The sequence below is a fragment of the Micromonospora sp. NPDC005324 genome, from assembly GCF_040607155.1.
Classification (GTDB): Bacteria; Actinomycetota; Actinomycetes; order Mycobacteriales; family Micromonosporaceae; genus Micromonospora; species Micromonospora trifolii.
On record NZ_JBEXGE010000026.1, the window covers coordinates 1 to 106,639 of the forward strand.

The window sequence follows — 106,639 nt, forward strand, 5'->3', positions numbered from 1 at the left end:
AAAACAAGAGTTATTTAAAGTACATTTGGAGACGGGGGGGGGCGGGGGGGCGGCCCCCCCCCCCCCCCCACCACCGGTCCACAGAGTTATCCACAGCTTGGCCGGTATCCACAGCGGTTATCCACAGCACGAAAACGACTCTGAGTCTGATAAGGGTATACAGTGACCGATTCTCCCGAGTCCACACCGAACGAGCCACAGGTCCCCGCCGAGGCCACCACCGCCGCCGTGGTCGCACACGACCGGATCGAACCGGTCGGGCTCGAGGTGGAGATGCAGCGCTCCTACCTCGACTACGCGATGAGCGTCATTGTCGGCCGGGCGCTGCCGGACGTCCGGGACGGGCTCAAGCCGGTCCACCGCAAGATCCTCTACGCCATGTTCGACTCCGGCTACCGTCCGGACCGCGGCTACGTGAAGTGCTCCCGTGTCGTCGGTGACGTGATGGGTCAGTTCCACCCGCACGGCGACGCCTCGATCTACGACGCGCTGGTCCGGATGGCGCAGCCCTGGTCGCTGCGCTACCCGTTGGTCGACGGCAACGGCAACTTCGGCTCGCCGGGTAACGACCCGGCCGCCGCCATGCGATACACCGAGTGCAAGCTCGACCCGCTGGCGATGGAGATGCTGCGGGACATCGACGAGGACACCGTCGACCTGCAGGACAACTACGACGGCCGGGCCAAGGAACCCACCATCCTGCCGTCGCGGATCCCCAACCTGCTGCTGAACGGCTCCGAGGGCATCGCTGTCGGCATGGCCACCAAGATCCCGCCGCACAACCTGCGGGAGATCGGCGCGGCGGTGCAGTGGTGCCTGGAGCACCCGGAGGAGGACGAGGAGACCACGCTCGAAGCCCTGCTCGGCATCGTCAAGGGCCCCGACTTCCCGACGCACGGCCTGATCGTGGGCACCACGGCGATCCAGGACGCGTACCGCACGGGTCGCGGCTCGATCCGGATGCGCGCCGTGGTGGAGGTCGAGGAGGACAAGCGGGGCCGCCCCTGCCTGGTCGTCAGCGAGCTGCCCTACCAGGTCAACCCGGACAACCTCGCCGAGCGGATCGCCGAGCTGATCAAGGAGGGCAAGCTCGCCGGGATCGCCGACATCCGCGACGAGTCCTCGGGTCGTACCGGCATGCGGATCGTCCTGGTGCTCAAGCGCGACGCGGTCGCGAAGGTAGTGCTGAACAACCTCTACAAGCACACCCAGCTCCAGGAGACCTTCGGCGCCAACATGCTGGCCCTGGTCGACGGGGTGCCGCGCACGCTCAACCTGGCCCAGTTCATCCGCTACTACGTCGAGCACCAGATCGACGTGATCCGTCGGCGGACCGCGTTCCGGCTGCGCAAGGCCGAGGAGCGGGCGCACATCCTGCGCGGCCTCGGCAAGGCGCTGGACGCGCTCGACGAGGTCATCGCGCTGATCCGGCGTTCGCCGACAGTGGACGACGCCCGGCAGGGCCTGATCCGGCTGCTGGAGATCGACGAGATCCAGGCGACAGCGATCCTGGACATGCAGCTGCGCCGGCTCGCCGCCCTGGAGCGGCAGCGGATCGTCGACGACCTGGCGAAGCTCGAGATCGAGATCGCCGACCTCAAGGACATCCTCGCCAAGCCCGAGCGGCAGCGAAAGATCGTCTCGGACGAGCTGGGCGAGATCGTCACCAAGTGGGGCGACGACCGGCGGACGCAGATCATCCCGTTCGACGGCGAGGTCTCGATGGAGGACCTCATCGCCCGCGAGGACGTGGTCGTCACGATCACCCGCACCGGGTACGCCAAGCGGACCAAGGTCGATCTGTACCGCTCCCAGCGGCGCGGCGGTAAGGGTGTCAGTGGCGCCACGCTGCGGCAGGACGACATCGTCAGCCACTTCTTCGTCTGCTCGACCCACGACTGGATCTTGTTCTTGACGAACAAGGGCCGCGTCTACCGGGCCAAGGCGTACGAGTTGCCGGAGGCCAGTAGGGTAGCCAAGGGCCAACACGTGGCCAATCTGCTCGCCTTCCTACCCGACGAGCAGATCGCGCAGATCATCGAGATCCCGAACTACCAGGTAGCCCCCTATCTGGTACTGGCCACGAAGAACGGCCTGGTGAAGAAGACGCGGCTCGAGGAGTTCGACTCCAACCGTTCCGGCGGCATCATCGCGATCAACCTGCGCGATGAGGACGAGCTGGTCGGTGCTGCGCTGGTTGCGCCGGAGAACGACCTGCTGCTGGTCTCGAAGAAGGCACAGGCGATCCGGTTCAACGCCTCGGACGAGGCGTTGCGGCCCATGGGCCGGGCCACCTCGGGCGTGATCGGCATGCGCTTCACGGACGACGACGTCCTGCTCGCCATGGAAGTCGTGCGGGAAGGTTTGGACGTGCTGGTGGCCACGAACGGGGGATACGCGAAGCGAACCCCGATCGAGGAATACCCGGTGCAGGGCCGGGGAGGTAAGGGCGTGTTGACTGCGAAGATCACCGAACGGCGCGGTGGTCTGGTTGGCGCGGTGGTGATCGATCCGGACGACGAACTGTTCGCGATCACCAGCAACGGTGGTGTCATTCGGACTCCGGTGAAGCCTGTACGGCGTACGCGTGACCGGAACACAATGGGGGTCAAGCTGATGGACCTCCCGGACGGCGTGACTATCGTGGCGATTGCTCGCAATGCCGACGAGCCTGACGAACAGGACTAGTTGAATGACGGAGACACAGGCGAAGTCGGGGAACACAGGGACCTCGGCCAAACCGGTCGACGAGGAGGCCGCCAAGGGCGGCACACCAGCGACCGGCCGCGCGGCCGTGGGCCGGGCGACGGTCCCCGCCGACGCGCCTGCCCCGAAGTTCACCAGGGCTCCCGGAATGACACCCCCGCCGGGCGACGATGGCGAGTCCGGCGACAAGACCGAGACGCCCAGCGCCGAGGCGCCGACGTCGGCCGCCGCCAATCCTCCGGGTCCGGCGGCGGCACCCTCGGCACGTCCGGCGGCCACCCAGCCGATCGGTCTCCGGGCCGGTCAGGCGACGTCAACCGGGTCCACCGGCACCCAGCCGCGGATCACACCCGGGATGACCCAGCCGCAGCCGGACTCGGCGCGGGCAGCCGCCACTGCCGGTCGCCCGGCCAGCGGCGGTGGCCTGCCACCGGGGATCGGCACCGCGTCCGCCGTCGGGGCAGCCCGAGTCGGTGACGCGGTGCGTGCGGCGCGTACGTCGGTCAGCTCGGCCGCCTCCCGCGGGCCGCGTCGGGCCCGGCTGAACCTCAAGCGGATCGACCCGTGGTCCGTGATGAAGTTCGCGTTCGCGGTGTCGGTGGTGCTCTTCATCGTCGTGGTGGTCGCCACCTCGGTGCTCTACCTGGCGCTGGACGCGATGGGTGTGTTCCAGAGCGTCAACGAGAGCCTGAGCGACCTGGTCAACGCCGGCGGTGGGCAGAGCACCAGCGGCTTCCAGATCACCGCCAAGGGCGTGATTCTCAGCTCGGCGCTGATCGGTCTGGTCAACGTGGTGCTGTTCACCGCGCTGGCCACCCTGGGCGCGTTCGTCTACAACGTCTGCGCCGACCTGGTCGGCGGGATCGAACTGACCCTCGCCGAGCGGGACTGAGTGACCGGGACGCCGGGGCACCGCGGAAAGCGGTAGCACCGGCGTCCCGTACTCGGGTAGGTTTCTGCAGGCGGCGACGGCCTGGCTCGCAAGCGCGGACCCCGATTTGGGGCCGGCGGAGCGGATGGGTTAATCTTGCTCGTCGCAACGCGGGGCTATAGCTCAGTCGGTTAGAGCGCAGAGCTGATAACTCTGAGGTCGATGGTTCGATTCCATCTAGCCCCACCGCATGTCGTCCGACGGTAGTCGAGCGCGAGGGGTCGCCCCATGTTCAAGAAGCTGCTGATTCTGGCTGGCGTCGTCGGTGTGGCCGCCGTCGTGTTCAACAAGATCAAGGCGTCGAACGACGAGCGTGCCCTGTGGCACGAGGCGACCACCGCGCCCGACCTGCGCTGACGTTCGGCCCGGCGCGAGCAGTCGTCGCCGCGGCACCTCACGGGGCCCTAGCTCAACTGGCAGAGCACTGCCTTTGCAAGGCAGGGGTTAGGGGTTCGAGTCCCCTGGGCTCCACCGACCGCACCATTGTGCGAACCGGTGGTACTCCTGAAGTGCCCCCGTCCGTTTCGGGCGGGGGCATCGTCGTGTCTGTGGGGATCTTGAACACGGGTACGACTCCCTGGTCGGTGAGTTGAACTTCGGCGATGAGCGTTTCGACTGCGGCCTTGCGCTCGGTGGCGCTACCGCTGGTCATGATGGCGCTGAGGTGGTCGCGGATCCGGGCGACGGTGCCGGGCGGCGGGGGCTCGGGCTGCGATGTCAGGCCAGCGTCGAGTTCGGTGTGCCGGGTCCGGAGTTGGGTCAGTCGCTGGCGGAGGTCGCGGATGCGAGGTCCGGCGGTGGCGTCGTCCATGGTGCCGTTCTCGAACGCGGTGTGGTAGCGGTCGATCGCGTTCTCAGTGCTGGTGATCTGGTGGGCGATGGCGGTGAGTTCGGCGCGACGGTCGCCGTTGGTGGTGTCGTGTTGGGCGTGGGCGCGTTGGATCATGGCGGCGAGGACGGGTTCGGCGGTGGTGTAGAAGTCGAGTAGGGCTTTGAGGATCATCTGATCGAGGTCGTCGGCGGGGAGTCGGGGGGCGGTGCAGGTGGCGTGTTTGCCGTATCGGGTGCGGGTGAAGCAGGTGTAGTAGCGGTAGCGGCGGGTGCGGCCCTTGGCGGACGTGCCGATGTAGCGCTGTCCGCACTGCGGGCATGTCAGTAGGCCGGTGAGGTAGTAGTCCGAGTCGGACATGGCCCGTTGGGTTTGGACGTCGCTGCGGGCGTTGGCGATGTCCTGGGCGCGGCGGAAGGTGTCTCGGTCGATGAGCGGGTCGTGGGCGTCGGGGACGTAGACGTCGCGGTAGGCGATGTCCCCGAGGTAGGCGGGGTTGTCCAGGATCCGGTTGATGGTGTGTCCGGACCACTGTTTGCCGGTGCGGTTGGGGACACCGCGCTCGTTGAGGTCGCTGGCGATCGCGCGTGTGCCGAGTCGGTCGCGGGTGTAGAGGCGGAAGATGTCCCGCAGGATCGGTGCCTCGTCCGAGTGGGGGACCAGGCGCTGCGTGTCTTTGTCGACGAGGTAGCCGTAGGGGCGGGTGCCGCCGGCCCATTGGCCTTTGCTGGCTTTCGCGGTCATGCCACTCTTTACCCGGTCGATGATCATGTTGCGTTCGAATTCGGCGAACACGGCGAGGAATTGCAGCATCATGCGGCCGATGGCGCCGCCGGTGTCGACGGGTTCGGTGGCGGAGGTGAATCGGACGTTGGCGGCGTCGAGGGTGGCGGCGAGGTCGACGAATTGGGCGAGGCTGCGGCTGAATCGGTCGACTCGGTAGACGAGGAGGACGTCGTACATGCCGGCTTTCGCCGCGTCGAGTGCTTTCTTGAGGCCGGGGCGTTCGGTGGTGGCGCCGGAGGCGTCGTCTTCGAATTCGCAGACGATGACCCAGCCGGGGTGGTTGTCGACGTACTTGTGTAGGGCGGTGCGTTGGGCGAGCAGGCTGAAGGGCTGGTGTTCGTCGTCTGTGGAGCGTCGGATGTAGACGCACACCCGGCACGGGCCGGTCGGACCGTCCGGCTGGGTGCTCGTGGGGGCGCGTCGGCCGCGTCGCTTCGGTGCGCTGGTGGGGGTGGGCTTGCCTGTCAAGGTGGTTCCTCCGTGCGGGGTTGGGGTGGGTCGGCCGGTGGGCGGCCCACGCGCAGGTGGGCCGCCCCCGGCGTTGGGGCGAGGGAGTTCAGGCGGCGAGGTCGGGGTGTTCGCGCCGGAAGTGGTTGAGCAGGACGGCGAGGGCTTCGGCGGCGTTATCGAGTTCCTCGGCGGTCATGGAAATGGTGTCGACGCGTGCGATACGCATCGGAATCGTCGTTTCCTTTTCGTTGATGGGGAAGTGTTTCGCACCGCCGTGATTGGTGGCGGTACCGGGATACGGTTCGTCAGGATAGCTCCGGACGGCGTTTTCGTCGTCATACGGCGCGGTGGCCACAGTCCTCCGAAGAGCATGTGAATCTGCGGGGGTCGGAGTCCTTCGTTCATGCGGTTTCCTTTCCTGCGCGGATTCGCGCGATCGGTCCGATTGATGCGAAAGCGGCGACTCAAGGCGGTCGCTCTGCTTCCGTGAAAGGGCGGGGACGATACCTCTGAGCGCTGTCACCGGGAAGCGTTTCGGACTGTCAGCGGCTCACGGGAACTCACGCGGGGCGTCGGAGAGCGGCGCTGACAGTTGCGAAGCGTTGCTGTCACCGTGGGAGCAGAGGTATGGTCCGCGCCCCGCCGGGCGGGAGTGGCTGGGGCGTTCGCTTGCCGCGCTGTGCCGGTCGCCGCCGCCATCGCGGTTCGGGAAGTAGCCCTCGCGTCCGCCGGTCCAGGGGTCTGCGGCGTGATGGCCCTGCCGCCGCCTGTGTGGGCGCGTGTCCGGCTCACCAGGGGTGGGTCGCCGTTGTGGGTCAGGTGGCCTGTGTGGTGCGGCTGTCGGCGGCGGGAAGGTCGGCCAGGCGCATCGGCGCCCCGTGGCGGCGGTGCAGCCACCACACCGCTTCGGCCGGGTTGATGCCGGTGACCTCGGCGTGCACGGCGGTAGCCACCGGATACATGGCCCCGGCCGCGGTGAGTTCCTGATGCAGGTGCCGCTCGCGTGCTGGGGAGTGCAGCCAGAACAGCACCGGCCAGATCCGGCCGGTGACGTGCGCGAGGTCCCGGTAGCCGTCAATCTTGTCGACCAGTCGGGACAGCGGCCGTTCGGTGCCGAGGTCGTACTCCAGGAAGAACGGCACCCTGCGGTCGCCGTCGATCCAGATGCCGTGCCCATCCGGCCGTGAACTGGGTGTATAGGCGAGGGCCGAGACGTCGTCGCCGGGTTCGGCGAAGGCACCCGTCTGCTGGCAACGGGCCGCCGGCCACCAGCGCACCAACTCGCTGTCGGGATGGGTGCGGGCGTGTCCGGCCAGGGCGGTGAAGAAGCCGTTGACCCCGAGCAGGTGCGGCAGGTTCGCCCGCCTCGTCAGATGCCACCGCCTGCGCCGGGCTTGGTCCCTACGCGGCAGGTCGTCGCCGCGCTGGGCGGCGACGACCTCGACGCCGAGCTGCGCCAGCACGTAGTGGAACGGGTAGGAGCCGCCGTCGGGCTTCTGCGGCCGGAACCGGTCCACCACCCCCAACTTCTTCATGAGGGCACGCAGGCGCTCTTGGGCGTAGTCGATCGACGGGTAGAGGGCTTCGGCGATTTGGAAGGAGGTGAGCACCCCGTGGTCGGCCAGCCAGCCGAGCAGCACGAGGTCGCGATCGGTGAGCTGGGCCTGCACTCGAAGCAGCGGATCAGGCATAAGCCACCACCATCCCCAGGGGGAGAGACCCAGTCAGAGGGTCTGTCGCAGCACGACAGACAGTGCTGACAGCCGCCCCGACCTGGGCTGTGAGCCATACCGGAGGGTCCGTTCGGGGGTCCTGCTGAAGCGGGACGCCAAGTAGGAGACCCGGCGGGACCCGCAACGGGAGGTCAAGCCCGTTGCTGTCGATCTGGGAATGACCTGATGCGTATAGATCAGCGAGGTTTGCTGACACGGTCGAGTAGATGACTGGAGACATCGCGGATGAAGCCTTTCGATAGGATTTCGGGTCGCTCGGCAACATGGACTTTGGGCTGTTGCCGTCACTTTCAGCCGACAGTGGCAACGTGCAACCTGCGTGACTTCGCAGCGGGCTGTCGTGTCTCGACGGCTTCGGGCGCTCAATCGCTGAGCGGATTCATCAGGTCCGCCGTGCCAGGTCCACGCCTGGCGGGGTGGTAACTGATGGCTGTCGCGCGGTCGCTGTCCGGAGAGGTAGCGTCCATCGATGGCAGTGATGTGGCCGCGCGTGTTTAGCCGACCCACTCTCGGAGGTTGCATGCCATGCCTGGGCGGCGAGCTATCGATCCAGCGTTCGGGGAGTTTCTGAAGGCGCTGCGTTTGAAGCGGCACCTGTCACTCCGTCGGCTTGGCCAGCAGATCCACTGCTCTCACGGCTACCTGTGGGATCTGGAGGCTGGGCTGAAGCGTCCGAGCCCGTCCGTGCTGGCGCTTCTCGAGGCTGCGTTGGGCGCGGGCGGTGAACTGCTCGCGTTGGCATCCGTGGTGTCAGCCGACGTCGGCAAGGCGTCAGCAGGCGCGGTCACCGCCGGTCCGACCGCGATACCGGGGCTAGAGTTCGCAGCGGATTGGCAACGCGGTGTTGCCGTCGCGACCGAGCTGTGGCGGGACGATATGCAACGGCGGGAACTGCTCCGAGGCGTCGGCTTCAGCGCGGCGGCGTATCTCTCACCAGCCGTACGCTGGCTGACCGCGCCGCTGGACGAGCGACCCTCTAGCGCCGGTGAAGGCCTCGTAGGGGAACCAGAGATCGAAGCGGTACGGCGCGTCACCGGCGTCTACCGGTCACTGGACAACCAGTACGGCGGGACGCGAGTCCGGGACAGTGTGGTGCGGTTTTTGGACACCGAGGTGGCTGGGCTTCTGCGTGGCCGGTACGACCAGCGGACAGGTCGAGCCCTGATGTCCGCTGCTGCCGAGGCGACGCAGCTGGCCGGTTGGTCGTCGTACGACGCCGGCCTGCACGGGCTCGCGCAGCGGTACATGGTGCAGGCGTTGCGTCTGGCCGCCACGGCGGGCGACCGGCCGCTGGGTGCGGAGATCCTGGCGGCGATGAGCCATCAGGCGGCCTACCTTCGTGCCTCGTCGGAGGCGGTGGACCTGGCTCGTGCGGCCCGTCTGATGGCGGCTCAGGCCGGGGTCGCGGCGATCGAGGCGGAGTCGGCGGTACTCGAAGCGCAGGGCCACGCGGTCGGCGGCGACGAGGCGGCATGTGCCGCCGCGCTCGACCGGGCTGAGCGCGCGTTCGACCGCGCCGATCGCGGCAGCGATCCGCAGTGGTTCGGCTATTTCGACGAGGCGTATCTGTCGGCGAAGTTCGGGCACTGCTTCACCGCCCTCGGGCAAGGCAAGACGGCCGCACGCTTCGCGGTCCGCTCGCTCGACATGGATGGCCAGGCGTACGCCCGCGGGCGCCAGTTCAACCTGGCGCTCCTGGCGGTGGCTCACGTGCAGTGCGGCGATCCCGAGCAGGCGGCTGTGGTGGGTGTGCAGGCGGCCACGGCCGCGGAGCAGTTGACCTCGCGCCGAGCACGGGACTACCTGGCCGATCTGGCGGATCGGCTCAGCCCGTACCAGGAGCTTTCCGCCGTGAGCGAGTTCAGCGAGCGGGTCCAGCCGCTCCTACGGTCTGTCTAGATCCGCCCGGAGGCCTTTGCCAGCAGAGTCGCGAGCAAACCCGTCACGGAGCCCGCGCCGACGATCTCGCCAGCTCCGATGCGCTGTTGCACCTCCGCCAGCGGAATCCATCCGAGCCGTTCGGTCTCGTTGATGTCCGGTGCCGCGCCGGTCGGCTCGGCGCCCCTAGCGAGGTAGACAACGTTCGGTTGGTCGATCGTTCCCACCATCGGCTGGAACGCGATCAGCGGCTCCATGCTCTTGGGCCGCCAGCCTGTTTCCTCCTCAACCTCCCGGGCGGCGCACACGGCCGAGTCCTCATTCGGGTCGAGGTAGCCGCCGGGCAGCTCCCATACCCAGCGGTCGATGATGAACCGGTGCCGCCACATCATCAGGACCCGGTCGGCATCGTCGAGCACGACCACCATCGCGGCAGCCGGAACCCGCAGTACGTACTGCTCGAAACGCACGCCGTCCGGTAGCTCCACGTCGGCGATGCTGAGTACCGCGCGTCGCGTGTCATCGATGATGCGTTCGCCGTGAATCGTCCACTCGCTGGCGCGTCGGGCGTCCGTGGTCATGGCCCCACCCTAATCCAGCCATCGGTGGGCCTTGCGTCTCCGGGCGGTGCTGTCGGCTGACAGCGGCTGACACCGACACCCCTTATCTCACGCTGCGTTGGCGGAAGGCTACTGATCGACGGAGGTGTGGGTCAGGTTGATTCACCCCGGGCTGCCGAAGGGCCGGCCGGTGCCGGGAGTCAGGCGCACGGATCCCATCGTCTCCGTCAGTCCTGCCACCCCTCGACGGGAGACAGCAGATGACCAGCGCCACGGCGGCCAGGTCCGCCCCAGCAACGAACAACGTCCCCTCCGACTTCAGCCGGGAGGTGCTCCGCTCCTTCCTCCAGGACAGCTCAACGACCTCGAACGAGCGATGGCGTCGATGGTGCACCGGCCTGATCCAGGACGGTCACCTCAGCGCGTCAGATCTGTTCGATTGGTGGACCGAGGTTGTCGAGTTCGATCCGGTGCTCCGCAGACACGTCACGCGACCTGTCGCCGTGCCGGACGGCACGGTGGCCGTCGCCGGCAGCGGCAAGGAGCACTTCAAGACGTTCAACGTCAGCACCGCCGCGGCGATCCTCGCCGCCGCAGCCGGCACCCCCGTCGTCAAAGGCGTCTCCCGCTCGGTGTCCGCCATCTCCGGCGCCGCCGACATCCTCGACGTCCTACGGATCAGGCCGGTCATCGACCCGGCGGGCATACCGGGCGCGCTGCAACGGCACAACATTGCCTTCGTCCCCTACCCGCTCTTCTGTCCCCGTTACGCGGACAGGTACGACGGCGTCTTTGACGCGATCAATCCCGCGAGCTTCTTCATGCCGGTGGCGACGCTGTGCGTAAGCGCGTCCCGCTTCCTGTTCGGTCTCGCCCACCCTGATGTGGAGCTGTCGGCACGCGCGCTCCAAGCCATCCGCCCCGATGTTGCCGCCGGAACGGTCGTTTCCACCGATCTCACCGACGGGGAGACAGTCGACGAGTACTGCGGTGTCGGCACCGTCCGCCTTGCGCGCGTCAAGGCCGAACTGGTCGATGCGACCACTCGCGCCAAGAGCGGCCCCGCAACGGCGTGGCGCACCGCCGTTGCCCATCGACCGACTCACGCCGCCAACGCCGCGCTCGCCGCCGAGGCACTCGCGCCGGGTGACGACTCGCCCGCCACCAGCCTTGTCGAGCTGAACGCCGCGCTCATCGTCGGCCCCGGTGCCCTTACCGACGACTCGCTCGATCGCGTACGGCATACCCGACGTTCCGGCGGAGCCATACGCCTGCTCAGGGCGTTGTCCGAGAGCCGATAACCCCACACCAAGGAGGACAGATGCCAGCCATCCCGATGGATCAGCCCACCACCGAGGCTGTCGCCGGGCACCTGGGACCGGCCGCGATCCGCTTCACTCACATCGACGGTGCCGTGCCGGTACTGGAGCCTGACGTGCGCGACTCGACGGCCATCGTCACCGGGTTCGGCCCGACGAACGCACCGACCGCCGGCACCCTGTCGGTGATGCTCGGCGCGGTGGAACTCCAGCGGCGCCTCCGCGCACCGATGACGGTTATCGTCTCCGACCTCGGTGCGTGGAACTCCCGCAACGTCGCTTGGTCGACCCTGGTCCAGGTCCGTGACCAGATGATCGCCTTCCTCGTCGCGCTCGGGCTCGACCGTGAGGCCACCGAACTGCGCTCTCACCTCGATCACGCCAACCTCGTCCGCGCCGGCCGCATCGCCCGTTACCTGTCCCGGGCCGACTTTCAGGAGCACCGTGAGAGCCTGCTGGAGCTGTACTCCGACCACGGCCTGCTCGGCAGCGAGGTCGGGGTGGTCACCGACTCGCTGTACACCGTGGCCGACGTGCTCGGCCCCTTCGACCACGGCGCGAAGCACGTCCTCATGGTCTCCGGAATGGAGGAGGCGTACTTCACCGACCTCGCCCGCCTCGTTCTCGACCGCCAGGCGAACGCCGGAGAGCTGGGCCTTGGCTGGACCGGAAACATCGGTGCCCTCTACTTCCGGGTGCTGGAGGGCCTCGCGGGCTACCCCAAGATGTCCAAGAGCATCCCGGCGTCGAGCATCCACCTCAACATGGCTCCGGACGAGGTAGCCGCGCGGGTGATGAGCGATGACCGGGACAGCCAGCCGGCGCTGCTCTCGGCAATCGAGCTGGCCAGCGGTTGGGACGCTGCCGGTACCGCTGCCGCCAGGGAGGCGTTCGCAGGCCGCGACGCCCAGCCGGGCCCGTGGCGCGAGGTCCGGGCCGAGTTCTGCGAAACCTTCAACCGGTACGCCACGCTGTGGAAGCAGTGCGCCTCGTGAAGCCGGCGGTGGTGGTTCTCGGCGCCTCCGGCCGCCTTGGTAGGCCGCTGGTGTCGCTGTTGTCGGCCGCCGGCATCGACACGATCGCCGTGACGCGCTCACCGTGCACCCGCCAGTCATCCGCCATTGGGTGGATCACCGGTGAGCTGAGCGATCGCGGGGATCAGGCCAGGGTCGTCACCGCCGTGAGCGAGCGGTTCGGCGGTTCGGCGCGCGTGGTCGTGGTCGACCTCGTCCTCGACCGCAGCGGCGTCGATGGCATGCGGCGTAGCGTCCAAGCCTCGACCGACACCGTGCTGCGGTTGCGCGACCGCCTACGGGAGTGCGCCGCCCAGCCCCACCTGATCGCCGCCAGCACCACCGCCGTCCTCGCTCCCGGCCTCTACCAAACACCGTACGGCCTGGCCAAACGACGCCAGGTCATCACCTACGCCCGCGCCGGGATACCCGGAATGGCGCTACTCCTGCCCGTCCTGCGCCAAGCTGCAGCCGACGCAGCTCCGCAGCCCTGGCCGGGGTGGTCATTCGACCACGCCGCCAACGAGCTGCGTTCGGCCGTCGAGGTGGCACCCGACTCCACGTTTACCGTGTTTACCGTTAAGGTGCCGAGCCTCGGCGGTGTCGCCGCCGACGGCCAGACAAATCCTCCGATCCCAGCCGTTCTGAGGGCTCATCTCCAGTGCCTGCTGACCGATCGGAACAATTTGCACGCTCACCGCCGCGCGGCCCGCTTCCGACTGGGTCTGTCTCCGCCCCAGCTACGACGCCGCGTTGACCACCATCACGCGCCGGCTGAGCTGATCCGCCGCTTCGCCGACCGGTACCACGTCACGATCGTTCGCGACCACGCCGTCTCGACCCCAGACGGAGGAGGAACGCCACCTCATGCCTGATTCGAGGAAGAAGATTCTTGTCATCGGAGCCGGACTGTGCGGACTCGCCATCGCCGTCAGCGCCGCCCGGCGAGGGTTCGACGTTGCCTGTGTCGGCGACGGGCGTTGTGGGGCCTCGCTGGCGAACTTCGGTCAGCTGCACTCCGGCGCTGTCCTGGCGCCGGTCCTACCCGACGTCGCCCAGGCCTGCTGGCAGCACCGGAACGACTGGCCGGACGAACTGCTCCACCCCGCCCGGGTCGGCGAGCCGCGCGGCTACGCGCTGTTCAGCACCGCTGAGGCCGTCGACAGGTACCGCACCGCCTGGCAGCATCTGGGCATCGACGTCGAAGAGGTCAACCCAGACCGCTCGGCCTTCGTGGCGGCGTGTCCGCCGGCTGCCGCGTTTCGCATCCCGGACTTCAGCGTCGACCTCGACATCCTGCACGCCCGCTTGACCGCGCTGGCGCGCGACTCCGGTGTGTCGCTGCTGCCGCGGTGTCGGGCCAAACTGCGGCAGAACCCGGACACGGGGCTGGCAACTGTTGACGACTACGGCGGTAGGTGGGACCTGATCGTGCTGGCGGCCGGCGCCGACATTCCCAACCTGCTGGCCCAGGCGGGCGTCGCGCACACGCTCCGGCAGCGCCGCATCGCCTGGGGTCGGCACGCCGGGACTCGTCCGACCGCCTTGACCTACTGGCTCGACGGTGACCTTCTGGCCATCAGCCCCGATCGCTCCGATGCGCGCATTGGGCTGCCGAGCATCAACGGCGAGTACGGGCCGAACGAGGTCGAATACGCGCGGATGCGAACGGCACTTACCCGGCGCGGGCTGCACTCGTCCGACGCCCAGCTCCGCTTGCAGTGGGGAACCGTCTGCGAACCTTCCACTGCTCGGGCGGATCCGACCAGCTTCGTGGCGGACCTTCGCAGTCCCCCTGCTGGTTGGAGCAGAGCGCTCAACCTTCTCGTCGCGGTGCCCGGCAAGTGGACCACAGCGTGGTACTGCGCCGAACGCGTCGTTAGCTTCCTCGAAGAGGAGAGTCAGCTCAGCTGATCCCGATGGCGTCGCGGACCCGTTCCAGCACGGGCCGGGTCTGCTTGCGCGCCTTGTCCGCGCCGTGCGCCAGCAGGTCGTCGAGTTCGCTGCCCGACGCCACAAGCGCCTCGTACCGGTCACGCATCGGCGCGAACCGGTCATTCAGCGCCTCGGTCAACTGCGCCTTGACCTCGCCCCAACCCATCCCGCCCGCGAGTAGGCGAGCCCGGGTCTCGGCCACCACGGCGGGGTCACCGAACCGCTCCAATAGCGTGAACAAGGACGAGGAGTCCGGCTCCTTAGGCGCCTCCAGAGGGACGCTGTCCGTCGTGATCCGGCGGATCACCTTTTTCAAGGCCGCTTCCGGGGCGAACAGCGGGATCGTGTTGCCGTAGGACTTGCTCATCTTCCGGCCGTCGGTGCCGGGCAGCGTGTGAGCGGTGCCTTCCTCGGGCACGACGGGCTTCGGGATCTTCAGCTTGTACCGGTCGCCGTAGATGCTGTTGAACGAACCTGCGATGTCGGCGGCGTACTCGACGTGCTGAAGCTGGTCGCGGCCTACTGGCACCACGTCAGCTTCCACGATCAGGATGTCGACGGCCATGAGCACCGGGTAGTTGAAAAGACCCATATTTACGCCCGCGTCGAGGTCTTCTCGACCGGCTTCACGGTTGCGGTCGCGCGCCGCCTTGTAGGCGTGCGCCCGGTTCATCAGCCCCTTGGCGCTCATGCAGGACAGCACCCACGACAGCTCGAAGATCTCCGGGATGTCGGACTGGCGGTAGAAGGTGGTCCGGTCCGGGTCCAAGCCCGCAGCCAGCCAGGTCGCCGCGACCGAGCGGGTGTAGTGCCGCAGTAGAGCGGGGTCACGGACCGTCGTGAGCGCGTGGTAGTCGGCGATGAAGTACATCGACTCGTAACTGTCCGTCAGGTCGAGCGCGGGCAGGATCGCCCCAACGTAGTTGCCGAGATGCGGCTCGCCCGTCGGCTTGATGCCCGTCAGCGAAACCTTACGCGCCGTAGAACCCATGCTCCGACATTACTATGCGGCCAAGGCCGGTCGATGTCCTTGTCGGCCTTGCCGAGCGGTGATGCCCGGCCTGTCAGCTCATCGGCAAAATGAGCAGGTCCGGCAACTCCGCCATGTCGGTGAAGAGCGCGTCAGCGCCGTCGAGCGTCTGATCTGCCGACACGAAGCCGAGTACGCGCATGCCAGCCGCCCTGGCGGCGGCGATCCCGGACGCGCTGTCCTCGACAACCACACAACGCTGCGGGTCCACCCCGAAGCGCTTAGCGGCCAAGAGGAACAGATCCGGGGCCGGCTTGCCGTGAGCCACGTCGGCGGCGGTGAAGATCCTGTGCTCGAAGTACCGCGCGAGCCCGCTCGCCCGCAGCGTGAGGGCCACCTTCTCGGGGCGCCCGTTCGACGCCACGCAGAACGGAACATCGAGCAGGCGTATCACGTCCAGCACACCGGGCATTGGACGTACCCGAGCGCGAAGGGCCGCGTCAACGGACCGAGTGAGCGAGTCGAACCATCCTGCCGGGGCGGACCTTCCCAGTAGCGTGAGTACGCGCTCGGTGGCCTTGTCCTGGGATAGGCCGGCGAACTCCCGCTCACACTCCTCGTCGGTCATCTCGACGTCGAGTTGTCGTAGCTGTCCCGCCAGCACACCCGCGACGATCGACTCGCTGTCGACGAGCACCCCGTCACAGTCGAAGATCACGAGATCGGGGCGGCTGCCTGCGGCCACTTCGCTGTCCGCTTCACGCCCGCCTTTCACGGGCTCGATTGTCTCCCATCGGGTGGCCCGAGGCGATATGCGAAGGCTGCGCCAACGCGCCCGAGGGCGCCCCGGGATCGCCACACGTGAGCCGTGTCCAGGGGTAAGACGGGCTTTACGGAGGCGTCGGCTCGCTGCGGTGTGCGGCGAGTACGGACCCGACAACGATCGCCGCGAGCCCGAAGACCGCAGCCACGCTGATCTGCTCGCGCAGGAAGGCCACGCCGAAGGCGACGGCGAACGCGGGTGAAAGATAGAAAGCGAGCGCGGCGCGGGCAGGTCCAATCTGGGTGATGAGCTTGTAGAAAAGCGCGAGTGTCGCGCCCGTGCACGCGACCCCAAGCACGAGCAAAGCCATCGTCGCTTCCAAGCCGGGCAACCTGCTCGGAACCGTCGCCGAGGCGGGCACGACCACGGCCGCGGTGGTCACGAGCATGGCGGAGGTGGCGACACCGAGAGGCGGAGCCTCGGCGTACCTGCGATGGATCAGCATCGCGCCAGCGGCATAGCAAACCGCCGCGACGAGGATGAGCGCGCCGCCGAGCAGCGCCATCCGGCCTCCACGCAGGTCGACGCCGAAAAGCAAGATCAGGCCGGCCAGGCCGAGGAGCACCCCGGTCAGGCCCTGCCAGCCTTGCGGGCGCTCACCGGGTGCGAAGCGGAGGGCGAGGAGCGCGACGAACAGTGGCTGCGCGCCGACGAGGATGCCGGCGACGCTCGCCGACACGTATTGCTGGCCGTAGGTGAGCAGCAGCAGCGGCGCCGTGGACTGCACCAGCACCGTCTCAATGATCGCCCGAGGATTGCGCCAAACGGGCCGAAGTGCGTCCCGGCGAACCGCGAGAGGAAGCAACAGGAGCGCCGCGAGCAACACCCGCCCGAGGACGACGAGCGCTGGGGACAGATCGCGCAGAGCGACTGTGATGAGCGGGTACACCGCGCCCCACAGGGCGGACAGGATGACCAGTTCAATCCAGGAGCGGCGGTTCACAGCGGGTCGGAGCGGGTCGACGTACGCACGCGCTCTAGTTAATCAGCACCTGCCGGTAGAGGCTCTGCACGCAGTCGAGGCCGGCCCAGGGCAGCAGGTCTATCAGGAGCTGCCGTAGGCGCTTGCGGTTGCGCTCGGATCCGGTCCGGCGCGCGAGAATGTCAGCCTGGGTGGCCGCATGGCAGGCCTGCTCGACCTGGTTCATCTGCGTGTACGCGACCGCGAGGTCGATGAAGGTACCGGAGCGTTCCCGGACGAAGTCAGCGGGCAGCAGGGTCAACGCTTCGTAGAGCGAGCGGGTCGCGTCGGTGGGGCGGCTGAGCCGGGTCAGGCATCGACCCTTGAGTCGGGCGGCGTGGCAGTCGGCGTTGAAGAAGCTCAGCCAGACGGGCGTGTTGGCCGCGCTGACGCCGTCGAAGACCCGTTCGGCTTCGGCCAAGGCGGTCATTCCTCGGCGAGGCTCGTCAAGGAGGCCGTGTGCTTCGCCGATTGCCTCACCCAGCCAGGAGTTGACGGCGGCCGGCATGCTCGGTCCGCCGACGTCACGGGCGGTGCCCAGCAGGCTGAGGGCGGTACGCCCGTCGCCACGGTGCAGGTGGATCTGGCTGAGAACCCCCAGACCATAGGAGTGCAGGGATCGGTCGTTCGCCTTTTCGGCGAGTGAGATCGTGAGCCGGCAGAAGCCATGTGCCTGTTGGTAGCGCTGAGCGTCGATGGCGAACCATGCGGCGAGCTGGGCGGCGTCGCCTGCGGCGCGCAGTAGCCGGTGATGGGTGCTGGCGTTGATCGTGCGGTTGCTGACCTCCAGCATTCGGTGTAGGTGCGCGCTGACATCTGCGCTCACCCGTCCTGAGCCCTCCCGGTAGTCGAGATGCCGGTAGGTGTCGGTCAGGATCTCGAAGTCCTCGACGATCCGATCGGTGACCCGAGTCAGGACCGTGCCGTCGGGCAGCGGAGCGCCGGTGCTGCGCTCGCCGGTAAATCGGCCCGCGTGCGGCTCCGGTTCGCTCGCGCGTAGGGCCGCTGTGTCGAGGTGGCTGTGGTCCTCGCCGCCGAGCAGGTCGCCGGCCGCGCACCGGTAGAGAAACGCCAGCTTGTTCAGCGTGTTCAACGATGGTGCCCGGCCTGCCGGGCCAGGCCAAATCTCCCAGTACGAGATCTGCTTGGCGGTCTTCGGCGCGTCCGCGTCGGGCCACTGCTCGTTCCAACGCCGCGCTACATCGGCCTGCGTCAGGCCGTGCGCGAGGCGGAAGGCCACCCGCGGGTTGAACCGGTACCGCTTCCGCCAGTGCGAGGCGATCTGCCGGTACGTCCAGCAGCTGGCGCGAAGCTCGTCGGCCTCCCGCTGGTAGCTACGCGCGCTCCTCGCCATCCCCGCCTCCGCCTCCGGGCCGCTGTGGGTAGCACGTTAGCGATCACCATCGCTGTGACGGAAGCCATCCGCGCGAGTACTCCCCGTAATCCGTGGAGTACCGGTGGGTCAGTGATCCCACCAACGGGGGTCGATCTTTGTCGCTGCGGACGCGACCCTCGATCACGACGATGATCGCCTGCTCGAAGGGCATTGCCTGGCAGCACGCGATCCAGAAACGGCCGGACGCGCAGGCGCTGACGGCATCGCACTCAAGCCGGGTGGCCGCCCACCATCTGGCGCTGCGCCCGAGCGATCGATGGGGAAAGAGAGGCTCGCTGATGTATGAGCATGACGAGTTAGCCCAATACGGCTATCGGCAGGAGTTGGCTCGGAGGCTCCGGTTCCGGGACCTGGTCGCCTACGGGCTGGTGTACATGGTGCCGATCGCGCCGATGGCGATCTTCGGCAGCGTGTACGCCGGCTCCGGCGGCATGGTCGCCCTCGCCTACGCGGTCGGGGTGGTGGCGCTGGTGTTCACTGCGTTCTCCTACGCGCAGATGGTCAAAGCGTTCCCCATGTCCGGGAGCGTCTATAACTACGCCGGTCGGGGCATCAGCCCACCGGTGGGGTTCCTCGCCGGGTGGGTGATCTTGCTCGACTACGTGCTCGTGCCAGGGCTGTTGTATCTGGTGGCGTCCGTGGCGATGCACGCGACGGTCCCGGCGGTGCCGGTGTGGGTGTGGCTGCTCGGGTTCGTCGCGGTCAACACGATTGTGAATTCCGTCGGCATCCGGATGACCGCCGTGGTCACCCGGGTCATGCTCGTCGGCGAGCTGATCGTCCTGGCGATCTTCCTGCCCATCGCGGGCTGGGCTCTCGCCTCGGGCAGGGGTCGGTTCAGTTGGGACGCCTTCTACAACGCCGACACGTTCACCTGGTCGCTCGTCGCGGGGGCGGTGTCGATCGCGGTGCTGTCGTTCCTGGGCTTCGACGGCATCAGCATGTTGGCCGAGGAGACCAAGGGCGGTTCCCGGCAGATCGGCCGCGCGATGGCCGCCGTCCTGATCCTGGCCGGGGTGCTGTTCATCGTCCAGACGTGGCTGGCCGCGATGCTCGTCCCCGACCCGGCCGGTCTCTTGGCGAACGGTGACCCGAACGGGACCGCGTTCTACGACGCCGCCGCCGTGGCCGGCGGGAGTTGGCTGGCGACCCTGTGCGCGGTGGCGACGGCCATCGCCTGGGGGCTGCCGAACTCGATGGTCGCGCAGGTCGCCACCTCACGGCTGCTGTACGCGATGGCCCGCGACCGGCAACTGCCCGCGTTCCTGGCGAAGGTGTCGATCCGCCGCAACGTGCCGATCAACGCCACCCTGCTCACCGGGTTCGTGTCCCTCGCCCTGGGCCTGTACCTGGCGACCCGCGCGGACGGAATCACCCTGCTGTCGTCGCTGATCAACTTCGGGGCGATGGTCGCGTTCCTGGTCCTGCACGTCTCCGTTGTCGTATACCACCTCATCCGCCAGCGCAGCCGCAACTGGTGGGCGCACCTCGTCATGCCCGGCATCGGGTTCGCGATCCTCGCCTATGTCGTGGTCAACGCGAACATCGCCGCGCAGCGCCTCGGTCTGGCCTGGCTCGCATTGGGCATGGTCGTTCTCGCCGGCCTGTACCTGGCCGGTCGCCGGCCCGTGCTATCGGGGTTGGCGCCCGCGCAGGCACCGGCGCGTGACGTGGAGCGGGTGTGACCGGCATGGACACGATCACTTACCGTCCGGCTCGCGATGAGTTGGCCTACACCTTCGGCGGCCGAATGCCGGTGGCCCACGTCCGCTCCGGCGACGTGCTGCGGGTGTTCACGGAGGACTGCTTCGGCGGTCTCGTGCGCGGTCCGGCGGACCTGCCGTCGCGGGTGTGCCGGATGCCGTACCTGAATCCGGTGTCGGGGCCGTTCTTCGTCGAGGACGCTGAGCCTGGCGACACCCTCGCGATCCACCTCGCCGCCATCGAACCCACCCGGGACTGGGGTGTCTCGTCGACGTTCCCGCACTTTGGGGCGCTCACCTCGACCTCGCACACCGCCACCCTGCAGCCGCCACTCGAAGAGCGCGTGTGGGTGTACGACATCGACCGGCAGGCCGGGACGGTCCGCTTCCACGCGACGGGCAGTGACCACAGTGTCGACCTGCCCCTGGACCCGATGATCGGCACGATCGGCGTCGCTCCGGGCGGGTTCGAGGCCCGCTCCACGATCGTCCCCGACGCCCATGGCGGAAACCTTGACACCCCCGAGCTGCGCGCCGGGAGCACCCTCTACCTGGGGGTGCATGTGCATGGGGCGATGCTCGCCCTTGGCGACGGGCACGCCCGCCAGGGCGAGGGTGAAGCCTGTGGGGTCGGGGTGGAGATCGCCACGACCACCACGCTGATCATCGAGGTCATCAAGCGCACCTCGACGGTCTGGCCCCGGGTGGAGACCGACCGGGAGATCATGTCGGTCGGCTGCGCCCGCCCCCTGGAGGACGCCTACCGGATCGCCCAGCGCGATCTGGTCGGTTGGACGAGCACGCTGACCGGTCTGGATGAACTCGACGCCTACCAGCTCGTGTCGCAGGCCGGGCGGGCGCCGATCGGGAATGTGTGCGACCCGAACTACACGGTCCTCGCTGCCGTCGACAAGACGCTGCTGCCGGCCCCAACCGCCGCCTACGGCGGGGTCCATGCCCGGTTGCGGCAGTACGCTGCCGGGCTGCGATAGGGGCCGGCGATGACCGCGTCGATTCCCCGACTGCCGCTGCGCGATGAGTTGTTCCTGCTCGGCCATAACGATGACACCGGCCAACCTCACGTCCACCGCCAGGCCCTCGCTCTCGGCATAGCTGGCGCGGTCCTGATCGACCTGTTCCTCGCCGGGCGGATCGCCCTCGACGACGGCCGCCCGGGCGGGCATCAGCGGCTGTGGTTGCACCTGGACCGGCCCGTCGGCGACTTGATCGCCGACACCGCCATCGCCTCCATCCGCTACGCCAACCCCGCCCCACCCCTGCGGGGATGGCTGACCTGGTTCGCCGAGGACCTGTACGAACGCACCCGCGCCGGCCTGCACGCCGGCGGCATCCTGCGCCACACCACGCATCGCCGCCTTGGCGGCCTCGCCCGAGCCGACCGGTACCTCGCTACTGACACCAAGTGGGCGGTCGTCGCCCGGGCTCGGCTGCGTTACCTCGCCGTCGGTCGCGACCAACCCGACAACCACACCGCCGCCCTCGCCGGACTCGTCACCGTCCTGGGCCTGACCGAACACCTCTACCTCGACGAGGACACCGCCGCCCTAACCGCTCAACTGCGGGCCATCGCCGAACAGCACCACCGGCAGGTACGCGATATCACCATGGCCGTCGACGCCGCCGTCGGTGACCTCGCCACCGCCGCCTACCGCTAGCCACCCGACGGACAAGGAAACCGCACCGATGGACACCGACATGCGCATCCGCGCCGCCCGCTGGGCAGACAACGACCCCGTCGCCGCGCTGATCGCCGCCGCACTGCACCCCACCCCGCTCGCCGCATGGCTCGTACCCGACCCGGCCGTGCGACGTCGAGTGCTCACTGACGTCCTGGCGATCTGGGTGGAACACGCCATGTTCTACGGCGACAGCCACGTCACCGACGACCTGACCGCCGCCACCGTTGGGTTCCACCGCTACCGGCCCATCCCACCACCGGCCAACTACCGCAGCCGACTGCTCGACGCTGCCGGTCCGCACGCCGACCGTTTCGACCAGCTCGACACCCTGCTGGCCGCGTCACGGCCCACCGAACCGCACTACCACCTGGCGTTTCTCGCCGTACACCCCGACGCCAGAGGCGCGGGACGGGCGACGGCGATACTCACCCACCACCGCAGTCGACTCGACCGCATCGACCTGCCCTCCTGGACCGACACCACCACAGACGCCCACACCCTGTACACCCGCCACGGCTACAGTCCACGACCGCCGGTCACCCTGCCCGACGGGCCTGTCCTGCAGCCCATGCGCCGCGACCCCGGCTCCCGCCCTGGCACCTGGCTCAGTAACCCCGCTCGCCCCGCCGCACCCCGGCCAGATGGCTCTCAACCCGCCAGCAGCGGGCCGGCGATGAGGTCCAGATAGCAGGAACTGCCAGCAAGAGTCACGCCCGGAACCCGCCCAGCGACCTGCGGCGCCATCGTCGCGGTGGACGACCGCCCCTGCCCGGCCGGCTCCGTGCCGCGCTGTCCAGGCGGTTGCCGTCACCCACTCCCGCCCCTGACGCATCTGTTCGAGGAACAACCAGCCGATGGCCTACCCCCGCAAGTACTCCCACGACTTCATCGACGCCACCATCCAACAGGTGACCGCCCTGCGCGACAGCGGACACCGCGGTCCGATCACCGCGGTCGCCCGCGAACTCAACCTCGACCGGCGCCTCGTGCAGCAATGGATCAGCAAGACCAGAACCGCCAGCGCTATACCGCCGGCCCCACCCGCCCCGCCACCGCCCCCACCCCAGCCCGCCGGGGATCCGCCACCGGTTCTCCTAGCCGCCGAGCTCCTGCACTGCCGCACCTGCGAACAGCTCATGACCAGCACTCCTGCCGGCAACCGGCTCGTCTACCAGTGCCCGGATAACTGCCGGCGGCACGGACTCGACGCCGCACTCGTCGCCGATACGATCGGCCGGGCGATCCTGCGCCACACACCCGCCATCGTCACCGCCCCCGGCCAACCCAAGAGCACCAACCTCGCCGCCGTCCACGCAGGCCGGGTCCTCGCCCGCATTACCGTCGGATCTACCGCCACCGACCTGCGTTTCACCTGGCGCGCTGCCCCCGCCCCCACACCCGGCCAGCCAGGTCCTGCCCTCGCCGAACGGCTGCGATCCGCCCGCTCCCTCGCCGCGACCGACCCGCAACGCGCCCGAGAGACACTGCGCGAAGCCCTCGCCACCGCCGACCCGACCACCGCCGACCCGACACACGCCGACGCCGCCCAGCTCTACGCGGAGCTGCTGACCCGGCTCGGCAACCCGGCAGCGGCTATCCGCTGGGCCGGCTCCGCTCACCACAGCCGCGCCAACCTGCACGGCCCTTCCGCCTGGTCCACCCTCGCAGCCGTCCACACGCTCGCCACCGCCCACCGGCAGGCCGGGCACAATCAGCGCGCCTACCACGCGTACCGACACCTCGCCGACCAACTCATCACCACCGTCGGGCCTGACGCCCACCCCACCCTCGCCATCAAGGCCACCCTCGCCCTCGTCCTGCGCGACCTCGGACACTGCGGCGCCGCCCGACGCCTACTCGCCGACACCATCACCACGCACCTCCGCGCCCACCCCCATCACCCCGCAACCGCCCGCATGCTTCAGCACCTGCACGAGATGTGGCAGCAGTGCGAAGACCGCGGACACACCCACCCCGACATCGAGTCTGATCCCGGGGGAAGTCAGCGGCAGCACAGCCAGGCGGGGAACTGAGACCATCTGGCACCGCCGACGGTCACGTGTCCGACCGTCGAGCAGTCGGTACGCATTCGACCGGACCGACAGGCCGACGGGATCTGTACCGTTGCGTCAATGAGCAACGCGTCCTCACACGCGATGTCGAGGACGGTCACTGGCGCCCCGCCGTGAACGACTCGCGACCGGGGAACCCTCCCGCTATCACTTCCGCGGGCGGTCACGGTACTGAACCGCTGAGCAGCCGAGTATCCGCCCACCCCATGGGCCGACAGATCGATGTCAAAGCGAACCGGATTCGGGTCCAGGTGCTCGGCACACCGACCATCCTCGGCGTGCCCGACGGGCAGAACATCCGCCCACAGGCGATGGAGCTTCTCGTCTACCTGATCGTGCGCGGAGGATCGGCCTACCAGCACGAGATCCTCGGCGACCTCCTCCCCGAGCCGACGCACCGCCTGGCCGCGCAGCGGCTGCACACCTACACCTACAACCTGCGCCAAATCTTCCGCTCCATCAGCGGGGACAACACCTACCTGCGGCTGCGCCGACACCACTACACCCTCAACACCGACGCCTTCAACGTCGACCTGTGGACGATGCGCGACGCCATCACCGCCGCCCAACACGCCACCAGCCCCGCCACCATCACCGCCGCCCTACGCCACGCGATCTCCGTCTACCGCGGACCTTTCGCCGCCAACACCGGGTACCTCTGGCTCGCCCGACACCAGCAAGCGGTATCCCGTGAGTTCCTGACCGCGGCCGTCAACCTCGCCGAGGAGCTCGCCGACCGCCCCGCCGAAGCCAACGCCGTCCTCGACAGGGCTGCCCACCACCACCCGGACGACGAACTCCTCGCCTCCGCCGCTGCCACCATCCGTCTTCGGCTGGGTTGACTGCCGCCCTCACCACCGCCGATGCCACGAACGACCTGAAGGTCTCTGCACTAACCAAAACGGCTTCTGTCAGATTCTACGAACGCCTCAACTTTGTGATCTTGCAAGATTCATTCGAAAGGCCGACGCCTAAAGCAGTGCATATGGCTATAAAGCCGACTTTTCCGAGTGGGAGAGGCGCTCCTGCCGAACCCACGTTTTATTTGGTGACATGACGCGCCTTCCGTTCGATCAGCCGGCGCAACGACGAGGCGGCTAGGTCAAGGTCAAGGGACTGAAGAGGTGTGAACGTCGGCTTTTCAGCCACAGCGACGTCGCTGATTGGTCATGGGGCGCGTCGTGGCTCGCAGTCGGTGTGCCGTTTCGGCAGACTGAGCAGAGTGGGGGCTGGATGCAGGATGGGCGGATAAGCGCAGAATGTCGAATGAGTGAACTCCCGTCTCACATCGGCCGATACGCGGTCAGTCGAAAGCTCGGCAGCGGCGGTATGGGCGAGGTGTTCCTCGCATACTCGCCGGCTGGCTCGCCCGTGGCGGTGAAGGTCATCCGAAGTGATCGGCTGGATCCGGTCACCCGCGCCCGGTTCGAACGTGAGGCCGCCGTCGCCCGGACGGTGATCGGCACGAATCGCATCGCCCGGTTCCTGGAAGCGGACCCCTACGCGGACCGTCCCTGGCTGGCGATGGAGTACGTCCCGGGTTACACCCTGCAGGAGTACGTACGCGAGCACGAGGTGCTGCCCGTGGCTCTGGTGGCGAGCCTTGGCGCGCTCGTTGCGGAGGGACTGGAGGCGGTGCACGCTGCCGGCCTCCTACACCGGGACCTGAAGCCGCAGAACGTGATGCTCGGCGCAGACGGCCCGGTGATCATTGATTTCGGTCTGGCGGCATTCGTCGATGCTTCGTCGTCGCACGACTCCCTGTCGACCAGCGGGATGATCATCGGCTCGGTGCGGTGCATGCCGCCCGAGCAGGCCGGCGGGAACCCGCGGGTCACCGCGGCGGCCGACGTCTACGCGCTGGGTACAGTTCTTCTGTACGCGGCGGCCGAACACTACCCGTACGACGGGCCGTCATGGCAGGCCATCGTCTGGCAGATTACCAACCCTGAGATCAAACCGAATCTCACTGGAGTCCCCGCCCGCTTGCTCCCGCTCCTGCGAAAGATGCTCGCCTTCAAGGCCGAGGAACGTCCGACGACCCCCGATGTAGCTGCCGCCTGCGCCGAACTGCTGGCGGACGCCTCCATCAGCCCGGCCGACGCACGGTTGGCTCTCATCCGCAGGACCGCCGGCCGAAATCCGAGTCTGCGGGAGGGCCAAGTGCCGTCGCCGTCGATCGAGGCAAGGCTCGACGAGCTGAGTGCTGAGGGCGGCTCGGATGCGGATGGGCCGCTCGATGTGCCTCCGGCAACTCCCGAGCCGGTGGAAGCGGGGGCGCCAGAGATCGCGGAGCCCGAGGCCCCCGAGCCACCGGTTCGGCCTCGGGAGCGTCCACCGCGACGGCCGGCGTCCAGCCGGGTGGCGGCGGAGTTGCGAGCCGCCTACGCGGCCCAACCGACCCTGTAGCAGGGTGTACGGCGGTCGAACAGCAGAACGAGGAGCGGGGCAAGAGTGAATATCGAGGCCGAGACCGCAACCGGCGAGGGCAAGGTGTCGGCCGGCTTCCCGCCAGGGTCGCAGGTACTCGTACGTGACGAGCAGTGGCTGGTACGTAAGAGCACGTTCACCAGGCGCGACAGATGGATGATCGAGGTCACGGGGGTGTCGCCGTTCGTCCGCGGCGAGGAAGCGATCTTCTATCAGAGCCTCGACGACATCCGTATCCTCGATCCGCGCGAGACCAAGCTGGTGGCAGACGACTCGGCGAACCACCGGCGGGCCCGGCTGTTCCTGGAGGCGGTATTCCGCAAGTCTGCGCTGCCCCAGACCGAGCACGGGCTCGCGCTCGCAGACGGGTTCCTGATGCATCCGCAGGTGCACCAACTGCGGCCGGCTGAGCTGGCGCTGTCGATGAAGAACCCGCAGCCTCGGATCCTGATCGCGGACGTGGTGGGCCTGGGCAAGACCCTGGAGATCGGCATCTTGCTGGCCGAACTGATCCGACGCGGTCGCGGCGAGCGGATCCTCGTGGTGACGCCGCAGCACATCCTGGAGCAGTTCCAGCGGGAGATGTGGACGCGGTTCGCCATCCCGCTTGTCCGATTGGACTCGATCGGCATCCAGCGGGTGCAGCGTGAGATTCCGGCGGGACGTAACCCGTTCGCGTACTTCAAGCGGGCGATCATCTCGGTGGACACGCTGAAGAGCGCCGCCTACGCCCATCACCTGGAGCAGACCGACTGGGACGCAGTCGTCATCGACGAGTCACACAACCTGGTCAACCGGGGCACCCAGAACAACGAGCTGGCCCGGTTGCTCGCTCGCAAGACCGACGCGCTGATCCTCGCGTCAGCCACGCCGCACAACGGCCGAGCGGAGTCGTTCGCCGAGCTCATCCACATGCTGGACGAGGCCGCGATCGCCGATCCGAGCAACTACGATGTCGACCAGCTTGAGCATCTCTACATCCGCCGGACGAAGACCTCGCCTGAGGTGCGCGACTCGCTGACCGGTTCCTGGCCGGATCGCGGGCCGTCGACGCCAGTGCACGTTCAGGCCAGCGCGGCAGAGACCGCAGTCTTCGCGGAACTGATCGAGCGGTGGATCCCGGCCGAGGGCGGTACTTCGGTCAGTACCCATCAGCTGGTGCCGTATCAGCTGCTCAAGTCGTTCCTCTCCTCGCACCGGGCGTTGCTGGCGACAATCCGGACGCGGTTGAAGACGATCGCTACGTCCTTGGCCGAGAAGCCGGGCGATCAGGCGCGCCTTGCGGAGCGGACAGCGCTCCTGACGCTGCAGGAACTGACTGGGCACATCCAGGACGACGACGCGTCAAAGTTGACCGCCCTGGTGGCGCAGCTGCGTGAACTCGGCGTCGGACCGGGGTCGGACACCCGCGTCGTGATCTTCTCAGAACGCATCCCGACGCTCACCTGGCTGGCCCAGACCGTTCCCGCCGTGCTCGGGTTTCCAGCCAACGCCGAGGTCACCGACCGCAAACCCTGGACGGCTTTCAATGGCGCTGTGCAGGTCATGCACCGCGAGTCGACCTCGGATGAGGAGCAACAGCGCATCGTCGAAGCGTTCGGCCTGCGTGACGCCCCAGTCCGGATGCTGTTCACCGGAGACCTCGCCTCCGAGGGCGTCAACCTTCACCAGCAGTGCCACATCCTGATCCACTACGACCTGCCGTGGTCACTGATCCGAATCGAGCAGCGCAACGGCCGCATCGACCGCTACGGGCAGAAGCACTCGCCGCAATTCCGGGCCTTGGTGCTCACCAGCGACCTGCCGTGGCGTACCGATCCGGAGTCCGGCGCCGCACGCACCCTGGACGACCGCCTGGTCGGTGAGAAGCTGCTGGCCCGCGAGGCCGAGGCCCACAAGATCGAGGGCTCGGCAGAGGCAGTGACCGGCCTATACCGGGCGCAAGAGGAAGAAGATCGCCTGATCAAGGATCTGGTCGCTGGCCGGACCGTGGAGCAGTCGATCAAGAAGTCCCGAGCGGGCCGGAACGGTTTCCTCGCCAAGCTCGTCGGTCAGGTCGGCGCGGTCCCGGAGCGCAAGGAAGTCCTCAGAGCGGAGGTGTTGACGCTCTTTACCTCGACCGCGGACTACTTCGACGAGGGTCTCCGGCAGATTTGCCGGCCCAACCCCGAGGACCAGCTGTCGCTGTACCGCGACGACAACGGCACCATCGCCTTCGAGCCGCCAGCTGATCTGCTCTACCGGCTGCGGTCGCTGCCCAGGTCGTACCTGAAGGAGCAGCAGATCCTGCCGGGGCCGAATTCTCCCGGGCGTCTGCGTATAACCTTCTCCAAGGAACTCGCCGATGCCCGGCTGACGGCGGCGCGGGAGAGTTCAGACTCGCAGTGGCCGACGGTTTCCTACGTGACCGACGTACATCCGGTGCTGGACTGGCTCACCGACAAAGTGCTCGTCGAGGTCGGCCGGCACGAGGCGCCGGTCCTGGCTGCAGCCGTGACCGAGCCGGTCTTCCTTGTGCAGGGCATCGCCTCGAACCGGCTCGGCCGGCCGACCATCGTCAAGTGGATGGCGGCCACCGGCCTGCCAAATGACCCCAGGACCGTCGAGATTACTCCTGAGCTGCTGGCCGAGTTCGGTCTCGGACCACGGATGCCGGCACGCGCCGTCCCGCGGGACTTGGACGGGCTGACGAAGATGGTGCCGGAGGCGATCGAGGAGGCGCGCCGCTACTTCGGTGAGATCGAGGGCGGTTACCGTGCCGACATCAAGCGGACGCTGGAGCCCTACCGGGACAAGGTCGGCAAATGGAAGCAGGAAGCGCTGTTCGCCGGGCCGCGACCGGATCACCGGCAGGTCGACAGCACCGCCGAGCGCCTGATTCAGCTGGTGGCATCGCTGGAATCGGTCGGGGCGCCGATGTTGCGCCTCTTAGCAGTGCTGGAACCGCTCGCCGACGGGGTGAAGGGGACACAGGGATGAGCCGCGACTACGACTCACTCACCAACCGGGGCGAGTACCTCTCCGCGCACTACCTGGCCGAGGACCTGGACACCGACCTGCGGAAAGGGATCTTCGCGGTATGGACCGGGCGCGAAGGCGACGAGAACGACCCCCGTCGTACGCCGCGCGAGCTGATCCGTGGTCTGCGCGGCAGCTACCTCGGCGAGGACGGCCGGCGCTACTTCGCCGCTGCGGCTGAGGCCGACGGCGACGGCCCGATCCGTCTAGCCACCTACGACAACCCGGAGTGGCGCAAACGCCTGACCGAGTGGCACCAGGAGGTACTGCGAGCCCTCGGCTTCGACCCTGCACCGGTCACACTCGTCGCGCATCGGGCCGGCCGCGACCACACCGTTACCGTCGCGCTGCACACCGACGAGATCGTTGCGATCGACTGCGGCTGGACAGGCAACGCCGACGCGGCCCTCGACCCAAACGGTGCCGGACGCCTGCTGCATCCCCTGCACGTCAGCGGATCAGAAAAGTACGAGAGCGGCGCCGCGCTCGCGTCGTGGCTGTTCCAGAGCGAGATCGGCGGTCCCGGCGGCACCCACCCGCGTTTCGTCCTGCTGCTGCACGGCGGCGTGATCATCCTCGCCGATCGCGGCACCTGGGCCGAGGGGCGCTATCTTGCCGCGAACCTCGACACGGCGTTGGAACGCTACGACCGGACCCAGACCGGCGAACTGTCGACCATCGCCGCCCTGTTCAGCCGCGACATGCTGCGCCCCGGCGACAACGATCCGACCCGCCGTATCGACGTGCTGCTGAAGAACTCCAGCACCAACGCCGTCGGCGTCTCCAAGGAACTGCGGCACGGCCTGCAACGCTCCGTCGAGATCCTCGCCAACGAGGTTCTGCTCCGCATGGCGGAGCCGGGCAACAACGTACGCCCGGAGGACATCGAGAGCCCGAAGCTGCCGTTCGCCCGGGAGCTGACCCGCGAGTGCCTGCGATACCTCTACCGGGTCCTCTTCCTGCTCTACGCCGAGACCCGGCCCGAGCTGGGCATCCTGCCGACCGACGACGGCAGCTACGAGAGCGGCTACTCGATGGCCCGGCTGCGGGAGCTGTGCGCCCTCGACGAAGAGCTCGTCGAGGATGAGTCGAGAAACGGCTTCCATCTGTACGCGTCCCTCGACCTGCTGTTCAACAAGGTCAACTTCGGGCACCGGCAGTACGGCACCGAACCCGACGACGACCTCCCCGGCGATGACGAGGCGACCCGCAAGGAGAAGGCCGAACGCCGCAGCGAGGATCACGGACTGCGGTTCGAAGCGCTGCGCAGCACCCTGCTCGAACCGGGCGCCATCCGGCTGATCGGCACCCGCACCCTCGACCCGCGTAGCGACGAGGACGAAGATCCGCGCTGGCTCGACCTACGGCCCCGGAACGCCGCCCTGCACCAGGTGCTGCGCCTGCTCACCATGAAGCAGGGCAAAAAGGGCGAGCGCGGCGGCTTCGTCTCCTACCGTAACCTCGGCATCAACCAGCTCGGCGCCGTCTACGAGGGCCTGATGTCCTACACCGGCATCATCGCCGACGAGGAACTCTGCGAGGTCGCCCGCGAAGGGAACCCAGACGAGGGCTCCTGGCTGGTGCCCGCCCACCGCCAGCAGGACTACCCGGACGAGACGCTGGTCCGCTACAACGAGGCCGACGCCCGACACGGCCTGCGCGGCGTCAAGAAGTACGCGAAGGGCTCGTTCGTCTACCGGCTGTCCGGCCGTGAGCGTGAGACCTCCGCCTCGTACTACACGCCGGAGTCACTGACGAAGGTCACCGTCGAGCTGGCGCTCAAGGAGCGGCTCGACCAGGAACGCGACGCCGACGGCAATACGATCAAGACCCGAGCAGCAGAGCTGCTGTCGTACCGCCTCTGCGAACCAGCGCTCGGTTCCGGCGCGTTCCTGAACGAGGCTATCAACCAGGTCGCCGAGGAGTACCTGCGTCGGCGACAGGACGAGCTGGGGCGGTCCATCCCGTCAGGGCAGATGCTCACCGAGAAGCAGCGGGTCAAGGCCTACATCGCCCTGCACAACGCGTACGGCGTCGACCTCAACCCGACCGGCGTCGAGCTGGCCGAGGTCTCGCTGTGGCTCAATACCATGCACCCGGGCATGCTCGCGCCTTGGTTCGGCCTGCATCTGCGGCGCGGGAACTCGCTCATCGGCGCCCGGCGCGCGATCTACGCTGCCGACGACGTCTGCTCCACCGCCAAGGAGTGGCTCAAGGCCAAGGGAACCCTGGCCCCGACTCCGCTTCCGATGCGCGATGAGGACGGCAACCCTCAGCCGCTGCCGGCCGACGCGGTGCATCAATTCCTCCTGCCCACGCCGGGCTGGGCCGCTGTCGCCGGCAACACCGAGGCAAAACAGCTTTCTACCGACCAGAACAAGAAGCTCGCGGACTGGAAGAAGGGCATCCTCCAGCGGCCGACGCGGAACACCTCACATCTCAAGGCGGACGGCACCCCGAAACTGGTCACCCGCACCCAACAGCCGCAGCAGGAGAAGCCGTCCCAGTTCACCCGGCTCCGCGACGCCGCCCGGCGAGTCGAGTTCCTCTGGGCCGCGGTCGTCAAGCGGATGGACATGTCCGAGCAGAACATCGCCCGACGAATCCCGATCTGGGGAGCTGGGACGGACGAACCCGAGTACGGCTTCCTGCACCAGCAAGAGCGATCAACCCCCAAGGAGGACGTGCTCCGGGACCTCTTCGAGGCAGTCGACACCCCGTACTGGCGGCTGAAGCTGGTCATGGACGCCTGGTGTGCCCTCTGGTTCTGGCCGTCCGATCAGGCCGGGCTGCTCGACGGCACCGACGAGGAGTACGAGGTCCGTGGCAGCATCACACGCGACAGCCTGGCCAGCCTGATCGACACCACGGTTCCCGGCACTGAGCCACCAGCCGAACTGCCGCAGCAGGCGACATCCACTGCGGTTGCGCCCTCGGCGCCACCTGCCCGGCGCATGATCTCGCGGCCAATGACGCTCTTCCCCATGGACGGCGACCAGACGACCCTCGACGAACTTGGTTGGGGTCTGGAGCCCGAGCCAGTACCCGCAACGCAGCAGCCCCAGAAGAAGCCCGCGAAGGCCCCGAAGTCCTCGGCGCCGGCGCTCCGTCGAGTCATCCCCCTGAAGAACCTCGACGACTGGCTCGACTTCCTCGAAGCAGTCCTCGGCACCGCCGACGTCCCGCAGAACAGTTTCCTCGACGCGTACGACACGCTCGACAAGCTAAAGGATTTCGAGAAGTCCCTGTCCGGATTCTTGAACATGGACACCAAGCCGCCGGAAGACCGGTTCCCGTGGCTGCGGGTCGTCCGCGACATCGCCGACCGGCAGGGCTTCCTGCACTGGGAGCTGGAGTTCGCACTCATCTTCGCCGAACGAGGCGGCTTCGACCTCCAGGTCGGCAACCCGCCCTGGGTTCGGCCCCGCTGGGACTTCGACGCGGTGATGGCCGAGTACGAGCCCTGGTTCGAACTCGCCGACCGGCCATCCGAGTCCGACAAGGAACGCCGTCGCCGCGATCTACTCACGAAACCGCACATCAAGGCATTCGTCCTTGACGAACTGACCAACAACAGCGCGGCGGTGGCGCTTCTCGGGGCACCCCAGATGTATCCGCTGCTGGCTGGTACCCAGCCGGATCTCTACCGTGCCTTCATGTGCCAGATCTGGGCGCACATGTCGCGCCGAGGGACCGCTGGCATGCTGCATCCGGACACCCACTTCGCCGGCGAGAAGGAAGGGCCTCTGCGAGCCGCCGCGTATCACCGGCTCCGCATCCACGGCGACTTCGTCAACGCCGGTCAGCGCTTCTTCCCTGAGCCGGTTGGCCACACCGCTCATTTCGGCGTCCACATTTACGGCTACACCAAGCCGATCGAGTTCGCCCATCTCTCGTGGCTCGTGTCGGCTGACGCCCTGCGGCTCTCCGGCGATCACGACGGTTCCGGGGACGTTCCTGGCATCCGGTTCATGAATCGCGAGTTCGATGAACGACCCCACCGGAGCCGGGTCGTGACCGTGAACAAGGACGTTCTCGCGGTCTGGCGACGGGTACTCAACGAGGAGAGCCGGCCGCTCGACCAAGCACGGTTGCTGTTCCCTGTAAGCACCGCTGAGATCCCCGCAATCGAGGCGCTCGCCTCGTATCCGATTCGCCTCAGTGCGCTGAGTCCACAAATCTCCCCCGGATTTCACAGCTCTGGAGCCAAGAAGGCAAATCTGATCGACTACAACCGGGTGGATCCAAATACCGGACGGGAGTATCAGCCGAAGAGCTGGAGCGAGGTCGTCCTGAAAGGGACCCAGTTGGGCCTCGCCACTTCGGCATTTAAGCGCCACGACGCGAACAGCAACGATCCCTATGGCTTAAACATTGTTTGCCTGCCCATTGATTTCGTTCCTGACACTGAATACGTGCCAGTCCTTGGGCGGGAGGAAGCGTATCGCCAGGCTCATGATCAGTGGATCGATCACGCCGAACTGGCACGTCTTCGCTCGGACGACAAGGCGCAGGGCGACGCGCGGTCGCTAATCGCCGAAATTGAGGACATTCCGCAAGGTGACGTCGACCCAAGAAAGGTCGAGGCCATCCTCGAGCAGAGATCTCTTCGACCATATACCGATTTCATTCGCGTGGCATGGCGAGAAGTCATCTACTCCAACACTGAGCGAGGTCTTTACAATGCCATCGTGCCACCAGGCGCAGCCCATACGCACAGTGTTCGCAGTGCTTGGATCAACGACAGCTACACAACGGCACTACTTTCGGGGATGTGGTCCTCGATCCCTCTCGATTACTTCCTTCGAATCACGGGGACGAAGCACCTCGATGTCGGCCGAGCAGGCAGCCTTCCGGCGCCTTCGGCTGAACACCCCCTCGCCTCAGCGCTCCTCCTGAGAACACTTCGCCTCAACTGCCTTACGTCGGCCTACTCCAGCCTTTGGGAGGAGCTATTCGAGCCGGATTGGCCCTCGGCCGAAACGTGGGCCTGCGAATGGCCGGGCTTGGCGGCCTTGGCCGACGTGGAACCCAAGTGGCAGCCTAAGACACCATTGCGTAGCGAACGCGCCCGGCGAGCCGCGCTGGTTGAAGTCGACGCGCTGGTCGCGGTCTGGGTAGGGATGAGCGCCGACGCCTTAGTCGCCGCCTACCGCGGGCGTTTTCCTGCATTGCAGAAGTATGAAGCGGTGACATGGTTCGACGCAGACGGCTGGAAGCTTGCCGGTAACGCCCGGACAATCGGTCAGCGACAGACAAAGGCCACCTGGGCTCAGTTTGAGGCATACCAGAACGACAGGTCCGAGCCCAGGAAAGTTCCGCCGCCTGAGGGCTATACCCCGCCGTTCTACAAGGCGGATCGGGTAGCCGAGATGACGGCGGCGCACGCGGTGTTCCAGGCTCGATTGGATGCGGCGATTGCCCGCGGTGAGTGGGATCCGGTCACGCGGAAGGCGGCGAAGCAGTGAGGCCGACCCTGGAAGCGCGTGGGCTGAAGGAGAGCCTGTTGCAATACCTCTCGACCACGTACGCGCTGGCCGACGAGGGCGCCCGGGAGGCGCTGCACCGATTCCTCGGCAACGAGACGTCGGGGATGTTCCGTGGGCCGTTCCTGCGGATCAGGACTCCTTTCACCACGGCGACGCCTGGTTGGGAGCAGCATCTGGAGTGGCGGCGGGAGGGCTGGACGCCGTACGCCCATCAGGCTCGGGCCTTTGCCCGGTTGAGCTCGGCGAATGGTCACGTGCCGGAGCCGACGCTGGTCACCACGGGCACAGGCTCCGGTAAGACGGAGTCGTTCCTCTACCCGATCCTCGATCACTGTCGCCGGGAGCGGGCGGCCGGGCGGTCCGGGGTGAAGGCGTTGCTGCTGTACCCGATGAACGCGGTCGCCACCGACCAGGCGCAGCGGATCAACGAGCTGCTTCTCGGGCACCGCGACGAGATGGGCGCCCTGACGGCCGGTCTCTACATCGGTGACCGGGCCGCGATCCAGTACGAACGGGTCTACACCCGGCGGCAGGACATGCAGCTGACCCCGCCAGACATCCTGATCACCAACTACAAGATGCTCGACCTGCTCCTTCAGCGGGTCGACGACGCGCCGCTGTGGCAGGACGCGGACCTTCGCTACGTGGTGGTGGACGAGTTCCACACCTACGACGGCGCGCAGGGTACCGACGTCGCGATGCTGCTGCGCCGGCTCGCATCCGTCGTGGGCGCCGGCGAGGAGGGCCGCCCGCTGGGCCCGATCTGCCCGGTGGCCACCTCGGCGACGCTCGCCTCGGCGTCCGACGAGCGCGCCACCGAGGATCTGCTAAAGGTGGCGACAGCGGTGTTCGGCACCCCGTTCACCGCTGAGGCGATCGTCGGTGAGGATCGCCTCACCATCGACGAGTTCATCCCACTGCGCGATATCGGGGAGCTACCGGACGAGGACGTGATCCTGCCGACCCCGACGCCGGACGAGCTGCTCGCTCTGCCGGACCCAACCAGCGGCGACGATGCGCTCCTGCTGCTGGCGCATGCTGTGACCGGTATCGACGATCTGGATCAGATCGAGCTCGGAAGGCGACTCAAACGGCACCTATTCACCAAGGCGTTGCTCATCGCTCTTGAGGGCGATGTGAAGAGTGGCCCGGACGTGCTGCGGCTGATGTGGCGTGCCGGCGCGCAGAGCTGGTCGTCGGCGATCACTAAGCAGCCGGAGAAGGCCGCCGCGGCGCTGGCCAGGTTCGTGGCGCTGCTCTCGTACGCCCGTGATCCTCAGTCTCCGCCCGGCGAGCTCCGGCCGTTCGTGCATGTCGAGGTGCACCAGTGGGCTCGGGCGGTGACCCGGTTGCTGCGTGGGGTGTTGCCGTGGCCGAAGGCGGAGTTCCGGTGGGACGTCGCCGGGACCCGCGATCCCGGCACCGATCAGGGCGTGGTGACAGTACCCGTGACGACCGCGACCGCCGGGCAGGCCGCGAACCTGTTCCTGCCGGCGGTCTACTGTCGGGAGTGTGGTCGCTCCGGCTGGGCGGTCTTCTCGCCGGAGAGCGACGACTGGGACGTCCAGTTCGACAGCTACAAGATCCGCCGGGCCTCGACGGGGCAGGACAAGGTCCGGATCCGCTACCTGATCGCGGCCACCGACCGGGAGGCCGCCGAGGGCGCCGGCCGCAACACGATGCGCGACGCCGGCCAGCGTGTCGGAGCACCGTCGGCGGCACAGGGCCCTGGCGGGACGCTGATGGTGCTGGACGCCGTCCGGCAGCGGCTGCGGCTACCGGACCCCGGCTCCGACTACAACGACGAAGGGCAACCCGCGCTGACCGCACGGGACTCGACGTTCCTGCTGGTCAACCTTGGTTCGACGGCCAACACGGCCGCGGCGGAGGACTGGTGCCCGGCGTGCGGTGAGCGCAACGCCATCCGCTTCCTCGGCACCGGTGCGGCCGCTCTGGCCGCGGCGGCTATCACGCAGATGTTCACCGCTGGCGAGCTGGACAAGGAGGCGTTCGAGGACAAGACCCTCATGTTCAACGACTCGGTCCAGGACGCGGCGCACCGGGCCGGTTTCGTGGCGAACCGGTCGTACACCTTCTCGCTGCGGGCGTTGCTCGCCGCGCACCTGCGCCAGGAGTCCGCCACCGCTCTGAACGACCTGATCGCCGACGTGGTGTCTGCGACGACCGATCCGCAGACCCTCGCTGCGGTCGTACCTCCGGATCTGCATGGCCTGCTCGGTGTCGACCGCCTGCTGTCCGGCCGTGGGCGTGGTGGCGATATCGCAACCTGGCAGTTGATCGGGCAGCGGCTGGCGTTCGAGACGCTGATGGAGTTCGGGTTCCGCTCCCGCAACGGCCGCACGCTGGAGCTCACCCGCACCGCGGCGGCGCACATCCACCTCGCCGATCCGGCCGCCGTCACGGCGATGGTCAAGGAGGTCCACCTCGATCTGGGCCGGGATGGCCTGCCGATCATGGAGGCCGACGACGCCACCTACCTGGGTTTCGTCCGGGTATTTCTGGAACGGCTTCGCAGCCGCGGCGCTGTCTCGCACAAGTGGCTGAGCAAGTACATCGACGAGGCCGGGACGAGCCGGTACTTCATCTGGGGACAGCGTCCGCAGGGCATGCGAGCGTTCCCGAACCGGGTCGCGGCGCCGAAGTTCTTGCTCGCGGCGCCGAAGAACGGCAGTGACTTCGACGTGGCCTCCGGCCGGCTGTCCTGGTATGAGCGGTGGACGGGCCGCACCCTCGGCCTGTCGCGGGAGGTCATCCCGGAGTTCTGGTACCGGCTGCTGCCCGAGCTGACATCGGCTGGGCTGCTGTCCGTTCGTACCCCGAATGATTCCTCCGCCCGCATCTACGGCCTGCAACCAGGCAACATCGAAGCCCTGCTGCTGGACGACAGCCAGGTGCGGGAGGCTTTCGTACGTTGCCCGGTCTGTTTCTGGGAGCAGACGGTGCATCCGACGCTGCTCGACCAGTGGCACGGCCAGCGGTGCCCGGCCTATCGGTGCCGCACCGGCCGCTTAATCGCAGGCAACCGGCCGATGGAACTCGGGCGCCACCAGCGTGACCGTGACTACACCCAGGACTACTACCGCCGGCTCTACCGGCAGGCGGGCACCTATCAGGTGAACACCGCCGAACACACCGGCATGCTCACCCGGCAGCAGCGGGAACGGGTCGAGCAGGCGTTCAAGCAGGGCCGCAAGCCCGACGAGACGGGCGTAGTGGCGTTCAAGAACCCGAACGTCCTGTCCTGTACCCCGACGCTGGAGATGGGTATCGACATCGGGGACCTCTCCGCCGTGGTACTCGCCGCGCTGCCTCGCCGACCAGCGGGCTATGCCCAGCAGACCGGACGTGCCGGACGGCGTACCGGCAACGCGTTCCTGCTGACCATCGCCGACCGCTCTCGGCGTGACCTGTACTTCCTGGATCAGCCGAAGGAACTCATCGCCGGGACGATCGTGCCGCCGGGCTGTTACCTGTCCGCGGTGGAAATCCTGCGCCGGCAGTACCTCGCCCACCTTCTCGACCTGGCCGCGGCCGGACGCCTTGCCCGCGCTGACGGCGTTGTACTGCGGGCGCTGCCGGACCGGGTGAACGCGCTGTTCGGACTGTCCGGGTATCTCGTCGACCTGATCGAGGTCGCCGTCACCCAAGCTGCCGAACTCGTGGAGGGTTTCCTCCGGCTGTTTCCCCGCGACGACGGCGCTGACCTGTTGCCACGCGGTGTCACCGAAGATGCACGTAACGATCTTATCGAGTACGCGTCACACGGCCTGCGGGCGGCGCTGGAGGAAGCCGAGCGGGAGTGGCGGCGCCAGGACGAAGGGTTGCGGGCCCGGATCCGGACGATCAGCGAGGCGTACGACGAGCTGCACGACTCCGACCCTGACGAGGCGGACGAGAAGGCGATGCTGGATGCCGAGCGACGGGCGCTCGGCAAACGGCTGATGGACCTCGGGAACACCACGGCGCAGGGTGCGTTGTGCGATCTTGGCCTGCTGCCCAACTACGCCCTGGTCGATACGGTCACCACACTCAACGCCACGCTGTACGGGCCGGACGGTGTGAGCCCGAAGGACGGCAAGACGCCCCGCTACAAGTCGAAGCCGGTGAGCTACCAGCGGCCCCGCCGATACGCCCTGGAGGAGTTCGCCCCCGGCAACACCTTCTACGTCAACGGCTACCGCCACCAGATCACCGGCATCGACATCATCACGTCTGGCCGGCCCGAGTGGCATCACTGGCGCGTCTGCCCGGGCTGCGGATACATCCGCACAGAAGACGCTGTGCACGACCGGTCTGCCTGCCCCCGCTGCGACAGCACCTACATCGCCGACGACGGCTGCCTCTTCCAGGTCGTCGAACCGTCGACCGTGACTTCGCGTGACCTGCGGGAAGACGCCCGGATCCGGGACGATAAGGACGAACGCGACCGTCGCTTCTACACGGTCGTCGACGCGGTCGACTTCCCCGACGACGAGATCGCCCCCGGTTCGTGGCGGCACACCCACCAGACGTTCGGCGTCGACTACTGCCGGCGCGCGATGATCCGGCGCATCAACGTCGGGCCGGCCCGCTATGACGCGCCGCCGCGGGACGACTTCGCCGGGCACACCGTACGGATCAATCCGTTCCACGTCTGCACGGGATGTGGGGCAACGAGCGCGGACGGCCAGCCGGTTTTCAATCTCGAATCGGACGCTCTCACCTCCTCCCAGGCGCGTAACCCGCAGCTGAAGAATCACCGCCCGTGGTGCCCGCTGCGCCGGGGCAAGCCGGACAACATCACGCAGGAGAAGGTCCTGCTCGCCCACCAGTTGCGGACAGAGGCGCTGCGCATCCTGCTTCCGGCCGCGGCTGCCGACGTCGACACCCGGGTGCACTCCTTCCGGGCCGCGCTGCGGATGGGCGTGGACCTGCACTTCGGCGGCGACCCGCAGCACCTGGACACCACCGTCGCCTCTATGCCGGACCAGGCGAGCGGAGAACGCCGCTGGTTCCTGGTCCTCTACGACCGGCTCCCAGGAGGCACCGGCTACCTGGACCGGCTCACTAAGGCCGAAGACTTCCAGAAGGTGCTCTTGAAGGCACACACCGCGCTGCTCGGCTGTAAGTGCAAGGACGAGCAGCGCCGGGCCTGCCATCGCTGCCTGCACCGGTACACCCCTGAACCGCAGCAGGACCTTGTCTCCCGCAACACCGCGCTCCGGATGATCAGCTCACTGCTCTTCGACGACGACGGGTGGAAGACCGAACCGGTCGCCAACACCCGGAAGATCGGACTGGACGGCCAGCTCGAATCCGACCTCGAACAGCGCTTCCTCGACCTGCTGCGCGGCTGGGTGTCGGTTACCGACGACGTATCGCTCGACGAGGACGGCCACGCCAGCGGGCACCTGCGCTTTGCCCGCGGCACCGACCTAGTCCACTGGCGGATGACTGCCCAGCAGCAACTGCGCCGGACCAGGACCGACTTCACCTTCAACCGGGTAGACGGTCCCAGCCAGAGTGTCACCGTCTACCTGGAGGGCTTCCGGTTCCACGCCACCCCTGAGCACAACCGCATCGCGTCGGACGCCCGGCAGCGGACCGCCCTGCGCGCCGAGGGCCACCGCGTCTTCCAGGTCACCTGGTCCGACATTGAGCTGTTTGAGCAGCGGCCGACCTCCACCCGGCCGGTCTGGCCGCCGTACTCAGGAACGGCGCAGGAGCAGGCCAAAGATGCCTTCGAGGAGTTCGACGGCAACCGGGCCCAGCTGACCGGCATGATCTACACCAACCCGGTGAACTCCCTGATCGCCTACCTGCGAGACCCCGACGAGCGACGGTGGGCGTCAGCGGCGGGTGCCATGGTGACCGGGCTGCTGGCCGAGCCAGGAACCGCTCTACTAACGGCGACGACCGATCGCCGGGAACTGGCCCGGACGCTCCGCGCCGAACTCAACGGGATCACCGCTGGCCAGCCCGAACAGCCCCCGCCTGTCGGGGACCCGGACGCCACGCTGCACGCTTTTCGGGCGCACGATCAGTGCGGGCTGCCGATCATCGTCACCCTCGACGCCAACGATCCGGACCACCCGCGCTGGACGGCGCTCGCGGCTCTCGACGACCGTGACGCCGCACTCACCGGCGATGGCCACTGGCGGCGCTGGCGCTCGTGGCTCTACTGGACCAACCTCACCCAGTTCCTCGCGTACGCCGGCGGTGACGGAGTCCAGCTCGCCTACAGCACCGCCGCCGAACTCGACCTCGACACCCTCGCCGTCTGCGGCGGCGTCGGTGAACTCGACTCGCTGAACGGCCCGCCGCCGAAGCCGACGGCCAGCTTCGACGAACGCGCTGCGGCGACGTCCGGACCGCGGGACCAGCAGTGGGACGACGAGATTCTGCAAATCCTCGACGATGAGCTGGAACACGGCGGTGACCTCGGTATTCTCGCCCGCAGGCTGGCCGACCGGGGTAAACGCGCACCCGTGTTCGGCTACGAACTCGGCGCCGGCCGCTGGCAGGTCGACTTCGCCTGGCTCCTGCCGAACTTCAAGATCGCAGTAGTGGCCCTGCACGGTGATGACACCGACGCACGGCACCGGGACGAGGCATACGCCGAGGAAGGCTGGACGATGCGAACCGCGGCCGAGTGGCTTCAACACCTCGACGAACTCGAAGACCTGCTGCCCGACATGGAAGACTCCGAGTCATGACCGCGCGACTCAGCCTGCACTACAAGGCCGAGGAAGAGCTTTACAAGCTCGACCGGACGGTTAAGGGACTGTTCTACGACTTCTGCCACCGGTTTCGAAAAAACCCGGACCAGCCTGGCTTGGACCTGAAGAAGCTTAAGGGCGACTCTCGCATCCACCGCGCCAAGATCAACCAGTCGTACCGGGCGCTACTCATCCCGGTCGAGACCGACGAGCGTGGCCGCCAGCACTGGCTGATCATCGCGGTCCGGCACCGCAAGGACGTGTACGACGAACTCCAGGTCGCGGTCAACCGAGTCACCGGAGAGCTCGAGTTCGTCGACCTCGCAGTGATGGGCGACAGCTCCCTGCGTCGTGCAGGGATCACGCTCACCCCGGCCGAGCCCGATGATGTAGCTCCGACGCCGGCTCCCAGCCCAGAGCCCGATCAGGTCCCAGACCGGCCGCCCCTACTCGGCGCTTACACCACCGACCAGCTCCGCGACCTCGGCGTTGCCGAGCAGCTCATCGACTTGGCCTTGGCTGTCACCAATGACGAGGAACTGGACCGACTCGTCTCGGGTGCACCACTGCTGACCAAGGACGTGCTCTACGGACTCGCGGCAGGAATGAGCATCGACTCAGTGCTCGAAGAGGTGACCCGGCCGGTCAAACTGCCAACCTTGCCGGACCTCGCCGACATCTCCACCGCCGTCAGCCGTACCAATGTCTCGTCGATCGACGACGACGTGCAGGCGGCCCTGGACGAGGGCAGTTTCCGTAGCTGGAAACACTACTTGCACCCGACCCAGGCCAAGACCGCTCGGCGTGAATACACCGGTCCGGCCCGGGTGTCCGGCGGTCCGGGCACCGGCAAGACCGTCGTCGCGCTGCACCGGGTCAAGCATCTCGCCGAGCAGTTGACCGAGGACGGTGCGCAGATCCTGCTCACAACCTTCACCGCCAACCTCGCCGCCGACCTGCGGCTCCGCCTCACTTCTCTGATAAGCAAACCGGAGCTGTTAGCGAGGGTCGACGTCATGCACATCGACCAGCTCGCCGCCCGCGTCATCGGCGAGAACACCGACCAGCGCAACCGCCGCAAGCGCATCAGCGATCAGGCGGCTATGACCGAAATGCGGCATCTCCTCCTCGAACTCGACGAACAGCGCTGGGAGGCCGACTTTCTCCTCGACGAATGGGAGCAGGTTATTCTCGGCCAGGCGCTGAGAAGCCGGTCGGACTACTTCAGCGCGCGGCGCGGCGGGCGTGGCCGCGCACTCACCCGCCCAGAACGCAGCCAGATCTGGAAGCTCATCGAGCAGTTCGCCGCTCGCCTCGACAAGCTCGGCGCCGAGACCTGGGGCCAGGCCGCCGAACGCGCCGCCCGCTTCGAGATCGAACACGCTGCCGCAGCAGTGCGGTACCGGAACTCACCTCCGACGGCTGATGACAGCTCCGGCTCTCGGCCTCCCGCGTACCGCTACCGGCACGTCGTAGTAGACGAAGCCCAAGACCTGCGCGCCGCTCACTGGAAGATGTTGCGCGCCATGGTTGAGCCAGGCCCGAATGACCTCTTCATCGCCGGCGACACCCACCAGCGGATCTATGACCACCAGGTCTCCCTGGGTGCTCTGGGCATCAACATTCGGGGCCGCTCACGTCGGTTGACACTCAGCTACCGCACCACCCGCGAGATCCTGGAACACGCCCTCCGGATCGCCGAGGGCAACAAAACCGTCTACGACGATCTCGACGACGGCATCGAGAACCTCTCCGGATACCGGTCTGTCCTGCATGGCCCCACACCGACCTTCATCGGATATCAGAACTGGCCGGACGAACTGGCCGGCGTCGGCACCCTGCTACAGGGATGGTGCGACGAAATCTCGACCGACAACAGTGGCGCCCGCCAAGACCCGTCCGGCCACGTCGCGGTCGCGGTCGCGGATCACGAACAGCTGACCCAGGTCATCGAGTACCTGGAGACACAGGGCGGCCTGACCTGCGCCGAGCTCACCAAAGACGGACCGCGCGGCGACGGAGAGATTCACGTGGGGACTATGCACCGGTTCAAGGGTCTTGAGTACCAGCGGCTGGCAATCATCGGGGTGCGCAAGGGTGCGATCCCACGTCCCTACATCGAGCGCTACCGCCGGTCCGAACCGCAGAGGTATGAGCTCGAGCAACGCAAGGCCCGGTCGCTGCTCTTCGTCGCCGCGACCCGTGCCCGAGACGTACTAGCCATCACTTGGCACGGTGCACCCAGCCCTTTGTTGGATCCAGTGGTCAACGGCTGAGACCGCCCTGATGCGACTGCTCGGTTCGGGCTGCGCCGTTCCCTCGCCTGTCTCAGCTACTGGCGGTTGCCGCGCTGGCACCGTCTGGTCCGGTGGTCGCGGTACGAGGGCGCTTGATGCCGATCAGTACGTCCTTGCCGAGGTGCTCTTTGATCAGGTAGGTGAGGCGGTTGCCGTCGATGAGTTCGATCCGCCCGTGTTCGCGGGCCTTCTGCCACGAACGTGGTGTGAACCATGAGGTGGTGACGAGGATGCCGTGTCCGGCCTTCTTCTCTTCGATGGCGCCGGCGAGTTCACGGATGTGGCTGACGCCCACGGCATCCTTGTAGCGTTTGGCCTGCACGATGCTCAGCCGGCCGAGCAAAGCCGAGCGATTGACGACGACGGCGTCGACTCCGTCGTCGTAGTTCTGTTCGGTGGTCCAGCTTTCTACGCCCATCGCCTCGAAGATCTGCCGGACCAGGTGTTCGAACTCGGTGGGGCTCATCTTCATCAGGTCGGGGCGTGAGTCGAGCGTGGAGACGGCATCCATGCCGTCGACGAAGGAGAACTTGGTCAGGTCGAAGTCCAGGATCGGAGTGATCGGCTCCAGCTCGTACGGGTGCGGCGAGACGAGGGCGTTGAGGTGGCGCAGGCACACCTCGGGGCGGACCTGGGCGAGGACGAGTTGGGCGAACAACTCACGTTCGACGTTGAGGCTGATCAGGCAGGGGTATTCGCGCTGGCCGGTTCCGGGGTTGATCGCGTCGACGTGGCCGTTGAACCCGATGCTGGCAAGCTGCGGATCCGCTTCGAACAGGTTGTGCAACGTCAGGAGCGCTACCTGGGCGACGAGCGATCGGTACAGCTCGCTGGTCTCCTTCGTGGGTCGTGGGACCGGTTGGATCTCGTCGCGGATCTGGACGTACTTGTAACCACGCACGGTGGGTACAGCGTCGCGCCCGGGGAGCTGCATGCGTACGACGATCTGCGCCTGATGGGGACTGAAGGTGATCTCCGCGCGCCGGGGGAAGTCTTCTGGCAGGGGTACCTGGTTGAGGGCGAGCCCGAGGACCGACTCGACGGTCTTTCGGTCTCGGGCGCGGTAGCTGGTGATCAGTTGCTCGACGTGTCGGTTGTGCTCCTCAACCTCCGCCAGATGTTGCCGGACCCGCTCGTCATGATTGCTGCGTGCCGCGTCGAGCCGCCGCCGCCGGTAGGCATCGGCGGCCTGCCATGCCTGCATGGCCTGCTGATGGGCGGCGCGGGCTTGGGCGAGCTGCTGCTGGTAGCGGCTCTGCCCGCCGAGGAGCCGGCTGACCATACCGGGTTGCGGCGGCTCGAACTGCCCCCAGGCCGGTTGGGCGGCAACCGCGGCGAGGTCGCCCGGGTTGAAGGGCTGCTGCGAGGGCTGGCGTTTAAGCGAGGTCAGGTCGATTCGAGCGGTGTGGTGTAGGCCAGAGGTGAGGATCGCCTGCAGCTGCCGTGCCCGGTTCTCGACTTGGGTAGTCCGCAGTTCGGTCTCGCGCTTCTGGTCGGCGATGTGCTGGTCTCGTTTTGCCCGATCAGCGGCCTTGGCCGCAGCTGCGGTGGCGTGCTGCTGCCGCTCGAGTTCTCGTGCCTGTTGGCGTTGCCAGCGTTCCGACTCGTTCGGCGAGGGAGACCTACGCGCCATCCAGTTGCCTCCGGTGAAGATCTCGGGCTGCTGTTTCAGCGCGGCCAGGCTATCGCTGGGGATCGGCCTCGTCTAGCCGTGCGTAGCCGAATCATTACCTGAAGCGTTGGAGCGTCGTGCTGCCTTTGGCCCCGCTCTGTGGACGCCGCGACTTGAGGTTGTGTGTTGCGCAGGGCCACGGCGGTCCTTCTTGGCCGGTGCGACGCCTTCGACGTCGACCTGTGGACCATGCGGGACGTCATCACCGCAGCGCAATCCGCCACCGAGCCAGCCGCCCGCATCGCCGCTCTACGGCGCGCAGCCGACGTCTACCGCGGGCCGATCGCCGACCACGCCGGATACCTGTGGCTCGCACCGCACCGCGACACCGTGATGCGCGAGTTCGTGACTGCGGCCTTGACACTCGCCGAGGCACTCGCGGACCGGCTCGCCGAAGCCAGGAGTGCGCTTCAGGCCGCCGCGCTACATCACCCCGACGATGAGCGCCTCGCCGCTGCGCTTCTGGCAACCCGCCGTCAACCGGACTGAACGCCCGCCCGGATGGGACCGCAGCACCGAAGCGACGAGAACTCTCCCGCACTAATAAACCGGCTCCTGTCAGATTCTGCGAACTCCTCAATTTCTTGATCTTGCAAGATTCAGCTGAAAGTCTGATGGATGAAAAGCACAAGATGGATCAAATAGAAATTTTTAGGAGAGGCCGTTCCACGGGTTGTCAACACCTTCAAGAGCCATCCCCGCGTCCTCAGGCTTGACCGCCGCGAGGCGCCGGACATGACGCTCGGACACGCCGGCGGCCAGAGCCAGCTCCGCAACGCTGGCCTGGGGACGTTCGGCCTGCAGCCGTGCGACGACATCTGCCGTCCGCTCCGCGCGTCCAGTCATACGCTTGCGTCGCCCGGTTCGACGCAGAGGCGGCGGTACCTGACTCGTCGCCGGACCGTCGGCGGCCCCAGCCAGCTGCGCCTGGCTCGCCTCAGGCACAACGTCCGACGGATGAGACTCCAGCGGTGGAGACGCAGCGTCGCAGGCAAGCGGCTGGGCGGTGTCTGACGTTCGAAGGTCGTTGCCCGAGGCCGGTTGCGCTCTGGTCAGCATTTCCACGACCAGCAGCAGCGCCACTGCTGGCCACGCCGCCACGATCCGCGCGCCGAGGCTGGGCTCGGCGGCGGCGATGTTCGCCGCGACGCTGGCCGCCACCCCGACCGCGAAAGCCGTACGGGCCGACCAGCGCACCCTCCGGCCGGCGCGTTTGTCCTCGACCATTGCCGCCGACGCGACGACCAGCATCCCGTCGACCGACAGCGGCAGCACATACGCCACCTCGGGACGCTCCCCGAACCTCAACGCCACGGCGACCATGTGACTCCACGACGACCAGGCAGCAATACCGGCCACCGCCACCGTGCTCACGTCTCGGGCAAGCCGGGTTGGCGTCACCAAATCACCTCCAGCCCGAGCCGTCGCTCGATGGCCAGAACCTCGGCGGGGTCCACGGACGGACGTCCGCCGATGTCCAGCCGCGTCTGGACATCGGCCCATCGCCGCCACCGCCGGACGACGTCGCTCGCGGCGAGACCGGTCGCATTCGCGATGTCCGTGAGGTCCGCGCCCGCCCGTAGAGCGGAGTGGATCGTCGAGGGTTGCCAGCGACTCCACCGGGACACCATCGCAGCGGACAACGCCAACTCCGCCAGGACGCCACCGAGTCCATTCTCCGGCGCCCGAGCGACGGCATGGTCATGAAGATCGAGAAGGAGTTGGAACGGGTTGATCTCTTCTGCATCGGCGAACCGCACCGGCGGTTCGGTCGGTCGGGTCGGGTTCATCGGGCACCGCGCGATGCTGGTGAGCTGGGCAAACTCAGTGGTAGCGGGTCACCGGCGATCGTGGCGGTGTGGTTCGCATGGTGGTACCTCCGGCCCACCAGCACCTTCCCCGAGTGATCTCGCCGCAGTCGAAGGTCAGTTGCTGGTACAGCGGCGGAAGCCGCCGGCCGGGGCGATCTCGCTGTGATCATCGTGATGACTCAGGGGCATCACGATGACTCAGGGACATCACGCACTTTGCTGCGAACGCCGCCAGTCAACCTTCGGAGCCAGCGGCGGCCCTGGGGTGGGCCTCCGGGAGGTGTTCCATCAGCTTCGTGAGCGCGCCGTTGGCGAAGGTCGCGCCGAGCGCCGACCCGGCCCCGATGGTCCAGCCCACCGGCCCGAGCGGGGTGCAGCCGAAGAACTGGCTCACCCCCGGGGTCTGCACCACTACGACCAGCACGCCCAGCGACGCCGCCGTGGAGGCCAGCACGGCCGGGCTGGTGCCGCCGGCCAGGATGGTCTGCCCGAGTTGGGTGCCGACCAGGGAGACCAGGGCGACAGTGCCGGCCCGCTGCCGGCGTCCGGTGTAGCGGGCCAACGTCCAGCCCGCTGTGGCGCCCAGCGTGGTGGCCGCCGCCCGCAGCCCGATCTCCCTGGTGAGGCTCTCGCCGAGCGCCGTGTCCGGGCCGTCCCGGAGCAGCGCGTCGGTACGGTCCGACGCGGGTGGCCGGACCGCGATGGCCAGCGCCGGCGCCAGGTCGGTGAGCAGGTTGACCAGCAGCAGTTGTCGTCCGGTGAGCGCGGAGCGTCCGGTCGCCGCGGCGGTGAGCACACTGAACGCGATCTCGCCGAGGTTGCCGCCGACCAGGATGCTCAGCGCGTGCCGCACCGACGACCACATCGCCCGTCCCTCGATGAGGGTGGCGATGATGGTTTCCAGCCGGTCGTCGGTGACCACCAGGTCGGCTGCGGCGCGGGCGGCCGGGGTGCCCCGTTGGCCGAGGGCGATGCCGACGTCGGCCAGCCGGATCGCCGGTGCGTCGTTGGCACCGTCGCCGGTCATCGCCACGGTCCGCCCGCACTTCTGCAACGCCTGGATGATCCGCACCTTGTGCGCCGGGGTGCAGCGGGCCACCACGTCCGTGTTGGCCAACCGCTCGGCGAGCGCGTCGTCGTCCAGTTGGTCGAGTTCGGCGGCGGCGACCACCCGCTGTTCGTCGTGCTCGCTGATGGTGGCGGCGATCGCCTCGGCGGTGGCCGGATGATCACCAGTGATCATGATGGTGTGCACGCCGGCCTGCCGGATCCGGCGTACCGCCGGGGCGGCGCTCTTCCGGACACCGTCCGCGAGGGCCAGGAAACCCACGAAGGTCAGCCCTCGGACGTCGGAGTCGGTCACCTTCGGGTCGTTCACCGGGCACTCCGCGACGGCCAGGATCCGGTTTCCCGCCCCGGCCCGGTCGGCGAGCATCCGCTCCAGCTCCGCGCGGCCGGCGTCGTCCAGCGGCTCCTGACGACCGTCGGTGCGTCGGGACGAACAGCGCGGCAGCACCGTCTCCGGAGCACCCTTGACGCTCAACAGCAGGTGACCGTCGGTCTGCCCGATGCTCGCGTGGTAGCCGCGGGACGGTTCGAACGGCAGCCCTCCGGCGGCCCGCCAACCGGCGGCACCGGTCTGCTCCACCACCCCGGCCTCGCCGGCGCCCCGCCGGACCGCCCGGTCGGTCTGCAACGCCAACTCCTCCGGGCTCTTCGCGGCGGGGGTGGCCCGCAGCGCAGCGGCCAGCGTCATCCGGAGCCGTTCGTCCAACCGGTCCAGCGGGGCGTACCGGTCGCCGACGCCGTCGCCGACCCCGGCGAGCAGCAGCTTGCCCTCGGTGAGGGTGCCGGTCTTGTCGAAGCAGAGCACGTCCACCCGGCCGAGCGCCTCGATGGTGCGCGGGTTGCGCACCAACGCGCCGTGCTCGGCCAGCCGCCGGGCCGCGGCCAGTTGCGCCGCGCTGACCAGGAACGGCAGCCCCTCCGGCACCGACGCCACGGCGAGGTTCGCGGCGGTCGCCGCCGTTTCGGCCAGGGGTACGCCTCGAAGCAGGCCCGCGCCGGCCACCGCCACCGCCGAACCGGCCGCCAACGGGATGGCGGCGCTGGTCAACGAGCCGAGCCGAGCCTCCACCCCACTGGTGGGGGGTGCCTGCCGCACCAGTGCCAGGCTGCGCCCGGCCTCGGTGTCGTTGCCGGTCGCCACGACGACGGCGGTGCCGTGCCCGGCCGCAACGGTGGTGCCCTCGTAGAGCATCGAGTGTCGGTCGGCGATGGCGGCGGCGACCACCGGCCGGTTGGACTTGGCGACCGGCAGCGACTCACCGGTCAGCGACGACTCGTCGGCCTCCAGGCCCACCGACTCGAGCACCCGGCAGTCGGCGGGCACCGAGTCGCCCGGTTCGAGGGCGATGACGTCCCCGAGGACCAGGTCTTCGGCGGCGAGAACCTGCTCGGCACCGTCCCGGCGGACCCGGGCGGTCACCGCCGACCGCGACAGCAGCTCCGCCAGCGACCTCTCCGTGTTGCGCTCGTGCACCGCCCCGATCAGGGCGGACCCACCGACCACGCTGCCCACCAGCGCCGCGTCGACAAGCGAGCCGAACGACGCGGAGAGCACCGCCCCGGCGGCCAGCACCGGCGTGAGCGGGTTGGACAACTCGTCCACGAAGGCACGCAGCAGCCCACCACTTCCGGGCGCGGCGCCGTTGCCATCGGAACCGTGGCGTCGGCGCTGCGCCTCGGCGCTGGCCAGACCGTCCGGGGTGGAGCGCAGATGGTCGAGCACGGTGCCGACCGGCATCAGGTGCCAGGCGGTTGCCACCGGCGCCGGGGTGTCCGACTGGTCGTGCAACCGGCGTGCCTGCCAGACCCCGTTGGCGAAGGCCAGCCCGGCCGCACCGTTGACCGCGACGAGGGCCCGGTGCGGCAGCTGGGCCGGTGGGGCGGTGAATGCGCCAAGCGCCCCGAGGCCGGTACCGGCCATGGCCAGCCGGATGTTCTGCTGGGCCATGTGTCGGGCCACCCCGGTCGCCTCGATCACCAGCGCCACCACCCGCAGGTCGGCGCCGACCAGCAGGTGCGCCCCCCACGGCGGCAGGTCCTCCGGCGCGGCGAACCCGAGGCCGCAGTCGGACGCGCCGAGGGCCTTCCGGTCCGCCGAAACCAGCATCACCACCGCGCCGTCGCGCTGCAACGCGCGTACCGACTCGGCCAACTGGTCACCGCCGGGGAGTATCGCGTCGGCGAACCCGTAGCGCTGCTCGTCGTCGCCGGCGACGACCAGCCGCAGGCCGGCATGTCGGGCGGCGGCGGGGAGGCCGTCGACGCCGGGCGCGGGTTCCGGCTCGACCCGCAACAGGGCGGCGAGCCGGTCGCCGTGGGCGAGGCCGAGGAGTTGGCCGCCGGCGGAGCGCAGCCGGGCCGCGTCCGGAATGGCGTCCGGGTCGTTCGCAGGCATCCGGTCCAGCGGCCCGAGCCGCCAGCCGTCCGCCGTACGGGAAGCGGCCGGGTCGTCCGGGTCGAACAACGCGAAGGCCCGCTCGGCCACCTGGTCGACGTCCGCGTCGGGCGCCGGCGCCAGATCGGCCAGTACGCCCCGGTCCGAGCCGAGCACCGCGGCGTCGAGCACCAGCGTGTCGATCCGGTCCAGTTCGCGCAGCACACTCCGGTCCATCGCGATCACACCACGCCGGGCCAGCATCCGGCCGAGCTGGGCCGCGTACCCCTCGCGACCGCTGCCCGGTGCCTTCGGCAGCGCGGACAGGCCCAGCGCGATGGCCCGCTTCGGCCCGGCGAACGGCACCGCCGCCGCACCGGCGGCAGTGCCCGCGGCGAGCATGCGGCTGATGTACCGCTCGACCGGGCCGTCCGGCTTCGGCCGCGGACGTTCGACCACCGGCCAGCGGGCGGTGGCCCGTTCCGCGTCGCCGGTCAGCCGCGGCTCGGCCTTCTCCCAGGCGGAGAGTTGGGCCCGATCCTCACCCCACTGCACGATCCGCTGCGCGCCGTCCAGGACGATCCCCGTCCAGCGGCCGGTCAAGCCCTGCACCACCGCCTCAGCCAGCGGAAACAGGACGTCGGCGCGCGGGTCGGAGCGCAGCCGCTTGCCGATGAACTGGTGCAGCTTCGGCTGAAGATCCACTGCGGAGAGCAGGCCGGCCACCTCACCGGGCAGCGGCGCGAACGGCAGGATCCGGGTGGCCGCCGAGATGGTCAGGCCCAGCGCGTCCGAGGCGAGCGCGCCGAGAGTGCGCGGGGTGCGCGGCCCTTCCTCCGGTGGGTGCGGCGGTGGGATCTCCGGGTCGGGCTCGTGGTCGCAGGTCCGCTCGATCCGGTCGATCGTGGCGATCAGGTCGCGCAACGTCGGCTCGGGGTCCTGGACGGCGACCACCACCCGACCGGAGGGTGCGTTGACCCGGGCCCAGACCACGCCGGGCATCCGCTCCAGCGCGCCCTCCACCTGCCGGGCCAGCCGGTTTCCGCCGTCCTGACACACACCGTGCACCTCGATGTGGTGTCGGCCCGGCCGGGACCAGACCCGACGCCGCGTCAGCCCGGCCGTCCGGGCCAGCCGGGTCGCGGCCGAGCTGACCGACCGGGACGCCTCGCCGACCAGGTGCGGCACGCCGAAGGAGGGCAGGATGCGGCCGGCAGCGCGACCCGCCGCCGTCATCGAGGCGTACGGCTGGACGGGCGCCGGCCCGGCTCCCTGTTGCCGCTCGTCCTGACCTTCGCCATGTCGTCCTCCCACCGCACTCACGTCCGGCGGCCTGGCTTCCCGACCTGCCATCCGTTATGCCCCCTGAGCGGCGGAATTTTCCGCCGTCGCTCGGCGCATGGACGGGGTGGGCCGTGGAATCCGACGACCATCACCGGACATGGGGAGGCCGGCATGAGCACGCTGACGCGACATCTGAACGGTTCTCGGGAGAACGTCACGATGTACAGCCGGCGGGTGCACCTGCCGATGCTGGGTGAGGTGGCGGTGCCGCCGCCGGACAAGGTCGTCTACTACGCCGGGCTCGGAGTGCTCGCCGCGCTACAGGTCATCGAGTGGCCGATCGCCGTGGTGATCACCGCTGGTCACCTGCTGGCAGACCAGCATTTTTCCGGTCTGGTGCGCGGTGTCGGGGAGGCGCTGCAGGACGCCTGACGAGAGCCGGGTCACCGTACGGTTGACATGAATCCTGGTTGAAGTCGCATGCTCGGTCGATGCCGAGCACAACCGTCACCGCCGCACCCGCCGCATCCGGACTCTTCGCACCCCGGCTGCGAGCGATGACGGTGGGCAGCGTCGCGTTGATCTCACTCCTCGCGTTCGAGGCGTTGGCGGTCGGTACGGCGATGCCGACCGTCGCGCGCAGCCTGGACGGGCTGGCGCTCTACGGGATCGCGTTCGGTGGCCCGTTCGCCACCGGTGTGCTGGCCATGGTGGTCTCCGGGATCTGGTGCGACGCCCGGGGTCCTCGGGGGCCGATGTGGCACGGCGTCGCCTGGTTCGTGGTCGGGTTGCTGATCGCCGGGACCGCCCCCGTGATGAGCGCGCTGGTCATCGGGCGGGTCGTCCAGGGCTTCGGCTCCGGGCTGCTCTCGGTGGCGCTCTACGTGATCGTCGCGCAGGCGTACCCGCAGGAGCTGCATCGGCGGATCTTCGCGGCTTTCGCGGCGGCGTGGGTCGTACCGTCGCTGGTCGGGCCGGCTGTTGCCGGCCTGATCGTGCAGTACCTGGGCTGGCGGTGGGTCTTCCTGGCGGTGCCGGCGGTGGCCGTGCCGGCGGTGCTGCTGATCCATCCCGGCCTGCGGTCCCTGGGCCGGAGTGCGGCAACGAGCCCGCCGACGGGTGCCGCGGCACGGATCGGCTGGGCGTGCGGGGCCGCGGTGAGCGCCGCACTGCTGCACATCGGGGGACAGCAGCGCGGCGCCACCGCAGTGGTGCTTGTCGCGTTCGCCGTGGTCGGCCTGTTGGTCTGTGCCCCGCGCCTGCTGCCGGCGGGGTTCCTCCGGGCCGCGCGAGGGTTGCCCACCGTGGTGGGGCTGCGTGGTCTGGCGTCGGCGGCCTTCGTCGGCGCCGAGGTGGTCATCCCGTTGATGCTCTCCCGGGAACGGGGCCTCTCGCCGACCGCGGCCGGGCTGGTCCTCACGGTCGGCGCGCTGGCGTGGTCGGCGGGCTCGTGGTTGCAGGGCCGGATTCCGGTGCCGGCGTCGCGGGCCAGCCTGCCGCGCGCCGGGTTGAGCTGCATCACCGTCGGCACCGCCATTGTGGCGCTGGCCGTCCGGCCTGAGCTGCCGGTGGCCGTCGCCGTGCTCGGTTGGGCGGTTGCCGGTCTGGGCATGGGGCTGCTCTATCCGTCGTTGTCGGTGCTCACCCTGGAGCTGTCCGCGCCGGGTGAGCAGGGCCGCAACAGCTCGTCACTGCAACTGAGCGACTCTCTCTTCGCGGCGACAGTGCTCGCGCTGACCGGGGCCGTGTTGGCAGCGGGAAGTGCGCCGGGCCCGGCCAGTTACACGACGACGCTCGTGGTGACCGCGGGGTTGGCGCTGCTCGGGGCGCTGCTTGCCGGCCGGGTCGTGGTGGGCCCAGGCGTGCGACAGGCCGGGTGATCCGCGGATTCGGCCGCGTCCCACCTGCTCGTGCCGGAAGGATGGCGGGCGATGAACCTCCTGACCATCCTGCCGCTGGCCGTGGTCATGGTCGCCGGGACGCAGTTGGTGGTGGCGGTCTTCCTGGCCTCGTCGGACCGGCCCCGGGCGGCGTCGCTGGGCTTCCTCGCCGGGGCGGGGCTGGTGGTCGCCGCCGGGGTGACGGTGGCCTGGTTGTTCACCCGCCTGGTGGGCGGAGTGGCCGCCGACGCCAGCGCCGTCGCCGGAAAGGTCGATCGCGGTCCCGTCATCGACCTGGTGGTGCTGGCCCTGCTGGTGTGTCTGGCCGTGCTGATCTGGGTACGCCGGGACCGCTCCGGACCGCCGCGCTGGCTGGGCAGCATCGAGCACGCCGGTCCGGCGCGGGCGCTGCGGCTGGGTGCGCTGCTCTTCGTGGCGACGCCCACCGACGACCTGACCATGGCCACCGTCGGGGCAAGTGTGGCCCGACACGACCTGCCGTGGTGGCACCTGGTGCCGTTCGTGCTGCTCACCGTGTTTCTGCTCGCGCTGCCTCTGCTGGCGTTGCTGCTGCTGGGGAGCAGGGCGTCGCGGGTGCTGATCCGCATGCGGGAGTGGGCCGAGGGGCACGCCTGGATCGTCAACGAGATCGTGATCGCGTTCTTCGCGCTGCTCACCGTGTTGGACCTGGTCCGGTCGAGGTGACCCGCCGACACGTACGGGGGAACCGGCCGGAAATGAGAGCAACAACGGTTCACGTTCGCCTTACCGTGACGCCATGTTCGCTGTCGTCATCACTGTGATCCTCTACGTCTTCGGCTTCGTCTTCCTCTACGGCGTGATCCGGCTGGGTGTCCGGCACGCGTTCGAGGATTTGGAGCTGCAACGGGCCAAGGCCCAGCGCGAGGAGGAGTTGGCGGCTGCCCGCGACCGCTCCTTCATGCGCGACAACGCTTTCCTCGCCGGCAGTTGAGCGCCGGATCGATCCGGCCCGGGCCGGTGGCGTCGCCGGGCGGTCGGGGAGCCGCCGGGCGGTTCAGCGTCGCGGATGCGAGGATCGAGCCCGTGATGGGAACGCTGAAGACCGGACCGGCCCGCGCCCGCCTGGATCTGCTCGCCCCACCGGTTGCGGAGGCCATCGCGCAGTGGCCGGCCGACGCTCCGGTGGACGTCAACGACGTACTGGTCGCGCCGATCGACGCCGACCTCGCCGACACCGCGGCGTTCTGTGCGGCGTACGAGGTGGGGTTGGACGTGTCGGCAAACTGTGTAGTGGTGGCGGGCAAGCGCGAGGGCGTGGTCCGCTACGCGGCCTGCATCGTCCTGGCCACCACGCGCGCCGACGTGAACGGTGTGGCCCGCCGGGCGTTGGACGTCCGCAAGGCGAGCTTCGCCCCGATGACCGACGCTGTCGAGTTGACCGGCATGGAGTACGGCGGCATCACCCCGATCGGGCTGCCGGCGCAGTGGCCGATCCTGGTGGACGCCCGGGTCATCGCCACACCGCACGTGATCGTCGGGTCCGGCGTACGGCACAGCAAGATCGCGCTGCCGGGGCCGGCGTTGGGCGCGCTGCCTGGTGCCCAGGTGGTGGAAGGGCTGGCCAGGCTGGTCTGACCAGGTATCGGCATCGATGTTGTTGCACGTGAAACATCGTGATCATCGATGCCGAACGCCCGGCCAATGGTGACTCAGTGTGAGTGGGCGGCCGACTCGCGCTGCTCGACCTCGGTGAGCGCGGCGAGCAACGTCGGCACCTCCTGTGCGCCGGAGACCGCGTACTTTCCGGCCAGCACGAAGGTCGGCACGCTGGTGATGCCCAGATCGCGGGCGGCGGCCAGGCCGGCGGCGACGTCGGCGACGCGCTCGTCGGAGTCGAGGAACCGGCGCGCGTCGGCCGCGTCCAGGCCGATCTCGCCGGCCAGGGTGGCCAGCGCCTCCCGCGAGCCGACGTCGACCCCGTTGTTGAAGTGCGCCTGGTAGAGCGCCTCCACCATCTCGGCCGCCCTGCCCTGGTCGGCAGCCCAGGAGACCAGCCGGTGCGCGTCGAAGGTGTTGGCGATCACCGCGCGGTCGTAGTCGAGCCGCAGCCCGTCGGCCGCCGCGACCTGGGCCACGTGGTCGACCATCTGCCGGGCGCGCTCCGGGCCGCCGAACTTGCCGGCCAGCGCCTGCACCAGTGGCAGAGGCTGCGGCACCGGCGACGGGTCGAGCTGGAACGGTCGGTAGCGGACCGTCACCTCGCCCTCGTAGCTGGCCAGGGCCTCATCCAGGCGGCGCTTGCCGATGTAGCACCACGGGCAGATGACGTCCGCGTAGATCTCGATCTCCATGATCGGTGGCAACCTCGCGGTCAGGCGAGTTGTTCCCGGATCTGCCGCTTGAGGCGGCCCAGGATCGCCGTGCCGCCGCGGATCCGCAGCGGGCTGATCGCCTGCGCCAGCCCCATTCGCTGGTAGAGGTCGTCCGGCACGGCCAGCACCTGCTCGGCGCTCGCCCCCGCCAGCCCCTCGGCGAGGATCCCGGCGAACGCCCGGGTGGTGGGCGCCTCCGGCGGGCAGTCGAAGAGCGTCTCCACGGTGCCTTCCGGGGTCACCCGGGCGCGCAGGAAGAACGCCGTCTGACACTCGGGCACCTGCTCCATGCCCTCGCGCTCCGCGGTGCCCTCCGGCAGCGTCGGGAGCACGTCCGAGTATTCCAGGAGCAGCTCCAGCACCAGGTCTCGCGGCGCGGCGGCGAACTCGTCGACGATCTCGGCCAGTCGGGCCGGCATGTCAGCCATGCGTCGAGGCTACCGCCGTCGTGCGGCGGCCCCGGTCACACGGTGGGCGACTGCTCGCTGATCTCGCTGAGCGCGCTGGTGGGGTCGAGCTGCATGGCCAGGTCGCCGAGCGAGACGATCCCCACCAGCTTGCGGTCACTGTCACAGACCAGCACCCGTCGGATGCCCCGATCCCGCATGAGCGCCGCCGCCTCACCCGCCGTGCAGTGCTGCTCGATCATGACGACCTCGCGGGTGACTATCGAGCCGATGGTGGTGGCCGCAGGGGAGCTGTTCTCCGCCACGGCCCGCACCACGATGTCCCGGTCGGTGAGCATGCCGGCGAGGCTGGCGCCGTCGGTGACCACCACATCACCGATGTCTGCCTCCTTCATCACCCTGGCCGCCTCGTCCAGGGTGGTCTCCACCGGCAGGTACACGACCTGCTTGGTCATCACGTCACTGACCCGGTAACCGGTCATGAGAGCCTCCGAAGACGTTTCCACCCGATCCGACAGCACTACCCCGTGACGCGGCAGCTACACCAGGCTTGCACGAACCTGGCGTACCTCGTGGACGAGTCGCTCCACCAGACCGTCCAGCGGCAGCTCGGTGCGCCCGTCGCCGGCCCGCTCGCGCAGCTCGACGTACCCGTCGGCGAGTCGGCGGCCGACCACGACGGCCCGGGGGATGCCGATCAGCTCGGCGTCGGTGAACTTGACCCCGGCCGAGACGTGCGTGCGGTCGTCGACCAGCACCCGCAGGCCGGCGGCGGCGAGACGCCCGCCGAGCTCCAGCGCCGCATCGAGCTGCGGGCCCTTGCCCGCAACCACCAGGTGTACGTCACACGGCGCGATCGCCGCCGGCCAGATGAGACCCCGGTCGTCGTGGTGCTGTTCGGCGACGGCCGCCACCGCCCGGGAGACGCCGATGCCGTAGCAGCCCATTGTCGGCCGGACCGGCTTGCCGGCCGGTCCGAGCACGTCGACAGCGAAGGCGTCGGTGAAGCGGCGACCAAGCTGGAAGATGTGCCCGATCTCGATGCCCCGCCGGATGGTCAGCTCGCCCGCCTCGCACTCCGGGCAGGGGTCGCCGGCGCGGACGTCGGCCGCCTCGATGGTGCCGTCGGGGGTGAAGTCCCTTCCGCACACCACGTCGGTGGCGTGTCGACCCGGCTCGTTCGCCCCGGTCAGCCAGGCCGACCCGGCCACCACCCGAGGATCGACCAGGTAACGGATGCCCAGCTTGTCGAGCAGTTGCGGCCCGATGTAGCCGCGAACCAACTCCGGATGGTCGGCCCAGTCCTCGAAGACGGTCACCTGTGCGGGGTGCAGTGCGGCACCGACCCGCTTCAGGTCGACCTCCCGGTCACCGGGCAGGCCGACGACCAGGGGCTCGGCCCGGTCGGCGCCCGGCTGACGGACGGACAGCACGACGTTCTTCAGGGTGTCGGCGGCGGTCCAGCCGTCCCGACCGCCCAACCGACGGGCGTTGGCCAGCTCCACCAGGCTCGCGATCGTCGGGGTCTCCGGCGTGTCGTGCACCTCGACGGCCGGCCGCGTGCTCGGGTCACCGGCGCTCGGCGCCCGGGTGGCCACCGCCTCCGTGTTCGCCGCGTAGTGACAGGAGGTGCAGCCGACGAAGGTGTCCTCGCCGACCGGCGTCGCCGCCAGGAACTCCTCCGACGCGGAGCCGCCCATCGCGCCGGACATCGCCTGCACCACCGCGTAGTCCAGCCCCAACCGGTTGAAGATCCGCTGGTACGCGGCACGATGCCGCCCGTACGCCTCCCGCAGCCCTGCCTCGTCCAGGTCGAAGGAGTACGCGTCCTTCATCAGGAACTCCCTGCCGCGCAGCAACCCGGCACGCGGCCGAGCCTCGTCGCGGAACTTCGTCTGCACCTGGAACAGCGTCACCGGGAAGTCCCGGTACGAGGTGAACAGATCCTTGACCAGCAGCGCCGCCATCTCCTCATGGGTGGGCGCCAACAGGTGTTCGGCGCCGCGCCGGTCGGCGAGGGTGAAGATGTCGTCGCCGTACTCCGTCCACCGCCCGCTGGTGCGGTACGGCTCGGCGGGCAGCAACGCCGGGAAGTGCACCTCCTGGTCGCCGATCGCCATCAGCTCGGCCCGCACCACCTCGGTGATCCGATCCAGCACCAGCTTGCCCAGCGGCAGCCAGGTGTAGCCGCCCGGTGCGGCCCGACGGATGTAGCCGGCGCGCAGCAGCAGCCGGTGGCTCGGCACCTCCGCGTCGGCCGGATCCTCGCGCAGGGTCCGCAGCAACAGGGTCGACATGCGTAGCAGCATCCGCGCAGCCTAGAGCGGGCGCGCCCGGCCCGGCGATCCATTTCGGCATCGGCCGACATCGCGGTATCCAAGGTGGTCGAGCACCCCGGTATCGGCGATCCCGCGTGGGATCAGGCTGCCGAGGTTGGACCTGCGCAATGACCTCCGACACGTCGTGGATTCGGGGCGGCACCGGGCGTTCCCGCGGTGAGAGACTGGTCGCCGCAGGCAACGAAGGCGTGAGGGGGCGCGGGGTGCGCTGGGGCAGTTTTGTCGCGGTCGGGGACAGCTTCACCGAGGGTATGGACGACGCGTACCCGGACGGCACCTACCGGGGCTGGGCGGACCTGGTGGCGACCCGGCTCGCCGCCGACGCGGGCCCCGACTTCCGGTACGCCAACCTGGCCATCCGGGGCCGGCTCTTCCCCGGCGTGGTCGCCGAACAGGTGCCCTCCGCAGTGGCGATGAAACCGGATCTGATCAGTTTCGCGGCCGGTGGCAACGACGTGCTGCGGCGCACCTTCGACCCGGCCACGCTGGTCGCCCGCTTCGACGAGGTGGTCCGGCAACTGCGCTCGGGCGGCGCGGACGTGCTCCTGTTCCGGTTCGCGGACGTGATGGCCCGACTGCCCGGCCAACGCCTTGTCGCCCCCCGGGTGCAGCTGCTCAACCAGGCGGTCGGTGAGACCGCCGAGCGGCACGGCGCCATCATGGTCGACCTGTACGCCGACGACACGTTCCTCAACCCGATGCTCTGGAGCACCGACCGGCTGCACCTTTCCCCGGCCGGGCATCGCCGGGTGGCCGGGCAGGTGTTGAACGCCCTCGGGGTCGGTTGCGACGAAGAGTGGTTGATGGTTCCGCCGCACCCGGCGCCGTCGCCGTGGCTGGCCGCCCGCGCCTCCGACCTGCGGTGGGCCGGTCAGTACCTCGCCCCCTGGATGAAGCGGCGGTTGACCGGTCGGTCGTCCGGCGACACGGTGACGGCGAAGCGCCCGCAACTCGGCCCGCTCGTCGACTGAGCATGCTCACCCTGCACACCGCGGCACTGCTGCGCCGCGACCCGGACGGCGAGCCGCTGCCCGAGCACGCCGTGCTGATCAGTGGTGACCGGATCGAGGCCGTCGGCCCGCTGGCCGAGCTGAGTTCGGCGTACGCCAACGCCCGGGTTCGCCGCTGGCCCGGCACGCTGGGGCCGGGTCTGCTGCACGACCGTCCGCTGCCGCCCGCGCCAACCCCGCGTGAGCGGGTGCACGCGCTGCTCCGTACCGGGGTGACGGCGGTGCTGGCGGAACACCTGGCCGACCCCGCCCTGCGGGCCGCCGTCGAGCGCGGCGACCTGCTGGTGCTGGCCACCGCCGTGGCGCCGACGCTGCGGCCGGCCGGGCGGGCCGACCTCGCGGTGCACGGCGTCGACGGGGCCTGCCTGGTGACAGTGGTCGCTGGTCGGATCGCCCACCGCCGCGCCTGAACGGCGTACCTTGGGGATCATGTCTGTGCCGAACGATCCCGATCCCCGCCTCCAGTCGTACGCGGACCCGCAGCGGCTGGTCACCACCGAGTGGTTGGCCGAGCATCTGGGCGACGAGGGCCTCGTCGTCGTCGAGTCCGACGAGGACGTGCTGCTCTACGAGTCCGGTCACATTCCCGGTGCGGTCAAGGTCGACTGGCACCTGGAGCTGAACGATCAGGTGACCCGGGACTACCTGGACGCCAAGAGCTTCGCCGAGATGTGTGCCGCGAAGGGTATCGGCCGGGGCGACACTGTCGTCTTCTACGGCGACAACTTCAACTGGTGGGCCGCGTACGCCCTCTGGGTCTTCTCGCTCTTCGGCCACGCCGATGTGCGACTGCTCGACGGCGGCCGGCAGAAGTGGATCGCCGAGGGGCGCGAGGTGACCCGCGACAAGCCGGCTCGTCCGCGCGCCGACTATCCGGTGCCGCTTCGCGACGACGCCCCGCTGCGGGCCTTCCGCGAGCAGGTCATGGCGCACATCGCCTCCGGCCGGCCGCTGGTCGACGTCAGGTCGCCGGGTGAGTACACCGGTGAGATGCTGCACATGCCGGACTACCCGCAGGAGGGTGCGCTGCGCGGCGGGCACATCCCGGGCGCGGTCAGCAAGCCGTGGAAGTCCGCCGCCAACTCCGACGGCACGTTCAAGTCCGCCGACGAGCTGAAGGCGATCTACGCCGACCAGTTGGGGTTGAGCCCCGACGACGACGTGATCGCGTACTGCCGGATCGGCGAGCGGTCCAGCCACACCTGGTTCGTGCTGCGGCACCTGTTGGGCTACCCGCAGGTGCGCAACTACGACGGCTCGTGGACCGAGTGGGGCAACCTGGTCCGGGCGCCCGTCGTCCAGGGTGACCAGCCGGGGGGCCTGGCCGCCTGAGCGGCACGATCGTCCCTGCGTGACGGTGAACGTCGCGCGGGGACGGTGTTTCAGCCGGCCAGTGCGAACACGCCGCGCAGGTCGCCGACGATACCGGTGATCTCGCCGGTCTCCGGATGCCAGCGGGCCAGGGCAGCCGGTTGCAGTCGGAGCAGCACCGCGCCCTTGTTGTCCCAGCCCAGCACCTCGCAGCAGCCCTTTGCGCGGTCCCGGCCCAGGTCGAGCAGGTGCAGAACGGCGCCGGTCCGCGCGTCGAGCACGGCCACCCCCTCGGCACCGCTGATCTCGCTGCTGGTGATCCAGGCTGCCCTGGCCAGGCGTTCGCCGTGCAACCAGCCCCGGCCGTAGAACTCGTTGACCTGGTAGGGCGAGGGCAACGCCGAGCCGTTGACCGGCTCTTCGGAGCGGAGTTTGCCCTCCCGGGCGGTCCGGCTGCGGAGCGTCAGGCCGGTCCCCTCGCCGTACACCTCGATCAACGGGGCCTCCCGACCGGCAGCCGGGTCGGGTGCGATCAACTCCCAGGTCGACACGTCGATCGTGCTGGCCGCCCCGGTGGTCCGATCCACCGCGTACGTGCGGTCGTCGCCCCCGACCAGCACCCGGTCGTGCGCCCACACCACCAGTTCCAGGTAGCCGTCGAGCGGTATCCGGCGGACGGCCGCCGTGGTGAGGTCGATCATGATCAGCTCTTTGGTCTGCGCGAACGCGGCCGACCGTCCGTCCGGCGACAGCACCCCCGGCTTCAGGGCGGCCGCCTCGTTGCCGCCCGCGTCCCGGGTCGGTGCCAGCGTCACCACGTCGAGGCTGCGTATCACGCCGTCGTTGCCGAGCACCCGGACCGGGCCGTTCGCGCGGTTCTCCTCGTCCAGCGGCTGGAACAGCGCCAGCGCCCGCTGGACCGGTCGCTCGGACAGCGGCACGGTCGCCGGGTCGCCGAGGCGGGCCAACGGATCGGGAGGGAAAGTAAGCTCAGCGGGCGGTTTCTGCACCGGACCCGCGTGGGTGGGATCGACGGTCGGGGTCACCGTCGGGCCGACCGGCGGGGCCGGTGGCGGACCGGCGGGTGGGCGCAGCGCCGCCACAGTGCCACCACCGACCAGCAACACGGCCAGGGCGACCACTCCGACGGCCCGCCGGGTACGCCGGGTACGCCGAGCCCGCTCCCATCCGGCGGCTGCCGGCTGGCTCGGGAGCACCTCCTCGACGCTGACGGTCAGCAGTCGACGCAATTCCTGCTCGTTCACGGGTTCACCTCCAGGCCGCTGGCCAGATCGGCCGAGCCCCGGCGCGGTCGGGCATCGCGGGCGAGGTCCGGGGCGACCTCGCGGAGTCGGCGCAGCGCCGCGTGGCACTGGCTCTTCACGGTGCCGACCGTCACCCCGAGCGCCTCTGCGGTGGCGACCTCGGTCAGGTCCTCGTAGTAGCGCAACACCAGCACGGCCCGCTGCCGCGGTGGCAGCAGGCCCAGCGCGTCGTGCATCGTCAGCCGCAACGCGCCGTCACGGTCGTGGGCGACCTGGTCCGGCGGCGCGGCACTGAGCCACTCCCGCCGCCGACGACGCCACCACGACACCGAGTCCCGGTAGAGGATGGCCCGCACGTACGCGGAGGGGTCGCCGTCGCGGACCGAGGACCAGCGCAGCGCCAGCTTCAGCAGCGCGTCCTGGAGGAGGTCCTCGGCCTGATGCCGGTTGCCGCAGATCAGGTAGGCCGCGCGGAGCAGCCGGTGCTGGTGGTTCTCCACGAAGGCGAGGTAGCCGTCGCGTCCGTCGTCCCTCGTCGGCGCCATCCGCCCCCCTCCCGGCCGTCGCGCTGCACGCGTCATCTGGCAGACGCACGGGAGGTGGGAAAAGGTTGGGTCAGCCCGGTGGCGTTCCGGTCAGATAGCGCTGGAGCGTCGGCGCGATCCAGGAGACCAGCTCATCCGGCGGGGTGTCCACCATGGGCGGCAGGCGGACGATGTACCGGGTGAAGGCGAGGCCGAGGATCTGGCTGGCCACCAGGCCGGCCCGTCGGGCGGTCAGCGTCGGCTCGCTGCCGAACGTGGCCACTGCGGCGGTGAGCTGGTCGGCGAAGATGACGCGCATGCGTTCGGCCGCGCCGGGGTTGGTGCTGGCGGCCCGCAGCAGCGCCACCAGTGTCTCGTCGCCCTCCCAGCGGGCGAGGAAGTGCCGGACCAGCACCTCACCGAGGTGGGCGGGCGGCACCGAGGTCAGGTCGGGCAGGCGTAGGTCGAACTCGGCCGCCGCCGCGAAGAGCCCCTCCTTGCTGCCGTAGTAGCGCATGACCATCGACGGGTCGATCTGGGCGTCGCCGGCGATGGCCCGGATCGTGGCGCGCTCGTAGCCGTCCGCCGCGAACCGTTCCCGGGCCGCTCGCAGGATCGCCGCCCGGGTGGCGTCGGAGCGGCGGGGCTGGGTCGACTGGGCGGACGGCGTCATGCCAACGACCGTATGCCAACAAGTGTTGACATGCAATCGAGCGGGCCCTAGCGTTGCCAACAAGCGTTTGCCAACGCATGTTGGCAACGGTCTTCTGGAGGTGGCCATGCTGCCCACGAGCACCGACGTCCTGGTGGTGGGCGCCGGCCCCACCGGTCTCGCCACCGCGTTGACGCTGGCCCGGCGCGGGGTCGAGGTGACAGTGCTGGACCGGTTGGCCGCGCCGCCGACGACCTCCCGCGCCGCCGTCGTGCACGCGTACACCCTGGAGGTGCTGGATCGGATCGACGCCGCAGCGCCGATGATCGCCCAGGCGGTGCGGACGCCGCGCTTCACAGTGCGCGACCGGGACCGGGTGTTGCTGTCGGTGCCGTTCCACGAGCTGCCGTCCCGCTTCCCCTACGCGCTGCTGGTCTCCCAGGCGGTCACCGAGGCCGTGCTCACCGAGAAGTTGGCTGAACTCGGTGTCCAGATACGACGGCCGTGCCAGCTCACCGGGCTCAGTCACGCCGGTGACGGCATGCTCGCGCAGGTCGACGGGGAGGTGCTGCGGGCCCGGTTCGTGGTCGGCGCGGACGGCCTGCACAGCACGGTCCGGCAGTTGGCCGGCATCGGCTTCACCGGTGGCAGCGACGAGGAGTCCTTCGTGCTCGCCGACGTGCGGGTGCACAGCGTGCTGCCCCGCGACGAGGCGGCGCTCTTCCTCGCCCGCCCCGGGCCGCTGGTCTGGGCGCCACTGCCCGGTGGGGTGGTCCGGTTGGTCGCCGCCGTGGCGAGCGCCCCTGCCGAACCGGATGCGGCCTACCTTCAGGCGTTGCTCGACGAGCGCGGCCCGGCGCGACGACCCGACCGGGTGACCGAGGTCCTCTGGGGCTCCCGGTTCCGGGTGCACCACCGGCTCGCCGACACCTTCCGAGCCGGGCCGGTGCTACTGGCCGGCGACGCCGGGCACGTGCACAGCCCGGCCGGTGGGCAGGGCATGAACCTCGGCATCTGCGACGCGGTCGCGCTCGGCACCGCCGTGGCGGACGTGCTCGACGGTGGCCCGGAGACACTGCTCGACGACTACACCGCCCGGCAGCGGCCGATGGCCGAGGACGTGCTCAGCTTCGCCGCTGGGCTGACCAGGTTGGCCGGCGTCTCCCCGGCTCGTCGGCCCGCCCGCGACGTCCTGCTCCGGCTGCTCGGTGCCGTCCCACCGGCTCGTCGGCGTATCGCGCTGCGCCTGTCCGGGCTGTCGCACCGGGAGCGGACGCCGCGCTAGCCCGCGCGGCTGCTGGTCAGCACAGCGGGCGCGGCCGGCCGCAGTGAACGCCACGCGGCGAGGGTGACCAGCGCGAACGTCCCCGCCGCCGCGCCCGCCACCGGCGCCGTGCCGTACGCCGCGGCGGCCAGCCCGGCGAGCGCCGCGCCGAGCGGTGCGGTGAGCAGACCGACCATCCGCTGGGCCGCACCGACCCGGCCCAGCAGCTCGCTCGGCACCTGCCGCTGCCCGTACGACGCCCCCAGGCTGTTCCACACCACGGTGCCGGCGGCGAAGACGGCCAGCGCGACCCCGCCCGACACCGGATGCCGAGCCAGCGCGAAGCCGGTCAGCGCCACGGTCTCCACGGCCAGCACCGCGCGCAGTGCCGGCACCGTGCCGAGCCAGGCGGCCAGCCGCCCCGCCCCGAGCGCCCCCGCCACGCCCCCGACGATGGCGGCGGCGGCGAACAGCCCGTACCCGGCCGGCGGCACCCGCAGCACGTCCAGCGCGTAGAGCACGAGCACCGCCATGATCCCGCTGATCGCCAGGTTGCTCGCGGCGGCGAGCACTGTGACCCGCCACAGGGTCCGGTGCGCCCGCAACCAACGAAGCCCTTCGACGATCTCGCTCCACACCGAGCCGCGCCGCCGGACCGTCCCCGGGCTGATGGCGGGAGCCGGACTGAGGGCCAGCACGAGCAGGGCGGCCGCCGCGAAGGTGACGGCGTCGAGGGCGAACGGGAGGGCCGGAGCCACGGCGAACAGGACACCGGCGGCCGGCGCTCCGAGGAAGCCACCGGCCACAGCCGACCCCGCCTGGAGCCGGCCGTTCGCCAGGGGCAGCGCGTCCGCCGGCACCAGCGCGGGGAGCAACGCGAACGAAGCGGAGTCGAAGAGAGTGCCCAACGAGGCGAGCAGGAACGCCGCCACCAGCAGCACCAGGACGCTCACCCGGTTGAGCGCGACCACCACGGCCAGCGCCGCCACCACGGCCGCGCGTACCCCGTCGACCAGTGCCATCGTCCGACGGCGGTCCCAGCGGTCCGCGTACACGCCGCCGAGCAGGCCGAAGAGCAGCGGCGGCAACTGCCCGGCCACTGTGACCGCCGCGATGATCCGCGGGTCACGGGTCACGGTCGCGGCCAGCAGGGCCAGCGCCGGGGTACGCAGCGCGTCCCCGAACCGGGACGAGACGGCCGCGGACCACAGGAGCCGGAAGTCCCGGCCCAGAGCTGAGGAAGTCATGCCGGCGACCGTGCCGGTTCGACCGGGTCGAGGGTCAAGCCGCCGGACGACAAGGGGACCGTGTCTGTCGGTGATCATCGGTACGGTGAGCGCCGGCACGACCTGGACGAGGACGACTGACCTGGCGGGCCGCCCCTGGCCAGGTCAGGGGCGGCCAACCAGGTCCGGTGCGAACGGAACTGACCGGCAACCATTGCGGGCTCCTCGCGGTCTAGGCTTGCCCGGTGACGGTGGAGCAGCAGGCACGGGGTGCGGCGGGTGCGGGCCGGCGCAGGTCCCGCAAGGACGAGATCCTGGAGATCGCGGTAGGTCTGTTCGCGGCGCGTGGCTATCACGGCGTGTCGATGGACGACATCGGCGCGGCCGCCGGGGTCACCGGTCCGGCGCTCTACCACCACTTCGCCGGCAAGGAAGCCATGCTGGCCGCCGCGCTGATTCCGGTCAGCGAGGGGTTGCTGGCCGGTGGCCGGGAACGCGTCGTCGGGCGCTCGGACGACCCGCGCGGCGTGCTGGAGTCGCTGATCGACTTCCACGTCGAGTTCGCGCTGGCCAATCCGGCGGTGATCGCGTTGCACCTGCACGAGCTGGACCGCCTGCCCGAGGAGCCGCGGCGCCGGATTCGGCGCCTGCAACGGCTCTACGTCGAGGAGTGGGTCACCGTGCTCACCGCGCTGCACCCGGGCATGCCCGACGGTGAGGCGCGGGTGCTCGCACACGCCGCGTTCGGCCTGATGAACTCGACGCCGTTCCTCGGTGGTGAGGTGGACCGGCGACGCCGCGCCGAGCTGCTGCGCGGCGCGACCCTGGCCGCGCTGCTCGCCTGAGCCGACTCGTCAGAACCGTACCGGTCATGATTCCCTGACATCGTCCCACCATCCGGACGCCGGGAGGAAACATGATCGAGTCACTGCTGGTCGCCAATCGGGGCGAGATTGCCCGCCGGATCATCCGGACCGCCAAGCGGCTCGGCATCCGCGTGATCGCTGTGCACTCGGAGGCCGACGCGGACCTGCCGTTCGTCGCGGAGGCGGACGAGGCGGTCCTCATCGGCCCACCGAACCCGGCGCTGAGCTACCGCAACACCGAGGCGATCCTCGCCGCCGCGAAGTCGACGGGCGCGCAGGCCATCCACCCCGGGTACGGCTTCCTGTCGGAGAACGCCGAGTTCGCCCGTACCGTCGAGGCGAGCGGCCTGATCTGGGTCGGACCCGACGCGGAAGCGATCACCGCGATGGGCGACAAGATCAACGCCCGGAACCTGATGGCGGCGGCAGGTGTTCCGGTCGCGCCCGGCACCACCGACCCGGCCGCCGACCTGGACGCGGCGGTGACGGCCGCCGCCGAGATCGGCTACCCGGTGATGGTCAAGGCAGCCGCCGGTGGCGGCGGCATGGGCATGGGCGTGGCCGTCGACGAGGCCGCGCTGCGCACCGAGTACGACAAGGTGCGCGCGTTCGCCGAGCGGATGTTCGGCGACGGTTCGGTGTTGATCGAGCGGTACTTCCCCCGGGTGCGGCACGTCGAGGTGCAGATCCTCGGCCTGGCCGATGGCCGGGTGGTGGCGCTCGGCGAGCGGGAGTGCTCGGTGCAGCGGCGCAACCAGAAGCTGGTGGAGGAGTCCCCGTCGCCGGCCGTCTCGCCGGAGCTGCGAGCCCGCCTCCTGGCGGCGGCGGTGCGGGCCGGCGAGGCGGTCGGATACCGCAACGCTGGCACTGTGGAGTGTCTGCTGGTCCCGCGTGAGCGGGACGCTGCTGGCACTGCCCCCGGCTCCGAAGACTTCTTCTTCTTGGAGATGAACACGCGGTTGCAGGTGGAGCACCCGGTGACCGAGTACGTCTACGGCATCGACCTGGTCGAGGAGCAGCTGCGGGTGGCCTCCGGGCTGGCGCCGACGTTCGACCCGGACGCGTTGACGCCGAGTGGGCACGCCATCGAGATGCGGATCAACGCAGAGGACCCGAAGCGCTTCCTGCCCGGCCCCGGTGTGATCAGGACGTGGGTGGAGCCGACGGGCGAGGGCGTCCGGGTGGACTCCGGCTACACCGAGGGCAACACTGTCACCCCGTTCTACGACAGCCTGCTGGCCAAGCTGATCGTGAGCGGGGCGACGCGCGACGAGGCACTTGATCGCGCAGAGGCAGCCGTCGCGGCGTTCCAGATCGAAGGCCCGAAGAACAACGTCCCCTTCTTCGCCGAGCTGCTGACCAACGAGGAGTTCCTCTCCGGTGCCTACGACACCGGCATCGTCTCCCGCATGCGCCAACCCCGCGCCCCGCGCTGACCGCCCCGGGCCGACAGCGGGGTGGCATGCTGAGAGGACCCCTAAGCACTGCTTTCGTCACAGTGAGGTGACCCCTTATGGCGGACCTGCCGAGTTTCGTCTCCATCCGTGAGGTTGGGCCGCGGGACGGGTTGCAGAACGAGGACCCGATCCCGACCGACGCCAAGGTGCGGCTGCTCGACGCCCTCTCCGGCACCGGCGTACGCCGGATCGAAGCGGTGTCGTTCGTGCACCCCAAGGCGATCCCGCAGATGGCCGACGCCGACGAGGTGTGGCAGCGGGCGGTGAAGGCCGACGGGGTGCGGTACTCCGCGCTGGTGCCGAACACCCGGGGCGCCCAGCGGGCCCTCGCCGCCGGATTCACCGAGATCGAGGTGGTGGTCTCGGCCAGCGACACGCACAACCGGCGCAACGTCAACCGGTCCACCGACGAGTCGCTGGACGACATCGCCGAGCTGATCGACCTGCTGCACGGTGCGTCGGCGCGGGTCGAGGTGATCGTGGCGACCAGCTTCGGCTGCCCGTACGAGGGTGACATCGACCCGCAGCGGGTGGCCGGAATCGTGGATCGGGTCGTCCGCGACGGCGCGGACCGGGTCGCGTTCGGCGACACCACCGGCATGGGCACTCCGCGTCGGGTTCGCGAGCTGGTGACCGCTGTACGCGACCGCAACGCGCACGTGCCGGTCCTGCTGCACTTCCACAACACCCGGGGTACGGCGTTGGCCAATCTGCTGACAGCGCTGGAGCTGGGGGTGACCGAGTTCGACGCCAGCGTCGGTGGCCTCGGTGGCTGCCCGTACGCGCCGGGGGCGAGCGGCAACCTGGCCACCGAGGAGGCCGTGCACATGCTGCACGACATGGGCATCGACACCGGCATCGACCTGCCGGCGCTCATCGAGGCGGCGGAGTTGGCCGAGGAGTTGCTCGGCAAGAAGCTGCCGTCCGGTGTGCTGCGCGCGGGTCCGCGTACCCGGCTGACGCCGCTGCCGAGCTGAGGACACGGGGAGGGGCCGGCCTGGTGCCGGCCCCTCCGACGTGCCCGGTCGATCAGCTCACGGAGGTGAGCATGCTCGGCCAGCTGTCGCGGAAGATGTCAGCCCCGGCGCTGTCAGTGCCGCGCTCGGTGGCGATGCGCGTGCCGGCGAAGAGGTTGCTGACCCGGTTCGCCTCGGCGGTGCTCGGGTACGCGTTGGTGCAGCTGGTGCCGGCGCTACCACCGGACATCAGCAGCGCGCAGTTGCCGTTGTAGTTGTCCGGCAGTCCGAGGATGTGCCCGATCTCGTGGGTCATGATCCGCAGGACGCTGTACTGGGCGGCCTGCTGGGTGTCGATGTAGACCCGGCCGTTGCCGAGGCTGGTCCGCTGGGCGTACGAACCGCCGCCGGTGATCCGGTAGATCCGGAGGTTGGAGCCGCAGTTGGCGGAGAGCGTCAGGTTGACGGTGGCGTTGTTCCAGATCGAGGCGGCCTGGTTGGCGACGCTGGCGTAGCTTCCCGCCTGGCTGGTGTTGTAGCAGATGGTCATGGCGGCGGACGCGGGCGACGGGTTGGCGACCGTGATGCCGAGGGTGGCGAGTGTCGTCGCGAGCAACGCGACGGCGAGCCGATTGAGTCGTGAGGTCATCGCTGACTCCGATCTGGGAAGAGGGGTGCCAGGAGCCTAGCGACATGTATTCACGTTTTTCAATGTCTTGCTCTCGGCTTCGCTGTCTGGTTCGCTCATAGGTCGCCGACAACCGCGCCGATGCGCTAGCCTAACGATCGTTCAGGTCAGTATGGCGGAGGAGTCGGCGTGACGCTCGACGGTGAGGCACTGGAGCAGCTGCGCAAGCGGGCCCGGTCCGGCGGCGCGGACAAGTACCACGCGGCCAACGCGGCCAAGGGCAAGCTCTTCGCCCGCGAACGGGTCGCGCTCCTGGTCGACGAGGGCTCGTTCGTCGAGGACGGCCTCTACGCCAACACGATGGCCGAGGGGCTGCCCGCCGACGGCGTGGTGACCGGCACCGCCACGATCGACGGCCGACAAGTCTGCCTGATGGCCAACGACTCCACCGTCAAGGCCGGCAGCTGGGGCGCCCGCACCGTCGAGAAGATCATCAGGATCATCGAGCGGGCGTACGGCGCCGGCGTGCCGATGGTCTACCTGGTCGACTCGGCCGGCGCCCGGATCACCGACCAGGTCGACCTCTTCCCCGGCCGGCGTGGCGCCGGCAAGATCTTCTGGAACCAGGTCCGCGCCTCGGGCTCGATCCCGCAGGTCTGCGCGCTGTTCGGCCCGAGCGCCGCCGGTGGGGCGTACATTCCGGCGTTCTGCGACGTGGTGGCGCTGGTCGACGGCAACGCGAGCATGTATCTCGGCTCCGACCGGATGGTCGAGATGGTCACCGGCGAGAAGACCACCCTGGAGGCGATGGGCGGGGCGAAGGTGCACACCGCCGAATCCGGCGTGGGGCACTTCCTCTGCAAGACCGAGGCCGACGCGCTCGACGTCGTGAAGACCTACCTGTCGTACCTGCCGGCGAACTGGACGCAGGCGCCGCCGACCGCACCGGCGGTCGCCGCGCCCGCGAAGGCCGACCTGGCCGCCTTGGTGCCGGCCAGTGAGCGGCAGGCGTTCGACATGCGGCGGTACGTCAAGGGCCTGCTCGACGAGGGTTCGTTCTTCGAGATCCAGGCGCTCTGGGCCAAGGAGTTGACCATCGGCTTCGGCCGTCTCGACGGTCAGGTCGTCGGCGTGATCGGCAACAACTCGATGTTCAAGGGCGGCGTGCTCTTCGTCGACTCGGCCGACAAGGCCACCCGGTTCGTGCAGCTCTGCGACGCGTTCAACGTGCCGCTGCTGTTCCTCAGCGACGTGCCCGGCTTCATGGTCGGTAGCGCTGTGGAGAAGCAGGGCATCATCCGGCACGGCGCCAAGATGATCACCGCGATCTCCGAGGCGACAGTGCCGAAGATCTGCGTGGTGGTCCGCAAGGCGTACGGCGCCGGCCTCTACGCGATGGCCGGCCCCGGGTTCGAGCCGGACGCCACGATCGCGCTGCCGACCGCGAAGATCGCCGTGATGGGCGCCGAGGCCGCCGTGAACGCGGTCTACGCCAACAAGATCGCCGCCATTGCGGACGAGGATGAGCGGGCCGCCTTCGTCGCCGCCAAGCGGGCCGAGTACGAGCAGGACATCGACGTCGTCCGGCTCGCCAGCGAGCTGGTGGTGGACGCCATCGTCGAGCCGCACGACCTGCGCACCGAGCTGGTCCGTCGATTCGCGGCGGCGCGCACCAAGGATCGGCACTTCTCCCGCCGTCGGCACGGCGTCACCCCGGTCTGATCACCGACTCAGGCCCGCACAGCGACCCGCCCCCGGCGTCACGAGCGTCGGGGCGGACCGTCCTTACAGGAGGATGAGATGGACTTCCGGCTCACCGACGAACAAGAGGCGCTGCGCGAGAGCGTGCGGGAGTTCGCCCGCGAGGTGGTCGCCCCGGTCATCGCCGAGCACTACGAGCAGCACACCTTCCCGTACGAGGTGATCCGGCAGATGGGCAAGATGGGCCTGTTCGGTCTGCCCTTCGCGGAGGAGCGCGGCGGCATGGGCGGTGACTACTTCGCGCTCTGCCTGGCCCTGGAGGAGTTGGCCCGGGTCGACTCCAGTGTGGCGATCACGTTGGAGGCGGCGGTCTCGCTGGGCGCGATGCCGATCTACCGCTTCGGCACCGAGGAGCAGAAGGCGACCTGGCTGCCCCGGCTGCTCAGCGGCGAGGCGCTGGCCGGCTTCGGTCTCACCGAGCCGGGCACCGGATCGGACGCCGCCGGCACGCAGACCCGGGCCGTGCTGGACGGCGACGAGTGGGTGATCAACGGGTCGAAGGCGTTCATCACCAACTCGGGGACCGACATCACGGCCATGGTCACTGTCACCGCGGTGACCGGCACGAACCCGGACGGCTCCAAGGAGCTGTCGACGATCATCGTGCCGACCGGCACGCCCGGGTTCGCCGTCGCGCCCGGCTACTCCAAGGTGGGCTGGACCGCCTCGGACACCCACGAGCTGACCTTCGACGACTGCCGCGTCCCGGCCGCCAACCTGCTCGGTGCCCGGGGTCGGGGTTTCGCGCAGTTCCTGCGCATTCTGGACGAGGGCCGGATCGCCATCGCCGCGCTCGCCGTCGGCCTCGCCCAAGGTTGTGTCGACGAGTCGATCAAGTACGCGAAGGAGCGGCACGCCTTCGGCAAGCCGATCGGCGCCAACCAGGCCATCCAGTTCAAGATCGCCGACATGGAGCTGAAGGCACACACCGCTCGCCTGGCGTACTACGACGCCGCCGCGCGGATGCTGGCCGGCGAGCCGTTCAAGCGGCAGGCCGCCATCGCCAAGCTGCACGCCAGCACGATCGCTGTGGACAACGCCCGGGAGGCCACCCAGATCCACGGCGGGTACGGCTTCATGAACGAGTACCCGGTGGCCCGGTTCTGGCGGGACTCCAAGATCCTGGAGATCGGCGAGGGCACCAGTGAGGTGCAGCGCATGATCATCGCTCGGGATCTGGGTCTCTAAGTGGTGATCGGCCGGTCGTCCCGGACGAACTGTCCGTACGGCTGTCGGGTTTCGGCGAGCGGGCGTCAGTAGCCCGACGTTCGACTGCCGACGGTCGGAGTCCATCCGTACTCTTCGTGCCCATGACTCCGGATCATGACTGGTCGCGGAGCCCGGCCGGACGTACCACTCTGCCGGAGCTGCTCCGCGGGCATCGACGCGCCGCCGGCCTGACTCAGGCCGAGCTGGCGTCCCGGGCCGGGGTGGGTGTGCGGACGGTGCGTGACCTGGAGCGTGGCCGGTCGATCCGGCCACAACGCACCACTGTCGAGCTGCTCGCCGGGGCGCTGGCGCTGACCGGCACCAGCCGGGCGGCTTTCCTGGCCGCGGCCCGCGGCGCCGGTGCCGAACCGGCCCCGCCGGACGCCACCTCGACGGCGTTCGCGGTCGGCGGCAACGCCACGTCGGCGGCCGCACCCGCCGACCCGTCGGTCGCGCTCCCGCCGCCGGTCGCGTTGATCGGCCGAGAGCGTGACCTCACCGAGCTGGCCGGAATGCTGACCGCGGAGCGAGGGCCCCGGTTGGTGAGCCTCGTCGGGTTGGCCGGCGTCGGCAAGACCGCCCTGGCGACGTCGGTGGCGCACCTGGTGGCCTCCGCCCACCCGGCCGGTGTGGCCGGGGTGCTGGTGGGCGAGGGTGCGGACGGTCCGGACGTGCTCGCCGCCTCGATGTCGGTGCTCGGCGTGGCGCGCCTGTCCGAACTCGTGGCGCTGCTCGCCGGGCGACCGACGCTGCTGGTGATGGACGCGGTGGAGCGCGCCCCGGGCCCGGTGGCCGCGACCCTGCACCGGCTGATCGGCGCACTGCCCTCGCTGCGGGTGCTGGTCACCGGGCGACACCCGGTCGGGTTGCCCGGTGAGCGGGTCTGGCCGGTCGCGCCGCTCGACGTGCCACCACCGGAGGTCGAGCAATCCGGACTCGAATCGTGGCCGGCGGTCGCGTTGTTCACCGCCCGGCTCGCTCAGGTCCGCCGGGAGCCACCCACCCCCGACGAGCTGCCGGCGCTCGCCGCGTTGGTGCGGCGGTTGGGCGGGCTGCCGTTGGCCATCGAGCTGATGGCCGCCCGGGGCCGACTCCTCGACCTCACCGAACTGCTCGACCGGTACGGCGACCGGGTGCTCGACCTGGCCACTCCCGCCGACAGCTCCGCCCACCCGGCCTGGGACGCACCGGAGGTGTTCGGCAGCCGGACGGGCGGACCCGACACCCGCGCGGCGGTCTCGGTCGCCGTCACCCTGCGGGACGCGGTGGCGTTCAGCTACCGCCTGTTGGCGTCGGACGAGCAGGCCGCGCTGCGACAGTTGGCCGTCTTCGGCAACCGCTGGTCGGTCGAGTTGGCCGAGGAGATGCTCGCCGACGAGGCCGATCGGGACGGCACCGTGGCGATCGACCCGGTTCCGCTGTTGGACCGCTTCGTCGAGTTGGGGCTGCTGAGCGTACGCGGGACCGGGTCGTTCCGGTTCCGGCTGCTCGACGCGGTCCGCGACTACGCCGTCGAGCAGGCGGCCGGTGCGGGTGAGCTGACCTGCATCCGGCGTCGACATGCGGAGGTCATCGCGCGCCTGGTGGCCCGGACCGCCACCGACCTGATCGGCCCACGGGTACCCGACGCGGTGCACCGGCTGGACGAGATGAGCAGTGACATCAGTTCGTCGCTGGCCCATGCGGCTACCGACGACCCGTTGACAGCGCTGCGGCTGGCGGCCTGCCTGACCCGCTGGTGGCGGTTCCGCGGACGCGACGTGGTCGGGCGGCAGTGGCTGCGGCGGCTGCTGGCGGACCCGCGCACCGCCGACGCCGATCCTCTCCTGCGTGGCTGGGCCGCCCTCGGGGTCGCCCGGCTGGCGGCGGAGCACGGCGCGGGCGCCGAGGAGTTGTCGACGGCCCGTGCGGCGTTGGACAGCTTCCGGCAGGCCGGCGACGTCACCGGGGAGTTGGAGGCGCGCAACGTGCTCGGCACCCTGCTGATCTCCGTCGGGCGGCAGGACGAGGCTCGCGAGCAGGCCGAGGCGCTGCTGCGGTTGGCCGCCCGCAACGGGCGGACCCGGGACCTGGCGGTGGCGCAGAACAGCCTCGCCTGGCATGAGATCCGTACGGGTGACCTGGCTGCGGCCCGTCGCCGGCTCGCCGCGGTGGACCGACTCGCCGCCGAGAGTGGGGAGCAGCGACTGCGGGTGCTCGGCTGGGCCAATCGAGCCGAGGTCGCCCGCCTGGAGGGCTGGTACGCGGACGCCATCGATCGGGGCCGGCGGGCGATCGCTGCCCTGTCCGAGCTGGGTGATCCTGGGCGTCGCCGTCGGGTGCTCGGGACCGTCGGGCTGGCGCTCGCTCAGGACGGGCGGGTCGCGGAGGCGACCGAGGTGCTGACCGAGTTGCGCGCCGGGAGCGTGGAGGCGCTGCCGGCGCGGCCGAGGGTGCCGCGACCGCGCTCGGACGACGCTGGGCTGGCCTGGGGTGGCCCGGAGGCCGGACTCTGTGCGCTGATCGAGGGGAACCTGGCGCTGCACCGGGGTGACCGGGAGTTGGCTGCCGAGTGGTTCGCGGCCGCCGCCGACCAGGCGGGGCAGGATCGCCGCGATGTGGTGGAGGCGCTGGTGGGGCTGGCTGCCAGCACCGCGGACCCGGCGGTGCTCGATCGACTGGACCGGGTCTGTGCGGAGAGCGGCATCCGGCTGTTGCCGCAGGAGTCTGGCCTGCTCTACTCGCTGATCGCCGCCCGGGGTGGACCGGCTCGGTAGCCTGCGCTTTTCCCGAGCGGATCGGGAGAGTGGCGCGGGCGAAGAGCCCCCTTTGGTGCTGCCCCTCGCTGATCGCCCGCGCCGTCACCCCCCGGTGATCCCCGGTGCGGGAAGCCTGCCATCGGTGCGGTGGCAGAAAGTCGGCTTGGACCGAATCCTCCAGCTTGGCTGGGTCAGTTCTGCCGGTCTTTCTGCCGCTGCCGCCGCCCGACAGCGGTGCTTGTCAGTGCCGCCGGCTGGCGTTGTCGGTGGCGGCGACCTGCTCCGGGCTGACGGCGTCACTGCCGGCGGTGGCGCAGGGATGCGCGGCGTCGCGGACCCGGCGCAACCCGTCGAGGAGAGCCGCCAGCGCCTCGGGGTCGAGCTGACCGGTGAACCACTGCTCGATCATCTGCAGGTGCCCGGGCAGCGTCTCGTTCAGGCGCTGCATCCCAGAGGCGGTGACCACCGCGTACGAGCTGCGTCGGTCGTTCGGGCAGGCCCGGCGGGTGAGCAACCCGTCGCGCTCCATCCGGTCCACCACCCGGGTCACTCCGCTGGTCGACAGGGAGGTCTGCGCGGCGAGGTCGGTCATGCGTAGTTGGTTGCCCGGCGAGCGGGCCAGTCGGGTGATGACCTCGAACTCGACCGAGGAGAGGCCGTGCTCCTCAAGCTGGGCGTTGAACCGGGCGGACAGCCCGGCGTGTGCCTCGAAGAGCAGGCCGACGGCGGTGATCCGGGGATCGTCGAAGACGTTGGTCACCCATTCATCGTACCAGTGCTTGACACGGGGAATGTTGTTGCAGTTATAGTTGCTCAAGCAGTCGTTGGGCTACTAAACAATCCCCCTGGAGGACAGCAGCATGACCAGCAGCATCGACACGGTTACCCGCGACTGGGACGGCCTCACGATCCCGGCGGCCGGCACCTACGCGCTCGACGTGGCGCACAAGCGGGTCGGCTTCGTCGCCCGGCACATGATGGTGAGCAAGGTTCGCGGTGAGTTCAACGAGGCGACCGCCACCATCACCGTCGCCGAGGACCCGCTGCAGTCGTCGGTCGTCGCCACCATCCAGGCCGCCAGCGTCGACACCACCCAGGCCGACCGGGACGCTCACCTGCGCAGCCCCGAGTTCCTGGATGCCGAGAAGTTCCCGACGCTCGAGTTCCGCAGCACCGGGGTCAAGTCCCGTCGCGGCAGCGAGTTCGTGCTCACCGGTGAGCTGACCATCAAGGACGTCACCCGCCCGGTCGAGCTGGAGGTGGAGTTCGAGGGTGTCGGCCGCAGCCCGTTCGGCCAGGACATCTTCGGCTTCTCCGCCAGCACCGAGATCGACCGCGAGGAGTTCGGCCTGACCTGGAACGTCGCCCTGGAGACCGGGGGCGTGCTGGTCAGCCGCAAGATCAAGATCGAGATCGAGGGCGAGGCCGTCCGTCAGGCCTGATCCCCGGGGATCGCCGGAGGGCCAGGGGGGATCCTCCCGGCGATCCGGTACGCAGGGCCCGCGCCGTACGTCGGCGCGGGCCCTGCGTCGTTCCCGCTCGTGGTAATTGTCACGGGTTGTTCGCACCGCCATCGGGTCCAGCCGGTCGACGACGGGGTACAGATGGCGCCACGAGCGCGTCCGCGCCGGTCGACGTCGGATCACCGCCGTCGGCCTCTGGCCCCGGTCAGGTGGGCGCTCTTACCGTGGATGCTTCACAAAGCGCTTCCGGGACGGCAGGATCCCGACCGCGCCGGCCGTCGGGAGGACACATGGGCAGGGACGTCTCAGAGGGCGCCTTCACCCGGGATGATCGCGTCCGATATCGGCAGAAGGTGCGGCGGTGCCTTGACGTCTTCGCCCTGATGCTCGACGACTTCGGCTTCGACGCCGACCGGCCGATGACCGGCCTGGAGATCGAACTCAACCTGGTCGACTCGGCCGCCGAGCCGGCGATGCGCAACGAGGAGATCCTCGCCGACATCGCCGACCCCCTCTTCCAGACCGAGTTGGGGCAGTTCAACCTGGAACTCAACGCCGAACCCCGACTGATCGAGGGCACCGGCTTCGCCGACTACGAGCACGACCTGCGCGGCAGCCTCTCCCGGGCCGACGAGCGCGCGGCCAGATCCGACGCCAAGATCGTCCTGGTCGGCATCCTGCCCACCCTCACCGAGGGGCACCTGGTCGAGGACAACCTCTCCACCAACGAGCGGTACCGGGTGCTCAACGACCAGATCGTCGGCGCCCGGGGCGAGGACATCGAGCTGGACATCCGCGGCGTCGAGCAGTTGCGGACGCACACCGACTCGATCGCCCCCGAGGCCGCCTGCACGAGCCTCCAGTTCCACCTCCAGGTCGCACCGGACAGCTTCGCCGACTACTGGAACGCGTCCCAGGCCATCGCCGGGGTGCAGGTGGCGGTCGGGGCGAACAGCCCCTTCCTGTACGGCCGCCAACTGTGGGCCGAAACGCGGATCGCCCTGTTCCAGCAGGCCACCGACACCCGCCCGGACGAACTGAAGGCCCAGGGTGTACGGCCGCGGGTGTGGTTCGGCGAACGGTGGATCACCTCGATCTTCGACCTGTTCGAGGAGAACGTCAGGTACTTCCCGCCGCTGCTGCCGATCTGCGAGGACGAGGACCCGGTGGAGGTCCTGCACGCCGGCGGTGTGCCACAGCTCGGTGAGCTGCGGTTGCACAACGGCACTGTCTACCGGTGGAACCGTCCGGTCTACGACATCATGAACGGCCGCCCACATCTGCGTGTGGAGAACCGGGTGCTGCCGGCCGGTCCGACGGTGGTGGACATGCTGGCCAACGCGGCCTTCTACTTCGGGCTGGTAGGCGGTCTGGCCGAGGCCGACCGTCCGATCTGGAGTCAACTCACCTTCAGCTCCGCCGAGGAGAACTTCCACGCCGCCGCCCGACGTGGCCTCGACGCCGTGCTGCACTGGCCCGGGCTCGGCGACGTGCCGGTCACCAAGCTGGTCCTGGACCAACTACTGCCCACCGCCGCCACCGGGCTGGACGGGTTCGGTGTCGCCCCGGCGCAGCGGGACCGGCTGCTCGACATCATCGAGCAGCGCTGCCGTACCGGCCGCAACGGCGCCGTCTGGCAGACCGAGGCGGTCTGGGCGGCGGAACGGCACCACGGCATGGACCGGACGGCCGCGCTGCACCACATGGTCCAGCGCTACGCCGAACTCCAGCGCACCAACCAACCAGTCCACACCTGGCCAACCACCTAACCCACCCCACCCCACCCCACCCCAGCCCCACCTCCGAACGCGTTGATTATGAAGTTATTGCCATGACACGCCGGACGAGGTGGCAATAACTTCATGATCAACAGGGTGGGCCGCGATGGGCCGGGGGCCGGGAGGCAGGGGCGGGGTTAGTCGGTTGTCGGGCGGGTGGCGCGGCGGGCTGCTCGGGTGCGCCGGCTGGTGGGGGTCAGGTCCTCTGCCGCTGGTGCTTCGCTGGGACGGGCCGGATCCGCGAGGTCCGGGTCCGTACGCGGGGCGGGAACCTGTGGTGCCGCGGTGGCGTCGCCCGGCAGCGAGCCCGTCCGGGGCGTCTGCGGTGGGGCGTCGGCCCTCCTGCGCCGCGCCGCGGTTCCCGCCGTCAAGGCCGAGGTCCCGGCCGTCGAGCCGGAGGCTGGCGGTGCGGTTCCGGTCTCGGCGACCGGCGCCGGGTCGGCCACCGTGTCCCGAGCGCCAGCACCCGGCTCGGCCGGGCGGCTCTGTGCGGCTGGGCGGTTCCGCTCGCTTCGCTCGCCGAGGCGGGCAGCCAGCACCGAGCCGCCGATACCGGCGATCACCGCGTACGGGGCGATCAGCTGGGTGGACAACTGCGCGGGGCCCAGCGTCGACCAGTGCGGCAGGGTGGTCAGGTAGGCGAGCGCGACGAGCACCGGGCCCGCCGCTCCGGAGGCCGCCGCACCGACGAGGTGCCCGCCCGAGCGGGCGGACCGCCGGGCGGCCAGTACGCCGATCAGCAGCGCGGGCAGCAGTGCCAGCAGCGCGCCGGGCCAGTAGAGCTGGCCCCCGATCCAGTACCGGGCGTGGTCCGGGTCGAACTGCCAGGTGCCGAGTTGCGCGCCGGTCAGCCCTCGTCCGACGCGTACACCGTCGATCACGGAGATCACCGCGAGCAGCCAGAGCCAGGCGGCCGTCGCTGTCACGTTGGCCGCGGCGGCTCGGGAGCGAAGCGCCCAGATCGCGACGAGGACGCCGATCAGGATGCCCAGCGTCGCCTGTACGGCGGCCGTCCGTTGCGGCGCGCCGGTGTCCGCACCGGTCGCGACCCGCGCGGGTACGGCGATCAAGAGCACCGTGACCAGCCCGCCCAGCCCGGCGCCAAGCGCCAGGGCCACCCGGCGCAGCAGGCCACCTCGGTCGTGGACCGGCGGCTCGGCCACCGGTGGAAGTGTGCCTGCCACCTCCGGCCGGGCGGTGTCGACGGCCGATGGAGGCCCGTCAACCGGGCTCTCGCGCTCCGGCGCCCGATCGCCGAGCTGTGGGCCCTCGCGACGGGCAACACCGTCGGTCGGAGAGTTCACGGTGTTCCGTTGGTGCAGCCGCTGCGCGCAGACCGCCCCGAGGACCGTCGAGCTGGCGGCGAGCCAGGTGGCCCAGGCGAGGCCGTCCGCCCAGGCTGTGTCGGTCGCACCGGCGTCGGTGGGCGTCCAGGTGATGACGCCGAGCCCGTAGCCGAAGCCCAGTTGCGCGGCACCCGCGCCGGCAGCGACCCCGATCGCCGTCGCGATCGACACTCCCCAGCCCTGTCTGGCCATGCCGGGCAGCGTAACGTCCCGTCGTCGGCGCGGCGAGTCGCAACGACCCGCCGGTGTGGACCGCCAGTGCGGCGGATTGGGCGGCGGGCGGTACGGTCGCCGGTGATGAGGCGGTGGGCGCTATGACGGACACGAAAACGGGCCAGCAGAATTCCGCCGGTGGCGGTGCGGGCCGGGCCAGCGTCGTGCTCGGTGGTGGGTTGGCGGCGGTGCTGCTCGCCGCCGTGGGCGCGACCGGTGGCTGGTTGCTGGCCGGCGAGGACTACACACCCGCTGGTGATCCGCTGGCCGTCGCGACCACGGCCGGCCCGTCGACCACCCGGGCCACCGCACCCCGACCGAGCAGCGGGCGGCCGACACCGTCGGCGGTCCAGACCTCCGCCACCCCGACCAGGGGGGCCGGCCTGACCGTGCCGCCGGTGATCGGCACCGACTTCGAGCAGGCCCGGGACACGCTGCGCAAGCAGCGGCTGGGTTGGCGGCTGGTCTTTGGTGGCGGCACCGGCCGTACGGTCGAGAGCACCACGCCGGACGTGGGCACCGAGGTCGCCCGGGGGACGACTGTGCAACTGCAGGTCGCCGGGCCGGCGCCGGCCGCCGAGGTGCCGGACGTGGTCGGCAGGAGCTGCGCGGACGCCGCCGACGAGTTGGTCGACGAGGGCCTCTACCCGCGCTACGTCAGCGGACGCGTTGGGAAGGTCAGCCGGCAGGAGCCCGCCGAGGACGGCCCGGCCCGGTGGAACGACCAGGTCAGCATCTGGTGCGGCTCCGACGGCCAGCCGACCGCGAAACCCACGCCCTGATTCCAGGCCGGCGGGTTCGAACCTCCCGGCGCGTGACCGCCGTCCTGTCTCGCCGGCAGTCGGCGCGGCTCGGCACGCTGATCCCCACCGACGGCGGTGTGGGCGACTAGGTTGGCGGTCGAGGGCCATGCCGCCCGTCCGGTTCGGGAAAGGACGTGCGATGAGCGACGACCGTCAGGAGCCTCCCGCCGGCGAGCACGACGACGACCGGACCCGCCCACTGCCCCCCGCCGCTGACCGGCCCGGGCCTACCGGGGCCGCCGCCGATCGGCCGGCCGCGACCGGACCCGCCGCGGATCGGCCGGCCGCGACCGGACCCGCCGCCGGCGGCGGACCGGAGCCGACGCAACCGTCGCCAGCGGCCACCGACCCGGACGAGACGGCACCGATCGACAGTGCTGTCCCGGCTCGTCCCGACCTGTCGCCGGACCAGACCATGGCGATCGACCGGTCCGCCGGCACCCGGCCGGGCCGGCCGGCCGACCGGACGGCGCCGATACCGCCGTCCTGGTCCGGCCGGGCCGAGGTGCGCTCGCCCCGACCGGACGACGCGGGCGGTGAGTGGTACGTCGAGGAGCAGGGTGGTCGGCGGTGGTGGTCGCCGATCCTCTGGGGCGTACTGGCGCTGCTGCTCGCCGGCCTGCTCGGGGGCGCACTCTGGTTGGTGCTCGCCCAGCAGGACGACGACCGGGACGATCCTGGGCCCACCCCGTCCCCTCCGCCGATCAGTGCCCCCAGCACCCCGCCGACCAGCGCAGCCCCCACGTCGGCGGCGCCCACCAGTGAGTCGCCGAGCAGCTCGCCGACCACTGACGCGCCGGACGAGGTGCCGGTGCCTCCGCTCGCCGGCCTGCCGCAGGCCACCGCCGAGGGGCTGTTGACTCGGCTCGGTCTGCCCTACCGGGTGGTGTACCGCCCGTCGGAGCTGCCACCGGGGACGGTGGTGGGCACCGAGCCGGAGGCGGGTACGTCGGTGTCGACCGACGACGAGGTGTTGTTGATCATTTCTCAGGCCCAGCCCTCGACCGATGCGAGCCCGACCACGCCGAGCCCCACTGTGACGAGCACGTCGTGACCGCTGGTCACCACATCCGGCGGCGGGTGCCGACGAGGCCGATGCCGGCGAGTGAGATGGCGAGGCCGAAGATGCCGGACCAGAAGAGGGAGCGGCGGATGTCCGTGGCGCTGTGCCCGGCCGGAGCTGCTTCGGTGAGTTCCTGACGGCCGTCGGACTGGCCACCGGCACCAAGGCCGGACACCGGCCCGGTCGGGTCGGCGCGACCGGCGTGGTCGGCCGGGAGGCCGGTGTCGACCCAGCCGGGTTGCTCGTAGATTGACCGACCGTCGCCCGTCGGCGGGTCGGAGTCGAGCACTGTGATCTCCGGTGCGGGCACCGGTGTGGTCAGCCGGGTGGACGACATCGCCGGGTCGCGGACGAGGACCAGGAGTGTCGTCATCGCCCCGAGGAGGGCGAGGAGTCCGAAGGCGTAGGCGATACGGGAGCGGTGGTGCCGCCGCAGGGCGGGCTGATTGACCATGACCATCCCAGGGTCAGGGTCCTGGACGAGCGGGTGGAACGGTGCCGGGGTGGGCGTACCGATTCTATGGCGACGGCACGCCCACCGGCGGCGGATCGGGTCGGTCAGCCCACCCGGAGCGGGGTCCGCGCGACCGGGCGGCGGGCCCGCACGGTGTGCGGGCGGGGTTCGGGGGCGGCCTGCAGTTGTTGCAGCCCTTCCCGCTGGACGAAGATCGACCGTCGGGTGACCGCGTCGCCCGCGGCGTTCAACTCGTAGCCGTCGAGCCAGAGCCAGCCGTCGTAGGTCGGCCAGTCGAGCACCCGGATCACCCGGAACTTGATCGGCCTGAGGAACTGGACACTCGCCGCGCGTGTCACGTGCAGTACGTCACCGGTGCGGGGAAGCACATGGGCTCCTGGGGAGGATCGGCCGGCGGCTGCGCCGGCGGTGCCTGAACGGGGGACGTCTCGGCCGGTGACGGGGTCGTGCCTCGTGAACCGGTGGTGCGGATGGCAGTGGTCGGGCCGTACCCCGCTGGTGACGTGCCGCCACCCGACCACCACCCGGTTGCTTCCGGGAACCGCGCCCGCCGCCGCAGCTTGCCGGCTTGCAGCGGCGGGGTCCTTACCCCGGAGCAGGTCGCGTTGTCGTGGGCCGGGCCCGCGCCGTGCCCGGCTTGCCCGCAGCGGTGGGGTCACCACTCCGAGGGACCGAACGGAGACGCTGAGTGATCCGTGCCATACGGACAGAGTGCATCAGGGACGTGCTTCATGCAAGTTGCACGTCGACTTTTGCCGATACGTGAGCGTGTCGCGCGAAAGGCCTATTGAAGCCATCCGCGTCCGGGCGGCAGACTGAGGGCGGTTTCGCCCGTCGCGGCCGGCCGAGGACCGGCACCACCCCCTTCGTCGCGAACGCTCGCCGGTCGACGGTCGCGCCCCCGGCGGGTGTCAACCAGTGGCGCGTTACCGGAGGTAGCCCGAGTGGGGTCGAGCAGCCAGCGGCGGGGACCAGTGGCGCACGGGTTGCGCCATGAGTGAGCGGCGCAGTCCCACCATCAGACGGCGGCGGCTCGGGGCCGAGCTGCGCCGCCAGCGGGAGTCCGCCGGAATCACCATCGAGGTGGTGGCCGAACAGTTGGAGTGCTCGGCGTCGAAGGTCTCCCGGATCGAGACCGGGCACACCACTGCCACTCCGCGCGACGTGCGGGACATGCTGCGGATCTACGGGGTGGTCGGCGCCGAGAGCGACGAGCTCGTGCAGATCGCCCGGGAGGCCCGCCAGAAGGGCTGGTGGCACCCCTACAGCACCGTGCTCGTCGGCGCGTACGTCGGGCTGGAGGCGGCGGCGAGTTCGATCCGGGCGTACGAACAGCAGGTCGTTCCGGGCCTTCTGGAGACCGAGGAGTACGCCGGGGCCATGATCCGCGCCGCTCGGCCGGACTTCACCGCCGATCAGGTGCATCAAAGGGTGCGTGTCCGTTTGGGTCGTCAGTCGTTATTGACCCAGGACGATCCGGTCGATCTGTGGGTGGTGCTCGATGAGGCGGTGGTAAGTCGGCCGGTGGGCGGGGACGAGGTGATGCGCGGCCAACTCAAGCGGTTGGTGGAGGTGGCCGAGTTGCCGAACGTGACGCTGCAGATCCTGCCCTTCGAGGTGGGTGCGCATGCCGGCATGGACGGCACGTTCACGATCCTCAGCTTCCCTGAGCCCGGTGATCCGGATGTTGTGTACGCGGAGAACGCCACGGGTGGGCTCTTCCTCGAGAAGAGCGACGAACTGCAGAAGTACAGCTTCATCTTCGATCACATCCGCGCTGCGGCCATACGTCCGGAGGAGTCCGTCGCACACATCGCAAAACTGGCAGAGGAGCCGTTGTGGAAATGGCGACCAAAGGGTTCCCCGTGGACCTGATGCAGGCAGCATGGTTCAAGAGCTCGAAGAGCGGGCCGAACTGTGACAACTGCGTGGAGGTGGCGTACGTGACGGGGGCGGTCGGAGTGCGGGACTCGAAGGACAAGGCGGGCCCCGCCCTGGTCTTCGCCCCGGGTGACTGGCACTCCTTCGTTGCCGGCACCCGGGGTGGTGTGTTCGGCGCGGTCTGACCGACTGGTCAGTGAGGTCCCCGTCCGGTTCGCCGGACGGGGACTTTGCCGTGTCCGCGGTGGGCGCGGCCGACTGTCGCCTCGCGGCGGGGGTCGGCGAGGTTCCGTCGGGAATCCCGTCGCCAGAGCGTCCCCGTCTCGTTGAACCGGTCGGTACGGCGCTGGTCGACGACCCGCCGCACCGACCCGCAACCGAGCGAGTAGGCGAGACGGATGACGACGATCGGTTCAGACAACCTCACCACCGGTCCGGCCAAGCCGGAGCGGTTCGGTGGCAAGTACCGCGGCGCTCGTCGGGACACGGTTCTGACCGAGGTGGTCTCGACCGACCAGGAGTTGAGCGGGCGGGAGGGCGCTTCCGAGACGACGGATCCTCCGCTCTCGCTGCCCTCACTGGACCCGAACCCGCTGATCGAGCCGTCGTTCCCGCCGGCGGGCTGGCCGATGGAGCCGCCCGAGTCCCTGGCTGACCACCCGTTGCTGCGTGGTCTGCTGATGGAGTTGCCGCCGAAGGGCACGGTGCCCTCGCAGGACTGGCTGGACCGCTGGTTCGAGGCGACCAGGTCGATCCTGGAGTTGCTATACGTGCAGAGCGCCAGCCGTCCGCGTTGACCGTGTGACGGCAGCGGGCCGGGCCCGCTCCGCGAAGCGGTTGTGACGGAGCGCGTGCCGGACCCCGATGGCGATCACCGCGAGCGCGCCCACCGTGATCGCCGGCCCGGCGACGCCGGGGTCGGCCCCGAGGTCGGCACCGGCGGCGGCGATCAACGCCGGCACCGTGGCCAGGGCGGTCACCTGTAGTGGCAGCCCGACGAGCGGGTGGGCTGCGGCGGCGCGCAGACCGTGCGGCGCGGGGGTGGCGGGGGCACTGGCGAACGCGCCCGCACCGGCCCACAGCCGGCGGATCCGTCGTACCGAGCAGACCGTCGCCACGAGCGCCGGGCCGGCGGCCAGGGTGAGCCCGGCGGCGGCCCGGTCGACCGGCGCGGTGCCGGCGCTGAGCAGCCCGCCGCCGAGCACGACCGCGGTGAGCGCCACGCCGGTGAGGGCCAGCATCAGCAACCATCCGGTACGCCGACGCAGCATGCGGGTGTTGCGCAGCCGGGGAAGGCCGTCGGCAACGACGCCGGCGGCCAGCCAGACGGCGGCGATCGGGAGCAGGATGGTGAGCTGACTCTCCATGTTCGAGAGTCTTCCCCGAATCCCGGCGAGGCGAATCCGGGCCTGTCCCCCGTCCGCCCCGGACGCCGGGCCCGTAGGGGGCCATCACGCGAAGGTATGGCCGTTTCGACATGTTCAACTGCCCGACGGCTGACCTACCCTCAGCTAGATCGGCAATTGTCGATTGATGTTGGGACCGGTGGTCACGTTCCGCTGCCGGTCAGAGGGAGGTAGGAGATGGGTCTTCCACGAAGGTCCGTACTGATCGGGGTGGCCGCGGCGACAGTGCTGGCCGTCGGTACCCCGGCCCTGGCCGCCGAACCCGTGGGTGTGGTTCGGGCCGCCGGCGGAGCCACCGCCGTGCCGGACAGCTACATCGTCGTACTCAAGGACAGCGCCGTGGCCCGGGACCGGGTCGGCGACACCGCGAAGCGGCTCTCCAGCCGCCACGGCGGCACTGTGGCCCGCACCTACGGCGCGGCGCTGCGCGGCTTCGAGGTCACTGTGAACGCGAGCGCGGCGGCGCGGATCGCGGCCGACCCGGCGGTGGCGTACGTCGAGCAGAACCACACCGTCTCGATCTCCGGCACGCAGGCCAACCCGCCCTCCTGGGGCCTCGACCGGATCGACCAGCGCAACCTGCCGTTGGACAGCTCCTACACCTACCCGAACACGGCGAGCAACGTGCACGCCTACATCATCGACACCGGCATCCGGTTCTCCCACAACGACTTCGGGGGCCGGGCCACCTCCGGCTACGACGCGGTGGACGGCGGCTCGGCCGACGACTGCAACGGGCACGGCACGCACGTGGCCGGCACCGTCGGCGGGTCCGCGTACGGGGTGGCCAAGGCCGTGCAGCTCGTCGGCGTACGCGTGCTGAACTGCTCCGGCAGTGGCACCAACGCCGGTGTGATCGGCGGCGTCGACTGGGTCACCGCGAACGCGATCAAGCCGGCGGTGGCGAACATGAGCCTCGGCGGCGGCGCGAACAGCTCGTTGGACAACGCCGTCCGCAACTCGATCGCCTCGGGCGTCACGTACGGCCTGGCGGCCGGCAACGACAACGGCGCGAACGCCTGCAACACCTCGCCGGCGCGTACCACGGAGGCCATCACGGTGGGCTCGACGACCAGTTCGGACGCCCGGTCGTCGTTCTCCAACGTCGGCACCTGCCTGGACATCTTCGCGCCCGGCTCGTCGATCACCTCGGCCTGGTACAACAGCAACACCGCTACCAACACGATCAGCGGCACCTCGATGGCCACCCCGCACGTGGTCGGAGCGGCGGCCCTGGTGGCCAGCGCCAACCCGAGCTGGACCCCGGCCCAGGTCCGCAACCAGTTGGTGGCCAACGCCACGCCCAACGTGGTGAGCAACCCCGGCTCGGGCTCGCCGAACCTGTTGCTCTACGTGGGCACCGGCAGCACCCCGCCGCCGCCCACCGGCTGCACCGGCACCAACGGCACCGACGTGTCGATCCCGGACGCCGGCTCGGCGGTGACCAGCTCGATCACCATCTCCGGCTGCGGTCGCAACGCCTCCTCGGCCTCCACGGTGGCGGTGAACATCGTGCACACCTACCGCGGTGACCTGGTCATCGACCTGCTCGCCCCGGACGGCAGCTCGTACCGGCTGAAGAACAGCAGCACCTCGGACAGCGCCGACAACGTCAACGCCACGTACACGGTCAACGTGTCCGGTGAGGCCGCCGACGGCATCTGGCGACTCCAGGTGCGGGACACCTACTCGGCCGACACCGGCTACATCAACACCTGGACCCTGACCGTCTGACCGGTCTCCCTACGACCGAGGCCCCACCCGGCATGCCGGGTGGGGCCTCGGGTCGTACGGATCGGGCTCAGACCGAGAAGGTGGCCGGCCGCTCGGTGGCCGGGGCCGGAGGGCGGGCCTTCCACAGGCCGACCTTCTGCGCGGCGAGCCGGCCCAGGTAGGCCGGGTTGAGGATGACGTAGCGGCGCCAGAGCCGCTTCGGCTCCAGACCGAGGCGCCAGAACCACTCAAGACCGGCGCGCTGCATCCACGGCGGAGGCTGGCGCAGCAGCCCGGCGTGGTAGTCGAAGGCCGCGCCGACAGCCATCAGCGGCATGTCGAGCAGCGGCCGCATGGCGTACGTGAAGACCTCCTGGCGCGGGCAGCCGAGCCCGACCAGGACCAGCCGGGCACCACTGGACCGGATCCGGTCGGCGATCTCGGCGTCCTCACCGGGCTGGACGGCACGGAACTTGGACGGCTCCACCCCGGCGATCTTCAGCGCCGGGAACATCCGCTCCAGGGCCGGGATCAACCGGGTGAGGGTTTCCTCGGTCGAGCCGTACAGGTAGACCGGCAGCCCTTCGTCGGCGAAGCGCGACAGCACGTGCAGGGTCAGCGTCGGCCCGTACACCCGGTCGCTGAGCCCAACGTGGTGCAGCAGGTTGAGCGCCCACCGCACCGGCTGCCCGTCCGGCGTGACGACGTCGAAGGAGTTGAGCCGCGCGTTGTGCGCCGGGTCGAGCACCCCGGTCATCACACCGTGCACCGCCAACGCGGTCAGCGCGAGGGGACGCCGCTCGTGTGCCGCGGTGACCACCGCGTCGGTGGCCGTGGCGTAGTCGGTGGCGTCGACCAGGACGCCGAGCACATTGCGCTTCGTCCGGGCGCTCATGGCTGGGCCATCCACTTGTCCACGTTGGCCTCGTAGATCTCCCGCAGGATCATCGGCACGTCGTATGTGATCTTCCAGTCCGGATACTGCGCCTCGAACCGGGCCATGCTGCTGACGTACCACTGGTGGTCGCCGGTGCGGTTCTGCTCGACGTAGTTGATCTGCGCCTCGCGGCCGGTGATCTCCTCGGCGATCCGGAACGCCTCGATGTGCGAGGTGTTGGAGTGCCGGCCGCCGCCGAGGTTGTAGACCTCCGCGGATCGCGGGGCTCGGAAGAACGCCTCGAACGCTGTCAGCACGTCGTGCGAGTGGATCGCGTCCCGGACCATCTTGCCCTTGTAGCCGAAGAGGTTGTACGTCCGGCCCTCCATGACGCAGCGCATCAGGTAGGCCAGGAACCCGTGCAGCTCAGCCGCGGAGTGCGCCGGCCCGGTCAGCGTGCCGCCCCGGAAGCAGGCGGTCTTCATGTCGAAGTAGCGACCGTACTCCTGGACCATCACGTCCGCGGCGACCTTGGAGGCGCCGAAGACCGAGTGCAGCGAGTGGTCGATCGACATCTCTTCGGTGATGCCCTGGAACCAGCGGTGGTCCTCGGGCAGCTCGTACCGGGTCTCCAGCTCGATGAGCGGCAGGCTGTTGGGCCGGTCGCCGTACACCTTGTTGGTCGAGCAGTGGATGAACGGCGCGTCGATCGCGTGCCGGCGGGTGTTCTCCAGGATGTTGAGCGTGCCGCCGGCGTTCACGTCGAAGTCCGTCAACGGCTCCTTGGCCGCCCAGTCGTGGCTCGGCTGGGCTGCGCTGTGGATCACCACGGCGATGTCCGAGCCGTACTTCTTGAACACCTGCTCCAGGCCGTCCCGGTCCCGGATGTCCACCGCGAAGTGGGTGTACGCGTCACCCAGGTCACGGCCGAGCCGTTCCAGGCTCCACGAGGTGGAGCCGTCCTCGCCGAAGAAGTACCGGCGCATGTCGTTGTCGATGCCGACGACATCCAGACCGAGGCCGGCGAAATGCCGGACCGCCTCGGAGCCGATCAGACCACCCGACCCTGTCACCAACGCGACACTCACACGCCACTCCTGGTCCATCGGAGGCAGAATCCATCGGAGCATAGCGTGACGTCCAGCACGCCCCGATATGACGGAAGGGCCCCGCATGAAGCGGAGCCCTCGTCGGTGGGTGGGGATGGGGGGAGTTGAACCCCCACGCCCTTTCGGGCACACGGACCTGAACCGTGCGCGTCTGCCATTCCGCCACATCCCCGTGGCACAACCCGGAACACTCTAGCTGCCCGGCCCCGCTGTCTCCAACGGGCCTCGGGAATACTACGCTGTCCCTGGCGCTCGCCACGAGCGATTACCGTTCGTGGCGGACGAAAGATTAGCACGACAGTCCCGGCCCTTCCGAACGGGCCGAGAGCAGCCGGCCGAGCGGCGTGTGAGCTGCGCGCGCGCCGGCCGGATACCATCATGTCCTCGGGACCCGAGGAGGAGCCGGTGAGCGTGCTGCAACGCTTCGAGAAGCGTCTGGAAGGCCTGGTCGAAGGGGCCTTCGCCAAGGTCTTCAAAGGGGTGGTCCACCCCGTGGAGATCCTCAACGCCATGCAGCGGGAGGCCGAGGCGCACAAGGCGATCCTGGCCGGTGGGCGCACGTTGGTGCCCAACCGCTACGTGATCGATCTCTCGCCGTTCGACCACAGTCGGCTGGCGCCGTACGCCGCCGCGCTGGCCCAGGAATTGGCCCAGTCGCAGGCGGAGTTCATCGGCGAGCAGGCGTGGACGGTCTACGGCGACGTGATCGTCGAGATCGAGCGAGGCGAGGGTCTGGACACGGGCATGTTCCGTGTCACGGCCGAGGTCTACACCGGCGGCGAGGTCGCCCCGGTGTCGGCGCCCGGCTACGACGCCGGCCCGCCCGCCTACCCCGCGTACGACCAGGGCGGTGGCTACGGCCCGCCGCCCGGGCACGGTGGCGGTCGCAACGTGCGGCTGGTCTCCGGCGACGGTCGTACCTACCCCCTCCAGATGGGGTCGACGGTGATCGGTCGCGGCGACCAGGCCAACCTGCGTCTGCCCGACGTCGGCATCTCCCGGCGACACGCCCGGCTGGATTTCGACGGCGGCCAGGTCGTGCTGACCGACCTGGGTTCGACCAACGGCACCATGGTGAACGGGCAGCGGGTCTCCGCCGTCGCGCTCAACCCCGGTGACATGGTCCAGCTCGGGACGACGACGCTGACCTTCCGCGTGGACGGCTGACCCGCCTTGCCGGAACTGGTCATCACCGTTGCCCGGTTCGGGTTCCTGATCCTGCTGTGGATCTTCGTGTTCACGGTGGTCGGCGTGATCCGCCGGGACCTCTTCGCGGGCGCCCGGTCTGGTCGTCTGGTGGCCGCGCCGCGCGCGGTGGGCGCCTCGACGGGGCAGGCGACCAAGCCAGCGAAGGTGAAACGGGGCAGAGCGGCACACCAGCTGGTGGTGACGGCTGGTCAGCTGGCCGGCACCAAAATCACTCTCGGTGAAGCGCAGATCACCATCGGTCGGGCTGAGGACTCCACACTGGTCATCACCGACGACTACGCCTCCGCGCGACACGCCCGGCTCCTGCCGCGTGACGGGCAGTGGTACGTCGAGGATCTCGGCTCGACTAACGGCACGTACCTCGATCGCGCTAAGGTCTCCGGACCAACCCCCGTCCCCCTCGGCGTGCCGATCCGGATCGGCCGCACTTCCCTCGAATTACGGCCATGACTCTGACCCTGCGCTATGCGGCCCACAGCGACCGCGGTCTGATCCGAGACGGCAATCAAGACTCCGTCTACGCCGGGCCGCGGTTACTCGCCGTTGCCGACGGCATGGGCGGTATGGCCGCCGGTGACGTCGCCAGCAACATCGTCATCGGTGCCATGGCGCCGCTCGACGAGGACGTCCCAGGGGACGCTCTCGTCGATGCGTTGCGTTCGGCCGTGGGCACCGCCAACCAACAACTCCGCGACACGGTGGACGCCAACCCGCAGCTGGAGGGGATGGGCACCACGCTGACGGCGACCCTCTTCACCGGCAGCAAGCTGGGGATGGTCCACATCGGCGACTCGCGGGCCTATCTGCTGCGCAATGGCGAGTTTGCGCAGATCACCAAGGACGACACGTACGTCCAGATGCTTGTCGACGAAGGTCGGATCAGCGCCGAGGAGGCGAGCAGCCACCCGCAGCGGTCGCTGCTCACCCGAGCCCTCGACGGACGGGACATCGACCCGGAATACTCGGTCCGCCAGGTCATGCCCGGCGACCGGTATCTGATCTGCAGCGACGGCCTCTCGGGCGTGGTCAGCGCCGAAACCATCGGCGAGACCCTGCGGGAGTACGCCGACCCGCAGCAGTGCGTCGAGCGGCTGGTGCAGCTCGCGCTGCGCGGCGGTGGGCCGGACAACATCACGGTCATCATCGCCGACGCCACGGACCAGGACATCGTCGAGGCGACCCCGATCGTGGGCGGCGCCGCCGCCCGGGACCGCGGCATGGCGACCTCCGCCGACAACTCGACTCCGGCCGCCCGGGCCTCGGCGCTCTCCGCGCCGCGCCCGGCCGCGCCCGAGGAGCCGGCGGCCTCCGACGATGACGCCGACCGGCCGAAGCGACGCCCGGTCCGGACCGCCGCGATGGCGCTGGCCCTGCTGGTGATCGTCGGCGGTGCGTCCTTCGGTGGTTGGACGTACACCCAGCGGCAGTACTACGTGGGCGCCACCGAAGAGGGCCAGGTTGCCGTCTTCCGCGGTGTCCAGGGTCAGATCGCCGGGATGGACCTGTCCAGCGTGCACCGCCGCAGCGGCACCCGGCTGGACGACCTCACGGTCGCCGCACAGGACACCGTCAAGGTTGGCATCCGGGCCAAGAGTGAGCCGGACGCCGAGCGTCAGCTCGCCGAGCTGACCAGCGACACGCCGAGCAACCCCAACCTGAAGCCGCTCTGCCCGCTCGACCCGACCGCCGCCGGCGGCAACAACACGCCCACGCCCACGCCGACGCCGATCGGTTCGACACCGACCCCGAACGGCAGCCCGAGCGCCAACGCGTCGCCGACCCCCAACGGCGTTGTCAGCGCGAGCCCGACCGCCGGTGCCACCACCGCTCTCGGTGGGGCCGGCGCGACCACCACACCCGACGTCACGCCCTCCGACTCGGCAACGCCGGCGCTCGACCCGGCCGGCTGCCGGTCTCCTGAGTGAGCGTCGGCTGAGATCCTGAGGACTCCACCCGTGACCGTAGCGGCCACACCGGCACCCTCGCCCGCCACTGCGGGCGAGCAATCCGGCGTACGCCTGGCGCGGTCGCGCCGCAACGCCGAGCTGTACCTGCTGTTGCTCGCGATGGTGCTGGTGGCCGCGTACGGGGCGACCGTCGAGGCGAACCTGCTGGACACGGTCACCCCGGACTTCTGGATGCCGGCCGCCGCGCTCGGCGCGGTCTTCCTCGGCCTGCACCTGGTCATCCGGTTCCTCGCCCCGTTCGCCGACCCGGCGCTGCTGCCGGCGGTGGCCCTGCTCAACGGGCTCGGGGTGGGCTTCCTGCGCCGGATCGACCTGGGCGACGCCCCGGTTGCCGAGCGGGAGAGCCTGGCCGTCTTCGCCGGGCAGGGTGGGCGCCAGTTGGCCTGGACGCTCGGTGCGGTGATCCTCGCCGCCGGCCTGCTGGCGATCATGCGCGACCACCGGTCGATCTCGCGGTACGCGTACACCCTGGGGTTGGCCGGCATCGTGCTGGTGATGATCCCGGCGGTGCTGCCGTCGAGCATCTCCGAGATCAACGGCGCGAAGCTGTGGGTCCGGGTCGGCAGCTTCTCCATCCAGCCGGGTGAGTTCGCCAAGCTGGCGCTGCTGGTCTTCTTCGCCTACTACCTGGTGCGCAAGCGCGAGGTGCTGTCGCTGGCCAGTCGACGCTTCCTCGGCATCGACTTCCCGCGGGGCCGCGACCTGGGCCCGGTGGTCGGCGTCTGGCTGATCAGCGTCCTGGTGCTGGTCTTCGAGAAGGACCTGGGCACCTCGCTGCTCTACTTCGGCATGTTCGTGGTGACGCTCTACATCGCCACCGAACGGGTCAGCTGGCTGCTGATCGGCCTGGTCCTCTTCTTCGGCGGTGCCTACCTCGCCTACGTCCTCGGTTCGACGGTCGGTGGTCCGTTCGCCAACTTCTACGTGCGGGCGGAGATCTGGCTCGACCCGTTCGCCGACCCCACCAACAAGGGCTACCAACTCGTGCAGGGCCTGCTGGCCCTCGGCACGGGAGGGCTCTTCGGTGCCGGGCCGGGCGGCGGTCAGCCGGAGATCCTGCCCGAGGTGCAGAACGACTTCATCTTCGCCGGCATCGGTGAGGAGATCGGCCTCTTCGGTCTCTCCGCGCTGCTGGTCGTCTACCTGCTCATCGTGGAGCGCGGGCTGCGTGCCGCGCTCGCGGTACGGGACTCGTTCGGCAAGCTGCTCGCCGGCGGTCTCGCGTTCACTCTCGGCCTCCAGGTCTTCGTGATCGTCGGCGGGATCAGCAAGCTGATCCCGCTGACCGGTCAGACCACCCCGTTCCTGTCCGCCGGTGGGTCGTCGCTGATGGCCAACTGGCTGCTCATCGCGGTGCTGCTGCGGGTCTCTGACGGCGCCCGCCGACCGGTGACCGGAGGAGGCGGCGGTAAGGCGGCTCGCCCCAGCGCTGGCCCGCCCGAGCAGCTGCACGGTGCTCCCACGGAGGTGATCAAGCCGTGAACGCACCCCTGCGCCGCGTTGGCGTCGTCGTCATGGTCCTGTTCGGTCTGCTCTTCGCCAACCTCAACTGGATCCAGGCCTACAAGGCGGATGAATACCGGACCAGCGACTACAACGGTCGGGTCCAGGTCGCCGAGTACGACCGCAAGCGCGGAAACATCGAGGCTGGCGGTACGGCCCTGGCCACGAGCAAGGAGACCAGCGGGAACCTGAAGTTCCTGCGCACCTATCCAAGTGGCGCCAAGTACGCCCACGTGCTCGGCTACAAGCCCGTCAACCTGGCCGACCAGGGCATCGAGCGGGTGGAGAACGACTTTCTGGCCGGCACCAGCGACCAGCTGATCGGCGACCGGCTGAAGGACATGTTCACGGGCGACGACACGGGCGGCGGCAATGTGCTGCTCACGCTCTCCAAGCGGGCCCAGGACACGGCGTACGACCAGCTGCGCAACAACGAGGTGGGTGCGAAGCGGGGCGCGGCGATCGCCGTCGACCCGCGTACCGGCGCGATCCAGGCGTTGGTCTCCATGCCGAGCTTCGACCCGAACCCGCTGGTCAGCCACAACAGCAACGAGGCGGCCGCGGCGTACAACAAGCTGGAGCAGGACCCCGACGGCCCGCTGAAGAACCGCGCGCTCTCCGAGACGCTGCCCCCGGGCTCCACCTTCAAGATCGTGGTGGCCGCGGCGGCGCTGGAGAACGGCGTCACCAAGAGCACCCAGATCCCGGCCGGTCCCAGCTACACCGCGCCCACCTCGGGCACTCCGATTCGCAACGCCGATCCGTCGATCTGCCCAGGGCGACAGGTCACCCTGCTGGAGGCGGTCACCGAGTCGTGCAACACCGGCTTCGCCCAGCTCGGCGTGCGGCTCGGCGCGGAAACCGTCAAGGAGAAGGCCCGCCAGTTCGGCTTCGAGCAGGAAGACCTGACCGTCGGGCAGCTCGGCGAGGACGGTCTGCGCACCGAGGCCAGCCGGACCGGCGACATGCAGAACCCGGACGGCAGCACCGACCCGGCCGCGCTGGCCCAGTCCTCGATCGGCCAGAACAACGTGCGGATGACCCCGCTCGAAGGCGCCATGATCGCCGGCTCGATCGCCAACAACGGCAGCCAGATGCGGCCGTACCTGGTGCGGCAGCTGCTCGCTCCGGACCGGACCACCAGCTACTACACAGCGAAGGCGCGGGAGCTGCGGCAGCCCGTCGAGCCGCAGGTCGCTTCCGACCTGCGCGACATGATGGTCAACGTGGTCCGGGACGGCACCGGGCGAAAGGCCGCGATCAGCGGCTACACGGTCGGCGGCAAGACCGGCACCGCCCAGTCCGCCCCGGATCGGCCCGACCACGGCTGGTTCATCGGCTTCGCCCTGGACAAGAACGGCACCCCGGTCTCCGCGGTCTGCGTGATGCTGGAGCAGGCCGGCCCCGGTGGCAGCGGCGAGGCCGCTCGGATCGCCGGCCAGATCATGAAGGCCGCCATCGCCGACCCAGGGGGTCGCTGACATGCTCAGCCCCGGCGTGCAGCTCGGCAACCGCTACCGTCTCGACGAGCGGATCGCCAGCGGCGGCATGGGCGACGTGTGGCGCGGCACCGACCAGGTGCTCGGCCGGACGGTCGCGGTGAAGAGCCTGCTCCCCGCCCTGCTCGACGACCCGGACTTCGGCGAGCGGTTCCGCCACGAGGCCCGCACCATGGCCACCATCAACCATCCCGGCGTGGTGGACGTCTACGACTTCGGCAACGACCAGCAGATCGCCTTCCTGGTCATGGAGTACGTCGAGGGTGACGCCCTGTCGTCCACGTTGAGCCGGGTCGGCCGGCTCACTCCGGCCCGGACGATGGCCCTCGTCGCGCAGGCCGCCGACGCGCTGCACGCCGCGCACGAGAAGGGCATCGTGCACCGCGACGTGAAGCCGGGCAACCTGCTGGTCCGGCCGAACGGCACGCTGGTGCTCACCGACTTCGGCATCGCCCGCTCCGACATGGTCGGCCAGCTCACCGCCGCCGGTTCGGTGCTCGGCACCGCCTCGTACATCTCGCCGGAGCAGGCCACCGGCGGCGTGGCCACCCCGGCGTCCGACGTGTACGCCCTCGGCGTGGTCGCCTACCAGTGCCTGGCCGGTCGACGGCCGTTCGAGGGCGACAACCCCCTCGACATCGCGATGCGGCACGTCCGGGAGACGCCCCGGCCCCTGCCGGCCGACATCCCTCCGCAGGTACGCGCCCTGGTCGAACGGGCGTTGGCGAAGGACCCGGCCGCCCGCTGGCCGAGCGCCGCCGCACTCGCCGGGGTCGCCCGTCAGCTCAAGGCCGCGCTCTCCCAGCAGGCCCGGGCCGGCGCCAACTCCGGGCCGGTCTCCGCCGCGCCTGCCTCACCCGCCGCGCCCGGCCGGGCCCAGGTGCCGCAGGCACACCAGATGCGTCCGCCGACTGCCCGCCCGCCGGTGGCCGGGCCGAGGCCGACCGCTGTCGCACCCGCCCAACAGCCACGCCCCACCGCCGTCGCGCCGGCCGTCCAGCCCGTCCGGCCGCAGGGCGCACCGAACGGCTACCCACGCGGTGCGGCGGCGGTGCCGTCCGGGCCGCCCCGGCAGGAACACCCGCCGGCGTACGTCCGGCAGGCCGGCCCGGTGACGCCGTCACCCCAGCCCCAGCGGTCCCGGCCTGGAATGGTGCTTCTCGCCATCCTGCTGGCCGTGCTGGTCCTGCTCTGCTCTGGCGTGATTTCCTACAACCTACGGAAGCAGTCGCAGGCCGGTGTATCCGCCGGGCTGGCGCCGCGCACCGTGGCGTCCGGCGCGCTACGACTCGACGGGCGCGACGATCCGACCCGGACGTCGTACCGTCGGGAGGTACGACTCCAGCCGGGCGACGGCGGGACGACGACGAGCGAAGGACGACAGACGCGATGACAGCGCAGGCCCGCCTGCTCGGTGGCAGGTACCAGGTCGGCGAACTGCTCGGCTATGGCGGCATGGCCGAGGTGCACCGTGGTCGCGATCTCCGGCTCGGTCGGGACGTCGCGATCAAGATGCTCCGCACCGACCTCGCCCGGGACGCGACGTTCCAGATGCGGTTCCGTCGGGAGGCGCAGAACGCCGCCTCGCTCAACCACCCGGCCATCGTGGCGGTCTACGACACCGGCGAGGAGACCGCGCCGACCGGTGAGACGCTGCCGTTCATCGTCATGGAGTTCGTCAACGGGCGGACCTTGAAGGAGGTCCTCGGCGCCGAGGGGCGACTTCAGCCCCGCCGCGCGCTGGAGATCTGCGCCGACATGTGCGCCGCGCTGGAGTTCAGCCACCGGCACGGCATCATCCACCGGGACATCAAGCCCGGCAACGTGATGCTCACCCAGACCGGCCAGGTCAAGGTGATGGACTTCGGCATCGCCCGGGCGCTCGCCAGCGGCGCGACCACCATGACGCAGACCAGCGCGGTCATCGGCACGGCGCAGTATCTCTCCCCGGAGCAGGCACGCGGCGAGGCCGTCGACGCGCGCTCCGACGTGTACGCGGGCGGCTGCGTGCTCTTCGAGCTGGTCTGCGGGCACCCGCCGTTCGTCGGGGACAGCCCGGTCAGCGTCGCGTACCAGCACGTCCGGGAGACGCCGCCGACGCCGAGCGACATCAACCCGGACGTCACCCCGGCCGTCGACGCGATCGTGCTCAAGGCGCTGTCGAAGAACCCGCTCAACCGCTACCAGAGCGCCGGCGAGATGCGGGCCGATCTGCTCCGCGCCGCCGCCGGCCGGCCCGTGCTGGCCACTCCGGTGCTGCGCGAGGCGGAGACGGTGGCGATGGCCCCGGCCGGCGGCGGGGGCGGTTACCCGGCTTCCGGTGGTGGGCAGCAGACCCGGCAGATCCCGGCCCGGGTGGGCGACCCGCGTCAACGCAAGGCGTCCTCCTGGCTGATCGCGATGTTCAGCGCGGTCGGCGTGCTGGCGGTGATCGCCCTGGTCGCCGCCCTGCTCTGGGACCAGCAGAAGGACAAGGACCTGAAGTCGGTGCCCACCCTCAGCGGAAAGAGCCAGGTCGCCGCGGTCACCGAGATCCGCAACGCCGGGCTTTCCCCGCAGGTGGGTGAGCCGGTGCTGGCAAGCGACTGCACGAAGGGCAGCGTCGTCAATCAGAATCCGGCGGCGGGCACCAAGCTGGAGCAGAGCGGCACGGTCACCATCCAGGTCTGTGGCGGCGTTCCCGAGGTGCGCGTTCCCGCCGGGCTCAAGGGCAGCAAGCGGGACAGCGCCATCGCCCGGCTCAATGAGGCGAAGCTCACGTTCGAGGTCGTGACGGTGAACGCCGAGGCGAGCCAGGACGAGGTCCTCGACGTCGACCCGCCCTCGGGCGAGAGCGTTCCCGAAGGCACGAAGGTGAAGCTCACGGTCTCGAACGGCAAGGTTCGTGACGTGCCGGACGTCGTGGGGTTGAGCCAGGAAGAGGCCACCCGCGTCCTCAAGAACGCCGGCTTCATTGTTGTCGTCAACGACGGGCCGGAGGTGCCCGCCGCCGAGGCGGGGAAGGTCACCGACCAGAGCCCTAACGGCAAGGAGAAGAAGCCTACCGGCACGAAGGTGACCATCAAGGTGAGTCAGCCGGAGCCGGAGACCGACCCGACGCCGACGATCACGCCGACGGCCACACCGACGGCCACACCGACCACTCCCGGCAACGGGGGCGGCGTCGGTCTGCCGTTCCCGCCCCCGCCGGGCCGGCCCCAGGACTAGGCAACACCCGGGCATCGGCATGACCGAGGCGGCATCGGTCCCGGTCGGGCCGGTGCGGCGATGGCCTCGACGCGTCCGCCGGCTGGTCGTCGCGGGCCTCGTCGTGCTGGTGCTCGCCAGTTCCCCGTGGCTGTGGACGACGCTGTCCGCGCGCGGCCACCTCTACGCCGAAGCGGACGCGCCGGCCGCCGACGTGGTGATCGTGCTCGGCACCGAGGTGGCAGCCGATCGGCAGCGGCCGGGGGACCGTCTCGCCGGGCGCCTGGACACGGCCGCCGAGTTGGTGGCCAGTGGACGAGCCACTGTCGTCCTCGTGTCGGGCGACGGAGGCGGGGCGTCAGGTGACGAGCCGGCGGTGATGACGACGTACCTCTCCGAGCGGGGTGTCGACAGGCGTCGGGTGGTGGCCGACCCGTTCGGCCTGGACACCTACGACAGTTGCGCGAGAGCGCGCGAGGTGTACGGCGTCGAGCGGGCCCTGATCGTCACCCAGTCGTACCACCTGTCCCGGGCGGTGACGCTCTGCCGGCAGCTCCGCCTCGACGTCGACGGGGTGGCTGCCCGCTGCGACGGCTGCGGCGCTGCCCTGCTCGCCGAGAAGTCGGTTCGGGACTACTTCGCCAGTGGCAAGGCGGCGTGGGACGCGGTGCGCGACCGGCCGCCGGCGGTGCGTTCGCCAGCGGACCCCGCGATCCAGAAGGCTCTGCGGGGCTGAGCCAGCCGCCACTGGCTCCCCGACAGCCCGGTGACCGGGCCCTGGCGTTCGGCCGTCAGGTCGTGGCGAAGGCTGCAAGACGACGCGCGTCGACCTCGGCGGCCAGCGCGGGTGCCCGCTCCAGCGCCTCGGGGCGACCGCAACTGGCCAGCCAGTTGGCCAGCATCAGGTGACCGCCCTCGGTGAGCACCGACTCCGGGTGGAACTGGACGCCCTCGATGGGCAGCGTCCGGTGCCGCATCGCCATCACCACGCCGGAGCCGGTCCAGCCGGTGACCTCCAGCTCGTCGGGGAGCGTCTCGGGCAGCACGGCGAGCGAGTGGTACCGGGTGGCGGTGAACGGGTCGGGCAGACCGGCGAGTACGCCGACCGAGTGGTGTCGTACCTCGGAGGTCTTGCCGTGCAGCAGCTCCGGAGCGCGCGTCACGGTCGCCCCGAAGGCTTCGCCGATCGCCTGGTGGCCGAGGCAGACGCCGAAGATCGGCAGCTTGCCCGCGTACTCCCGGATGACGTCCAGGCAGATGCCGGCGCGGTCCGGGCTGCCCGGTCCGGGCGACAGCAGGATGCCGTCGGCGCCGACCGTGCCCACCTCGGCGACGTCGATCTCGTCGTTGCGACGGACCTCGCAGTCCACCCCGAGCTGGCCCAGATATTGCACGAGGTTGAAGACGAAGGAGTCGTAGTTGTCGATCACCAGGACGCGCATGGTCACCTGCTCGGGGAGGGAGGCGCGGAGTTGTTCTGGTCGGTGTCGTACGGCAGCTCGTGCTCGTCGCCGGCCGGAGTCTCCCCGGTCACCGGGTCGCCGCCACCCGTCTCGGCGGGTACGCCGGACTCGACCTGCACGTCGTCGAAGGGCAGCAGGGGCTCGGCCCAGGGGAAGGCGACATACCAGAGCAGGGCCACCGTGGCGGCCAGGAGCAGCACCGAGCCGGTCAACTTCCCGACCACGCCGAACGGCAGCTTGCGCCAGATGAACGCGTACATCGGGTCAGCCTCCCAGCTCCGCCGGGCGGCCCGCGGACTTGGGTTGGGTGCGGTCCAGTTCGGCGTGGATGATCAGGCGCTGGTAGTTGTCGAACTTCGGGTTGCACGTGGTGAGGGTGAGCATCCGTTTGGTCGCCTTCTTGTCCGGCTCGCCGGGCACCGGCGCCACCACCTCGACCTGGGTCGGTCGGACGATCCGGGACTGCGACACCCGGTAGACGTACCAGTCGGTCTTGCTCTCGACCACGATCGGGTCGCCCTCGTCCAGCTCGTCCAGCCGCCAGAAGGTGGCCCGGTTGCGGTGGCCGGCGACGGAGAAGTTGCCCACCTGGCCGGGGAGCGCGCTGGTCGGGTAGTGGCCCGGGGCGAAGCGGATGTCCTGCTGAGTGACGCCCTCGACGACTACCCAGTTCTTGTCGAGCTTGGGGATGTAGAGGCCCGCGAGCGGCTTGCCGCGTACCGGTGGGGACGGTTTGACGCTCGGGCCGACCGACGGGGCCACCGTCGGGTCGTCGGTCGGGCCCCACGCCTGGGCCAACTGGTTGTTGAGGTCGTTCTGGTGGGCGTCGACGATGGCCGACTTGCCCCAGACCTCGTAGCCGGCGAAGAGCAGAACCACCAGGCCGAAGGTGATCAGGATTTCGCCGGTGACGCGGACGCCGGTGCGCAGTCGCGAGCCGAACGACGGGCGGGTCAGCTCGGAGTAGACGCTCTTGTAGCCCTCACCGGTCTGGTGCGGCCGGAGGTGCACCACCCGCTCGCCGCGTCGGGGTTGGGGAGGGTCGGCGGGGTTGTCGCCGGCCGGCTCATCCGGGACCGCGGTGCGGGGGACGGCACCCATCAAAGCTGTCGAGTCCATGGTCGGGGGCCTGCTGGCAGGTGTGGCGGGCACCGCCGGAATCAACGCGGTGGCGGCCGGGTCCACGCCGCGATCCCCGCCAGCGCTCGGCGGAACCCGGCCCGGCCCGGTCGGCGGAACCCGGCCCGGCCCGGTCGGCGGAACCCGGCCCGGCCCGGTCGGCGGAACCCGGCCCGGCCCGGTCGGTGCGAAACCTTCCGGCCCGGCCGCCGCGACGCGGTCGGGGGCGGCCGGGGAAACCGGCGTGGCCGGGGAGCCGGTGGGTCGGGCGGGCCGGGCGGTGACCTGCGGAATGTACGCGGTCGGCGAGTCGGCCAGCGGCGGCGTCGAGGGGCCTGAGGAGACAGGCCGGCTCGGCGTGCCGGAGGTCGCCGGCCGGGTCGGCATCGGCATCCCGCCGGGCGTGGCCGGGCGGGTTGGTGCGGCACCCGGTGGGTTGCCGACGCCCGGTGGGCGGGTCGGTGCGGCACCGGATGGGTTGCCGACGCCCGGTGGTCGGGTCGGTGCGGCGCTGGGCGCGGTCGGTCGGGTGGACGCGGCGCTGGGCGCGGGGGGCCGGGTCGGGGCGTTGCCGGGGGCAGCGGGCCGAACCGGGCCCTGGCTGCTGGCGGTCGGGCGGCCGGAGGCGGTCGCGGGGGGAACCCCGGCACCGCCGTGTGAGCCCGACCCGGCAGCTGTGCTGCCCGGCCAGGGCGGCGGCGCTTCGGCACCCGGGCGGCCCGGGGTCTCGGTCGGCTGGGGTCGAGTGGCGCTCGGCCGCGGTGGCTGCTCGGCCCGCGGTGGCTGCTCGGCTCGCGGTGGCTGCTCGGCCCGCGGAGGATGCAGCACCGGCTCGGGCCAGTTGCTGGCCGGGGCCGGTCGGCTCGGTGCAGACTCAGGCCGGTCGACCTTGGGCAGGAAGGCGGTCGGCTCGTCGGTCTGGTCCCGGTGTCGCCCGTCGCGTCGCTCGTCCGGCCCGCTCACTTGGGCACCGTAGCCGAGCGCAGGGCGGTGGAATCCTCGAATGCGGGAACTCGCACCGTGGAGGCCGTCTCCTTGTAGCCAAGCTGGTAGTCGTCGACCGCGTCCTTGAACAACCGGACTCCCTGAGAGCTGGCGAGGGCCTGCTGGAGGGCAGCCGGATCGCCGATCGCTACGATCTTGAACGGTGGGGAGTACACCCGGCCGTGAAGTAGCAGGGTGTTACCGACGCAGCGTACCGCGCTGGTGGTGAGCACGCGGACATTCATGATTGACATGGCCTCGGCTCCGCCGGCCCAGAGCGCGTTGACCACCGCCTGAACGTCCTGCTGATGCACCACCAGGTCGTCGTTGCTGGCGTCCGACTGCGTCTGGTCCAACTGTGGCGCGTCGTTCAGCTCGACGGTGACCCCGGGCCCGCCGAGGGCGGTGAACCCGGCGTTCTGGAGGCTGCCCTGGGCGCGATTCTGCTGATCCTTGATCGGGACGTCCGAGCCGGCCAAGGTGTTGGTCCGTTGCTCGACCTCGCCGCGCAGCGTGGCGGCGCGGCGCTCGCTGGCGGCTACCTGTTCGCGGCGGTCCTCGATGAGTTGGTTGAGCTGGGGGCGCCGGTCCTCCCGGAGAGCGGTGCCGCCCGCTGTGGTCGCGGTGGTGGTGAAGAGCAACCCGGCCGCCGCGGCGATCAGGGGCACCCCGATCGACCAGCCCGGACGGCGTTGGCGCGGTCGCCGGGGCAGCAGCCCGGCGGCGGCCCGTCGGAGGACCTTCTGCCAGGAGGTTGCGCCGGATGTGTACTCCACCGAGCGTTCCTTCCGCGTGTCGGGGATCGGTCCGTGCCGGCTGGGCCGGTGCGAGCAGTCCCGCCTCTTTCGGTCACTCCGTGCACTGGCCTGACCCCATTCGTGGTCCGGGCGGCCAATCGGGACTACGCTAGCTCTCGAACATTATTGGCCATGGACCGTCGCCCCCGCGCCCGGTTGTCAGGCCGGACGAGGTCGTCACCCCTCTGGAGAGCGCCGTGCCCAAGTCTCAGGTCCGTAAGAAGAAGGTGTACACCCCGCCGACGGACGTCCGTCCGACGACGACGACATCGTCGTCGCGCAAGCCTAGCCCGGTGTGGTTGCCGATCACCGCGGTCGCCTTGATCGTGGTCGGGATCGGCTGGCTGGTGCTCTACTACCTGTCCGAGCAGGAGTACCCGGTCATGGCGTGGGGTTACTGGAACCTCGCCGTCGGCTTCGGTGCGATGGTCGCCTCGCTGGCGTTGCTCTCCCGCTGGCGCTGACCCGAGCAGACCGTCGCGTCGGCGGTCCCACGTCACCCCGTCGAGCCCCTGCCCAGCAGGATCGGGTGGGGCCCCCTATGGTGTGCGCAGGCAGCGCGGCCTGCTGCGAGATGGCTCACGTTACCGCTGGGTAACCTTCGCGTAGGCTGCACTGCATGACCGAGCAGAGCGAGGTCATCAGGCAGCAGACCGGGGAGGCCAACTCGATGGGCAGCGTCCAGATCGTCACCACGATCCTCGCGGCCGCCATCACCGCCGTGGCGGTGTGGCTTGCGGTGCGTGCGGTCCTGAAGATGGTGGCAGTCATCCGGCTCGGGCAACCCGCGCCGGAGCGGTTCTCCGACAAGGTCGCCCGCGCCAGGACGATGCTGGTGGAGACGGCCGGCCACACCCGGATGCTCAAGTGGGGCGTGGTGGGCGCCGCGCACTGGTTCGTGATGGTCGGCTTCGTCGTGCTGTCGCTGCTGGTGCTCGAGGCGTACTTCGAGGTCGTCACCACCGATGGCGGGCTGCCGATCATCGGGCACTGGACGATCTTCGGTCTGGTCACCGAGATCATCGGGGTGCTGGGTCTGGTCGGCATCCTGGTGCTGATGGCGATCCGGCTGCGCAACCGACCGACCCGCCCGGGCGGGCGGTCGCGGTTCACCGGCTCGACCATGTGGCAGGGCTACTTCGTCGAGTGGATCGTGCTGCTGGTCCTGATCTTCGGCTTCGTGATCCGGGGCTTCAAGGTCGCCACCGACCACTTCGAGTTCCCGTTCTGGGCCACCCCGGTCAGCCACGCGGTCGGTGCGGTGCTGCCCGACTGGGCGGACGGCGTCAGCGTCGCCGCGGCCATCAAGATCATTATTTCGATGACGTGGCTGATCGTCATCTCCCTGAACGTCACGATGGGTGTCGCCTGGCACCGCTTCCTGGCGTTCCCCAACATCTTCTTCAAGCGGGAGCCGGCCAGGCCGGCCGGCTCCGGTCTCGGCGCGCTGCGGCCGATGACGAGCCAGGGCAAGCTTCTCGACTTCGAGGAGGCCGACCCGGAGAAGGACCAGTTCGGCGTCGCCCACGTCGAGCAGTTCAGCTGGAAGGGCCTCCTGGACTTCAGCACCTGCACCGAGTGCGGTCGCTGCCAGTCGCAGTGCCCGGCCTGGAACACGGGCAAGCCCCTGTCGCCGAAGCTGCTGGTGCTGAGCCTGCGTGACCACGCGTACGCGAAGGCGCCCTACCTGCTGGCCGGTGGCGGCAAGGACCTGACCGGCGAGGAGAAGGCCACCCAGGCGCAGCTCGCCCACCTGGACGTGCTGGCTCTCGCCGAGGCCGACAAGCCGTTGATCGGCACCGCCGAGGAGGGCGGTGTCATCGACCCGGACGTGCTCTGGTCCTGCACCACCTGCGGCGCCTGCGTGGAGCAGTGCCCGGTGGACATCGAGCACGTCGACCACATCGTTGACATGCGCCGCTACCAGGTGCTGATCGAGTCGAGCTTCCCCTCCGAGGCCGGCGTGATGCTGCGCAACCTGGAGAACAAGGGCAACCCGTGGGGCGCCCCGCAGAACACCCGCGAGGACTGGACCAAGGGCCTGGACTTCGAGGTGCCCCGGGTCGGCGAGGTGGACGACTTCGAGTACCTGTTCTGGGTCGGCTGCGCCGGCGCGTTCGAGGACCGGGCCAAGAAGACCACACGCGCGGTGGCCACGCTGCTCAACGAGGCGGGCGTGAAGTTCGCGATCCTGGGCGAGGGCGAGACCTGCTCCGGCGACCCGGCGCGGCGGATCGGCAACGAGTTCGTCTTCCAGATGCTCGCCCAGCAGAACGTGGAGACGCTGAACGAGGCGTTCGAGGGCCGGGACAAGGCCAAGCGCAAGATCGTCGCGACCTGCCCGCACTGCTTCAACACCCTGGGCAACGAGTACGGGCAGCTCGGCGGGGAGTTCGAGGTGGTCCACCACACCCAGCTGCTCGCGCACCTGGTCGCCACCGGCAAGCTCACGCCGGTGCAGCCGGTCGACGGCGGGGTCACCTACCACGACCCCTGCTACCTGGGTCGCCACAACCGCGTCTTCGCGGCACCGCGGGAGGTGCTCGGCGACGCCATTGAGGGCGAGCTGACCGAGATGCCGCGCAACAGCGAGCGCTCCTTCTGCTGCGGCGCCGGCGGCGCCCGGATGTGGATGGAAGAGAAGATCGGCAAGCGGATCAACGTGGACCGGGTTGAGGAGGCCATGGCCACCGGGGCGAAGACGGTAGCGGTCGGCTGCCCGTTCTGCTCGACAATGCTGAACGACGGGGTCAACGGCAAGGGTGCCGGCGAACAGGTCGAGGTGATCGACGTGGCGAGCGTGCTGCTCCGTTCGGTCAAGCCCGAGAAGCCGCAGGGCGGCAAGGAGACCGCCCCGATCGGCGGCTGAGACGCGTACCCCCGGGATCTGTTCATCGACGGCCGCCTCAGTAAGTCGGTGTTGGATCTGAAGATCACACGACAGAACTCCATTCACCCTGTAATAAAACTCGAATGACGTCATCTGCAATAAAATGAACTCGTGGCTCTGG

The 106,639-nt window shown here is 69.8% G+C and carries 84 protein-coding genes, 3 tRNA genes and 2 pseudogenes; 56 read left to right on the forward strand and 33 right to left on the reverse strand.

Features of this window, described 5'->3' with window-relative positions:
- The first annotated feature begins 162 nt into the window (after positions 1–162).
- The 6 genes from gyrA to ABZS40_RS24530 all read left to right on the forward strand — a co-directional run bounded on the left by gyrA (position 163) and on the right by ABZS40_RS24530 (position 4,625).
- A complete protein-coding gene (gyrA, locus tag ABZS40_RS24505) occupies positions 163–2,688 on the forward strand; it encodes a DNA gyrase subunit A (protein WP_354945750.1) in 2,526 nt (841 codons plus the stop codon).
- Positions 2,689–2,692: 4 nt separating this feature from the next.
- On the forward strand, positions 2,693–3,598 hold the full coding sequence (locus ABZS40_RS24510) for a DUF3566 domain-containing protein (protein WP_354945751.1): 906 nt from the start codon (positions 2,693–2,695) through the stop codon (positions 3,596–3,598).
- Between the two features lie 151 nt (positions 3,599–3,749).
- Positions 3,750–3,823, forward strand: a tRNA-Ile gene (locus tag ABZS40_RS24515).
- 42 nt (positions 3,824–3,865) lie between these two features.
- Positions 3,866–3,994, forward strand: coding sequence for a DLW-39 family protein (locus ABZS40_RS24520; RefSeq protein WP_209444550.1), 129 nt, complete (start codon positions 3,866–3,868; stop codon positions 3,992–3,994).
- A 41-nt stretch (positions 3,995–4,035) separates the two neighbouring features.
- Positions 4,036–4,108, forward strand: a tRNA-Ala gene (locus ABZS40_RS24525).
- Positions 4,109–4,391: 283 nt separating this feature from the next.
- On the forward strand, positions 4,392–4,625 hold the full coding sequence (locus ABZS40_RS24530; protein WP_354945756.1) for a hypothetical protein: 234 nt from the start codon (positions 4,392–4,394) through the stop codon (positions 4,623–4,625).
- A 9-nt stretch (positions 4,626–4,634) separates the two neighbouring features.
- Here ABZS40_RS24530 and ABZS40_RS24535 read toward each other — a convergent pair.
- From ABZS40_RS24535 to ABZS40_RS24545, 3 genes and pseudogenes are all read right to left on the reverse strand, one after another.
- Positions 4,635–5,624 (reverse strand): annotated as a pseudogene (locus tag ABZS40_RS24535) (recombinase family protein); the annotation flags it as partial.
- A gap of 184 nt (positions 5,625–5,808) precedes the next feature.
- Positions 5,809–6,057 carry a hypothetical protein gene (locus ABZS40_RS24540; RefSeq protein ID WP_354945758.1) on the reverse strand — a complete coding sequence of 83 codons (249 nt, stop codon included), beginning with the start codon at positions 6,055–6,057 and terminating at the stop codon, positions 5,809–5,811.
- 460 nt (positions 6,058–6,517) lie between these two features.
- Complete coding sequence (locus tag ABZS40_RS24545) at positions 6,518–7,393, reverse strand: replication-relaxation family protein (protein WP_354945759.1); 876 nt, start codon at positions 7,391–7,393, stop codon at positions 6,518–6,520.
- A 567-nt stretch (positions 7,394–7,960) separates the two neighbouring features.
- Here ABZS40_RS24545 and ABZS40_RS24550 point away from each other — a divergent pair.
- Entirely contained in the window at positions 7,961–9,334 is a 1,374-nt protein-coding gene (locus tag ABZS40_RS24550; RefSeq protein ID WP_354945761.1) for a helix-turn-helix transcriptional regulator, read from the forward strand.
- Here ABZS40_RS24550 and ABZS40_RS24555 read toward each other — a convergent pair.
- Positions 9,331–9,894 (reverse strand): NUDIX hydrolase, encoded by a 564-nt coding sequence (locus tag ABZS40_RS24555; RefSeq protein ID WP_354945763.1) that lies wholly within the window; start codon positions 9,892–9,894, stop codon positions 9,331–9,333. The genes ABZS40_RS24550 and ABZS40_RS24555 overlap by 4 nt on opposite strands.
- A gap of 497 nt (positions 9,895–10,391) precedes the next feature.
- On the opposite strand from ABZS40_RS24555, the gene ABZS40_RS24560 reads away from it, so the two are divergent.
- The 4 genes from ABZS40_RS24560 to ABZS40_RS24575 are packed head-to-tail and all read left to right on the forward strand — an operon-like array spanning position 10,392 to position 14,119.
- A complete protein-coding gene (locus ABZS40_RS24560; protein ID WP_354945765.1) occupies positions 10,392–11,174 on the forward strand; it encodes a hypothetical protein in 783 nt (260 codons plus the stop codon).
- A 20-nt stretch (positions 11,175–11,194) separates the two neighbouring features.
- Entirely contained in the window at positions 11,195–12,187 is a 993-nt protein-coding gene (locus ABZS40_RS24565; RefSeq protein ID WP_354945767.1) for a hypothetical protein, read from the forward strand.
- Positions 12,175–13,080: an NAD-dependent epimerase/dehydratase family protein gene (locus tag ABZS40_RS24570; protein ID WP_354945768.1), complete on the forward strand. Its 906-nt coding sequence runs from the start codon at positions 12,175–12,177 to the stop codon at positions 13,078–13,080. Before ABZS40_RS24565 ends, ABZS40_RS24570 begins: the two co-directional genes overlap by 13 nt.
- The gene (locus ABZS40_RS24575) at positions 13,073–14,119 is read left to right on the forward strand and encodes an FAD-dependent oxidoreductase (RefSeq protein ID WP_354945769.1); all 1,047 of its coding nucleotides are present in this window, start codon (positions 13,073–13,075) and stop codon (positions 14,117–14,119) included. Before ABZS40_RS24570 ends, ABZS40_RS24575 begins: the two co-directional genes overlap by 8 nt.
- On the opposite strand, the gene ABZS40_RS24580 is transcribed toward ABZS40_RS24575, so the two are convergent.
- From ABZS40_RS24580 to ABZS40_RS24595, 4 genes are all read right to left on the reverse strand, one after another.
- Positions 14,112–15,131, reverse strand: a complete 1,020-nt coding sequence (locus ABZS40_RS24580) for a tryptophan--tRNA ligase (protein ID WP_354945771.1) — start codon at positions 15,129–15,131, stop codon at positions 14,112–14,114. The genes ABZS40_RS24575 and ABZS40_RS24580 overlap by 8 nt on opposite strands.
- 73 nt (positions 15,132–15,204) lie before the next feature.
- Positions 15,205–15,885: an HAD-IA family hydrolase gene (locus ABZS40_RS24585; RefSeq protein ID WP_354945773.1), complete on the reverse strand. Its 681-nt coding sequence runs from the start codon at positions 15,883–15,885 to the stop codon at positions 15,205–15,207.
- A 115-nt stretch (positions 15,886–16,000) separates the two neighbouring features.
- Positions 16,001–16,876 carry a DMT family transporter gene (locus ABZS40_RS24590; RefSeq protein WP_354945774.1) on the reverse strand — a complete coding sequence of 292 codons (876 nt, stop codon included), beginning with the start codon at positions 16,874–16,876 and terminating at the stop codon, positions 16,001–16,003.
- 34 nt (positions 16,877–16,910) lie between these two features.
- Positions 16,911–18,248, reverse strand: a complete 1,338-nt coding sequence (locus tag ABZS40_RS24595) for a hypothetical protein (protein ID WP_354945775.1) — start codon at positions 18,246–18,248, stop codon at positions 16,911–16,913.
- Between the two features lie 320 nt (positions 18,249–18,568).
- On the opposite strand from ABZS40_RS24595, the gene ABZS40_RS24600 reads away from it, so the two are divergent.
- The 11 genes from ABZS40_RS24600 to ABZS40_RS24650 all read left to right on the forward strand — a co-directional run bounded on the left by ABZS40_RS24600 (position 18,569) and on the right by ABZS40_RS24650 (position 43,697).
- Complete coding sequence (locus ABZS40_RS24600; RefSeq protein WP_354945776.1) at positions 18,569–19,975, forward strand: APC family permease; 1,407 nt, start codon at positions 18,569–18,571, stop codon at positions 19,973–19,975.
- Complete coding sequence (locus ABZS40_RS24605; protein WP_354945777.1) at positions 19,972–20,985, forward strand: acetamidase/formamidase family protein; 1,014 nt, start codon at positions 19,972–19,974, stop codon at positions 20,983–20,985. The genes ABZS40_RS24600 and ABZS40_RS24605 overlap by 4 nt, the downstream gene beginning before the upstream one ends.
- 9 nt (positions 20,986–20,994) lie before the next feature.
- Positions 20,995–21,669 carry a GPP34 family phosphoprotein gene (locus ABZS40_RS24610; RefSeq protein WP_354945779.1) on the forward strand — a complete coding sequence of 225 codons (675 nt, stop codon included), beginning with the start codon at positions 20,995–20,997 and terminating at the stop codon, positions 21,667–21,669.
- Positions 21,670–21,697: 28 nt separating this feature from the next.
- Positions 21,698–22,381 carry a GNAT family N-acetyltransferase gene (locus ABZS40_RS24615; protein WP_354945781.1) on the forward strand — a complete coding sequence of 228 codons (684 nt, stop codon included), beginning with the start codon at positions 21,698–21,700 and terminating at the stop codon, positions 22,379–22,381.
- A 166-nt stretch (positions 22,382–22,547) separates the two neighbouring features.
- Positions 22,548–23,726, forward strand: a complete 1,179-nt coding sequence (locus ABZS40_RS24620) for a hypothetical protein (protein WP_354945783.1) — start codon at positions 22,548–22,550, stop codon at positions 23,724–23,726.
- 245 nt (positions 23,727–23,971) lie between these two features.
- Entirely contained in the window at positions 23,972–24,607 is a 636-nt protein-coding gene (locus ABZS40_RS24625) for a bacterial transcriptional activator domain-containing protein (protein WP_354945784.1), read from the forward strand.
- Between the two features lie 424 nt (positions 24,608–25,031).
- Positions 25,032–26,174, forward strand: coding sequence for a serine/threonine-protein kinase (locus ABZS40_RS24630; protein WP_354945850.1), 1,143 nt, complete (start codon positions 25,032–25,034; stop codon positions 26,172–26,174).
- 45 nt (positions 26,175–26,219) lie between these two features.
- Positions 26,220–29,174, forward strand: coding sequence for a DEAD/DEAH box helicase (locus ABZS40_RS24635; protein ID WP_354945785.1), 2,955 nt, complete (start codon positions 26,220–26,222; stop codon positions 29,172–29,174).
- The gene (locus tag ABZS40_RS24640; RefSeq protein WP_354945786.1) at positions 29,171–34,681 is read left to right on the forward strand and encodes a class I SAM-dependent DNA methyltransferase; all 5,511 of its coding nucleotides are present in this window, start codon (positions 29,171–29,173) and stop codon (positions 34,679–34,681) included. The genes ABZS40_RS24635 and ABZS40_RS24640 overlap by 4 nt, the downstream gene beginning before the upstream one ends.
- Positions 34,682–34,719: 38 nt before the next feature.
- The gene (locus ABZS40_RS24645) at positions 34,720–41,418 is read left to right on the forward strand and encodes a DEAD/DEAH box helicase (protein WP_354945787.1); all 6,699 of its coding nucleotides are present in this window, start codon (positions 34,720–34,722) and stop codon (positions 41,416–41,418) included.
- The gene (locus ABZS40_RS24650) at positions 41,415–43,697 is read left to right on the forward strand and encodes a UvrD-helicase domain-containing protein (protein WP_354945788.1); all 2,283 of its coding nucleotides are present in this window, start codon (positions 41,415–41,417) and stop codon (positions 43,695–43,697) included. The genes ABZS40_RS24645 and ABZS40_RS24650 overlap by 4 nt, the downstream gene beginning before the upstream one ends.
- Positions 43,698–43,749: 52 nt before the next feature.
- Here the strand turns inward: ABZS40_RS24650 and ABZS40_RS24655 are convergent, their stop codons facing one another.
- Positions 43,750–45,351, reverse strand: a complete 1,602-nt coding sequence (locus ABZS40_RS24655; RefSeq protein ID WP_354945789.1) for a restriction endonuclease — start codon at positions 45,349–45,351, stop codon at positions 43,750–43,752.
- Between the two features lie 162 nt (positions 45,352–45,513).
- Between ABZS40_RS24655 and ABZS40_RS24660 the strand changes: the two genes are divergently transcribed.
- Entirely contained in the window at positions 45,514–45,879 is a 366-nt protein-coding gene (locus ABZS40_RS24660) for a BTAD domain-containing putative transcriptional regulator (RefSeq protein ID WP_354945790.1), read from the forward strand.
- Positions 45,880–46,041: 162 nt separating this feature from the next.
- Here ABZS40_RS24660 and ABZS40_RS24665 read toward each other — a convergent pair whose 3' ends face one another.
- The 3 genes from ABZS40_RS24665 to ABZS40_RS24675 form a co-directional block, all read right to left on the reverse strand.
- Positions 46,042–46,791 (reverse strand): DUF2637 domain-containing protein, encoded by a 750-nt coding sequence (locus ABZS40_RS24665; protein ID WP_354945791.1) that lies wholly within the window; start codon positions 46,789–46,791, stop codon positions 46,042–46,044.
- A complete protein-coding gene (locus ABZS40_RS24670; RefSeq protein WP_354945792.1) occupies positions 46,788–47,180 on the reverse strand; it encodes a hypothetical protein in 393 nt (130 codons plus the stop codon). The genes ABZS40_RS24665 and ABZS40_RS24670 overlap by 4 nt, the downstream gene beginning before the upstream one ends.
- A gap of 256 nt (positions 47,181–47,436) precedes the next feature.
- Positions 47,437–51,879 (reverse strand): HAD-IC family P-type ATPase, encoded by a 4,443-nt coding sequence (locus tag ABZS40_RS24675; RefSeq protein WP_354945852.1) that lies wholly within the window; start codon positions 51,877–51,879, stop codon positions 47,437–47,439.
- Positions 51,880–52,042: 163 nt separating this feature from the next.
- On the opposite strand from ABZS40_RS24675, the pseudogene ABZS40_RS24680 reads away from it, so the two are divergent.
- The 5 genes and pseudogenes from ABZS40_RS24680 to ABZS40_RS24700 all read left to right on the forward strand — a co-directional run bounded on the left by ABZS40_RS24680 (position 52,043) and on the right by ABZS40_RS24700 (position 55,424).
- Positions 52,043–52,359, forward strand: a pseudogene (locus ABZS40_RS24680) (hypothetical protein).
- Positions 52,360–52,418: 59 nt separating this feature from the next.
- Positions 52,419–53,807, forward strand: coding sequence for an MFS transporter (locus ABZS40_RS24685; protein ID WP_354945793.1), 1,389 nt, complete (start codon positions 52,419–52,421; stop codon positions 53,805–53,807).
- Positions 53,808–53,858: 51 nt separating this feature from the next.
- Positions 53,859–54,512: a GAP family protein gene (locus tag ABZS40_RS24690; protein WP_354945794.1), complete on the forward strand. Its 654-nt coding sequence runs from the start codon at positions 53,859–53,861 to the stop codon at positions 54,510–54,512.
- 73 nt (positions 54,513–54,585) lie between these two features.
- Positions 54,586–54,780, forward strand: a complete 195-nt coding sequence (locus ABZS40_RS24695; protein WP_354945795.1) for a hypothetical protein — start codon at positions 54,586–54,588, stop codon at positions 54,778–54,780.
- Between the two features lie 95 nt (positions 54,781–54,875).
- On the forward strand, positions 54,876–55,424 hold the full coding sequence (locus ABZS40_RS24700; protein WP_354945796.1) for a YbaK/EbsC family protein: 549 nt from the start codon (positions 54,876–54,878) through the stop codon (positions 55,422–55,424).
- A gap of 74 nt (positions 55,425–55,498) precedes the next feature.
- Here the strand turns inward: ABZS40_RS24700 and ABZS40_RS24705 are convergent, their stop codons facing one another.
- The 4 genes from ABZS40_RS24705 to ABZS40_RS24720 are packed head-to-tail and all read right to left on the reverse strand — an operon-like array spanning position 55,499 to position 58,877.
- Complete coding sequence (locus ABZS40_RS24705; protein ID WP_354945797.1) at positions 55,499–56,140, reverse strand: DsbA family oxidoreductase; 642 nt, start codon at positions 56,138–56,140, stop codon at positions 55,499–55,501.
- A 20-nt stretch (positions 56,141–56,160) separates the two neighbouring features.
- Positions 56,161–56,589, reverse strand: coding sequence for a SufE family protein (locus ABZS40_RS24710; RefSeq protein ID WP_354945798.1), 429 nt, complete (start codon positions 56,587–56,589; stop codon positions 56,161–56,163).
- Between the two features lie 35 nt (positions 56,590–56,624).
- Complete coding sequence (locus ABZS40_RS24715; protein WP_354945799.1) at positions 56,625–57,050, reverse strand: CBS domain-containing protein; 426 nt, start codon at positions 57,048–57,050, stop codon at positions 56,625–56,627.
- Between the two features lie 57 nt (positions 57,051–57,107).
- Complete coding sequence (locus tag ABZS40_RS24720) at positions 57,108–58,877, reverse strand: proline--tRNA ligase (RefSeq protein WP_354945800.1); 1,770 nt, start codon at positions 58,875–58,877, stop codon at positions 57,108–57,110.
- A gap of 233 nt (positions 58,878–59,110) precedes the next feature.
- Between ABZS40_RS24720 and ABZS40_RS24725 the strand changes: the two genes are divergently transcribed.
- From ABZS40_RS24725 to ABZS40_RS24735, 3 genes are read left to right on the forward strand one after another with little or no spacing between them, the layout of a single operon-like run.
- Complete coding sequence (locus ABZS40_RS24725) at positions 59,111–59,878, forward strand: SGNH/GDSL hydrolase family protein (RefSeq protein ID WP_354945801.1); 768 nt, start codon at positions 59,111–59,113, stop codon at positions 59,876–59,878.
- A gap of 2 nt (positions 59,879–59,880) precedes the next feature.
- On the forward strand, positions 59,881–60,327 hold the full coding sequence (locus tag ABZS40_RS24730) for a hypothetical protein (protein WP_354945802.1): 447 nt from the start codon (positions 59,881–59,883) through the stop codon (positions 60,325–60,327).
- 19 nt (positions 60,328–60,346) lie between these two features.
- Entirely contained in the window at positions 60,347–61,249 is a 903-nt protein-coding gene (locus tag ABZS40_RS24735; protein ID WP_354945804.1) for a sulfurtransferase, read from the forward strand.
- Positions 61,250–61,299: 50 nt separating this feature from the next.
- Here the strand turns inward: ABZS40_RS24735 and ABZS40_RS24740 are convergent, their stop codons facing one another.
- From ABZS40_RS24740 to ABZS40_RS24750, 3 genes are all read right to left on the reverse strand, one after another.
- Positions 61,300–62,493 carry a hypothetical protein gene (locus ABZS40_RS24740; protein ID WP_354945805.1) on the reverse strand — a complete coding sequence of 398 codons (1,194 nt, stop codon included), beginning with the start codon at positions 62,491–62,493 and terminating at the stop codon, positions 61,300–61,302.
- On the reverse strand, positions 62,490–63,038 hold the full coding sequence (locus ABZS40_RS24745) for a SigE family RNA polymerase sigma factor (RefSeq protein ID WP_354945806.1): 549 nt from the start codon (positions 63,036–63,038) through the stop codon (positions 62,490–62,492). Before ABZS40_RS24745 ends, ABZS40_RS24740 begins: the two co-directional genes overlap by 4 nt.
- A gap of 70 nt (positions 63,039–63,108) precedes the next feature.
- Positions 63,109–63,690: a TetR family transcriptional regulator gene (locus ABZS40_RS24750; protein WP_354945807.1), complete on the reverse strand. Its 582-nt coding sequence runs from the start codon at positions 63,688–63,690 to the stop codon at positions 63,109–63,111.
- A 106-nt stretch (positions 63,691–63,796) separates the two neighbouring features.
- Here ABZS40_RS24750 and ABZS40_RS24755 point away from each other — a divergent pair, with 106 nt between their 5' ends.
- Complete coding sequence (locus ABZS40_RS24755; RefSeq protein ID WP_354945808.1) at positions 63,797–64,954, forward strand: FAD-dependent oxidoreductase; 1,158 nt, start codon at positions 63,797–63,799, stop codon at positions 64,952–64,954.
- On the opposite strand, the gene ABZS40_RS24760 is transcribed toward ABZS40_RS24755, so the two are convergent.
- Positions 64,951–66,180 (reverse strand): MFS transporter, encoded by a 1,230-nt coding sequence (locus ABZS40_RS24760; protein ID WP_354945809.1) that lies wholly within the window; start codon positions 66,178–66,180, stop codon positions 64,951–64,953. The genes ABZS40_RS24755 and ABZS40_RS24760 overlap by 4 nt on opposite strands.
- Positions 66,181–66,404: 224 nt before the next feature.
- Here ABZS40_RS24760 and ABZS40_RS24765 point away from each other — a divergent pair, with 224 nt between their 5' ends.
- From ABZS40_RS24765 to ABZS40_RS24775, 3 genes are all read left to right on the forward strand, one after another.
- Positions 66,405–67,004, forward strand: coding sequence for a TetR/AcrR family transcriptional regulator (locus tag ABZS40_RS24765; RefSeq protein ID WP_354945810.1), 600 nt, complete (start codon positions 66,405–66,407; stop codon positions 67,002–67,004).
- Positions 67,005–67,075: 71 nt separating this feature from the next.
- Entirely contained in the window at positions 67,076–68,461 is a 1,386-nt protein-coding gene (locus ABZS40_RS24770; protein WP_354945811.1) for a biotin carboxylase N-terminal domain-containing protein, read from the forward strand.
- Positions 68,462–68,538: 77 nt separating this feature from the next.
- Positions 68,539–69,459 (forward strand): hydroxymethylglutaryl-CoA lyase, encoded by a 921-nt coding sequence (locus ABZS40_RS24775; RefSeq protein ID WP_354945812.1) that lies wholly within the window; start codon positions 68,539–68,541, stop codon positions 69,457–69,459.
- A gap of 52 nt (positions 69,460–69,511) precedes the next feature.
- On the opposite strand, the gene ABZS40_RS24780 is transcribed toward ABZS40_RS24775, so the two are convergent.
- Positions 69,512–70,087: a snapalysin family zinc-dependent metalloprotease gene (locus ABZS40_RS24780; protein WP_354945814.1), complete on the reverse strand. Its 576-nt coding sequence runs from the start codon at positions 70,085–70,087 to the stop codon at positions 69,512–69,514.
- A 168-nt stretch (positions 70,088–70,255) separates the two neighbouring features.
- Between ABZS40_RS24780 and ABZS40_RS24785 the strand changes: the two genes are divergently transcribed.
- The 3 genes from ABZS40_RS24785 to ABZS40_RS24795 all read left to right on the forward strand — a co-directional run bounded on the left by ABZS40_RS24785 (position 70,256) and on the right by ABZS40_RS24795 (position 75,792).
- On the forward strand, positions 70,256–71,788 hold the full coding sequence (locus tag ABZS40_RS24785; protein ID WP_266304086.1) for an acyl-CoA carboxylase subunit beta: 1,533 nt from the start codon (positions 70,256–70,258) through the stop codon (positions 71,786–71,788).
- A 78-nt stretch (positions 71,789–71,866) separates the two neighbouring features.
- A complete protein-coding gene (locus ABZS40_RS24790; protein WP_354945816.1) occupies positions 71,867–73,015 on the forward strand; it encodes an acyl-CoA dehydrogenase family protein in 1,149 nt (382 codons plus the stop codon).
- Between the two features lie 122 nt (positions 73,016–73,137).
- Positions 73,138–75,792: a helix-turn-helix domain-containing protein gene (locus tag ABZS40_RS24795; protein WP_354945818.1), complete on the forward strand. Its 2,655-nt coding sequence runs from the start codon at positions 73,138–73,140 to the stop codon at positions 75,790–75,792.
- A 223-nt stretch (positions 75,793–76,015) separates the two neighbouring features.
- On the opposite strand, the gene ABZS40_RS24800 is transcribed toward ABZS40_RS24795, so the two are convergent.
- Positions 76,016–76,534 carry a MarR family transcriptional regulator gene (locus ABZS40_RS24800; protein ID WP_354945820.1) on the reverse strand — a complete coding sequence of 173 codons (519 nt, stop codon included), beginning with the start codon at positions 76,532–76,534 and terminating at the stop codon, positions 76,016–76,018.
- Positions 76,535–76,634: 100 nt separating this feature from the next.
- On the opposite strand from ABZS40_RS24800, the gene ABZS40_RS24805 reads away from it, so the two are divergent.
- Positions 76,635–77,216, forward strand: a complete 582-nt coding sequence (locus tag ABZS40_RS24805; RefSeq protein ID WP_354945822.1) for a YceI family protein — start codon at positions 76,635–76,637, stop codon at positions 77,214–77,216.
- Positions 77,217–77,527: 311 nt separating this feature from the next.
- On the forward strand, positions 77,528–79,006 hold the full coding sequence (locus ABZS40_RS24810) for a glutamate--cysteine ligase (protein WP_354945824.1): 1,479 nt from the start codon (positions 77,528–77,530) through the stop codon (positions 79,004–79,006).
- 146 nt (positions 79,007–79,152) lie between these two features.
- Here ABZS40_RS24810 and ABZS40_RS24815 read toward each other — a convergent pair whose 3' ends face one another.
- Complete coding sequence (locus ABZS40_RS24815; RefSeq protein ID WP_354945825.1) at positions 79,153–80,553, reverse strand: hypothetical protein; 1,401 nt, start codon at positions 80,551–80,553, stop codon at positions 79,153–79,155.
- A gap of 122 nt (positions 80,554–80,675) precedes the next feature.
- On the opposite strand from ABZS40_RS24815, the gene ABZS40_RS24820 reads away from it, so the two are divergent.
- On the forward strand, positions 80,676–81,356 hold the full coding sequence (locus ABZS40_RS24820; RefSeq protein ID WP_354945827.1) for a PASTA domain-containing protein: 681 nt from the start codon (positions 80,676–80,678) through the stop codon (positions 81,354–81,356).
- 160 nt (positions 81,357–81,516) lie between these two features.
- Positions 81,517–82,431 carry a PASTA domain-containing protein gene (locus tag ABZS40_RS24825; protein WP_354945828.1) on the forward strand — a complete coding sequence of 305 codons (915 nt, stop codon included), beginning with the start codon at positions 81,517–81,519 and terminating at the stop codon, positions 82,429–82,431.
- 7 nt (positions 82,432–82,438) lie between these two features.
- Here ABZS40_RS24825 and ABZS40_RS24830 read toward each other — a convergent pair whose 3' ends face one another.
- Complete coding sequence (locus tag ABZS40_RS24830; RefSeq protein WP_354945830.1) at positions 82,439–82,900, reverse strand: hypothetical protein; 462 nt, start codon at positions 82,898–82,900, stop codon at positions 82,439–82,441.
- A 98-nt stretch (positions 82,901–82,998) separates the two neighbouring features.
- A complete protein-coding gene (locus ABZS40_RS24835; RefSeq protein ID WP_091396374.1) occupies positions 82,999–83,283 on the reverse strand; it encodes a hypothetical protein in 285 nt (94 codons plus the stop codon).
- Between the two features lie 625 nt (positions 83,284–83,908).
- Here ABZS40_RS24835 and ABZS40_RS24840 point away from each other — a divergent pair.
- The 3 genes from ABZS40_RS24840 (at position 83,909) to ABZS40_RS24850 (ending at position 85,593) form a co-directional block, all read left to right on the forward strand.
- Positions 83,909–84,790, forward strand: a complete 882-nt coding sequence (locus tag ABZS40_RS24840) for a helix-turn-helix transcriptional regulator (RefSeq protein ID WP_091396372.1) — start codon at positions 83,909–83,911, stop codon at positions 84,788–84,790.
- The gene (locus tag ABZS40_RS24845) at positions 84,760–84,981 is read left to right on the forward strand and encodes a DUF397 domain-containing protein (RefSeq protein ID WP_354945831.1); all 222 of its coding nucleotides are present in this window, start codon (positions 84,760–84,762) and stop codon (positions 84,979–84,981) included. Before ABZS40_RS24840 ends, ABZS40_RS24845 begins: the two co-directional genes overlap by 31 nt.
- 213 nt (positions 84,982–85,194) lie before the next feature.
- Entirely contained in the window at positions 85,195–85,593 is a 399-nt protein-coding gene (locus ABZS40_RS24850; protein ID WP_238658498.1) for a hypothetical protein, read from the forward strand.
- On the opposite strand, the gene ABZS40_RS24855 is transcribed toward ABZS40_RS24850, so the two are convergent.
- Positions 85,561–86,163 (reverse strand): hypothetical protein, encoded by a 603-nt coding sequence (locus ABZS40_RS24855; RefSeq protein WP_354945832.1) that lies wholly within the window; start codon positions 86,161–86,163, stop codon positions 85,561–85,563. The two genes, ABZS40_RS24850 and ABZS40_RS24855, sit on opposite strands and share 33 nt — an antisense overlap.
- A gap of 216 nt (positions 86,164–86,379) precedes the next feature.
- Here ABZS40_RS24855 and ABZS40_RS24860 point away from each other — a divergent pair, with 216 nt between their 5' ends.
- Positions 86,380–87,936 carry a S8 family serine peptidase gene (locus tag ABZS40_RS24860; protein WP_354945833.1) on the forward strand — a complete coding sequence of 519 codons (1,557 nt, stop codon included), beginning with the start codon at positions 86,380–86,382 and terminating at the stop codon, positions 87,934–87,936.
- Positions 87,937–88,003: 67 nt separating this feature from the next.
- Here the strand turns inward: ABZS40_RS24860 and ABZS40_RS24865 are convergent, their stop codons facing one another.
- The 3 genes from ABZS40_RS24865 to ABZS40_RS24875 form a co-directional block, all read right to left on the reverse strand.
- A complete protein-coding gene (locus ABZS40_RS24865; protein ID WP_354945834.1) occupies positions 88,004–88,810 on the reverse strand; it encodes a WecB/TagA/CpsF family glycosyltransferase in 807 nt (268 codons plus the stop codon).
- Positions 88,807–89,922: an NAD-dependent epimerase/dehydratase family protein gene (locus ABZS40_RS24870; protein ID WP_354945835.1), complete on the reverse strand. Its 1,116-nt coding sequence runs from the start codon at positions 89,920–89,922 to the stop codon at positions 88,807–88,809. The genes ABZS40_RS24865 and ABZS40_RS24870 overlap by 4 nt, the downstream gene beginning before the upstream one ends.
- A gap of 68 nt (positions 89,923–89,990) precedes the next feature.
- A tRNA-Leu gene (locus ABZS40_RS24875) sits at positions 89,991–90,073 on the reverse strand.
- Between the two features lie 206 nt (positions 90,074–90,279).
- Here ABZS40_RS24875 and ABZS40_RS24880 point away from each other — a divergent pair.
- From ABZS40_RS24880 to ABZS40_RS24915, 8 genes are read left to right on the forward strand one after another with little or no spacing between them, the layout of a single operon-like run.
- Positions 90,280–91,068, forward strand: a complete 789-nt coding sequence (locus ABZS40_RS24880) for a DUF3662 and FHA domain-containing protein (protein WP_007454122.1) — start codon at positions 90,280–90,282, stop codon at positions 91,066–91,068.
- Positions 91,069–91,074: 6 nt separating this feature from the next.
- Positions 91,075–91,560, forward strand: coding sequence for an FHA domain-containing protein (locus ABZS40_RS24885; protein WP_354945836.1), 486 nt, complete (start codon positions 91,075–91,077; stop codon positions 91,558–91,560).
- The gene (locus ABZS40_RS24890) at positions 91,557–93,035 is read left to right on the forward strand and encodes a PP2C family serine/threonine-protein phosphatase (RefSeq protein WP_354945837.1); all 1,479 of its coding nucleotides are present in this window, start codon (positions 91,557–91,559) and stop codon (positions 93,033–93,035) included. Before ABZS40_RS24885 ends, ABZS40_RS24890 begins: the two co-directional genes overlap by 4 nt.
- 30 nt (positions 93,036–93,065) lie before the next feature.
- Positions 93,066–94,559 carry an FtsW/RodA/SpoVE family cell cycle protein gene (locus tag ABZS40_RS24895; protein ID WP_354945839.1) on the forward strand — a complete coding sequence of 498 codons (1,494 nt, stop codon included), beginning with the start codon at positions 93,066–93,068 and terminating at the stop codon, positions 94,557–94,559.
- Positions 94,556–96,061 (forward strand): penicillin-binding protein 2, encoded by a 1,506-nt coding sequence (locus ABZS40_RS24900; protein WP_354945840.1) that lies wholly within the window; start codon positions 94,556–94,558, stop codon positions 96,059–96,061. The genes ABZS40_RS24895 and ABZS40_RS24900 overlap by 4 nt, the downstream gene beginning before the upstream one ends.
- Before the next feature lies 1 nt (position 96,062).
- Positions 96,063–97,472 (forward strand): protein kinase, encoded by a 1,410-nt coding sequence (locus ABZS40_RS24905; RefSeq protein ID WP_354945841.1) that lies wholly within the window; start codon positions 96,063–96,065, stop codon positions 97,470–97,472.
- Positions 97,469–99,286 (forward strand): Stk1 family PASTA domain-containing Ser/Thr kinase, encoded by a 1,818-nt coding sequence (gene pknB, locus ABZS40_RS24910; RefSeq protein ID WP_354945842.1) that lies wholly within the window; start codon positions 97,469–97,471, stop codon positions 99,284–99,286. Before ABZS40_RS24905 ends, pknB begins: the two co-directional genes overlap by 4 nt.
- A 19-nt stretch (positions 99,287–99,305) precedes the next feature.
- The gene (locus ABZS40_RS24915) at positions 99,306–100,001 is read left to right on the forward strand and encodes an ElyC/SanA/YdcF family protein (RefSeq protein ID WP_354945843.1); all 696 of its coding nucleotides are present in this window, start codon (positions 99,306–99,308) and stop codon (positions 99,999–100,001) included.
- A 55-nt stretch (positions 100,002–100,056) separates the two neighbouring features.
- Here the strand turns inward: ABZS40_RS24915 and ABZS40_RS24920 are convergent, their stop codons facing one another.
- From ABZS40_RS24920 to ABZS40_RS24935, 4 genes are read right to left on the reverse strand one after another with little or no spacing between them, the layout of a single operon-like run.
- Entirely contained in the window at positions 100,057–100,707 is a 651-nt protein-coding gene (locus ABZS40_RS24920; protein WP_354945844.1) for an aminodeoxychorismate/anthranilate synthase component II, read from the reverse strand.
- 2 nt (positions 100,708–100,709) lie between these two features.
- Entirely contained in the window at positions 100,710–100,988 is a 279-nt protein-coding gene (locus tag ABZS40_RS24925; RefSeq protein WP_354945845.1) for a hypothetical protein, read from the reverse strand.
- A gap of 4 nt (positions 100,989–100,992) precedes the next feature.
- Positions 100,993–102,810 (reverse strand): class E sortase, encoded by a 1,818-nt coding sequence (locus ABZS40_RS24930; RefSeq protein WP_354945846.1) that lies wholly within the window; start codon positions 102,808–102,810, stop codon positions 100,993–100,995.
- Positions 102,807–103,607 (reverse strand): DUF881 domain-containing protein, encoded by an 801-nt coding sequence (locus ABZS40_RS24935; protein WP_354945848.1) that lies wholly within the window; start codon positions 103,605–103,607, stop codon positions 102,807–102,809. The genes ABZS40_RS24930 and ABZS40_RS24935 overlap by 4 nt, the downstream gene beginning before the upstream one ends.
- 218 nt (positions 103,608–103,825) lie before the next feature.
- Here ABZS40_RS24935 and ABZS40_RS24940 point away from each other — a divergent pair, with 218 nt between their 5' ends.
- Positions 103,826–104,092, forward strand: a complete 267-nt coding sequence (locus tag ABZS40_RS24940) for a cell division protein CrgA (protein ID WP_354945849.1) — start codon at positions 103,826–103,828, stop codon at positions 104,090–104,092.
- A 206-nt stretch (positions 104,093–104,298) separates the two neighbouring features.
- The gene (locus tag ABZS40_RS24945) at positions 104,299–106,497 is read left to right on the forward strand and encodes a (Fe-S)-binding protein (protein WP_354945853.1); all 2,199 of its coding nucleotides are present in this window, start codon (positions 104,299–104,301) and stop codon (positions 106,495–106,497) included.
- Positions 106,498–106,639 lie beyond the last annotated feature (142 nt).

Excerpts from the sequence above, each read along its gene's own strand:
- ABZS40_RS24830 (WP_354945830.1), bottom strand. The coding sequence starts at position 82,900 with ATGGTCATGGTCAATCAGCCCGCCCTGCGGCGGCACCACCGCTCCCGT.
- ABZS40_RS24565 (WP_354945767.1), top strand. The coding sequence starts at position 11,195 with ATGCCAGCCATCCCGATGGATCAGCCCACCACCGAGGCTGTCGCCGGG.
- pknB (WP_354945842.1), top strand. The coding sequence starts at position 97,469 with ATGACAGCGCAGGCCCGCCTGCTCGGTGGCAGGTACCAGGTCGGCGAA.
- ABZS40_RS24610 (WP_354945779.1), top strand. The coding sequence starts at position 20,995 with ATGACCGCGTCGATTCCCCGACTGCCGCTGCGCGATGAGTTGTTCCTG.
- ABZS40_RS24705 (WP_354945797.1), bottom strand. The coding sequence starts at position 56,140 with ATGGAGATCGAGATCTACGCGGACGTCATCTGCCCGTGGTGCTACATC.
- ABZS40_RS24595 (WP_354945775.1), bottom strand. The coding sequence starts at position 18,248 with ATGGCGAGGAGCGCGCGTAGCTACCAGCGGGAGGCCGACGAGCTTCGC.
- ABZS40_RS24780 (WP_354945814.1), bottom strand. The coding sequence starts at position 70,087 with ATGACCTCACGACTCAATCGGCTCGCCGTCGCGTTGCTCGCGACGACA.
- ABZS40_RS24620 (WP_354945783.1), top strand. The coding sequence starts at position 22,548 with ATGGCCTACCCCCGCAAGTACTCCCACGACTTCATCGACGCCACCATC.
- ABZS40_RS24550 (WP_354945761.1), top strand. The coding sequence starts at position 7,961 with ATGCCTGGGCGGCGAGCTATCGATCCAGCGTTCGGGGAGTTTCTGAAG.
- ABZS40_RS24630 (WP_354945850.1), top strand. The coding sequence starts at position 25,032 with ATGAGTGAACTCCCGTCTCACATCGGCCGATACGCGGTCAGTCGAAAG.
- ABZS40_RS24650 (WP_354945788.1), top strand. The coding sequence starts at position 41,415 with ATGACCGCGCGACTCAGCCTGCACTACAAGGCCGAGGAAGAGCTTTAC.
- ABZS40_RS24770 (WP_354945811.1), top strand. The coding sequence starts at position 67,076 with ATGATCGAGTCACTGCTGGTCGCCAATCGGGGCGAGATTGCCCGCCGG.
- ABZS40_RS24580 (WP_354945771.1), bottom strand. The coding sequence starts at position 15,131 with ATGGGTTCTACGGCGCGTAAGGTTTCGCTGACGGGCATCAAGCCGACG.
- ABZS40_RS24625 (WP_354945784.1), top strand. The coding sequence starts at position 23,972 with ATGGGCCGACAGATCGATGTCAAAGCGAACCGGATTCGGGTCCAGGTG.
- ABZS40_RS24860 (WP_354945833.1), top strand. The coding sequence starts at position 86,380 with ATGGGTCTTCCACGAAGGTCCGTACTGATCGGGGTGGCCGCGGCGACA.
- ABZS40_RS24545 (WP_354945759.1), bottom strand. The coding sequence starts at position 7,393 with ATGCCTGATCCGCTGCTTCGAGTGCAGGCCCAGCTCACCGATCGCGAC.
- ABZS40_RS24510 (WP_354945751.1), top strand. The coding sequence starts at position 2,693 with ATGACGGAGACACAGGCGAAGTCGGGGAACACAGGGACCTCGGCCAAA.
- ABZS40_RS24640 (WP_354945786.1), top strand. The coding sequence starts at position 29,171 with ATGAGCCGCGACTACGACTCACTCACCAACCGGGGCGAGTACCTCTCC.
- ABZS40_RS24795 (WP_354945818.1), top strand. The coding sequence starts at position 73,138 with ATGACTCCGGATCATGACTGGTCGCGGAGCCCGGCCGGACGTACCACT.
- ABZS40_RS24850 (WP_238658498.1), top strand. The coding sequence starts at position 85,195 with ATGACGACGATCGGTTCAGACAACCTCACCACCGGTCCGGCCAAGCCG.
- ABZS40_RS24815 (WP_354945825.1), bottom strand. The coding sequence starts at position 80,553 with ATGGCCAGACAGGGCTGGGGAGTGTCGATCGCGACGGCGATCGGGGTC.
- ABZS40_RS24735 (WP_354945804.1), top strand. The coding sequence starts at position 60,347 with ATGTCTGTGCCGAACGATCCCGATCCCCGCCTCCAGTCGTACGCGGAC.
- ABZS40_RS24600 (WP_354945776.1), top strand. The coding sequence starts at position 18,569 with ATGTATGAGCATGACGAGTTAGCCCAATACGGCTATCGGCAGGAGTTG.
- ABZS40_RS24715 (WP_354945799.1), bottom strand. The coding sequence starts at position 57,050 with ATGACCGGTTACCGGGTCAGTGACGTGATGACCAAGCAGGTCGTGTAC.
- ABZS40_RS24555 (WP_354945763.1), bottom strand. The coding sequence starts at position 9,894 with ATGACCACGGACGCCCGACGCGCCAGCGAGTGGACGATTCACGGCGAA.
- ABZS40_RS24710 (WP_354945798.1), bottom strand. The coding sequence starts at position 56,589 with ATGGCTGACATGCCGGCCCGACTGGCCGAGATCGTCGACGAGTTCGCC.
- ABZS40_RS24925 (WP_354945845.1), bottom strand. The coding sequence starts at position 100,988 with ATGTACGCGTTCATCTGGCGCAAGCTGCCGTTCGGCGTGGTCGGGAAG.
- ABZS40_RS24755 (WP_354945808.1), top strand. The coding sequence starts at position 63,797 with ATGCTGCCCACGAGCACCGACGTCCTGGTGGTGGGCGCCGGCCCCACC.
- ABZS40_RS24865 (WP_354945834.1), bottom strand. The coding sequence starts at position 88,810 with ATGAGCGCCCGGACGAAGCGCAATGTGCTCGGCGTCCTGGTCGACGCC.
- ABZS40_RS24520 (WP_209444550.1), top strand. The coding sequence starts at position 3,866 with ATGTTCAAGAAGCTGCTGATTCTGGCTGGCGTCGTCGGTGTGGCCGCC.
- ABZS40_RS24845 (WP_354945831.1), top strand. The coding sequence starts at position 84,760 with ATGGCGACCAAAGGGTTCCCCGTGGACCTGATGCAGGCAGCATGGTTC.
- ABZS40_RS24690 (WP_354945794.1), top strand. The coding sequence starts at position 53,859 with ATGAACCTCCTGACCATCCTGCCGCTGGCCGTGGTCATGGTCGCCGGG.
- ABZS40_RS24655 (WP_354945789.1), bottom strand. The coding sequence starts at position 45,351 with ATGGCGCGTAGGTCTCCCTCGCCGAACGAGTCGGAACGCTGGCAACGC.
- ABZS40_RS24870 (WP_354945835.1), bottom strand. The coding sequence starts at position 89,922 with ATGCTCCGATGGATTCTGCCTCCGATGGACCAGGAGTGGCGTGTGAGT.
- ABZS40_RS24790 (WP_354945816.1), top strand. The coding sequence starts at position 71,867 with ATGGACTTCCGGCTCACCGACGAACAAGAGGCGCTGCGCGAGAGCGTG.
- ABZS40_RS24890 (WP_354945837.1), top strand. The coding sequence starts at position 91,557 with ATGACTCTGACCCTGCGCTATGCGGCCCACAGCGACCGCGGTCTGATC.
- ABZS40_RS24945 (WP_354945853.1), top strand. The coding sequence starts at position 104,299 with ATGGGCAGCGTCCAGATCGTCACCACGATCCTCGCGGCCGCCATCACC.
- ABZS40_RS24750 (WP_354945807.1), bottom strand. The coding sequence starts at position 63,690 with ATGACGCCGTCCGCCCAGTCGACCCAGCCCCGCCGCTCCGACGCCACC.
- ABZS40_RS24745 (WP_354945806.1), bottom strand. The coding sequence starts at position 63,038 with ATGGCGCCGACGAGGGACGACGGACGCGACGGCTACCTCGCCTTCGTG.
- ABZS40_RS24820 (WP_354945827.1), top strand. The coding sequence starts at position 80,676 with ATGACGGACACGAAAACGGGCCAGCAGAATTCCGCCGGTGGCGGTGCG.
- ABZS40_RS24720 (WP_354945800.1), bottom strand. The coding sequence starts at position 58,877 with ATGCTGCTACGCATGTCGACCCTGTTGCTGCGGACCCTGCGCGAGGAT.
- ABZS40_RS24575 (WP_354945769.1), top strand. The coding sequence starts at position 13,073 with ATGCCTGATTCGAGGAAGAAGATTCTTGTCATCGGAGCCGGACTGTGC.
- ABZS40_RS24825 (WP_354945828.1), top strand. The coding sequence starts at position 81,517 with ATGAGCGACGACCGTCAGGAGCCTCCCGCCGGCGAGCACGACGACGAC.
- ABZS40_RS24670 (WP_354945792.1), bottom strand. The coding sequence starts at position 47,180 with ATGAACCCGACCCGACCGACCGAACCGCCGGTGCGGTTCGCCGATGCA.
- ABZS40_RS24855 (WP_354945832.1), bottom strand. The coding sequence starts at position 86,163 with ATGGAGAGTCAGCTCACCATCCTGCTCCCGATCGCCGCCGTCTGGCTG.
- ABZS40_RS24615 (WP_354945781.1), top strand. The coding sequence starts at position 21,698 with ATGGACACCGACATGCGCATCCGCGCCGCCCGCTGGGCAGACAACGAC.
- ABZS40_RS24810 (WP_354945824.1), top strand. The coding sequence starts at position 77,528 with ATGGGCAGGGACGTCTCAGAGGGCGCCTTCACCCGGGATGATCGCGTC.
- ABZS40_RS24695 (WP_354945795.1), top strand. The coding sequence starts at position 54,586 with ATGTTCGCTGTCGTCATCACTGTGATCCTCTACGTCTTCGGCTTCGTC.
- ABZS40_RS24805 (WP_354945822.1), top strand. The coding sequence starts at position 76,635 with ATGACCAGCAGCATCGACACGGTTACCCGCGACTGGGACGGCCTCACG.
- ABZS40_RS24775 (WP_354945812.1), top strand. The coding sequence starts at position 68,539 with ATGGCGGACCTGCCGAGTTTCGTCTCCATCCGTGAGGTTGGGCCGCGG.
- ABZS40_RS24905 (WP_354945841.1), top strand. The coding sequence starts at position 96,063 with ATGCTCAGCCCCGGCGTGCAGCTCGGCAACCGCTACCGTCTCGACGAG.
- ABZS40_RS24760 (WP_354945809.1), bottom strand. The coding sequence starts at position 66,180 with ATGACTTCCTCAGCTCTGGGCCGGGACTTCCGGCTCCTGTGGTCCGCG.
- ABZS40_RS24685 (WP_354945793.1), top strand. The coding sequence starts at position 52,419 with ATGCCGAGCACAACCGTCACCGCCGCACCCGCCGCATCCGGACTCTTC.
- ABZS40_RS24730 (WP_354945802.1), top strand. The coding sequence starts at position 59,881 with ATGCTCACCCTGCACACCGCGGCACTGCTGCGCCGCGACCCGGACGGC.
- ABZS40_RS24840 (WP_091396372.1), top strand. The coding sequence starts at position 83,909 with ATGAGTGAGCGGCGCAGTCCCACCATCAGACGGCGGCGGCTCGGGGCC.
- ABZS40_RS24675 (WP_354945852.1), bottom strand. The coding sequence starts at position 51,879 with ATGACGGCGGCGGGTCGCGCTGCCGGCCGCATCCTGCCCTCCTTCGGC.
- ABZS40_RS24700 (WP_354945796.1), top strand. The coding sequence starts at position 54,876 with ATGGGAACGCTGAAGACCGGACCGGCCCGCGCCCGCCTGGATCTGCTC.
- ABZS40_RS24915 (WP_354945843.1), top strand. The coding sequence starts at position 99,306 with ATGACCGAGGCGGCATCGGTCCCGGTCGGGCCGGTGCGGCGATGGCCT.
- ABZS40_RS24880 (WP_007454122.1), top strand. The coding sequence starts at position 90,280 with ATGTCCTCGGGACCCGAGGAGGAGCCGGTGAGCGTGCTGCAACGCTTC.
- ABZS40_RS24920 (WP_354945844.1), bottom strand. The coding sequence starts at position 100,707 with ATGCGCGTCCTGGTGATCGACAACTACGACTCCTTCGTCTTCAACCTC.